Genomic DNA, 115,343 nt, shown 5'->3' on the forward strand with positions numbered 1-115,343 from the left:
TGAAGGTATTTTCTGGCAGAACTCAAAAAATGGTCAGTTCGAAAAAGTTGACTTCTGGTTTAAACTGGTACCGTGGGAGGCTATCGCCGAAGATGAACCGGAGTTGACGGGAATGCTGACACAGCTGGTCCAGAGACGGCTGGTTGTTGTCTTAAACCCAGCTTATACGCTACTTTTTCAATCAAAATACATACTGAAAATCTTGTGGGAACTGTATCCTAATCATCCACTACTGCTCGAAACGGATACCAAGCCTTTAGCGGGCAGAGCCTGTGTCGAGAAAGTTTTATTTGGACGTGAAGGGGCCAACGTACGTATTCTCAATGCGGATGGTACCGAACGGCAGGCTGTTGATGGTGAATACAACGCATACGCGAAAGTCTACCAGGAATATGCGGAATTCCCGAAAGATGCTGCTGGATATAGTTATCAGGCGGGGGTTTTCTACGCCGGAGAGGCCTGTGGTCTTGGTTTTCGGCGGGGGGGAATCATTCTGGATAATGGGGCCGGTTTTGTCGGCCATATTGTCGAATAAATAAAAAATGGGCTGCCAGTTGGCAGCCCACGCTTCAGCTACGGTAGGGTAATGGCAAACCTAACTAACTACTTAATGGATTAACTTTTATGATCTCGTTGCGCTTTTCGCTGACGACGATGTTCGAGAAACTTGGCTCGTTCTTCGGGTGTCATAGCGTTTAAGCGAGCCTGCATCCGTTCGTGATGGGCTTTTTTAAATGCTTTCCGTTCGTCAGGCGTCATTTGTGCCAGTTTGGCCTTCATGTCGGCTTTCCGGGCCTCGCGTTGCTCGGGCGTCAGTTTCGGTTTTTCTTTATGAACCGGAGGCTGACTTTGAGCATACGTAGCAACCGATAAAAACAAGGCTGCTACAGCCGTCATCATTGCGTTAACGTTCATCAGTATTTGTTGTTTAGTTAACGCTTGGATGTCGTCTTTGAGCGAGGGTTTAATTGGTAAACAAAAGTTTGTGGTTTGTGATTAATAATTTTTGTTGATTTTCCTGGAGTAACCACGAATTAACGACCATAAACCCCAAAGAATGAATAAACTGAGCCTTTATATTCAGGCGGTTACCTACGTAGCGGCTGGCCTGAATCATTTCATCAACCCAAAAATGTATTTGGCTATCATGCCGCCCTATATTCCATCGCATAAGCTGATGGTTGTGCTGAGCGGCATTGCGGAAGTTATGCTTGGCGTTGGGTTATTGTTCCCGGCTACGCGATCGCTGTCGGCCTGGGGAATCATCCTGTTGCTGGTTGCGGTGTTTCCCGCCAATGTCTATATGGCCACATCCAACCGATTTCGGCGGTTTCCGGCCTGGTTGCGATGGGCACGTTTGCCGCTACAGGGTGTACTGATCTGGTGGGCCTACCAGTATACCTGATCTATTCAAGAACCTGAATCCAGCCTTTGCACTGGGTACCACCGGGGGTGGTAAGCAGATAGTAATACACCCCGTTTTCGATGCCGTTGCCCCAATTGTTCTGATAGGGTGAGGCATCAAAAATGCGTCGCCCCCAGCGATTGTAGATGACGAGCGTCGAACCCGATAAACCGGTGTTGAACACATCGTTTTTGCCGTCATTATTGGGGGTTATTACGTTCGGAATAGTATTCAGATTTTCGACCGTAATAGGTTGCGTAGCGCTCAGCGAACAGCCATTTCGATACGTTGTCAGGGTTATGGTGTACTGACCGGATTGATCGTATTGATAGTTGTCGGGAATCTGGGTTCGGATGGTATCACCATTACCCATTTGCCAGACGTATTGATCGGCATTCCTGGTATTATTGGTGAAGTTGATCTTAGCTGCCTGATTACAATCTTCGCCAACCTGTACCGTAAAATCTGGCCGAAACGATGCATCAGTAGTCACCGTTACGTTACGTCGGGTCGAACAGCCAAACTCATTCGTCATATCAACCGTGTAGGTTGTTGTTTGGGTTGGGCGGGCAATGGGGTTGGCTATGGTTGTACTACTTAGTCCGGTTGCTGGTGCCCAGGTATACGTAGTGGCTCCACTGGCCCGCAAAAAGGCCGGTGCATCGGGGCAGATAGTCGTGTCAGGGCTAATTTGAAAATTGGCCGGGTTGACCGTAATAACCTGTTGTGTAGAGTCGACGCGTTGGCAGGTGAGCGGATTATAAGCCCTGATTTTTACCGTGTATTTTCCGGGGTTAGTGAATACGTAACTGCTACGTGCCGTATCGGTCGAGATGATTTTACCGTCAACAAGCCATTCGTACTGCTTACCGCCGATACTCGTATTCTGGAAATTTAGCGTTAGCGGTGTGCAACCCGTAATGACGCCTTTTTCGCTACCACGATACGTATCGAATCCGGCCCGTAAGCGATCTACGTCAAACTTGAAGGCCAGATTATTACAGTTCGTGCTATTGTTGGTTCGCGACCAGGCTTGTGCCGTAGCCGGGAACGAAGTACCGCCACACGCACAAACAGCGTGATAAATAACTCCCTGTTTGTTGAACCGTGACGTACCCCCATCCACGTGATCGCCCCGACCAACCGCTTCGCTGCCGATAAACGTAGCGTAGAGCAGCGATTTGGCGTCGCGTTCCAGCAGAGCTACCCAGAAGTTGCTGCCGCTGGTTGTTCGTTTATAGGCGGTGCTGGTAATAGGCAGACCCAGGGTACTGCTGCTAAGATTATACCCCGTTCGGACGTTGACCGCTCCTCCCCAGCCTGCGAGGTAAATATTGCCGCATTCGTTGATCAGAAAGGCGGTTGGGGCAATATCAGGTGTGGCCCGGCCGGAACCGATTACCGTAGAGAAGAGTGTTTTAGACAGGTTTGCATCCAGGGCATGAATAAATTGGCTGCTTCCGGCATTCTGATACGTACCGGCTGTTACGGGATACTTACCCCGGGTAGAACCAAAAACATACGGATTGTTATTGGGATCAATATCGAGCAGATAAACAATATCGTCGGCAGAGGTGCCCAGGTAGGTCAGGTGAGTGAGCTGCTGATTGTCAAACCGGGCGACGAAACCGTCGGCCTGGGTGGTGCTCTCCGGCTTTGATTTTACCGCATCGGCGCTTGCTGGCAGATCTCGACTGGTGGTGACGCCACAAACGTATAACGTACCCGTTGGTGTTAACTTAAGGCTATGCGCTTTGTCGTACCCACTACCGCCAATCCGCGAACTCCATCGTAATTGCGTTAAATCGGCGCTTAATCGGAACACGACGGCGTCGGTGGTCGTAGTCGTGCTGCCGGGCAAAGCCGGGGCCGGAAAATCGGCTGATTCCGTTACGCTGGCTACGTAGATATCATCGTCGGGTCCCACAACCACTTCGCCACGCAGGTCATCGCCATAATTACGGAACGATATGCCATCGCTATGGGGGCCTACGGCAAAGCTGGTGCCCACACCATCCTTGCTGGAGCCACCGACATACGTACTGGCCTTCAATTGCCGACCGTCGGCGCTAAGAATCGACACAAACAGATCGCTTCCGTTAACGTACTCAATGCTGGTTGTTGTTGCAAACGAATACGATGCGGGTGTGCCAAGCTGTGACTTGGTTTGATAAGCTCCAGTCGTTACCGGGAAATCGGTTGACGAAGTTGATCCCATAATCACCAGATCGCCCTGGCTGTCGATAATCAGGCTATGTGGCACTTCCGATTCACGACCTCCCAGAAACGTAGCGTAGAGCAATCGACTGCCATCGGGGCTGAATTTTAGAATCGCTACGTCGACAACACCACTGAAACGGGTTTGAAAAGCGCCGGTCGTTACCGGAAAATCGGGCGCGAAAACAATGCCGCCAGAATACAGATTTCCGGCTGGATCATACGTAGCGGTCATACCCCAGTTGTCGGAATAGGAGCCTGAGTAGGTCGAGAAAACCAGTTCGGGATCAATGGTCAATTGCTTGGTTTTGTCGTAACCGTTGGGAAACTGAAAACGCACTTTCCGGGGGGTACCGGGTGCGCCAGGTTCGAGTTGCCAGCGAGCCGCTACCTCTGTTGCCCGATCATGTTCGCTCACGTAGCTGTACGGACGGTTTTCGCTGATCGATTGTATGCTGGTTTCAATGACTAATTTTTCATCGGCCATACGGAGTTGGCTAGCCCCTATATAGACTAACTGAATAATGGCCGGATCGACGCCCGGCTGCACAATGAATTCGTATTTAAGGGTCTGATAATAAGCGTAAAGCTGGAGGTCGACACCTGGGTAAAGGTTATGGTAGATGATTTTGCCGAACGATGCTACGTTGCCGGTTGGCGTTTTGCCTTTGAAATAATTGCGGACGATAGAAGATGGGTGACTTGTCTGAATCTGCGGTGTTGAACTGGCTCCATCGAAACGTACTTCGACGGCATGTCCCGGAATGGTATTACTGACGGCTTCGCCCGCTTTGGGAGTATGATGGCTCGACAGGGCATCCCCATCGTAGAAGACGTAGTGCAGCGCATTGGCTTTCAGATAGAGATAACCACCCGGAATGTCGGCCCGAAACCGTACTTCGTTTGCCCATTGGCCCCGGTTTTCAACGAACGTAATGGGCTCGGCATGAAGAACCGTAAATGAAAGGCAGATAAAAAGTAAGAACCGGTACAAATGCCACATAGAATCGGGGGTTACGCAGTATCTGAATAACGCGATTTTGCCAATAAAATGATACGTTCAGCGATCAACCTGGCTTACTTAATTTCTTTGCTTAAGACTTTGTGTTTTTCGGTGGTTAGCCCAACTATTTTTCGGTAATTCAACCCCAGAATGTAAAACGTAGCTGACGAATAAATAAAGAGTATGCGTAATACGTTCGACTCTTATTGATGTAGTATTTAATCCTATTCCTATGAACGGTTCGCAAAAAATATCCCGTAAAAATTTCCTTAAAACCAGCGCGTTGGCGGTAGCTGCTGCCATGGGTTCTGGCGTTGACGTATTAGCAAAGCCAGCTAAATCGATTGGTATTCAGCTCTATACGTTACGTGACTTGTTGCCTAAAGACCTAGAGGGAACATTGAAAAAAGTAGCTGAGATTGGCTATAAAGAGGTTGAATTGTTTGGTTACTCAGATGGTAAGTTTTTTGGCAAAACACCCGCTCAGTTTGGGGCACTGCTGAAAAGTTTAGGGCTGACAGCTCCCAGCGGACATTATACGACGGGAAATACTATGCCCAAAATGAAAGGTACGCTTACCAACGACTGGAAACGGGCCGTTGACGATGCCGCTGCGCTGGGCCAGAAGTATATGGTTTGTGCATACCTGTTCCCCGAAGAACGTAAACTGGACGATTACAAACGGCATATTGAGCTGTTCAACAAGTCGGCCGAGACCTGTAAAGCGGCTGGCATTCAGTTTGCTTACCACAACCACGATTTTGAGTTCAAAAAAGTTGATGGTATGCTGCCGTACGATATGATTCTGAAAGGGACCGATCCTAAGTTGGTAAAGATGGAGCTCGACTTGTACTGGGCTTCGTTTGCGGAACAAGACCCGGTTGCGTTGTTCAAAAAACATCCAGGCCGCTTCCCGCTCTGGCATATTAAGGACATGGCGAAAACCCCAAAGCGCGAATTTTCAGAAGTAGGGCTTGGGTCTATTAATTTTCAGCGAATTTTCGACGCTAAAAAAACAGCCGGTATGACTCACTATTTTGTTGAGCAGGATGTTTGCCAACGCCCACCGCTGGAATCCATTGCCATTAGCTATCGGAATCTGAGCAAGCTTAGTGTGTAATCGATAATACCAGGCTCGTCGGCAATTGTCTCGCCGACGAGCCTTAACGCTAGTAAATGCTACGTCGTTCTTCTCCATGAGCACCGCTTCGTTAGCGCTCTCAAGCTTCAGCACTACATTACTCCCATCTATGTCTCGACTTTTTACCTCGCTGGTACTACTTCTGCTGATTATGTCGACCGCCTGGAGTGCTCCCGGCGACATACACATTGCGATTGAAACCAACCGAACGGCTCTGGTCATCCGGGTCGATAAAGACCAGAATCCAACTATTGTTCATCTCGGTCAACGGCTCAATAATGCCGATGAATATGCCCAGATTGCAGGAAATGGAAAACGGGGCGAAGACTATACGGGCCTGTATAACTCTGCTTATACGCCTGCTGGTGGCCGCAATTTGCTGGAACCCGCTATTCAGGTTACTCACGCCGACGGGAACCCGTCGCTGGATTTACGCTACGTTCGTCACGAAAGTAAGGCCGAAGCCAGTGGTGTTACGTTAACAACCGTTTATCTGAAAGATCCGCAATACCCGTTCGACGTAACGTTGTATTACAAAGCGTATCAGCATGAAGACGTAATTGAACAGTGGACCACTATTCGGCATACAGAAAAGAAAAATGTGGTTCTGCACAAATACGCATCGGCGAATTTGTACATCCCTGCCCATAAGTATTATCTGACGCATTTCCACGGCGATTGGGCTAATGAAATGAACCCGACCGAAGAACGGCTGACGGAAGGAATGAAACTACTCGATACGAAGTTGGGAACGCGGGCCGATTTGTTTCAGCCGCCTTCGTTTCTAGTCGCGCTTAACCAGCCTGCTCAGGAAGATGAAGGGGAGGTAATGGCCGGAACACTGGCCTGGTCGGGTAACTACCAGATTGCTTTTGAGGTGGACCCATTGCATAATCTACGGCTTATGGCTGGCATAAACCCATATGCATCGGCCTATACGCTGACTCCTGGAAAAGAGTTTGTAACGCCATCATTTCTGTTTACGTATTCCAGCACGGGCAAAGGAACAGCAAGTCGCAACCTGCATCGCTGGGCGCGGAAGTTCCGTATTCCTCAGGGCAAGGGTAATCGCGTTACGTTGCTCAATAACTGGGAAGCAACGTTTTTTGATTTTAATGAAGAGAAACTGACCGCACTCTTTAAAGATGGTAAAAAATTAGGTGTTGATTTATTCCTGCTCGATGACGGCTGGTTTGGCAATAAATATCCCAGAAATGATGATCGGGCGGGGCTGGGCGACTGGCAGGAAAACGTTAAGAAATTGCCGCACGGATTGGGGTACCTGGTAAAAGAAGCCGAAAAGGCAGGTATTAAGTTTGGTATCTGGCTGGAGCCGGAAATGGTAAGCCCCAAAAGTGAATTGTATGAAAAACACCCCGATTGGGTGTTGAAATTGCCTAACCGGCAGGAGTATTATTTCCGCAACCAGCTGGTGTTAGACCTGACTAATCCGAAGGTGCAGGATTTCGTGTTTAGTATCGTTGATAATGTTGTTACGAAAAATCCTACATTGGGTTATATTAAATGGGATTGTAATGCGGTCATTTACAATGCATTTTCGGCTACCAATTCGAACCCATCGCACCTTTATGTCGATTACGTACAGGGGCTCTATAACGTAATGGAACGCCTGCACACAAAATACCCGACATTACCCATGATGCTTTGCTCGGGTGGTGGCGGTCGCGTTGATTATGGCGCGTTACGTTATTTTACCGAATTCTGGCCCAGCGACAATACCGATGGTCTGGAGCGGGTATTCATCCAGTGGAATTATTCCTATTTCTTCCCGTCAATTGCTACGTGTAATCACGTAACAGACTGGGGAAAACAGCCCATAAAGTTCCGGACCGACGTAGCCATGATGGGAAAGCTGGGTTACGATATTGTCGTGAGTAAGCTGGATGAGAAAGAATTGCAGTTTAGCCAGCAGGCGCTGAAAACCTACGAGCAAATCAAAAACGTCTTGTGGCAGGGTGATCTGTTTCGTTTAGCGTCGCCCTATGAAGGCGACGTAGCATCGCTGATGTATGTTAGTGAGCCCAAAGATCGGGCAGTATGGTTCTCCTATCTGACAAACAATCGATACAAAGCCGGAAGCCTAGCCCCTATTCGTTTGAAAGGACTTGACCCCGCCAAAAAATATACTGTCCGTGAGCTGAATATCTATCCGGGTACCAAATCATCGATTAATGATGATGCTACTACGTATTCGGGAAATTATTTGATGACAGTTGGTTTCAACCCAAAAGTTGATGCTCGTAGAACTAGCGTGGTACTTGAGCTAACAGAAAGTAAATAAAAACTATGCACTATGCCTGTGGGGCTGTGAGTATCTACAGGCATAGCAGAACCGGTAAACTGGGTACACGGCACAAGTAGTGTTGCTAGAATGCTGGGATAAGAACTATAACGTGACCCGGAAAGGTATAAACGGGGCGTTTGACTTATTTAAGCTCAAGAATGCTTTTCTCCGATTTTTTGCGGATTCGGGGAAGGTTTGGGCGAATCGACATGGCATAACGTAGGCGAACCTGCTGCGTATAGTCCTCTAACATTCGGTAAAATTTCTCTTCAGGGCTGGTTTCGGAGTCAGATGAGTTATTCGAAAGGTTGGCCATACATCGAGAAATTCTGTGGATTAGATTTTTTCGGACGCAAAATAATCAAAATTAATTATTAGTAAAGGTTATGTTTCGTTAATTAACTGAAATGTAACTCGTGTTAACAAAATTAGGAGTCATTAGTAATGGCTTTACGGGGCTTGTTACTTTCTCCTGACTATCGAGCCAGATGGCCTGCAACTGTTGTATACAGGAAATGAGCTGTGTCCGGCCTTTGTCCTTATACAGAAAATTAGATGAGCCTAATTCACGGCAGCGTTGAATGGAATCAGTATGACGAATGGCCGAAAGAATATAGACCGGAATGAATCGAAAGTCTTCGTTGCTTTTTAAAATATGAAGAAGTTCAAAACCAGAGAATATGGGCAGCTCCAGATCCAGAATAATAAGATCGGGTAATCGACGATCTAGCTGGTGTGTTAAATGAACCAGCAGGTCTGACCCATTTGAGAATAAACGAAGCGTACATTCTGTAAAATGATGATCAAAAGCTCCTTTTAGAAGAGAACGTTCGTTTTCGTCATCATCTACAGCGTAAATTAATGGATTCGTTGGAGAAGGCATGATTTGGAGGTTATCACTAGGTATTATCCATCATGTGTATAGGCAATGTAACTATAATTGCCATAACTGCGGCTGTTAAGCTGACGAAATTAATAATAAAATGAAATAAGTTATACTTGATCTTATGTTTATATAATTAGTAGGTCGGCGTTATTTTCGTTAGTGATACGCCTTTCTTTCGGAAAAGAATCGAAGGTATTTAATTCTATTGGTTTAGTGGATTATTTGTTCGGTCTGCAATCTGTATCGATACCTATGCTCGTATATAGCATACAGTAAACGATATGTTATGACTTTCTTTTTTGAACAGGCCTCAGCCAATCCGGCGGAGTTGCTTGAGTGGCCTATAATTAGTGTATATGAGAGGAGTAAGGGTAGGCGTCCGGTAGCTGTAATTGATATTATCAGTTTAGAGGCTGACAAAAATTATTGCCTGATTAATTTAAAAAACGACCAGCGTATACTAACGACCAAAACCGTAAAGCATTATCAACTCCAGTTGCCCTCAGTCTGGTTTATCCAGCTTCATCGTAAGGCTATTGTTAACCGGCAGTTTATTGAAAGAATAGAAAATAAGGAGGGGGCTTATAAAGTTGGGCTGACTAATGGGCAATCATTCCCGGTTTCACGGCGTCGATGGGGGCAAATTCGTCAACAATTGTTAGGGAATGCGGCTGTAAAGAGTCGTTCGATAAATGCTTCTTTTCGATAATTTTATTCTGCAATGCCTACAGAATCAAGTATATATAGATGGGAAATACGGCTAAATAGATAATTAATTTTCGATTAATATTCAATTTTATAGTAGAATAATTAAACATTTGTCTTTGTTCTACTGATATATTAATCATGGGTACTATTATGAAGCCAACAGTAGGCAATATAATCCGGCTGTGGTTCGGAGCAGATACACCAATCCGACAATATAAAGTAAAGCTGAATCCTGAATTATGGGCTGCCTGCGAGCGTGTCAGCCAGGATTTTGTACCACCTTCTGGCATTTTACTGAAGGAAAACTATCGTAAGTCCGATAAAACCTCATTTGCCAGAGCGGTACTGGAGGAGTTAGACCAGGTAGATGAAGAGGCCGAAGAACACGTTGGACTGGCTCATTAGCAGCCTGGATAACAACGGTTGATGGTAGGGATGTACTAATTTTCGGAAGAGCAGCTAATCAAAAATGCCTCTATAGATGTCTACAGAGGCATTTTTGATTAGCTGTGTGCTGTTATGAAACCCTAATTCATCTTTAGCTTAAACGTACCATTGGTTAACGTAATGGTATCGGTCTTGCTTTGTTTTGCGTACCCACGCCCTTCGGGATCGATGTCGGAGTCGTAGCCAGTTGTTTTGGTGATCGCTTTATCTTCCATTTTGTTGATTAGTCGACCCACACCGCCGAAAACCGTAGCCGTGGCTTTCTCTTTCCAGTAGCTTCCTGCCAGTGAGCAACTGAATGTTGCCTGAAGAAAACCGTCTGCCCCCATTGCTACGTCGATGGTTTCATCGTTGTTCTGCGATTTTCCCACGTGATACTCCATCCGGGGCTCGCGGGTTTCTTCAACGTATTTAACAATGGCAATGCCTTTGTATTTGCCCAAATCCTGAATTTTTTTCTTGTTCTCTTTGGTGTCTGGCTTGTCGGCGTCAACGATCAGATACGTACCGGTTTCGATAATGTCTTTGTGATCATAGCTACCCAACCAGATTCGAACCGACCGATCAGGTTTGATGCTATTAGCCGTTACCCACCAATAATTACCGATTCGTATCCGGCGCGGTTGGGTATCGTATTTTTTGCCATCAACCTGAATCGAAAAGCTGTTGTCGTTGGCTATTTGGGCAAACGTGGCCGTAGCCATTGCCGTTAAAAAAAGAAAGGCAAAAATGAATTTCATGATTTTCCTGGTTTGATTGTCGGTGCTCTTAAGATAGGAGCTTTTATGAATGAAATCGAGATCTAGTTCGCTATAGGTCAGAAGTTTTACATCAACGTCATTAGTACGTTATGAGATAGCTTTACAAAGTTCATAGAAAGCCCGTTACGGACGAAGGATAATTCGGTAAACCGAATGTTTTCCTGAATGAACTTGCAAAAAGTGTGTTTAAATTGAATGTCTGTCTGCGCCCACTCATCGGCCCAATGAATACGTAAACGCAAACGAGCCCGTCAGGATTGATCCTGACGGGCTCGTAAACATGAGAAGATTACAAAATCAATAAACGACTTCCCATTCATGGGTTCCGGCTCCAACTCCCTCTATTTTCCAGTAATTCCCTTCCTGGCTGGCTTTAACAACCGTACCGTTTTGACGAATCTGGCCTTTGGCTTTTTTTCGGGGTAGATATACCGTTCCTTTGGTATTGGCTGGTAGTGTGGTACGTAGCATGAATCGATTGGCCGCATTCTCAAAAGAAGTTAGAATAGTACCCCTCAGCGTCGCCAGTTGGAGCGATGCCTGACGTAACGTATCGGGTTGGGGTTTGATCTGGACCGTCTCGAAAGCGGGCGATAATGGTTCTACTCCCATTAACTTTCTGACGATGATATTGGCCGGAGCCGCTCCCCAGGCATGGTTCCAGTCCTGGTTGGGCTTATAGCGCGTGTCCCAGGCTTCGGTGGTCATAGTCGAGCCCGTACGAATCATGTTGTACCAGCTACGTTCTTCGGTCGATGTCAGCAGAGACAGGGCATAGGTACTTTCGTTGGCGTTATAGAGCGCATCCAGTAAGAATTGCGAGCCATACACACTACACGCCATACCGCGCGAGCGAATATGAGCCAGCACGCTCGACTGATAGTTATCGGGAACCAGGCCAAACGCCAGCGCCATCATGTTGGCATGAAGCGATGAATGGTCAGTTCCTTCGCCATCCCGAACCAGCCCTGTTTTCGAGTCAATAAACGTTGTCTGATACGCTTTTTTTACCTGGCTGGCGCGGTTCCGATAGAACGTAGCGTCGTCGGTTTTGCCAAGCTGAGCAGCTAGCTGCGCCATAACTACTAGCCCCTGATAATGAAACGCGTTGACCACAGCATTGTAGTCCCTGAACACAAATCCATCGGTTTCGCCCACCTCTTTTTTGCCAAGTCCCAGAACGCCCTGCTGGGGCCAGTCGACAATATCCTGAATCGTCGTTCGACCGTCGAAGGTTTCGTAATGAATTGATTTCGTAAACTCCGGCGTCTGTAGGCCGGTACGGGTGCTGATAAGTCCATCCGGGCGGGCCAGCGCTACCAGTAGTTTGGCTTTCAGATCGGGATAGAGAGCGGCTACCGCCCGAGAATCGCCGGAATAGAGGTAGTCGTTCCAGGCTATCAGTACATTTTGTAACGACCATTCTGTGGGCCACGTAGCATGAAAAATCAGGTAATTCAGGGAGCGTTTGGCAATCGTGTATTCTGCATCGGTAGCGTAGTGAGATAGCTGATTGATAACGGCGTCGCCCTCATAGGGAATCCGCTCGCGGTCGCCATCAACGTAATAACCGCTGAACGTAGTGGCTTTGATGGTATGCTTACAGAGATCCCAGATTTGATTCAGGGTCGAGTCTGAGCTACTGAACGTAGTGGCCTGGTCATCGAATGGGTAATTGACCGTTTGCCGGACGATGTGATCAATACGGGCGGTATTTGGTAAATCCAATTCAACGTAGCGAAACGGGAGCACTTCGCCTATATAATCGGGCATCAAAATCGCTTTGGGACCCGTGTTACGTTTGTCGGGCCTGAACTGAACGGCATAGCGATGGACTCCCTTCTGTAAGGGAACTAGAATCCGGCGATACCGCAACGTACCAGCGGGTTTTGTATTAACATGCCCATCCGCCGTAACGGCTTCGCCAACGTGCAGCACCAGCGTATCGCGGTCCGATTGGGTGCTGGCCGTTACGTAGAACTGGCCGAAGGCGTCTTTCTCGAAGTCATATAGCATCCGGTTCTTGCTCAGTGTACGCTGTGAATGAGGAGCTTCTTCTGTTTTGACGAGCGGATAGTAGGGCGTTTCGTAATCGGCCAGTTTAGGAGCTGTACGGAATGCCTTCGGAGCCGAAAAGTCACTTTCCTGATTCTGATCGTCCCAGATTTTTACTTTCCAGAAATAAATTCGGTCGGGGTCCAGCACGGGCGGAATCAGGATGCTATTACTTCGACTACTTACCATCTTCCCCGAATCCCAGAAATCGCCTACGTTTTCGGCACAGTTCTTTTTTGATGTGCTGACAATCAATCGAAAAGCGGTTTGGCGGCTATTGGCTCGCTTATCAGGATTGATCCAGCTAAATGACGGATGAGCACTACGTATCAGGGCCAGCTGGCCGTTAAAATGCGTTGAATCGGCGGCATCGAGGGTTAGATTCGTTAAAAAGCCATTGCTCCAAACGTTATCAGTGTGAAGCAGTAAGTCGGTACGTAGTGATGTTGGCGGGACAGCCTGAGCCAAAGCCGTTAGACTGGACAAGAGCAGTACACAAAAGAAAGAATATCGCATGAAGGTTTTTTGATGTCTATGAGTTAGTGTACAGGCTTTCCTGGCTTTTATACAATCAGTTGAATCGGGCTACGATCCATACTGATCCAGTATAAGATCGCCAGTTGATACGTAGAAGGGTGTTCAACCATTTTTTTAATCACGGTGGCCATGGACACGAGTTTGTTACAGACAGCATCCTGCTATCTGTGTTTCCGAACGGCCTTGTTAGTTGCTCTCGCAACACAGACAGCAGGATGCTGTCTGTGACAAACTCATCACTCTGGTCCGATAGAAGATAGAACTTCCGTATGTTATGGGCAGATCAATCAATTAGCAACCAAATTGGTAATGAACCTGTTGCTATACTATCGGATCGGGGTAGGGAATTGGCTTTTACAAGTATGGCCTGTGCATTGATGTGGTGATAATGGCTGGACCGATTTTTAAGAATTGTTAATGATGAATGCACTTATTTCCGGAAGTTTAACGCTTAGCTTGCTTCACGCCCTCATTCCCAGCCACTGGTTGCCTTTCGTAACGATTGGTAAAACCGAACAATGGAGCGTTCGACAAACACTTATGGTGACGGCTCTGGCCGGATTAGCTCATACGCTGAGCACTACGTTGCTGGGGGTACTCGTAAGCCTGGCGGGCTGGCAACTGGCCGAAAGCTATCACGAATTATCGGAACGGGCTATTCCGTTGCTGTTGCTGGCGCTGGGGCTTTGGTATCTCATGCAGCATTTACGCCATCATCATGTACACGATCATATTGATGCGGGAACGATCCGAAAGAATCGCTCATTCTCTGCGTTGCTGTTATCACTCATTGTTGCCATGTTTTTGTCGCCCTGTCTGGAGATTGAAGCTTATTTTTTGAGTGCCGGAGCAAAAGGATGGTTTGCTGTGTTGGTCGTTGCAGCTATCTATAACGTAATAACGCTGTCTGGAATGCTGATTATGGTGATGCTTGGCCGGAAAGGACTTCAGCATATTGACGCCCACTGGTTCGAACATCGCGAAAATCTGATTACTGGCCTGACCCTGGTTGGGCTGGCTATCCTGAATTTTTTCATCGAATTCTGACGTATACATGGCACACGAACATACTCACGACGATCACGATCATACTCACGATGAAGTAGAGCTGGCTGAGGAAGGAACCGTTTCCACAACGGAAACAACGCCCCGATCCGATACGTCAGAAACCTGGCGAACCTATGGCCCTGCCGTCAGTAGCTTGCTGTTGTTGCTGGGGGGAATTGCGCTGGATCAGTTGGCGAGTAGCTGGTTTCGTGATCCCTGGCGGTTGATCTGGTACGTAGTGGCCTACTGGCCCGTTGGCTGGCCCGTCGTACGTCGGGCGTGGAGCGGCATCGTGAATGGTAACGTATTTACGGAGTTTTTCCTGATGAGCGTGGCTACCATTGGCGCCTTCGCTATTCGCGAATATCCGGAGGGGGTGGCTGTGATGCTGTTCTACACCATTGGCGAATTGTTTCAGGATGCCGCTGTCCTGAAAGCACGTCGTTCCATAAAAGCCCTGCTGGACATTCGTCCTGATGAAGTAACTCGCCTTCGGGATGGACGTACCGAAACGGTTAAAGCGGCTACGGTTCAGGTGGGCGATATGCTACAGATTAAACCCGGTGAAAAAGTAGGATTGGATGGTACGTTACGTTCCGAGAGCGGTACGTTCGATACGGCTGCGCTGACGGGCGAAAGCGTACCTCGCACCATCCGAAAAGGCGAGACTGTACTGGCGGGTATGATCAATCGGCAATCGTTGGTCGATATGGAGGTAACAACGCCTTATCAGGATTCCAAGCTTTCCCGAATTCTTAAACTGGTTCAGCAGGCAACGGGTCGAAAAGCCCAGACACAGGAGTTTATTGCGCGATTTGCGAAAATCTACACCCCGATCATCTGTCTGTTGGCGCTGTTGATCACCGTAGTACCTTACTTTTTTGTAGATGATTACCAATTTTCTGACTGGTTGTATCGGGGGCTGGTGTTTCTGGTTATTGGTTGTCCGTGTGCCTTGGTGATTTCCATTCCGCTGGGCTATTTCGGTGGCATTGGCGCGGCTTCCCGTCAGGGTATTCTGGTGAAAGGATCGGTTTTTCTGGATCTTATGACGCAGTTGAAAACGGTTGTCATGGACAAAACTGGTACGTTGACCAAAGGTGTGTTTAAGGTTCAGGAGGTTAAACCGATCAATCTGGACGTAGCGCAACTGGCTCAACTTACGGCCGCTTTAGAAAGCAAATCGACCCATCCGGTGGCGACGGCTATTCTGGCTTACGCAGGCGACGGTTATCAATCCATTGCTGTGCAGAATGTCGAGGAAATTCCGGGTCACGGTCTGAAGGGGCAGGTGGCTGGAAAAACAATGCTGGCGGGCAATGGTAAACTGTTACGTAAATTCAACGTAGCGTTTGATGAAGCGCTTACTCAGATTCCATATACGATTGTGCTGACAGCAATTGACGGTCAGTTTTCGGGCTATTTTATCATTGCCGATGAAGTAAAACCCGATGCCGCTGCGGCCATAAAACGTATCAAAGCAGAAGGAATTCGTACGGTTATGTTATCGGGCGATAAAACGGCTGTGGTGGAGGCTGTGGCCCGTCAGGTTGGTGTGGATGAATGGCATGGCGATTTATTGCCCGAAGATAAAGTGCAGCAGGTAGAACGCCTGAAAGCCGATATGGCATCGAATCCGAAAGCCAGGCTTGCCTTTGTTGGTGATGGTGTTAACGATGCGCCCGTTGTGGCCTTAGCCGATGTGGGTATGGCTATGGGCGGACTGGGATCGGATGCTACCATCGAAACCGCCGATGTAATTATTCAGAATGACGAACCGGCTAAAATCGCCACGGCTATTGACATTGGCCGGGCTACGCGCCGGATCGTCTGGCAAAACATTACGTTATCGCTGGTTGTCAAAGGCATTGTTTTACTATTGGGCGCTGGCGGGATTGCTACGATGTGGGAGGCTGTTTTCGCTGATGTAGGAGTAGCCATGCTGGCTATCCTGAATGCCGTTCGTGTACAAAATCAGTAGCCTGGACGTCCTCGTCCGGGAGACTGATATCCAGGATACACTGTTTCTCTCCCGGACGAGGACGTCCAGGTTACTGTTGATAAACGCGTACGTAATCGACTTCGAATCGAGTAGGAAAGTGGGTTTTGGCAGGATCGCCACCGTTATCGCCACCAATCGCCAGGTTCAATAATACGTAGTGCGGTTGCCGAAATGGGTTTGTATCGCTTCCATTCTGATTCGTTGTTTCTGTCAATAACACCTGGTTAAGTAGTTGATCATCAACGTACAGACGGATAGCTGTTTCGTCCCAATCCATCCGCCAGACGTGGAATTTTTTCGCCCACTCGGGATCGTTGAATGAAGGGATGAGTTTCTTCGTGGAGCGCCACTCGGCCTTGAACCGTTGGTTGGTGGCCCAGGCTACGTTAGCGAGCAACATGTTCCGGTAATATTCCATGATGTCGATTTCGCCGTTGGACGGCCATTCCCCTTCGACGCCCAACGTCCAGAAAGCAGGCCACAGACCGGGGCTGGTGTCGATGCGTCCGCGCATCTCAAATCGGCCGTATTGCCAGCTATGGAGCCCTTCTGTTTTCAGGCTGGCTGCCGTATAGTCGATAGTAGGGCGGCTGGTTTTCCAGTCGGTGCTAGTGGCCTGATACGTTGGATTTGGTTGTTGCTCCCGTCTGCCTTCAATAATCAGCAGACCATTTTCACAGCGTGCGTTCTGGGATTGATACCATTGCAGTTCATGATTGCGGACAAAGCCGCTCTCAAATACCCAGTTCTTAGCATCAGGCGCCCCGTTTGTATTGAATTCATCGGCCCAGACAAGTTTCCAGCCTGCATCCGATTTCGGGGTTGATGGTTGCTGACCATGTCCCGCCAAACTAGACAGGAGAGAAGCAGCTAGTAATAATCCTGAACGTAGCATGATGTAGTTGTAGCCTGGACGTCCACGTCCGGGAGCCTAATGCTAAATTTATGACTTACCCGGACGTGGACGTCCAGGCTACTGGCTACTTTCTGGTTTGTAGCTGACGTAGCACAGCCGCTAGTTGCTTAGGCTTGTTCATATAGGGCGACAAATCGAATAGCGAAACACGCCGAAACTCAACGGGATGACTTTCGCTTTGCAGCGAGATGTAGCCTTCCTTGATCAATTGGCCATCTTTTTTCACGGCTGGATCGACGTGAATGACGTTACCACCACCGATTTGAGGTTTGGTATAGGTCAACACCGTATCGCCCTCAACAATGTGCTTAACCAGCGAGTCGCCAAGGACCAGCGCTTCGGCATGAACCCATTGGGCGCCAGCGTAGGTTTTGGAGTTCGAATCGATACAGTGCGGGGTAAACAGTTTCCCGTCCAGTACTACATTCGTACCGGGCGTACACAGGTTGGCGGTGTGACGTTCGTGTTTGCCATCGCCACCTAGTAACTGCATTTCCAGCGAAATCGGAAAGTCTTGTTGTAGGCCCATGGTTTTGGGGTCTTGGCCGTGGAGCATCGCCCCGCTGTTACGTATGGCCCAGCCGGGGCCTCCTTTTACCTGATCGCCAACAAACCGGTACTCTACTACCAGCAAATAGGCCGAAAACGGTTTTTTGTAAAAGATATGGCCGTATTGCTCATCAAACGCCTGGTACTGATCGTAACGAACAACAAGCTTTTTGTCTTCAACCCGGAACGTATTACCATAGTTGTCGTTGAGCGGATGGCCCGTTATTTTGATGGCCCAGTCTTTCAGATCTTTACCATTGAACAGTTCGATCCATTTGCCTTTCGATTGAGCCTGACAAAGAGTGCTGATGAGCAGAAAAGATACCAGTAATAGGAGTTGTCGCATAGTTAGATAAATTGATAGAACGCCGATTTTATGATTGATGAAGATCATATATATCATAACCATCTGCGTTCTATTGTTGTCATTTACTTGCCGGTCGCTGGCGTTTTAGCGGAGGACGTAACGTTTTGATTTCCAAATACAATGTATTCTAAGCTAAACAAGTCCCGATTCGGGGTTTCTGGCTTGACGAATACAAAATACAGATCGTGCTGACCGCCCGGATTCTGGATTGGGGTGCTTATTTCCTTGTAATTTTTCCATTCGCCGGTTGCGGTATAGGCTAATGTACTGATTACTGGTCCAGTTGGTGAATCGGTATGCACCTCGATTGTTGCGTTTTTGTCTTTCGATGAATAAAGATAGGTTAGTTGATCAATACCTTTCAGATCAATATTCTTCAGGACGAAATACGACTGATTATGAATGCTGCCGAGCCGTTTCTCCTGCCGGGTCACGTTGTGCAGCACGTCGGCTTCGCTACCCAGAACTTTCGTTGGACGTAGTACCAATAGGTCAGTTTTAGTTAAAGCCAGCTGAGTTTTCGGTTTGCCAGTTGGCGGTACCAGTGAGCCTTTGTCGGTGTAGGAGGCTGTCAATACGTAGCGTCCAAGCTGTTCTTTGCCAACGTGTTGATTGAGTGTTACGTTACCTTGTTGTGGCAGGCGGTTCTCAACTGGTTCGTTCCCAACCGACAGAATATATTTCACCATTTCAGTCGCTTCCTCGCGGGATAGCTGCGGGTGGGCGCTCATCGCGTGTTCGCCCCAGACGCCCCCACCGCCAATGATGATCTTGTTGGCTAGTTTGGCGGTAGCTGTTTTATCGTCGCGGTAGCGGTTGGCCACTTCCGTAAACGCCGGGCCGACCGATTTGGCGGCCAGCTGGTGACAGGCTTTACAATCAGAGCCAGCAATCAGATTTTTGCCCAAACTAAACGTCGAGGTCAACTGCTGGTGGCCCATCTGCGGTTCCGGATTGACTTTAGGAATGTAGTTGAGTACGACCTTTACGTTCTTCTTGTCGATGGGTTTATCTTCTTTATCGCTGACCTGTACAGTATACGCAAACGGGGTCGATTTAGGAGAAAAGAACGTGCGGTTTTGGCCCGTCTGGATCGATACTTGTGGCGCTGTGTTACCCACTTTAATGGTTACGGCATCGGTACTCGATTTGCCGTGCTGGTCTGTTACAGTCAATGTTGCCTTATAGATCCCGTTTTTGCGGAATGTATGCGTTGGATTCGCTTCCGTCGACGTAGCGGTGTTTCCGTCAAAACGCCATGCGTAGGTCAGTTTATCGCCTTTGTCGAAATCCTGGCTTTTGTCGCCGGTAAACGCTACGGTTAAGGGTGCCAGACCAATCGTATCGGTGGCAATGGCGTTGGCGACTGGGGCGCGGTTTCCGCCGTTGAAATCAATTCGGACCAGACGCGCATCTTCATTATCAATGCCGTAAACTGAGCCGTATTCCAGCATATAAACGCTGCCATCCGGGCCTATTTCCATATCGACCGGGCGACGAAAATCGCCGGTTTTCGGCATGAATGGCTCCATCGACTGACAGTTTTGCTGCTCATCCAGGCGTAATGCGTACACCCAGTTTCGCATCCAGTCATACACAAATACGGCTTTGTCGTAGTAAGCAGGCAGTTTAGTTGTTGATTGCAGATTAGCATCGTAGTGGTACACTGGTCCACCCATAGCGCAGCGCCCGCCAACGCCCAGTTCCGGAAATTCTTCCGATTTGTTGTAGGGATACCAAATCATGGGTTTTTGGGCGGGGGGCAAGTTTTTGATGCCTGTGTTGTTGGGCGAATTGTTTACAGGTGCGTCCACATCGAACAAGGGGCCAACGGCTTTCGTGGCAAAATCGTATTGATGATACGGCTTGCTATCGCCCACGAAATAAGGCCAGCCGTAGTTACCTGCTTTCTTAGCCTGATTAAATTCGTCGTAGCCGCGTGGGCCCTGCTTCCCATCTGTACCAGCATCGGGCCCAATTTCGCCCCAATATAAAATCGACGTAGTGGGGTCGACCGAAATCCGATACGGGTTCCGGCAGCCCATTACGTATATTTCGGGCCGGGTTCCGGCGGTGCCTTTGGGGAAAAGATTTCCTTCAGGAATCGTGTATGACCCGTCGGGTTCGACATGAATTCGTAAGATTTTTCCGCGTAGATCGTTTGGGTTTCCAGCCGACCGTTGCGCATCGAATGTTAAGCGGCCACTACGTTCGTCGATGGGTGCGTGACCCGATGATTCAAATGGAACCGTATTGTCGCCCGTAGAAATAAATAGGTTGCCGTGCGCATCCCAGGCCATAGAGCCGCCTGTATGCGCACTGACTTCCAGATCGATTGGAAATTCGATAATAGCTTTTTCACTGGCTACGTCCAGCGTATTGTCGTCATTCATAATGAATCGGGCAATACGTTGTTTCGTTTGTTCTTTGTCCTGAACCGTGTAGAAGAAATACAGGTAGTGGTTTTGGTTGAAATTAGGGTCGATGGTCATGCCCAACAGGCCGTTGAGGTATTTATCGATGGCTTTGGCCGGAAAGTCGTACAACAGCCGTGTTTTCTTCGAAACAGGGTCGTAGAGGTAGAACTTGCCTGCTCGTTCCACAAAAAACACCCGACCATCCGGCGCAACGGCCAGCTCCATTGGCTCATTAAGATCGTTGGACAGAATGGTTTTGGTGAAGCGATTTTCTTCGGGGCGGTTCAGCGTATCGGCGAACGCTGATGCTGGATTGGTCGCTGGTTGACGTTGCGGTATCCAGTCGGTAGGCGTAGTTGTTAGTCCAAGCCAAAGCCCGAGTGATAGACTGTATTTGATGAAAGGAATGAACATGGAATAATGGATGATACGTAGTGAAAAACAACTGGCCGGGGCTGGATTGACTCGGAGGTTTTGCCCGTCAGTAAAAGGGTTTTGACTCGTGCAAAAATAGTACGTTTCCCATCAGAAATGGCGTCTGCTTTTGTCGAAATATGAGCTAAAGTAGGCCCTGCTGCTGCTGCATTTCTTCGCTGTAATCATTTTTCTTCTATTGGGTTGTTACTGATAATTCGGAGATGAGTTTTCACTGGCAGATTATGTCAGCCAGGTCCGTTATTTTGTCCGGGCGTGAACAATTGTTGTCCAGATACGGACAGGTGTATAGTTTATGTATTTTGTTAAGTGGTTGATTGTTAGGGTGTTTAAATTCTTGGCATGAGCTTTGGCATATAGGTGAATGAACAATAAACAACACGTTAAATAACTACTCCCATGTTAACATTACTAAGTAAACTAGCTCTTTCTGCCTTGATCAGCACTTCGTCTCTGACTGATACTACGACACCTAAATCGGCGACATTTGATGCCAGTGCTTTCGTGACCAATGACAATCAAGTTCGTGTATCTGTGATTAAACCTGCGAATTCGTACGCCGAACTAGTATTACGTGATTCTGATAATCAGGTGGTATTTCGTCAGAGTTTGCGTCGTAAAGAGGATAAACTGGCAGTAAAGCTCAATGTAAATCAACTGGCTGATGGTAAATATGAGCTGGAAGTTGTGTCGAAAGAAGGGAGCATTCGCAAACAGTTAGACCTATCGACCAAACCTGTAGAGACAAGCAGTCGCCTTGTAGCTATGCAATAAATTTAGTCAACCTATTCTAGCGGAAAGCCTGGCGTGAGCTGGGCTTTTTGTTTTATGGTATTTATTGAGCGTTGTTTCTAATCAAATTCTAAGCAGTTTCTAAGCTTACTTTTAGAGTTCTGCGGCAATTTTCCAGTTGTCTAAACTACGCATTCGATTGTACTGATTCAATTGGTTGGTACATAGAGCGTAAACTACCTTAATCGTTATTGGAAAATGGCTGCCAGAAAGAGAAAAAAAGTCAGAAAAAAAGCTAAAACGGATGTAACTGCGAATAGTGCAGGAACAAAAAGCCTGGTCAATAAGGGCATTACGGGGGTTATGCTTCTGTTCGCTGCCATTTTGATTATACTCGAATTTGTCGACATCGTTGGGTATACATATCAGTGGTGGCAGGAAGTAGGATCTGTCTTTTAGCTTCTGATTGTATTACTTCCTAATCGATCAATCGCTTGGTTAGTGTAGAAACTACCGCTTCAGAGTTGGATTGTCCCGTTCATAATCAAGCAAACTACGTATTCCTTCGCTCGTTAAACAGTAGGAGCCAGATGAATGGTTTGGTTCTATGAGTTCCAGCATCATGAGTTCCGCTACTAGTTGGTGGATAAGGACAGTGTTAAAATCCAGCTTTTCTGCTACGTAGTTAGCATTGGCATGATCGGATAGGCTGGATAGCAGTGAATACTGGGCGAAGGTAATGACCATGATAGTAGTAGCCGCAAGCTCGATTTACGTCAATCAGAATATCGTTAAAACCTTGCTCTAAAGTAATTGTCACCTTGTTGCTACGTACTGACGCTGGCGTAAACAACCTGGTTTTGGGCGTGAATGGCCAATAAGTAACCAGGCCTGACATTGATGCTACGTATCGACGTAGCAACAGAGCAGTTGGCAAACTATGGGTTTGCTTATAGCCTGCCTTGGGTTGTTTGGGGGAGGTAAACTTGTGCAAAAGCACCAACAGGCTTACTCCCAGATTCGTTAGTGTGAAGTAGTAAAAGCTTGCTGCTTTTCGCTTACAGCAGAAGGAACGTCTATTTATGAAACCTTTTCTGCTTTTCTGGGGAATCATTTGGATCTCTATACAGGGCTACTCTCAGAACATCACATCAACTGTTTTTACATCTGCTCAGTTGCCGGTAACCAGCCAGCCGGGATACGAAGAGCGGACTTTATTGGAAGGGATAACCCGAGATTATTCTCACGTACTACTTCAGGCTATTACTGTATTGGCCAATCAACCCGAACAGCCTACTCAACAAGTAGATGAAGAGAGTGTACTGATTGTAAAAACTGGCCGTTTGACGCTGTCGCTTGGCGAAAAACGTAAGACACTGAGATCTGGAAGTGTGGTTGTCATTATGCCGGGTGATGCCTATCGAGTGGATAATAAATCCGATCAACCGCTGGTCTATTATCTGATGCGGTATACATCGAATGAAATGCCCGATCTGGATTTGGATCGGTTAAAAGGGCATTCATTCTGTGTCGATTGGGACGATGTTCGTGCTATAGAAACCGCTCGGGGTAGTGTTCAGCAGGCTGTCAATTATCCTACTATCATGAGCAATCGACTGGCTATGCAGGTGACGAGCCTCAATCCCGGCTTGAGCGATCATGCGGAACCGACTCATCGGGCAGCGGAGCTTTTACTCGTTCTGGATCATCCCGTTCAGATGACTATAGAAGGCACAACAAAAGAGGTCCAGGTTGGTGACCTGGTTTTTGTTGAGTCGGAGATTGCGCACCGTATAGATAATAACAATCAGCAACGTAGTACGTATCTGTCGATTCAGTTTTAGGGGACGTTAGCCCTCAATGAGATACGTTTCCAATAGGCTAAAGCTACTTGTCGACTCGTTTTAGCTTCTTGCCAATAAGCTTGGGGGTTACTCAAGGATCATACACCCCTAACCATAGAACACCCGATTGTATTAATTGGCTAATGGCCGAACTTTCCGTAGCAGAACCAGATTGGCGAAACACACAATCGCCCGAGCCTAATCTTGAAAAAACTTATAGTACTACATGCACTAAAATGTACACCAACAAAAAAGCACTTAACATTATTTGTTAAGTGCTTCATTTTCAGTAGTGGGAGTTGAGGGATTCGAACCCCCGACCCTCTGCTTGTAAGGCAGATGCTCTGAACCAACTGAGCTAAACTCCCTGATTTTTCCTTTTTTTTGGCGACCGTTGTCGTCGTTTGGGAGTGCAAATATAGGGGCCTTTTAAACCGTTTTGCAAGCTTTTCTATGAAAAAATTTTAAAGTTTTTTGCAATCGACTGACAGACAGAGGAAATACTTATTCGAAATTTAAATATAACGTAACAGTGTGAGTAGTTAGTCGATTGATTCCAATGCCAGCAGCATTGGCAGAGGGCCTATAAAGATTTAAAAGCCCGTGCGAAAAACGTAATTCGGGAGCAAATTTGAAGAATTCGAAAAACTGTTCGAAGCCAACACCGTATTCTACCGCTAAGTCCATATTACCCGTGCTAAGCCTGCTGGCGCCCTGGAGTTCTTTACGTCGAACATTGGTCTCAATACTGAAACTACCACCTGCCAGCAGGTACATCCGCGAATTGTTACGTCGTTCGGATTTGTATTTCAGGAGAAGTGGAAGATCAACCCAGGTCGATTCGCGCGTCTCGATTTTCTGGGCCCCTCCCGGATAATCATAGTGGACTTCGCGACTAAACAGCGATACCGAAGGGGTTAACCGGAGATCGAACCGGTCGTTTAGAAAAGCATTGACCACAAACCCCACCCGGAAACTGGCTTTGTTGGGCGAGTATATTCGATAGGCAGAGTCGGCCGTCAGAAAAGAAGGACTGTAACCAACGCTAAACCGGGTAACGGGCATGGCAAAGAAAAAACCGTAATGGATTTCTTTATCGTCGTAACGTTCCAGATGCTTCCGAACATACTTGTACCCCTGCGCCTGTACGTTTGATGGCAACGTAAAGAACAATAGAGCGAAGAGAACGGCCATCCGGGCCATCGTCTTCCAAGAGCTGCGCCATGCAGAGAAACGTTGAATCAGCATGGGTAAACTGAATCCTATTGTTTGTGGCCTATGTAGATAGAAGCAACGCCGAAGGTTAGCGGTATCCATTTCGTGTTGGTGAATCCGGCTGCTTCGTAGATGCGCAGAAAGTCAGAGCCATCAGGAAATGCCTGTACGGATTCGGGTAAATACGTATAAGCCGATGCGTCTTTACTTACCATACGCCCAATGAGCGGCAGAATAGTACGAGAATAAAAATTATATACCTGTTTAAACGGGAACTGACGCGGATTTGAGAATTCCAGAACGACACAGACACCGCCCGGTCGGACAACTCGTTGCATATCCGTTAAGCCCTTCTGCAGATTCTCAAAGTTCCGTACACCAAACGAAACGATTACAGCGTCGAATTCATTGTCTCCGAATGGTAAACGTTCGGAATCGCCTGAGCGCATCTCAATGATTTTGTCAACTCCGCGCTCCTTCATTTTGTCGCGGCCAACGGCCAGCATACCCTCCGAAATATCAACACCAATGATTTTTTCGGGTTTTAAGGCGAGCGCTTCCAGAGCAAAATCGCCCGTTCCGGTTGCAATGTCCAGAATCTTTTTGGGATTGTACGGCTTTAGTTCTCGAATGGCCCGTTTGCGCCAGAGAATATCGATGCCGCCACTCAGAACATGGTTTAACAAATCATATTTTGGCGAAATGCTGTCAAACATTTCGGCAATCTGCTCACGTTTGGAGGTCTCTTTATCTTTATAAGGAACGACGGCCATATAGTTGAATTATGAATGAGTGATGATAGAATGACTGAATAATTTGTTCGCCAACCATTCTATCATTCGCTCATCCAAGTAGTAATCAGTACAAAGTTAGCGCCATAACGGTACGTTTGGGTCGAAAGTTTGATATTCCAGTAGCGAATCCGTATTTTTCCAATTGGTGCCACTCTTTCTACAATCTGAATCATGATGTTTCCTCTCCTTCTGCCAGCTTTGCTGGCGCTACAGCTCCTGGCGACTCCACAACCTACCGATGATGAATTGCTTAAGAAAGCCCGTAAAATCCATCAGCGCGTGCTGACGCTCGATACCCATGCCGATGCGCCCATTATGATGAAAGGAGAGGGTTTTGACGTAGGAGTAGCTCACGATACGAAGAAAGATAAGTCGCAGATTGATTTTCCGAGGATGAAACAGGGAGGAATGGACGCGATGTTTTTTGCCGTTTATACCTCACAGGGACCCCGTACGCCCGAAGGCCATGCCGAAGCGAAACGGGACGCCCTGAATCAGTTTGATCTGATTCATAAGGCCCTGAAAAAATACCCGAATCTGGCCGAACTCGCTACTACGCCCGACGACGCCTATCGGATTCAGAAAGCAGGCAAACGAGCCATTTTTATTGGGATGGAAAATGGTTATCCCGTCGGTGATGACCTGTCGATGCTCCAGAAATATTACGATCTGGGCGCTCGGTATATCACGTTGACCCACTTTGCGAATAACCTTATCGGCGATTCGTCCACCGACCCCGATGGGCCTATGTATGGAGGGTTGAGTGAATTCGGTAAAAAAGTCGTTGTCGAAATGAATCGGCTCGGTATCCTGATCGACGTATCACACGTGGCCGACAGTACGTTCTACGATGCGCTGGCGTTGTCGAAAGCACCGGTTATTGCATCGCATTCCAATTGCCGGGCTTTGTGCGATTTTCCACGTAACATGACCGACGAGATGATCAAAGCCATTGCGGCCAAAGGGGGTGTTGTGCAGGTAAACTTCGTAAGCGATTATCTAAAAAAACCGTCAGACGAGCATCGGGCCGCTAAAACGAAAATTCGGATGTCGCGGGTTGGCAAGGTGGCGACCCCGGAAATGGAAGCCCGAATTGCTGCCCAGAGCGATTCCGTATCGAAGGCCTATGCATCTGAGCGGGCCAGCCTTTCCGATATTGCTGATCACATCGATCATATTGTTAAAATCGCGGGTATCGATCACGTGGGTATTGGATCGGATTTCGACGGGGGCGGAGGGGTCAATAGGCTGGAAGATGTCAGCCAGATTGAAAACCTGACGGTCGAACTGCTACGTAGAAAATATTCCGAAGCCGACATTGCCAAAATCTGGGGTGGTAATCTGCTACGTGTTCTGGGCCAGGCTAAGGCTAAATAAGGTTAGTCATATGAGCACGATACTACAGACCCTGAAAAGTCGAAATGCTCTGTTATACGGGTATGGGCTATTTTGTCTGATCGGGACAATTGTTTGTCTCGTGCTGACCATGAGTACTAAGCAGTACGTATTGGGCATCAATGCTTTTGTCAAGCCAGCCAAGTTTTTTGTGTCCATCTGGATTTTCTGCTGGACAATGGGCTGGTTCACCGGATTACTACCCCGGCAACGTAGCGTGATCGTCTATAGCTGGGTAGTTGTGGTGGTGATGAGCATCGAATTGGTCATCATTACGGGCCAGGCTTCGCTGGGCAGGCTGTCGCACTTCAATACCAGTTCTGCGCTGGATGTTGAGTTGTTTGCTGTGATGGGAGTTGCCATAACGATTCTTACCGTGTGGACTGGGTACATTGGTTATCTGTTTTTCAAGTGTAAGCCCGCAACGGTTTCTGCTACGTATTGGTGGGGTATTCGATTCGGCATACTCCTTTTTGTCATATTTGCTTTTGAAGGATTCATGATGGCAGCCCGGCTTGGGCATACGGTTGGTGCGCCCGATGGAGGGCCTGGTTTGCCCGTAACGAACTGGAGCACGTACCACGGCGATCTGCGTATCGCTCATTTTTTCGGGATGCATGCTCTTCAACTGCTTCCTTTGTTTGGTTATTTTGTGGCCAAACGTTCCTGGCAGGTGATCGCTGTTGCGATCATGTATTGTTTGTTTGTGTCCATTTTGCTGATACAGGCATTGGCCGGAAAGCCGCTGCTCTAGCACGAATTAGTAACGTTTGCCAGTTAATCTCGTTCGGGAATCGGTAAAGAAAGCCAGTAAGGTTCTTTCCATTTTATACGATACTTTCTTTCGCATGAACCGTTCTGACTTCCTGAAAACCTCGGCTCTGGCAGGAGCTTCCCTGATTACTGATCCTATTGAAGTTCGTGCCTTTATTACTCGTAAAGCCCCGCAAAAATACCGTACTGCTTTGGTCGGGGCTGGCTGGTGGGGCAACAATATTTTGCGCGCTGCTTTGCAGGCTGGCGAATCGAAATTGGTAGCCATTTGTGATGTCGATACGCGCCAACTCCAGAAAACGGGCGAAGAGATCGCTAAACTGACCTCCGATAAGCCGAAGCAGTATCGCGACTATCGGGAGATGTTGAATACCGAAAAACCCGAAATCGTTATTGTGGCAACGCCCGACCACTGGCATCCGCTAATAGCTATTGCGGCTATGAAAGTTGGCGCACACGTCTACGTAGAGAAACCCATCAGCCACACGATCAACGAAGGAAAGGCGATGGTGAAGGCGGCTCGGGATACTGGGAAAATCTGCCAGGTCGGTATGCACCGGCGCGTGTCTCCCCATAACGTATCGGGGAGAGAGTTTATACAGTCGGGAAAACTTGGGAAAATTGGTATGGCGCGGGCATTTGTTCACTACGCAGGTGGCGCAGGTCAGCCAACACCCGATAGCGAAGCCCCCGCTGAGATAGACTGGAATATGTGGTGTGGCCCAGCGCCCTTACATGCCTATAACAAAGCGATGCACCCAAGAAGCTGGCGTAATTTTCTGGATTACGCAAACGGTACACTTGGTGACTGGGGCATTCACTGGATGGACCAGATTTTATGGGTAACTGAAGAAAATCATCCTCGTAAAGTATATTCAACTGGCGGCCGGGCGATCAAACAGGATAATAGCGATGCGCCTGACCATCAGGTCGCTACATTTGAGTTTGACAAGTTTACTGCCGTTTGGGAACACCGGACATTTGCCGGAAACAATGCTGAGAAAACACATCCACAACAGGCTGTCGGCGTTTATTTTTATGGAACGGAAGGCACGTTTCACATGGGATGGCTCGATGGCTGGACATTCTACCCGGCCGATTCGAAAAAGCCGATCATTCATCAGGATGCGCAGTTAGATAAGCCTGACGATCAGAATATTGCCTTGCTGTGGCGTAATTTTCTGGATAGCATCAAAAGTAGCAAACTGCCAGTTTGTGATATCGAAATCGGGCAGCGTTCTACCAATATGGCTTTGTTAGGTATGTTGTCACTGAAACTGGGACGTAGTGTCGAGTGGGATGGCAAACAGATTCAAAACGATCCGGAAGCCAACAAGTTATTGAGCCGCGCTTATCGGGGCGAGTGGCAATATCCGGTTTAGTTCTTTATGGAGATAGAACGATACATTACACAAAACCCCGGCTTCGATACGTATCGAAGCCGGGGTTTTGTGTGGTCCAGGACGTAGCGAATAGCTTTGTTCGCTACGATCCGTTATCGGCAATTAGGCTTTCTTCATCCCAGCCTTCGTCGACACGTAACGTAGTGGCTGTTCGGTCGGCCTGAATCAGGCGGCTCAACTCCTGCTGATTTTCCCGAACGGCCGAATAATACTCATCATCGTTCCGGATCGCTGATAACCGCTTTAGCGTACGTTCATCGTGCATAAAAAACATTTTAGCTGCTCGCGTTGCTTCGTGCGCACGGTGGCCCAGCAAGGTCATAGCATCAATACCGACGCGGAGACTCGTGTCCAGGGTTTCGCGATAGATGTGTAGTATACCGGCATTCATCAGATCGTAGGCATCGTAACGATTAGTTGAACGTACCAGAATGTGTAGTTCCGGGAAATGTTTTTTTATCGTTTCGATCATCTCCAGCCGCTTCTCTTCATCGCCAATGGCGATAACAATAACCTTCGCCTTGGCAGCGCCCGCAATTTCGAGCAAATCATGGCGGCTGGCATCGCCATAATGAACATGATAGCCCATCCGGCGTAACCGATCGATGTTGTCGCTGTTACTGTCCAAAACGGTTGTCCGTATATTGTTCGCTTGTAGAAAACGGCCTATTGTGCTGCCAAAATGCCCATATCCGGCAATGATAACCGGACTGTCCTGCTCATCAACGAGATCGCTCTCGCGATCTTCGACTACATCGGCTGTAAGCGTCAAGCGAGGTAGCATTAGCTTCTCATTGACCAACATAACCAATGGCGTAAGGGCCATGCTGATCGCAACAACCGCTGTCATGGTATCGGTTATTTCTTTCGATAAAATGCCTTCCTGCGATGAAAAACTGAACAGTACGAAAGCAAATTCGCCAACCTGACAAAGCCCGAAACTGAAAATGGCATTCTGGTCGCGGGTGAGCGAAAACGATCGGCCCAGAAAGAACAACACAACTAGCTTGGCGAGCATAATACCGAAGACAAGACCTAAAATCAGTGCCGGATTGGCCAGCACCAGATCGAAGTCGATGGAAGCACCAACTGCGATAAAAAACAGGCCAAGCAGCAGCCCCTTAAAGGGATCGATATCGCTTTCGAGTTCATGTCGATATTCGCTGTTGGCCAGTACGACACCCGCCAGAAATGTGCCCAAGGCAGGGCTCAACCCAACGGTTGTCATCAGAACGGCAATGCCAACTACCAGCAATAAGGCCGTGGCCGTAAACATCTCGCGCATACCCGTCCGGGCAATGATTCGGAATAAATACGGCGTTGCGTAGCGCCCTGTTATAACAACGGCCGCAACTGATCCTAACGTAATGATGGGCTGAAGCCAGGTTGGTAAAGAATCCAGTACGTTAGCACTGTGGTGACCTCCTTCTGTAGCGGGAGCAATTTCGCCACTAGCCAGTAGCGGAAACAGCGCCAGCATGGGAATGACGGCAATATCCTGGAATAAAAGCACTGCAAAGGAGCTTTGACCGGCGGGGGTTTTCATAAGGCCCTTTTCGTTAAGCGATTGCAGTACAATGGCCGTCGACGAAAGAGAGCAAATCATACCCAGCGCAAGGGCTTGTTTCCAGTCAATACCAAAAGCCAGCGCCAGACCGGCAACCAGAACGGCGGTTAGACCAACTTGTAAGCCCCCTGTGCCAAGAATTGACTTACGCAGCCGCCAGAGTCGGGAAGGTTCCAGCTCAAGACCAATGACAAAGAGCATGATGACAACGCCAAATTCGGCGAAATGCATGATGTCGGTGCCTTCCTGCCCAATAAATTTTAAACCCGCGGGACCAATAATGATCCCTGCGAGCAGATAACCCAGAACGGAACCTAATCCTATTTTTTTGGCAATGGGAACCATAATGACCGCTGCGGCCAGATAAACCATTGCCTGAAAGAAAAATGTTTCCTGCATCAGTGTTGTTGCGTTGACTGGTGGATATAAGCCGATAAGTATCGGCTGTCGATTGATTTATTTGGTTGTCAGTAAGGAAGGAGCTAACTCGTTTAGATACGTAACTTTCTGATAATCGAGCGCTGAGAATTGGTCATGCACTAATGCTTCCAAAATAGCTCGATACTGCTCGGCGTATCGCATTAACTCCTCTTTCGTGATTCGGTGGGTGCCGTGTACGACGAAAGGAGGCAGGTACTCCATTTTGCACAAATGGGCTGTCTGGTCAAAAGGCAGTAAGAACTGATTAACCGAGTAGCGATTCCGGCCCGTTTCCTGATACGTATCGGGTCCTCCGCCACAGGAAATAACGCAGCCCATTTTCTTGCCTACCAGCGCATTACCCCGTGTGCCATACGCCCAGTTATGTTCCAGAACCAGATCGAGCCACTGTTTAATAATGGCGGGGCTGCTATACCAGTAAAAAGGATGCTGGAAAAGAATGATGTCGTGTTGAAGTAAAAGCTTTTGCTCAGCCGCAACGTCGATAAACATATCCGGGTATTTCTCGTACAGGTCGTTAAACGTTACGTCGTTTATGTTACGGCAGTAATTAATCAGGGAACTATGAACTTTTGATTTACTAAGGGCAGGATGGGCAAACTGAATCAGAACGCGAGCCATAGGTTGAGGAAGATAGTGGTTGAGAGTGTGGCACGTCGACAATACTCTGTATATACGGCCAACAGGATTAAAGCGTAGTGAGTTTCGTTAGAGACAATCAACGTCGATAACGATTGAGACTTGCCGCAATCCCTTATCGGTCAGAATGTCGTTAATACGTTCCTGAATAAAGGCTTTAACGGCTTTTACATTCATTTTGTCGCGTTCGAGTTTTACGAGAATATCAACTAAAAATTGATTCCGAATGCGTTCAACAAGCGGTTCTTCAGGGCCAAGTATACGCGTGCTCCCCAACGTGTCGGTCAGTTCGGCGGCAAGTCGCTCGGCAGCCTGGTGGCTGATATGTCGATCGGGATGGCGAACCGTTAATTTAATGAGCCTCGAAAAAGGGGGGTAGTTAAAATCCTGCCGTTCCTGAATTTCTTCCTCGTACAACCCTTTGTAATCATTGTCGATGACTTTTTGCAGGATTGTTTGCTGCGGACTATTGGTTTGAATGAGTACTTTTCCCTGACGACCTGCCCGTCGGCCTGCCCGTCCGCTAACCTGAGTTAGTAGCTGGAAGGCTCGTTCGGTGGCCCGAAAGTCGGGAAAACGAATCAGTCGGTCAGCATCAAAAATCCCGACCAGACTAACATTATCGAAATCCAGCCCTTTCGTGATCATTTGGGTACCAACCAGCATATCGACCTGACCGCCTTCGAATTCCTGAATAATTTGCTGATAGGCATTTTTGGCGCGGGTTGTATCCATATCCATTCGTAACACGCGCGATCCTGGAAAATAGATCTGCAGCTGATCTTCGAGTTTTTCGGTACCGAAGCCCAGCGTTCGAACTTTGGTGGAACCACAAATGGGGCAAACGCGGGGAACCTGTTCTTTATGCCCGCAATAATGGCAGCGCAGTTCGGCATCGCGCTGATGATACGTCAGACTAACCGCACAGTTGGAACACTCGGCCGTCCAGTCGCAGTCTTCGCATTGCATGTATGGGGAATAGCCACGCCGGTTCTGGAAGAGGATACTTTGTTCTTTCCGTTCCAGATTGGTCTCCAGCGCCTGGAGCAGCGTCGACGAAAATTCATTCTTCATCGTTTTCTGCTTCTTCTCCTGCTTGGTATCCACAAGCACAATAGTGGGTAATGTAGCTTCGCCAAATCGCTGAAAAAGCTCGACCAGACCATATCGCCCCTGCTTTGCCTGATAGTATGTTTCCAGGGAAGGCGTTGCGGAGCCGAGCAGTACTTTGGCTTGTTGCCAGTGCGCCAGCATAATCGCTACGTCGCGGGCGTGGTAGCGGGGAGCCGGATCGTGCTGTTTGTAGGAGGTTTCGTGCTCTTCATCCACGATAATCAGCCCCAGATTGTCGAAGGGCAAAAACACAGCCGACCGAACGCCAACCACAAACTGATACTGGCCAGAAACGATGCCTTTCCAGACCTCGACTCGCTCATTATCAGAGAATTTAGAGTGATAGATGCCCATCTTATCGCCAAACACCCGCTGTAGTCGTACAACAATCTGCGTTGTTAAGGCAATTTCCGGCAGCAGATAGAGCACCTGAGAGCCGCTTTCCAGCGCCTGCTGAATCAGGTTTATATAGACTTCGGTTTTACCGCTACCGGTAATGCCATGTAGTAAGACAATGTTCTGACTCTCGAATTGAGTCATTATCTGCTCTGACGCTTTCCGTTGGGCATCGGTTAGCTTAATCTCAACAGACGTAGCCGGCGAATTGTCGGAGAAACGCGGCTGGATGACTTCAAAGGTTTCGAAAACGTTGTTTTTAATGAGCGTTGTTAACGACGACTGCGATAGCTCTTCGGCCTGATTCAGAATGGATTTATCCAGTCCTTTCTGGTTGAGGGATGGATCGCGCTGCATAGGAATATAGCTTAGATAACGCATGACTATTTCCTGCTGCTTTGGCAATTTTTCCAGCCGTTGAAGCAGTACCAGTAATTGCTCGCGTTCTTCGTAGTTCCGATGCAGACGTACCTTACGTATCATCTTGGGAACATACTTTTCCCTGACTTCTTCAAAAACAATAACCGCCTTCTTGCCCACCAGCGATTTAATAAGAGCAGGTACATTGCTGCCTGTCCCGGCCAGCCGGCCAAGCTCATCGTAAGACAAGGCAGGTTGTTTCTTTAGCTCCGCGAGCAATATAGCCTCTACGTCGGTAAGCAGTTCAGGATAGTCGAAATCGGGGTTGAACTGTACCTTCGATTGGCTCGAAATCTTGAGCCCAGAGGGTAACGCTACGTTCATGACCTCGCCAATGCAGCACATGTAGTACTCTGAAATCCAGTTAAAAAGCTCAATTTGGTAACTTGTAGTTAATGGATATTCATCAAGAACTTCGCTGATGTAACGCGCCTGGTATTGGCTTGGCGGGGTGTTATGTAAACGGGCTACAATAGCTGTATACACCCGTCCATTATTTTTTCCAAAAGGCACTATAACTCTGGCACCAATTTTGAGCCCCTCAGCCATCCCTCGCGGAACTCTGTAGGTGAATAATTTAGGCACCGGTATAGGCAAAATTAAATCGGCAAAGAAAGTGACTTCTTCGGCCTCAAATGAAGAAAATAAGGAGTAAGGCTGATTTTCCACAAATAAACTAGGTACGTCAGGTAAAGATAGACAGAAAATAAGCAGTTCATGGCAGACCTTTTGCACAATGTGGGCCTATCTGTTTATCACGTTTGAATTACTACTAACACAAAGGAAAGTATTGGAAAAGTAGGTATACTTTTCTTTTGTATATGTGTACTTTGACCGTAAAAGCTTAAGTAACAAATAGTACTTAACTTGTTAAGCTTCGTTTATGGAACAATTCTACTCATGCCAAACACTCTCTTTTCAAAGGTTAACGCTATTGATGGTCTTCCTTTTCTGCTGGAGCTTCTCAGTACAAGCACAGATTAAGGGTAACGTATTCAGAGACTTCGATTCAAATGGTATTCGTTCTGATACGTTGCCTATTGAAACCGGTGTGCCTGGGGTGACAGTCCGGGCTTTTATTGGCTTAAGTAAAGTTCCTGTTCAACGAACAACGGATAATACCGGTAACTACTCATTCACTGAAAGCGATATTCCGGTAGGAAAATCGGTTCGGATTGAATTCAGTAAGCTACCGGCTGGCTATTACAATGGGCCACATGGAACCCAAAATAGAACCAGTATTCAGTTTGTTCAATCGCCAGCGGAACGTGTCGATTTAGGTATTAATTATCCTTCCGACTACTGCCAGCCAAACGGAGTTAGATTGATTGTACCGTGTTACGTCAATGGCAATACACAAATCACAACAGATGCTAATGGGAATCCGGTTCCTGAAGAGCGTCAGGCAGCTAAAGGAGATGCCCTTGTTGGGGTTTCCTACGTAGCCAATGGTGTTGCTGGCCCCGATAATTTTCCGCCCGATCATCTGGCAACTGCCGATCAGGTAGGGGCGATTTGGGCGCTGGCTTATCAACGCCGGTCGAAAAAACTGTTTAGTGCGGCTGTTGTCAAGCGCCATATGAGTTTTGGCCCCTTGGGAACAGGCGGTATTTATATGACCGATATGGAAACCGGTGCCACGAGTAATTTTATCGATCTGAAAAGCATCGGCATTGATACGGGCAACGATCCGCATAGTGGTTTGTGGGGCGATAAAACGCAGGCCAGTGTCGACGCCGGTCCGATGAAGGCTATGGGTAAAGTCAGTATCGGCGGAATGGATATGTCGGAAGATGATAAAACACTCTACCTCATTAATCTGAACGATCGAAAGCTTTACAGTGTTTTTCTTAACACCCCGGCTCGTGTTCCGACGGCATCCGACGTACGGTCGTGGCAAATTCCTGATCCGGGCTGCTCAAACGGCGATTTCCGGCCCTGGGCGGTGAAAGTATATCGTGGAAAAGTGTATGTTGGGGTAGTCTGTTCGGCAGAAACGTCGCAGCAGCAAAGTGATCTGAAAGCAACCGTTTATCGATTCGACCCTACCTCGGCTACGCCAGCTTTTGACGAAATTCTGTCGTTTCCACTCGATTTTCGGCGTGGACCCGCCGACGGTACGTTCGATCCGCTGAACCCAGATCGGGCCTGTACTAAATATGACCATTGGCTTCCCTGGACGGATGCCTGGCCAGAAACCTGCGGTCTGGGGATTAACCCTACCTTCGTGATGTTTCCTCAACCCATTGTTAGTAGTCTGGCCTTTGATGATGACGGGTCCATGCTGATTGGGTTTCTGGATCGATTCGGCCACCTTTCTGGCCTTGCTAACCATGACCCTCAGGGAAATGGCTTTTATAATGGCTTCACAGGCGGTGATTTGCTACGTGCCTACAACAACAATGGAACATTTGTGCTGGAAAGTAATGGTATAGCGGGCGACCGGACGGGCAGTGGCGTGGCTAATAATGAAGGGCCGGGTGGAGGAGAGTTTTATGGAAAAGATGAATGGTTTTTTATTAATAAAATTGCCCACTCGGAAGTGACGAACGGGGCCCTATTGCTCATACCTGGCTATAACGAAGTTCTAACGTCGGCTTACGATCCAATCGATAATGTATTTCAGTCGGCCGGTCTGAAAGTTTTCCATAACGGCAATGGCCAGGAAAATCGTAGTTATGTCATCTATACTCAGTTAGTGGGGTCTTTTGGGAAAGCGTCTGGTTTGGGTGATGTCGAAGCGTTGTGTGACCCTGCTCCAGTGCAAATTGGTAATCGGGTATGGTTTGACGATAATCGGGATGGTATACAGGATGCGTATGAACCTGGCATTGATGGCATTGTATTAACCCTCCATGATATGGAAGATGGGGGGAGGCAGATTGCTTCTGAAACAACCCACGATGGTGGCCAATATTATTTTACCAATGCCAATGTGCCGGGTGGATTACGGTTCGATCATAAATACGAAGTTCGAGCCGATACAGCACAGTTTTCGAAGTTGGACCTACGCGTACCGAATGCTGGTATACAAGCGAATGCTCGTAGAGCTGGTGCACGTGTAAGTGCAGAAACAACCCGGCATTATGCGTTGTCGCCTGCCAACCGATCTAACTTTATAGATAATGACCTGCGCGATTCGGATGCAACCATGAATGGTACCTATGCACAGATTCCTATTACTACGCTTGATGCCGGACAAAACGATTTTACGCACGATTTAGCTGTTTACTCATGCCCTGTTTTAACGAATGAACGTGCTGAAATAGAGGTTTGTCCGGGGGCAAGGTTGGATTCAATCGCAGCTACTATACAACATCCGAGCCAGGTCGATTCGGTTCGTTTTGTTTTATTTACCAGCCCGCAATCGGGTACGGCCATGTACGAAAATACGGGTGTTGTGCTGGGTACTGTAAAACCTGATGCCAATAATCGGGCTGTTCTGTATAACCTGGCCATTACTACAACGAATACTAATTCCTATATCTATTCGATCGTCTATCCAACCCCTGAAGATCCAAACTGCCGTCAGTCGGCTGCGACTACCTTGCTTGTTGGGCCATCAATTTCAGCGACGGCGACGGGAGGGTCGATTACTTGCTCTACTACGTCGGCTACCTTAACCGCGACTGTCAGCTACACCGATGGTACGCCGGTACCCGGAGCAGTCTACAGTTGGAGCGGCCCCAATGGGTTCACCAGCACCGCCCAGAGTCCAGTTGTGAGCATGGCGGGTACCTATAGCTTAACGGTGAGTGATCCGGCCTGTGCGGGCTCGCTGGCCAGCGCTACGGCCGTGGTGGTAGCTGATACGGGCAAACCAGCTCTGGTGGCCTACGGTGGATCGGCTCCCTGTACGAATTGTGCGTTCACCTTGTATGCAGAAGCGCCAGGGGCTACCTTGCTGTGGAGCGGTCCCAATGGCTTTACCAGCACGGAGATTGAGCCGGAAGTGACGCTTCCGGGCGAGTACACGGTAACGGCCACGGGGGCTAATGGCTGTTCGGTATCCGAGATTGTGGAAGGGCAGCCTGCCCAGAATGAGCCTTGTACGACGGTAATTTCCGCGACGGCGACGGGCGGTTCGATTACTTGCTCTACTACGTCGGTCACCTTAACCGCGACTGTCAGTCATACCGATGATACGCCGGTACCCGGAGCAGTCTACAGCTGGAGTGGCCCCAATGGGTTCACCAGCACCGCCCAGAATCCGGTTGTGAGCATAGCGGGTACCTATAGCTTAACGGTGAGTGATCCGGCCTGCGCGGGCTCACTGGCCAGCGCTACGGCCGTGGTGGTGGTGGCCGATACGGCCAAACCAGCTCTGGTGGCATACGGCGGATCGGCTCCCTGCACGAATTGTGCGTTCACCCTATATGCAGAAGCGCCGGGGGCTACCTTGCTCTGGAGCGGACCTAATGGGTTTACCAGCACGGAGATTGAGCCGGAAGTGACGCTTCCGGGCGAGTACACGGTAACGGCCACGGGGGCTAATGGCTGTTCGGTATCGGAAACAGTAGATGCGTTACCGGCGCCAGGAGATGATCCGTGTATAAATCGAGTGCCACGCTGTGTACCAATCAAAATAACCAAAATTCGCTAGTCATAGGTTGACAATGCCGGAAAAGCCCTCGAAGACGCAACCTTTGAGGGCTTTTTGTGTGTTACAAACAGGAGCCTATTGCTTTACCTGAATTATAGCATGCAAGTGTACGATGTTATTATCGTTGGCGGTGGACCATGTGGTCTGGCTGCCGGAATTGAAGCCACAAAAGCCGGATTGAGCCATCTGATTCTGGAAATGGGTAGCTTAACAGAATCGATTCGGTTATATCCCCGGCGGATGCGATTTTTCTCGACCGCCGAAAATATCGAAATCGGAGGACTACCTTTTCCCATTTCTGGCGTAAAAGCTGGTCGGGATGAAGCCTTACAGTACTACCGGAAAGTTGCCGCTTATTTTCAATTGAATTTTAAACTGTTTCAGACGGTTTGGGATGTTCAAAAACACGACGACCTGTTTACGGTATCGACCACAACGGGCGAACACTACCAGGCGCGTAAAGTGATTATGGCTACGGGCTATTTTACCCGCCCTCGCTGGCTAGGCGTTCCGGGAGAGGATCTGCCGCACGTATCGCATTACTACGACGAACCGTTTAAGTACTCATTTACGAACGTAGTGATTGTTGGTGCTTCCAATTCGTCGGTTGAGGCCGCGCTGGAACTGTACCGACATGATGTCAATATAACGGTTGTTCACCGGGGCGAAGATTTCCGCAGCACAGTGAAGTACTGGCTGGTGCCGGACGTGAAAAATCGGGTGAAAGAAGGGAAAATCAAGACTGTTTTCGACTCGGTTGTGACGAAGATCGAAGAGAAAACGCTAACTGTTACAAACCTGAAAACCGGCGAAGAAGCCCAGCTCCCTGCCGATTTTGTGCTGATACTAACAGGCTATATTCCCGATGCCGAACTGCTACGTCGGTGTGGTATCGAGCTGAACCCGGCTACGCAGGTTCCGGTCTACAACAAAGAAACATTTGAAACAACAACGCCTGGTCTATATGTCTGCGGTACGGTAATGGCCGGCATATTCACAGAGAAGGTATTTATTGAAAATGGCCGCGAACACGCTCAGTCGATCATCGATCATATCGTTGGACGTGAGGTGCATCGAGTAAAAGAACTCATTGAGCGAATTTAATACGTATCGCATACTACATATCCAGCGAGTTGGTTGTGGGTTTACCTGCACCCAACTCGCTTTTTTTAGTAGGGTACCGGGCTCATCAGCCAGAGAGCTAACTAGTTGAGTTTATGGGCATGGCCTCAATCGGGTTGAGTTCATAACGTTGATGAACTATTTTTGCTGAAAAAGCGGCCATTACGTGTTGACCGCAACCTTAAAACTACTTGTGTGAACGTGTCTTCTCGTATACTTCGTCTTCTTTGCGTAGGCATTTTGCTGCTTGCTGGTGTTACGTCGCTCGTTGCCCAGTCGCCAACCTCCGTCTGGACCAGTCAATACTGGACTGCCCGCTGGATTTTGCATCCGACAGCTCCTGCCCGCCAGTATGGCATTTATCATTTTCGTAAGTTGTTTGATCTTGGGCAAAAACCTGCTCGATTTGTGGTCCATGTATCGGCCGATAATCGGTACCGTCTGTTCGTAAACGGGAAAGCAGTTGCGCACGGCCCGGCTCGGAGCGACACGCAGAACTGGAATTACGAAACCATCGATATTGCTCCTTATTTACAGCCAGGACGTAACGTACTGGCTTCGCAGGTATGGTATATGGGCGAAGGCGCTCCGTTTGCGCAGATGAGCTATCAGTTAGGATTCGTGTTGCAGGGAGATGGCGATACGGAGAAACTAGTCAATACCGATGCGACCTGGAAAATATGGCGGAATCAGGCTTATTCGCCAATAAAAAACGATATTCCCAAACTGCGTACCTATATCGTTGTGGGAGATGGCGACCGGGTCGATGCGTCGCAGTATCCGTGGGGATGGGAACAACCCGGATTTGACGATAAAAACTGGGTTGCTGCCAAACCGCTTAGCTTTCCTACCAAACCGCGCGGATTGGGTACCGACGGCAACTGGGGGCTAGTTCCTCGTACCATTCCTATGATGGAAGAGCGTCCGCTACGGCTGGCATCGGTTCGACGTAGCGACAACGGAACGATGGACAACGCTTTTCTGCAGGGTAAATCGCCGGTAACCGTACCGGCCAATACCAAAGCCGTATTTCTGCTTGATCAAAGTTACCTCACCAATGCGTATCCTGAATTGACCGTTAGCCAGGGCAAAAGTTCCACCATTACGGTAGGCTACGCCGAAGCACTGATTGATGCTAAAGGACAAAAGGGAAATCGAAATGAGATTGAGGGACGGACGTTACGTGGTTTTGAGGATCAGTTTATTGCCGACGGCGGAGCGAAGCGCGTATTTCGACCGCTTTGGTTTCGTACGTACCGATACCTCCAGCTAACGGTTGAAACCAAAGACGAACCGCTTATACTCAATGATCTGATCGGTCAATATACTGGCTATCCGTTTGAAGAAAAGGCCCGTTTTGCGGCCAGTGATACCACCTTACGGAGTATATGGAATGTGGGCTGGCGCACGGCTAAACTTTGTGCGGGTGAGAACTATTACGATTGCCCTTATTACGAACAACTCCAGTATACTGGCGATACCCGAATTCAATCGATGATTTCGCTCTACGTAACGGGCGACGACCGGCTGATGCGGAAGGCTATTCTGGATTATGACCATAGCCGTTTTAACGACGGCCTAACGCAAAGCCGCTACCCATCGGCAGACTTTCAGGTTATTCCAACGTTCTCGCTGTTTTGGGTTTGTATGATTCATGATTACTGGATGCATCGGCAGGATGATGAATTTGTGAAGTCGATGCTACCGGGAATACAGGGAGTACTGAACTGGCATGAACAACGTATTGCGAAGACAGGCTTAAATGGTCCGCTGGAGTGGTGGAATTTCGTAGACTGGTCGAAATGGCAGAACGCAAAAGACGAAGCTGCCGGCGGAGTTCCGGCGGGTGCCCGCAAGGGTGGTTCCAGCATTTTGTCGCTTCAGCAGGCATATACGTATTTTCGGGCGGGCGATTTGCTGGCGCACTACGGGTATAATGAACGGGCGGAACATTATCGGGAGCTGGGTCGTCGGCTCAACAAAGCAGTTTATGCGCAATGCTGGGATGCCAGCCGTGGATTGTTTGCGGATACTCCCTTAGCCGCTGCCGGTCAAACGGGCAAAAGTAGTTTTAGCCAGCATGCCAATATTCTGGCTGTTCTGACCGATGCTGTGCCCGTTAATCAGCAAGCTACGTTGCTGCAAAAAGTAATGGCCGATACGTCGCTGACACAGGCTACGTTCTATTTTAAGTATTATCTCTTTGAAGCGCTGAAGAAAACCAGGCAGGGCGATTTGTTTGTGGCGCAACTCAAACCCTGGCGCGATATGCTGGGTATGGGACTGACCACCTTTGCCGAAAATCCCGAGCCGACCCGTTCCGACTGCCACGCATGGAGTGCATCGCCTTTGTACGAATTTTTGTCAATGACCTGCGGAATTCGCCCTGCCGAACCCGGATTTAAGTCGGTCAGAATAGAACCCTATCTGGGCGATCTGACAACGGTTAATGGGCAGATCCCTCATCCGCTGGGTTCTATCGTTGTTCAGTTTCAAAAAACAGCGTCAGGAGGCCTGTCGGGTACCGTTACGTTGCCAGCTAATCTGTCGGGAACCCTCCGTTGGAAAAGCAAAACGATTCCATTGAAGGCAGGTAGTCAGTCTGTCAGTTTATAAATATACCAATAGTTGTTAGTGCTGCTGTCTGTAATGTTGACTTATATGTGTCGCTATCAAATCATATATAACGGAATAGCGAAAAAAAATACGTATCAACACGCTTTCGGGCATAGGTAAGCAGAGCATTCAACGTTTTTTGTATTTTTGCAACTTACAAGTTACGGTGGGTATCGAAACGTCCGGACATTTTGCCCGGGCGTTTTTTGTTTTCGAGTAGCCTGGTCAGGTTATTTTTTCGGTCATTTATCTGCTCTGATTGACATAGCGAATAGTTTTGCACTCGATTGCTGATCAACCTGTATGAAACTCCTGGTATACTTTTTTTTTAACGTAGTACTTTTTGCTCTGTCCGCTCGGGCTCAGCCTGTTCCAAAGGGAGCTACCGCTATTGAAGTGACGACTACGTTAGCCGGTTCAGTGTTGTTTGAGTCCGTACAGGCTTATCTGGAAGATGCCGGATTCGATATCGACGAAGCCAACGAAGATGAAGGAAGTATTGTAACCGAGTATAAGGTTATTTCGGATTTTGGGGCTATCAAAGAACCGGTTCAGATACGTATTCTTGCCCACGTTGAGGAAGGCGTGGTTTTGTTTAAGGGAGAAACTGTTGCTTCAACAATCGGACGTAGTAGTCGGAGCAATCCCGTAATTAATACGCTAGGTGTTGATGGGGCGGCCAATGGCGAATTTTCCCTGATGAATGAAGTCATTACGCGGTATGCCAAAACGTTGGATCTGGCAACTATAGAATACAATGTGCCCTGAACAGATTTTGGTATGGCAACGAACCGAGTTTCGCCAAAACACTTATACTCCACAACTGTTTAGGTTTTTGGTGCCTGTGTGTGGGCACTGTGTTAAAGTACACTACCAAGGAGAGCCCGGCAACGCCGGGCTTTTTTGAAAAAAAACAGGCTACTCTAAAAAGAGCAGCCCGGAAAAGAAAAGTGTTATCGGCTATATATACGCACCTGGTTTGGATCTGGATTTACTATTCATGAAAAAAATAGCATTTGAGCATAGTTTTTTTGTGGCTAGTACATATTGGGTTGATAATGAGGGTTTTTTGGACCGACAGAGGTAATAGATTTATTTCCTGAAAATAGTTGTGGCGGCAGCCTGTGCCCCCGCTAAAATGGTGATATCCGCAATGGTAACGCGGGTTGGGGCGGTGACGGCGTATATAATGGCATCGGCGATATCTTCGGCTTTTAGAGGAGTAAACCCTTCATATACTTTAGCCGCCCGATCGGTATCTCCTTTAAAACGAACCACCGAAAATTCGGTTTCTACTGCGCCGGGAGCAATATTGGTTACCTTAATGCCATGCTGGGTTAAATCCAGGCGCATACCGGTACTGATGGCTTCGACGGCGGCTTTACTAGCGCAGTACACCGCTCCGTTAGCGTATATTTCTTTGCCCGCTATTGAGCTGATATTAACAATGTGGCCCCGTTTTTGCTCAACCATCTGTGGAATAACGGCTTTGGAGACATACAGTAAGCCCTGCACGTTACCGTCAATCATTTGATCCCAGTCGTCAATATTACCGTCCTGAATGGGGCCAAGGCCATGCGCATTGCCCGCGTTATTGATCAGTACGTCAATCGCTTTCCATTCGTCCGGTAAACTGCTGATGGCCTCTTCCACTTCATCGCGTGAGCGAATGTCGAAGTTGAGGGTAATAACGGTAGTGCGGGCGCCCAGTTCTTCCTGAAGTTCATCCAGACGTTCCTGCCGACGGCCGCATAGAATCAAACGATACTCAAGGTCAGCAAACGCTTCGGCAGTGGCATGTCCAATACCCGAAGTGGCTCCAGTGATAAGTGCGATCATAAGAATCAGATTGTATGTACTTCACAAAAGTAATAGAATCTAAGCGGGGGGATTCCGATAAAATTGGCTGGAAACGACAGATTTACCAATCTATGGGGATAGATGCGCATAACGGCCCATAATTTGCTATTGACTACATATGAATTACTGATTGCCGAATTAGATTAGCTCTAGTCACTATAAAATCAGATCTGTCTAGTATTGATTGCCGCTTAATCAGTTTGAAAGAAAGCGATAAACGCCTTTGCTGAATAGAGGTTATGTGTTGACAGTCAGTTAAATTGGTGGCTATAGGGATACAACTTAGACGCAATCTGGAAACCAACTGCAATAAGCTATTTTATAACTATGATTCCTGATTTTTCGGTGGTGATACCGACGTATCAGCAACCGGCACTGCTTTTGAAATGTCTTGATGCATTGGGGCAACAACGCTTCCCGCGCGATCAATACGAAATTATTGTGGTAGACGATGGAAACTCGCCCGAAACGGCAGCAGCTGTTGCTCTCTTTACAAAGCAGATTGCTCAGTCGGGCGGACCACTGGAAGTGCGGTATCTGGGTCAACCTCAATCGAGAGGGCCTGCTGCTGCCCGGAATCGTGGCTGGCGGGCGGCAAGAGGACGTATCGTGGCTTTCACCGATGAAGATTGCTTGCCGCAACCAGCCTGGCTGGCCAATGCGTTGACCAGTTTTCAGCGCGGAGCGCAGGTTGTTACGGGCCAGGTACGGTTGACATTACCAGATGAGATTACAGCCTACAACGCCAAAAGCTCCTATCTGGAAATGAGCGAATTTATTTCGGCCAATTGTTTCTGTCGGAAATCAGCACTTGACCGAGTCGGCGGTTTTGAGGAAGCGTTTGATTTCGCCTGGCGGGAAGACAATGACCTTCAGTTTAAGTTTATTCAGGCTGGTATTCCCATTATCAAATGCCCGGAAGCCGTTGTCGTTCATCCAATGCGCGAAATGCCCTGGTATGCTCCCCTCACCAACGAACGTAAAAATCGGTATGACGCGTTGCTCTATAAACGTCATCCTGATCTGTTCAGGCAACGTATTGCCATGGACCGGAGCCTGATTCTGGAGTACTACGCATCCGTTTTAGGGGTGAGCGTTGGCTTTTTAGGAGCGTTGATCGGGAGTACTATGGCTGCTGCAATGGGTTTCGGAGTGTGGAGTGTGCTGACTATAAATATGCTCGTTAATCAAATGCCGGATAAAGTGACCAGTACGAATCTCCGACAAACCATACTGACTACGCTGGCTACCCCGTTTCTGGCGGTCTACTGGCGGTTATATGGAGCCGTGAAGTACCGAGTGTTGTATTGGTAAACGAGCGTTGGTTTCGGCTAGTGCATTTTATGCCTCGTTGTCGGTGTCTCAAAGCCGACAACACGGCATTTTTGTTTGACTCATGGCACCATCATTATACCAATTATTTTGTCGTAAGTGCTTGTTGCTGGTAGTAAGGCTAGCGAAAATGACGGTTTCCTTCGATTCTTTTTGCATGTAAGGCACATTTGTAGCATTCCTGTTGTTTATTGGGTAGTTTTGAGTTTTCCAGTACAGGGTGAATTACTAATGAGATGAGCCATTTGCAACAGTCTTTCACGGTTCGATTCGCATACAACGTTTTCTTTACCGAAAAGCTTTTCACGATTACCAATCCAATACTTGCCGATTTTTTCCGTCAACAGGCTAACGAAACACGTAAGAAAGTTCTCTTCGCTATCGATTCTGGCGTTGTCGATACCCATCCTAATTTGCTGGCCGACATTAAAGCGTATTTCGATCAATACGCTGATCTGGTTGAGCTGGTCCCGGACCTTATCATAATTCCGGGTGGCGAAGTAGCTAAAAACGATCCGAAGTGGGTTGAACTGCTTGTGGATGCCGTTGATCGCTACGGTATCGATCGACATTCGTACGTTATCGGATTGGGGGGCGGCTCCATTCTCGATATGGTTGGCTATGCTGCTGCCATATCGCATCGGGGCATTCGCCATATCCGCATACCGACAACGGTTCTGTCTCAGAACGATTCGGGGATTGGCGTAAAAAATAGCGTCAACTATCGGGGTAAGAAAAACTTCCTTGGTACGTTCGTTCCTCCTGTAGCGGTTTTTAATGACAGCGAGTTCTTAACGACGCTGGATGATCGCGACTGGCGGGCCGGTATTGCCGAAGCCATTAAAGTGGCGCTAATCAAAGACGCTACGTTCTTCGAATGGATAGAAGCAAATGCGGCTGCACTGGCCGCTCGCGATATGGAAACGATGGCGTATCTGATCCATCGTTGCGCGGAAATGCACCTTCAGCATATTGCTGGTGGCGACCCGTTTGAAATAGGATCGTCGCGTCCGCTGGACTTTGGTCATTGGAGCGCTCATAAGCTGGAACAACTGACCAATTTTGAGCTACGTCATGGCGAAGCAGTTGCCATTGGCATTGCGCTCGATAGTCTGTATTCGCAGAAAATCGGCTGGCTTTCTGACGCTGATACCACGCGTGTTCTCGCTACGTTACGTACGCTGGGTTTCACGCTTTATCAACCTATGCTTGATGCTGATCATAGCGAAGGTGTTTTGAAAGGCCTTTCGGAGTTTCGTGAGCACCTCGGTGGGCGCTTGACCATTATGCTGCTGCAGGGTATTGGCAAAGGTGTTGAAGTTCACGAAATTGATAATGATCTGGTTCGACAGTCGATTGCAACGCTAAAAGAACAGGAGCCGTCCGTTCAACTCGCATGAAAAAACTAGTTGGACACCTCGGATACTGCACCAATATCCACGCGGGCGAAACCTGGACCGATCATTTTGCCGCTCTACAGGATGCCATTCCAACGCTGAAACAACGGTTGTCGCCCGATGCGCCATTTGGCATCGGTCTTCGCCTGTCCGACATTGCCAGTCAGGAGCTGGAAAAGCCCGAAAATCTGGTTGCGTTTCAACATTGGCTGGCCGATCAGGATTGTTACGTATTCACCATGAACGGATTCCCGTTTGGTGGTTTTCACGACGTAGTGGTGAAGGATCAGGTACATACGCCCGACTGGACTACCGAAGCGCGGGTTGAGTACACGAAACGGTTGTTCCGGATCTTGTCGGTATTATTGCCCGTCGACGAACTGGGCAATGCCATTCAGGGGGGCGTTTCTACATCGCCACTCTCGTATCGGCATTGGTTTGAATGGGAGCAGCCAGCCGCCCGCGATTATATTTTTTCGCAGACAACTCAGAATGTGCTGGAAGTTGTGGCTGAATTGATTCAGCTACGGAAGCAAACCGACCGGCTGATGCATCTTGATCTGGAACCTGAACCCGATGGTGTTATCGAAACGGCCGACGAGTTCATTGCCTGGTTCACCGATTATCTGTTACCAATGGGCATTGAGCAGCTGTCAGAACAGTTTGGTTTGACCGATGAGGAGGCTGAAGCACGTATCTGTGAACACGTTCGGCTTTGTTACGATGTTTGTCATTTTGCCGTTGGTTACGAACGCCCTGCTGACGTACTCGATAAACTGAAAGCGTATGGTCTCCGGGTCGGTAAAATTCAGATCAGTGCCGCTTTGAAGGCAGAGTTTCCGGCAGATGCAGAAGGACGTAGTGCCGTAAAGAAAGCATTCGAACAATTCAACGAACCAACCTATCTGCACCAGGTTGTTGCCAGAACCCAGTCGGGTAATCTGGTACGGTATCCTGATTTACCGGAAGCGCTGACCAAGGGAACCGACGATGAAACGGAATGGCGGGCTCATTTTCATGTGCCACTTTTTGTGGATGATTTTGGCCTGTTAAAATCGACCCAGGACGATATTCGTGACGTATTACGTCTGCAAAATGAGCGTTTATTCACGAATCAGCTCGAAGTAGAAACGTATACCTGGGGTGTCTTACCCGAGGGATTGAAACTTGGCCTGGTTGATTCCATTGAGCGAGAAATAAAGTGGGTGCTAAAAACAATGATGAATGATGAATAATGAAATAGCCTGTCGGGTATATCATTCATCACTTATCATTCCTCATTCATCATTATGCAAAAGACCGTAGTACTCGACGTTGTGGGTTTATCGTATTCGCTGATTGGTGAATATACACCCTTCCTGAAACAGTGGTTTGCTGGTAAGCATCAGGCCACTATCGATCCCATGCTTCCGGCGTTAACTACGTCTGTTCAGTCGACCTACGTAACGGGAAAATGGCCCAGTGAAACCGGTATTGTCGGGAATGGCTGGTACGACCGGACCGATTCGGAGGTTAAGTTCTGGAAACAGTCCAATAAGCTGGTTGCTGGCGAAAAAATATGGGAACGAGCCAAAAAAGTTGATCCTGATTTTACGGTCTCGAAAATGTTCTGGTGGTACAATATGTATTCTACCGCCGATTTTTCGGCCACGCCACGCCCACAGTATCCATCCGATGGTCTGAAAATTCCGGATTGCTACACGCATCCCGGCGAACTGCGCGACAGGCTTCAGCAGGAACTCGGTACGTTTCCGCTGTTTCACTTCTGGGGCCCCAATACAACCATCAAAAGTACACGCTGGATTGCCGATGCATCGATGCTGGTCGATAAATGGCATCACCCGACGCTTACGCTGATTTATTTGCCCCATCTCGATTATTGCCTGCAAAAATTTGGTCAGGATTTTTCGAAAATAGGCAATGATCTGCGCGAGATCGACGACGTTTGCCGCGATCTGATTCAGTATTATGAAAAGGAAGGCGCCGAGGTTATTGTATTGTCGGAATACGGTATCACGAATGTAAGCCGCCCGATTCACATAAACCGGATTCTGCGCGAAGCTGGTTTGATACGGTATCGCGAAGAACAGGGGCTTGAAATGTTCGATGCAGGGGCATCGCCCGCGTTTGCTACGCCCGATCACCAGATTGCGCATGTGTATATTAATGATTGGTCGCGGTCCGACGGGTCGGTGTTCGATAAAGTACGTACCATGCTGGAAAATACGCCCGGTATCGAACTGGTTCTGGATAAGGAGCAACAGAAAGCCTATCATATCGATCACGAACGCGCTGGCGATCTGGTCGTGGTGGCTGACGCCGATAGCTGGTTTACCTATTACTACTGGCTCGATGATGCCAAAGCACCCGATTACGCCCGGTTAGTCGCTATTCACCAGAAACCGGGTTATGACCCTGTTGAGATGTTTATGGACCAGACCAATCCATTTATCAAGCTGAAAGCGGGCTATAAGCTGGGTCGTAAATTGCTCGGGTTCCGGTATCTGATGAACGTAATTTCGCTGGATGCTATGTTAGTAAAAGGTTCTCACGGACGTATCGGTACCGCACGTGAACATCATCCGGTGTATGTCAGTAGCCGGAACGTAGGTAATGCCCTGTCGGCCACGGATGTGTACGATAAGCTGTGGGAAACTATAACATCGGGGGTGACAGAAAAACAGACGAACTGATTTCTTGGTTGTTGTGGCGAAAGGTCGTAACTTAAAACTATGAAACCGTACGTCGTCCTTCTGCTGCTTGCCTCCGCCTGTACGTCGAACCGGCCTCCGGCTGTGAATGCCCCAGCCGACGGGGCCGAATACTATCAGCCAAGCCAGCCGACGTATAAACTTCAGTCGCGGATTTTGCCCGATCCGCAAGGAGGTCTTGGCCATTCGCAGGACCCGGATATTCGGGTAACGGAGGTTCGGCTGACCGCCAGTTATACGGTCGTTTATATGACCTACGCAAAAGATCAGCGCGATCGCTACTCGAATTTCTACGGTACGAGTAGTATTTCGTTTAATCCGAAAGCTGTGCTGGCTACGTCGGATGGGAAGCGAACCTTTAAACTCCTGAAGACGGAAGGCGTGCCCATGTCGCCGGAAACGGTCGAAATCAAAAATGACGAGAAGTTACCCTTTGTGCTGTATTTTGAACGGCTGGACAAAGGTATTGACACCTTCGATCTGTTCGAATGCAAGAGCGATAACGAGAACTCGTGTTTTAACGTAGCGGCTATCAATGTCGAAAATCCGTTGGATGCTACGTCTCAGCAACCGAAATAGCATTCTTTTCTAACGACCCTGAATACTGATACGTCGCTATCGACGTTACACTATATATTGCCTATGTAGTTGATTACAAGTATGTCGTTTTTTGCTTCCTCTAAACATCGTTCGCGTAAATTTCTGTTTTTTACTGGTTTGCTGGGTGTAAGCTTCCTTACGTTGGCCCAGGTTACGTTAAAGTTTCGGATGCTGAGTGGGTATTCGCTCAGTAGCGATGCGCCCGTAACGAAAGGGAAACCAACGTTATTCGTTTTTGAGACACCCGACAGGTTCGAGGAGATTTTTAAGCCAGTTGATGGTGCTGGCATACGAGTCGATAAGCCCAACTTTTCCCACGAGATGGTTGTTGGTATTGCCCTGCCGCCAACCAACAAACCGCCAAAGCTGTCGATAAGCCGCGTATTTGTCCAGGATTCGGTACTGACGGTCCGTTACATCAAAATGGCCGATACGAGTCTGACCAAAAATCCACTGCCGGTTACGTCGCAGCCTACGTTATTGCTGGCTATTCCTGCCCAAACCGTGTTAAGCACGCGCATCATTGAAAATGGTCGGGTAGTGGCTACACTACGTAAAAAAGACACGGACTAACTGAAGGTGATCGTTTATCACAAGGTTCGTTGAGCGGTACGTTATTGCAGGCTCAGGCAGGAACATCTATGTCTACACAGGTTCCGTTGCCGGGGCTGCTGTTAATATGGATATGCCCGGCCAACGTATCAATGCGGGTCATAATGTTATGAAGGCCAATGCCGCTAGCTTTCGGGTCCGGCGTAAAGCCAACACCATTATCACTAACGGATAGCCGTGTTCGTTGAGGATTATGGGCCAGATTCAGTACAACCTGACTAGCCCGAGAATGCTTTATGCTGTTATTGATCAGTTCAAGTGCTACGTTATACAACTCAAATTCCACGGTAGAGCTGGGCCGTTGATAATCGGTACCTACGTGTAGTTTGAATTGAATATCAGGATTGTAGTTTAGCTTGTCCGTTAGTTTTTGTAGCGCCGAAGCCAACCCGTGCGTTTGTAGCTCAGTAGGGAGTAGGTTGTGCGAAATTAGTCGCACATCGGAATAGATATCTTCGAGCATCTGGATAAGACCGGCATACATCGTTTGATCGGCCGCGCTATAATCTGATACGTCCCAGGCTTCCATACGCCAGCGTAAGGCGGCCAGTTTGGTATTCAGGTTATCGTGCAGTTCGGAGGCTACGCGCTTTCGTTCCAGGTGCTGTCCTTTGTAGAGCGCTTCTTCGATTTCCTGATTTTTACGGGTCAGCTGTTCGTTTTTGTGCGTGAGTTTGCGGTTCGACCAGAATATCAATCCGGCAATCGATAGCGCCAGCACCGACAACGCGATAAGAAAGTTGCGGGACTGGGTTAGTTTCTCGTTCCTGAGCGTTTGTAAACTCAACTGCGTTTGCTGTCGTTGCTTATCGAATTCATAATTCATGGCCGAAACCGTTGCTTTTTGCAGCGATTCTTTATTGAGCAGCGAGTCGGAGTCGGTTTTGTATTGTTTATAATGCGCTAATGCTTTTGCTACGTTGCCCGACGCTTCATAAGCATTGGCGAGTATCAAATGGTACTCCGACCGTTCTGCCAGCAACGGCGGATCAGAATCGTTGGTCCATTTCAATCCTTCGGTGGCGTAACGGATGGCCTGCGTATACTCGTTTCGGGCGAGGTGAATTTTGCTGTAGTTAATCTGAACAAGGTGGTCGAGAAAATCCTCTGAGTCGACTACCTCCCGATACAATTTGTCTCCCAAACTTGTGTATTTGAGCGCATTATCGTAGTCTTTAAGTTGCAGATAGACTTTGCCCATGCGGGAGTAGGTTTTCGGCAGCCAGTACGTTGTCTGGGTTTTTTTATGGATAGCGGCTGCTTCTGTCAGTGTTTTCAGTGCTTTACCAAACTGCCCTGTTTTTTCGTAAATATCGGCTTGCTGATTCAGTACAAACCCTTTTAAAATAGTATCGTCGCGTTTTTGGGCTACCACAGAAGCCTCATCAAAAATTTTCAGCGCTTCTTTATACAGACCCAGGGCCGAGTAGGCAACCCCAAGATTGGGTAGGGTTGAGCGAAGCCCGGCCAGGTCGTTGGCTTCTTCCTGAAGTTGCCGGGCTTTCAGGTAAAATTCGACGGATTGGCTGTATCGGCCACCACGGCTGGCGAATTGCGCTTTTTCGTTATAAATCAGGCCCTGCCATGATTTATCGCCCAATTCAACAAAAATGGCATTCGCTTTATCCAGCAACGGTATGATCTCCTTTTGCCGAGTCAGGTTATCGCCCAGCAACTGCGATTTCCGTACATACGACTCGGCTTCCATATGCCGATCATTTAGCCGGGTCGCAATCTGTAAAATGGTGTCGAGTTGGGCGTAGGCACCTTCCAGGTCGGCCTGGCGGTCGGCTTCAATACGAACGAGACGTAGCCGGGCGTTGCCTTCGCCCTTCAGAAAATTAAGCTTTCTGGCCAGTTCGAGCGATTGCCTGCTGTATAAAATGGCTATTGAATCCTGACCACTCAGCCAATACGCATGGCTTAACTCATATAAAACCCGGACGCGGTGCGTATCGGATTTGGTGGTTGTCAGTTCTTTTTGAAGAGTGGTGATGGACTGAGCCTGTAAGCAAACAAAAAGCGCAGACACGATGCCGACGGCGCTTACACCGATAACTTTTTTTAGGAACCTGTTTATGTTAAAAGAAATGCCGGTGTGGATCATCGTCAGGGAATAGGGTGTGGATTGTTTACTTAAGTAGGCCTTATCGCGCTGATAAATAAGGCTTAAGTAAACGAATTCTCCTGATCCCAACAATGCGAACGGAGCAGAATATAGGTTTTCCTATAGAGGATACATTTGGGTCAGATCGTGTTTTTTGTAGTACGTAGCTGGGCGATTCCGATCGTTGTGTTGCTGTTCGTGATGCCGAAAAGCCTAAGCCATACCCAGCCAGCTAACAATAGCCGGCCCCCAATAGTATAGCGTAAAATAGTAGGTGCCCACACCTAAGAAAACCGTTGCCAGTATTAATAATCCGGATGCCAGTAATTTCAGGGCTGACGAGGCCCGGTACGTTCCGGTCCGACCAAGGACTTCTACGACCAGCAGGTTCGGAATATAGAAGAAGAAGGCCATCACCTGGTCAAATGGGCCATCGAAGGTGCGTGTATGTCCCAGTCCATTGGTAAACATGACCCAAAAACCATAATCCATGCGATACAGCCAGGAACCGATAGCCAGGGCATATAGTCGGAGTGCCCAGAGCCGATGTTGTTCTATATTCCGCCGAACCGCGTGCCGGTAGGTTTCTACGGCTGCCCAGCCCATTAAAAGCCCATAAAGCGCAAAGCCAACACTCATGACTGGCCCGCCAATTGTGCCATTGATAGCAATGAACACCAGGCCACCTACAGCGGCCAACAGGCAAGCCAGCACATACAGTCGGCCAATCCAGCGGTGCAAAGCCGGAAAACGAACCCGGACCGAGTCGAGTAACTGGATACTGCCTAAAATCAGGATAATGCCCCCGGCCGCAAAATGAACACCAATGCCAGTGGTAGCCGTAGCCGCGCCCGGCGCATATAAGCGCGGAAGCACTCCGTTCCAGCGTTGCATATCGCCCTGATACAAGGCGGCAGCATAAAAAGCCAGAATATAGAGACCGAACAGAAATGCGCTGCTCCAGACCGTTATAGTCAGGATGCGGCCCGACCAGTGAAGGAGGCTGGAACTCAGCTTCGACATAAATAGCCAGCGAGCTGTCGGTGGAATATCGTTACTGACCATGTCAGTAGGGGAGTTGATTGATTATCAGTTAAAAGAGGAAGACAAATATGGTTTCTTTTTCGCTAGAAAGCTAGCGGTTGAAGGGCGAAGAGAAAGCTTACAGATGATTTAGGTACCGTTGATGGTGAACAGAACCGATGTGTTCAGAATTCTATTGTTATGGTGGCCCAAACAGGACCAGCAAAGCCTGTCGAACTGTTTTGGTTTGGCGAAGGTCGCGCCAAATGTCGGCCCACTCGTGGAAGTTCAGGTAGAGGACATTGTACGACTTCACGGGCTTTGTCAGGCCGTATACCGGCTTTTCGATTTCCTCCTGAAACGTACCAAAGAGCCGATCCCAGATGATGAACGTAGTTCCAAAATTTTTATCGATGTACTGCGGATTGCGAGCGTGGTGAACGCGGTGATGAGAGGGCGTAACGAACACGTATTCCAGCCAGCGCGGTAACTTGGGGATCATTTCGGTATGAATCCAGAACTGATAGAGCAAATCGAGCTGATAGCAGGCAAACACAATAGTTGGATGAATACCCAGCAGCCAGACTGGAATAAAGAACACAATTTTAAGATACTGAGTCCAGGAGTTGCGGAACGACGTAGTAAAATTCAGATGCTCCGACGAATGATGCGTTACGTGGGTTGCCCACCAGATGCGTTGTTTATGGGCGGTATAATGGGCTACGTAGTTACAGAGATCAATACTCACATAGGCCATGAGCCATACCCACCACGTATCGGGAAGTCGCCAGGGAATGAGCTTGTAAAAGTACCAGCTGATACCAACGGTGATTGTCTTCAGCAACGCATTGATGAGCAGACTACCGAGGCCAATGCCTATCGATGCGTTGACATCGTGTTTGTTATAGTGTTTATCCGCATCGTGCTGCGTGAGCCACCACTCCAATAGAACGCAACAGACAATAAGCGGCACTGCGTACAACAGCAAAGGCTGTACGGTAGAGGAAATTGACGAGAAATTCATGATTTGGCGAACGGGAGGCTACGGGTTAATGCGTTCGTAAACAGGGGTTTTGTTTTCGGGATGAGTACCGTAGATCTCGATGTAATCGATCTTGGGGATAAGGCCTGAGCGCGGATTTACCTGAACAAACACGCGTTCCAGACAGGCACTCTGGCCATTGATAATTGTCATGGCGACCGGATGTCCGTGATGATACGTTACCCGGATGGGCAATTTTTTGAAGGCATTCAGGCTAATTGTGGAAGCATCGGTCTCACTAGCCGTACGATGTTGTTTGTAGCCATAAGCCATTTGCCACTGAAACGCACTTAAGTCTTCCCGCTGGCCTTTATCAGCGTACCGTATCCAATAAACGTCGACTGGTTTTTCCGTATCAAAACGACCATCAGATGTTACGTTTGCATCATACATGATGATGTTCGCATCCTTGCTACGTTGGATGTAAAAAAGTTGATGATGGTTTGACAAAGGCGCCGGAGTCGGCTTTTTATGCGCCTGGGCTGGCGAGTAACTCTGGACGAAACAGAGCGTGAGTAGCATCAAGATAGCGATGGTTTTAAGAGTCATTGTAGCTGTTGTTGCGTTAATCGAAACGTATCGGCAATAGGGTAATGTGTCCTGAATTCACAGGACTGTGGAAGAACGTAGCGTCTGAATACGATTAGTTCGCCATCCGGTTTTTCCGGCAAACCTTACAGCAAGCATGCGATTTGGAAGCCCCATTGCTTACTGGACAGACGGGCGGCCGTTGTGCTGAAGCAGCAGCGGGAATACGGGCCAATTTGGGCCGGTCGGTGAGTACCTTAAGTGAATGATTGGGTTGAGTCATGAGTATAAGCTGTCTTAGTTGACCTCATGACAACTGCCCAGTTGTTTCCCCCTACGAGTCTGAAAAAAATAGTGGGAACGTAGCGTCAAGAGTTTTTAATCGCCCAGCATGATGTGTAAAGTAGAATCGCTGAAGCCAACGTGTTTGATGGTCATGCTCTCTACATCGGCGTTTCCCCGGATAGACGTACCGGCGGGTGGTGGCGATCCATACGTATCAATCCGTGATCGAATGCACAGGCTGTAGTATTTCTTCGCCTGCTCGGTAAAGGTAAAATCAGCGGATTCCTTGCTCAGATAGAGTTTCATACATGAGTTTTGGGCGGTAGCTGTTGATTGATTTTTAGACTCAAAAATAGGCCAGTAGCCGAGGATCTGCTAGTTCTGGCGAAACGTTTCGACACCCGAAATAAGCTTTCTACGAAAGATCGGGCCATATTCTGTGTAATTAGTTCAGAATGAACAGCGGCTTGCTGCTTATAAGCCTTATAATTCTATGTATTTAGTAGCTTACTATATATAAAGCTAAATCGTGTTTATTTGTTGCTGGAAACCATATTCTACACCGTATTTGTGTATATGCAGCAGCGCTCTATTGTTTTTCTAGGTCTGGTACTTATTGCTTCTGGCTGTGCTTTTGGCACCTATCCAATGGGTGGAACGGGTGGGCAACAATATCCCGATGATTCATATCCTGGCTCTGGCGGCCAGCCCTCAGCTGGTCATGCCGAACATCAGGTACCAACCGTAAATAGTATTCGGGTAACTCAGGACTATACTATTCTGGATCTGACGTATGTAGAACGGGGCGCTCCGAAATATGATCCACGAGACCCGCAAAGGAGACAAATACCAACAGGAGAAATCGCTATTGATCCGGCTGGGCATCTGATAGCGGCCAATGGTGCGCGGATGTTTGCTTTTGTGAAGGCAGAAGGTATTCCCGTAAAACGAGAGCAGATCGATCGGAATACGGGTAAAAAAATTCTTCTTGGTACACCAACCTATTCTGGCCAACGATATAATTTTCGCCTGTACTTTGAACGCCTGGATAAAGGGTTGGAGCACTTTGATCTTTTTGAGTGTTCGAGCGATCAGTACTATTGCTGGAACATGTACGATCTCTACGTCGATAACCCCGCCGATCCGATCGTTCACACGCCAACGCCGGTGCCGCCCAAACCTTCATCGCCGACCAAGCCCACTAAATTACCGGAGATGTCGGGCGAAACGGGTGGCGAGATGGAAAGCCCTAAAACCAAGCCAGCACCAGCACCGACGTTGATAGCCGTATCAGGCGTAGTGAGCGATGTGAAAAATAAACGTCCCGTAACGGCCACCATCAGCTACCAGTTTTCGGCCAGTAAGCAGGCTGTCGATTCCGTGCAAAGTTTTGCCTCAACCGGTGCCTATAAAATGAATCTGGTGAAAGGACAGGTCTATACGTACATTGCTTCAGCGCGCGGGTATCAGGCCGCAAACGGCGTTTTGGATTTGAGCAAGGCCGTGGGCGGACAAAAACTAACGCGCGATATTGCGCTGACTCCATTGGCCGTGGGCGATAAGATAACCCTCAAAAATGTCTATTTCGATATGTCGAAAGCTGATTTGTTGTCGGCTTCCTATGCCGAACTGAATAAGCTGGTAGCCATGATGCACGATAACCCGAATATGACCATTCGGCTCGAAGGGCACACCGACATTATTGGGGATCACGATAAGAATCTTCAGCTCTCCCGCGATCGGGTTATTGCCTGCCAGCGCTATCTGGTCCAGAAAGGCATCGATATCGATCGTATCCAGACGATCGGGTATGGCGATACACGCCCAATTTTAACGAAAGGCACGGATGAAGAACGTAAAGTAAATCGCCGGGTTGAGTTTGTTATCCTGATAATCTGATCCCTGTTCTAAAACCACGACCGAGCCTTCGGGTAGCAGATAAACAGTCCAGTATCTGCTGCCCGAAGGCTCGGTTATTCTGTTCGTAGGCAAACGAACTGTTTTAAGACACGCTAGTGTTGGTACAGAATAAAGATTACCAACGATACGTATTGGTCTATAGCTTTCTTGCCCCAGTCAATTTCCGTATCTTTGCACTCATTTTTTTAACCGCACGAATAGCATAGGAGCCACTCGTGCATTCGATTATGTCAGGCGTGAAGTATCAGCAATATGAGTCCTTCGACTACGCGAAGATCGCGGCCGAAGTTTTAACGTATTGGAACCAGAATCAGGTTTTCGAGCAGTCTGTTGCCATCCGCGAAGGAAGTCCAAACGCTCCGGCGCTTCGATTTACGTTTTTTGAAGGGCCGCCTTCAGCCAACGGAACCCCCGGAATTCACCACGTAATGGCCCGGACGATTAAAGATATTTTCTGCCGGTATAAAACGCTGCAGGGCTTTCAGGTTGAGCGCAAAGGCGGTTGGGATACCCACGGTTTGCCCATCGAGCTTCAGGTTGAAAAAGAACTGGGTATCACTAAAGATCACATCGGTAAGCCGGAATCGGAAGGTGGTATCAGCGTTGAAGACTATAACAAAAAGTGCCGCGAAACGGTCATGCGGTTTACGGATCAGTGGAACGACCTGACCCAGAAAATGGGCTATTGGGTCGATCTCGACAATCCGTACGTTACGTATAAAAACGAGTACATCGAATCGGTGTGGTACCTGCTCAAACAGCTGTACGACAAAGATTTGCTGTATAAGGGATACACCATTCAACCCTATTCACCAAAGGCAGGAACGGGGCTAAGCTCGCACGAGCTGAACATGCCCGGTACGTATAAGGACGTTCGCGACACAACCGTTGTGGCGCAGTTTAAAGTGAAGCCAACGGGCAAATCGGGCTTCCTGTTTTTCGATTCGTCGGATGCCGATGTGTATATTCTGGCCTGGACAACGACACCCTGGACACTGCCTGCCAATTCAGCACTTACCGTTGGGAAAGATATTGACTACGTACTGGTCAAGACGTTCAATCCATATACATTTCAGCTAATTCACGTAGTGCTGGCAAAGGCGTTGGTGAGCCGCTGGTTTAACGAGAAGGGTCATCAGGCCGACGTCAACAGCCCGGCTTTTGATGCCTATTTGCCCAACGATAAAGTTATTCCATGGGCTGTTGTTTCTGAAGTTAAAGGACAGCATCTCGAAGGAGTCGAATATGAGCAGTTACTTCCTTATGTTCAGCCCGATAAACCCGCGTTCCGCGTTATTCTGGGCGATTTCGTGACCACCGAAGACGGTACGGGCGTAGTGCATACATCGCCGACTTTCGGGGCCGATGACTTCCGGGTTGCGCAGGCGGCTGGCATTCCGCCTATCATGGTGAAGGACGAAACCGGTAAGGACGTGCCTATTGTCGATAAGCACGGCTTGTTTGTGGACGAAATCACGGATTTTGCCGGTCGTTACGTCAAAGAAGAATATTATTCTGACGAAGAACGGGCCGATCCCGATTTCAAGCCAACCGACGTCTTGATCGCCATCAAGCTAAAAGAAGAGAATAAGGCGTTTCGGGTGGAGAAATACGAGCACCCCTATCCGCACTGCTGGCGGACCGATAAGCCAATTTTGTATTATCCGCTCGATAGCTGGTTTATCCGCACAACAGCGAAAAAAGACCGGCTGGTAGAACTGAACAAAACCATCAACTGGCAACCCGAAAGTACGGGTACGGGGCGTTTCGGAAACTGGCTCGAAAATCTGGTCGACTGGAACCTCAGCCGTAGCCGTTTCTGGGGAACACCGTTGCCTATCTGGCGTTCAGAAACCGGTGAAGAAGTGTGTATCGGTTCAGTCGATGAGCTGAAAAAGCGGGTTCAGTCGGCTCAATCGAGCGATGTACTGACCGATGAGCAACGTAGTAAAAACAACGCTTTCCTCGAAAAACTAGGTGGTGGCGACTACGATCTGCACCGCCCTTATGTTGATGAAGTTTATTTCGTGTCGGCGTCGGGCCGGGTAATGCAGCGCGAATCAGACCTGATCGACGTTTGGTTCGATTCAGGAGCAATGCCGTACGCGCAGTGGCACTATCCGTTCGAGAATCAGGATGTATTCAACCGGTCATTTCCTGCCGATTTTATTTCGGAAGGCGTTGACCAGACGCGTGGCTGGTTCTTTACACTTCATGCCATTGCCGGGATGCTCTTCGACTCCGTTGCTTTCAAAAACGTAGTGTCGACAGGGCTCGTGCTCGATAAGAATGGCAATAAAATGTCGAAGCGGCTGGGTAACGCTGTCGATCCGTTTGCTACGTTAGCGCAATATGGACCGGATGCTACGCGCTGGTACATGATCACCAATGCGGAGCCCTGGGATAACCTCAAGTTCAATACCGAAGGCATTGGCGAAGTACAGCGGAAATTGTTCGGTACGTTATCGAACACCTATAATTTCTTTGCGCTCTACGCCAATCTGGATGCGTTTTCCTTTGCCGGACGTAGCATCCCGGTGGCCGAACGGCCTGAACTGGACCGCTGGATTTTGTCGAAACTCCAATCGCTGATACTGGAAGTTGAAGAGCAGTTTGATAGCTATAACCCAACGAAAGCGGGCCGTGCTGTTCAGGATTTCGTGAACGATCAGTTATCGAACTGGTACGTTCGTCTGTCGCGCCGGCGTTTCTGGTCTGGAGTTTCGTCCGATGGGAAGATGACTGCCGACAAACAGGCGGCCTACGAAACACTGCATGAGTGTTTGACAACGGTAGCGCAATTGATGTCGCCAATCGCACCATTCTACGCGGATTGGCTGTATCAGAATCTGACGGGAGCTAATACATCCGTGCATTTAACGAATTTCCCCAAAGCCGAACAGGCCTTGATCGATACCGAGCTGGAAACGTCGATGGAATTGGCACAGGACGTATCGTCGTTAGTGCATTCGTTACGCAAGGGGCATAAGCTAAAAGTACGTCAGCCATTGAGTCGCGTGCTGGTTCCCGTATTGAGCGCCGATACCCGTCGGCAGATTGAACACGTAGCACCGATCATTATGTCGGAGGTTAACGTAAAAGGAGTCGAGTTTGTCGACGATGCCAGCGGTATCCTGAAGAAAAAGGTGAAGCCCAATTTCAAAGCCTTAGGCCCGAAATTTGGTAAGCAGATAAAGGACGTAGCGGCTGCCATTACGGCAATGAGCGAAGACGATCTAAAACAGCTGGAAGCTTCTGGAAGCTGGCAACTGCCGGTTGGGGTTATTACGTTAGCTGATGTGGAAATTTTAACGGAAGACATTCCGGGCTGGCTGGTAGCCAGCGAAGGCGGTCTGACAGTAGCGCTCGACGTGAACGTAACCGACGAGCTTCGTTGGGAGGGGATCGCCCGCGACTTTGTGAACCGTATCCAGAATCTTCGTAAAGACCGGGACTTCTCGGTCACTGATAAAATTACCATTGTGCTGGAACGTAACGACGACGTACTGGCTACAGCTATCGAAGCCAATCGCGATTACATTCAACAGGAAGTACAGGCCGTATCGCTTGATTTGGTTGGCGACCTGAACGGCCGGGGGCCGTTAGCCACCGAAATTGACATGGACGAATTTCAGCTTCGCCTGCAAGTAGATAAAGCGTAGTTTTAGTTGATTACCAGGCAAAAAGGCTTACTCGTATGAGTAAGCCTTTTTGCTTTTAGAGGTTTGGTAACACATTTAAATAAATAGGCCCGATAATGTTAATTATTAATGCTACTTAAGGGGAATACTTGTAGATAATCGGCACGAAACTTGTACAAACAATTTGGTAAGCTACGCTCTTTGGTAAGGTTCTGGTCAGAATCTTTCGGGGCTAATCTATCGTAACACGTAAATACAAGCTGCCTTTGATGGAACCTTTACAAAGCACACTACGATCTTTTGTGAATAGTTATCAGGCCGTTATGTGGCGGCTTCGTGAATGCCAGCTTAACGATGAGCAGTTAAGTGCCGTTATTGGTTTAAGTAGTGGGGCCATACGGAATCGACGTACTAAACCCGATCTGTGGAAATTATCGGAAATAGAGCGATTAGCTACCTATTTCACGGTCCCAACTACGGCTTGTCTGCAGATCAATCAACTACTGCACGATTTGCCTAATCGATGGGTCGAGATGCCCGAGGGGGAACGCAAACGCATTGAAAGACTGCTCTCGGTAAGACGATCTCAATTCAATACCTACAACCTCACCGACTGGCCGGTACGGCACTTGCTGAAAATGCATCAAGTTCTGAATATGGCTCAATCCTGATGAACATCAATAAATAGCGCTCTACAAAACCTGTCCCAGGCCAAAAAGAATTACGAATAGCAGGGTTGACATGGCCAGCTGACCCAGCCGGGCGTTAAGTTCGGCGGGTTGTTTGTGCGTAGCAACAGCTCTACCGTTGATGAAGAAGAGAGGAAACGCTAATACGTAGAGGTAACCAGTGGCGGGAGCATCAGTCAGAAACGAATAGGCTATCGCACAGAACATACCCGTTAATAATAAGCCCCAATGGTATCGGATAGCCAGTTGTAAGCCCAAACGCGCCGGTATCGACCGTTTACCGGTCATGGTATCGGTTTTAATATCGCGAATGTTGTTGACATTCAGCACGCCGGTAGCAAATAGTCCAACGCTCGTGGCTGGCAACAGTAAGATTGGATTGAATGTCAGGGTGTGCAGAAAATAGGTGCCCAAAACTCCAACCCATCCGAAGAAAATCAGAACCGCAATATCCCCAAATCCAGCGTATCCGTAGGGGCGTTTTCCATTCGTATACCCGATCGCTGCGGCAATACTGAGCAATCCAAGTACCAGAAAAAACCAGAAAAGCTTTGGGCCTGCATTGAGGAACGCCACGACCAACAGCCCGATGCCACTGACTAACGATAGAATCGACATCAGGATGATACCACGCATCATCGATTCTTTGGTGATGTCGCCCGTAGCAACGGCCCGGCGGGGCCCTACGCGGAGTTCGGTATCTTTTCCCGATACCGCATCGCCATAGTCATTGGCGAAGTTGGAAAGCACCTGTAGAAAAATGGTGGTTAATGCCGCCAGCAAAGCAATCTGCCAGCTAAAATGGTTGCCTGATAAGGAGGCCCCCGCAGCGAGGAAACTGCCCAGGATGATGCTGGCTAACGACAGCGGTAATGTGCGCGGGCGGGCCGCAGCAATCCAACTCTTCATGTTGAATGATAGAATGGGTGAATAATAGAATGAGTGAATATTTACTTTAAATAGTATTCACTCATTCTATTATTCACCCATTCACTAATTAAATACCTACTGCTTTTTTGAATTCTTCGTCTTCTGGCTTCACTTTAGACGCAAAGAAATGCGTTAGTTCGCCTTTTTCGTTGATCACGTATTTGCAGAAATTCCAGGTTGGCGCTTTGTCATTCCAGCCGTTCATGTCTTTCGTTGTCAACCATTTGTACAGAGGAGCCTGATCGTCGCCCAGCACCGATACTTTCTCGAACATCGGGAACGTAACGCCGTAGTTTTTCTTACAGAATTCGGCAATCTCTTCATTAGAGCCGGGTTCCTGGCTTTTGAAGTTGTTGGCTGGGAAACCTAAAACAACAATCTTGTCGCCGTGATCTTTGTAGAATTTTTCCCAATCGGCATACTGTGGCGTAAAACCACACTTAGACGCTACGTTCAGAATCACCACTTTCTTGCCTTTGAAACCTTTCAGGGCTACAGGCTTTCCGTCCAGCGAGTTTACGGTAAAGTCATAGAGCGTTTTGGTCGGAGCCGGAGCGTTGGCTGGCATGACGGCCATTTCCCGTTTGTCGGCAAAAATACCTTTAACGAGGGTCGACAACGAGGTGAAACTGGTCGTCGCAAGAGCTACGACAGCAAGAGTCAGTAGCAGAACTGTTTTTTTCATTGATTTGGGATTATTTATAGAGTTTGGAAGGAAATATACGCTGAGAATGAACGATTAGATCTACATTTTTTCAGGTACGTCTATGCCCAATAAACCCATTGCCTTACGAATAGTTTCACCAACCGATTTGGCCAGTACAAGACGGGCATGCAGTTTAGCCGAATCCGTTTCTTTCAGGATAGAAAGCTTGTCGTAAAACTGGTTAAATGTCTTCGACAGATCGTACGCGTATTGAGCAATATACGAGGGTGCATAGTCGTCGCCCGCTTCCTGTACGCGTTGCGGATACTGGCTCAACAGAAAGATCAGTTGCTGTTCGATCTCGTCCAACTGTTCTACCGAAACCTGGCCTTCTACCGAAACACCGGTGTCGGCCGCTTTCCGTAAAACCGACTGAATACGAGCGTGAACGTACTGAATATAAGGTCCGGTGTTGCCGTGCAGGTCAACGGATTCGGCAGGGTTGAACTGCATCCGTTTTTGCGAGTCAACTTTCAGTAGATAATATTTCAGTGCACCGAGGCCAAGCATCCGGAAGAGGGCTGTTTTCTCGGTTTCGCTGAACTCATCGAGTTTGCCTTTAGCCGCTTCGTCGGCCGCGCTGGCAGCGGCTTCGGTTGTTTCCTGAATCAGATCGTCGGCATCGACAACCGTTCCCTCGCGGGATTTCATTTTACCGGTTGGCAGGTCGACCATGCCGTACGACAGGTGATACAGACCGTCGGCATACGACCGGCCTAATCGACGCATGATGGCAAACAGAACTTTAAAATGGTAATCCTGTTCGTTGCCGACCACCCAGATTTGGCGATTGGTATGAAAATCCTCGTATTTAAGGTCGGTCGTGCCCAGATCCTGGGTCATGTACACCGACGTACCATCGGAACGTAGCACGAGCTTCTGATCGAGTCCTTCTTCCGTCAGATCGATCCAGACCGAACTGTCGTCTTTCCGGTAAAAAATGCCCTTCTGAAGGCCTTCTTCAACGATTTCTTTTCCGAGAATGTACGTATTCGATTCGTAATACGTCTTATCGAAGCTCACACCAATGGTACGATACGTAGCGTCGAAACCTTCATACACCCAGGCGTTGAGCTGGCTCCAGAGCGCTACGGTTTCAGGATCGCCCTGTTCCCACAGACGTAGCATTTGCTGCACTTCGAGCATCAGGGGCGCTTTTTTCTCGGCTTCTTCTTTTGGAGTTCCCTGACCAACCAGTTCTTCAATCTGTGCTTTGTAGGCTTTATCGAACAGAACGTAGTACTTACCGATCAGGTGATCGCCTTTCATTCCCGCCGACTCGGGCGTTTCATTGTTCCCAAACATTTTGTAAGCCAGCATGGACTTACAGATATGAACGCCCCGGTCGTTTACGATGCAGGCTTTTACGACGTCGTATCCGTTGGCCTTCAGAATCCGGCTGACCGAATCGCCCAGGAAGTTGTTCCGTAAATGCCCGAGGTGAAGCGGTTTGTTCGTGTTTGGCGACGAAAATTCAACCATAACCGATTGATTCTTCGCGGCGAGATTTCCAAATGATGGGTTCGTCGCAATATCGTTCAGTACATTGAGCCAGGCCGCATCGGCAATGCTGATGTTCAAAAAGCCCTGTACTACGTTGAAACCGCTAACAATCGTACTGTTTTCGGTAAGCCACGAACCAATAGCCTGACCAATCTGGGCTGGGGCCTGACGAAGTGCTTTGGTTAATGAGAACGTAACGAAGGTGTAAAGTCCTTCAAATTCTTTTTTGGTGGGTTGTAAGACAACGTCGTCAACGGTGGTGTTGAAAAGTGCCTGGATAGCTTGCTGTATATCGGATTTTAATTGCTCTTGTATGTCCATTCGGTTGGATTCCATTACGAATCACAAAGGTAACTCCCCAACCAGCCGAATTACAAATTACAACGTAATGTCCTTAACAATAGGGTTTGGCCAGCTCACACTATGACAGCCAAACCCCGATAAGTAGGTACTGTCCCCGTATTAGGAAACTCAGTTGCTCGCTTACGGCTTTAGAATGATAGTCGACTCGGCCACAGATTTTACTTTTTCTTTCGAGAAATAAGCCGGAAAGTAGTTGTTGTCGGCCCAGATCGGAAACAGATCGCGGTAGTGCGGACTATCTGGGTTGCCCGACTGACCAGGGCTGTTTATGCCCAGCGTTTTATCCCAATCTTCAGTATCGACCAGAATCCGGAACGTAGCGCCGTGTGTTTGATTCAGATTCGGGCCGGTAGCATTTACCGTTTCGGCGTACCCGCCCCGGGCAACCGGGCCCAGGTTGATTTTGGTCTGCATCGCCTTATCGACCAGGTCGCTGAGTGGGTGCGTAATAGTAATATGCTTGTTTTTGCGTTGTCCATACGACCAGTCATCCATATCGGAGCCGAGCCGCTTGGTTAGGTCGGCTACGGCCCGATCCATGCACAAGAGCAGGAGGCTGTCCCGGGCCGGTGTTGGTATGAGCAGGGCATCAATGACTCGTTTCGATGGGATGCTTTTCATGTACGCTCTGGCCGACTGCGGTACGTTCTGTTCGTAGATGGCTCGTTTTAATTGTTCTTCCCACGCTACGTAGATAGCAGCGGCTACCGAGCTTGGATCGAGCTTATAATCCCAGCGACGCAGATAACTGACGGCCTGCTCCGTTCGGTTTTCGGGCGAAAACAAATTCTGTAGCAGCGGAACAAGCGTTCGGGCCGGAATGGATAAGTAATCGGCCTGCAGAGCCATAAAATCGGTCATGGTTTTACGCTTTCCGTCGTTCAACACTTCTTCAATCCGATGAGCGCGACTGGGCGACGACCACGTCCAGCCAATGGCATTCCGATGCGGGAAATTGATGGGTGTTAGATTATTGTTGGCGGTTGCTACGTATCCTTCAGGCGGATTTACCTTATTCGGAAGTTGCTGAATGGGCAGATAGCCGCTCCACTCGAAACGTCCGTCGCCGGGCACGGGTACCAGACCGGTGAAATTCTTACGAATAGGAGCGAGGCCAACGGCCTGCCAGCCAATGGTGCCAGTACGGTCGGCCCAGATCATGTTCTCACCGGGAAGTCGGCTGTAGGTGCAGGCTTGCCGAAATTCTGCCCAGTTACGGGCCTGATTCATCCGCAAACTGGCCAGATAAGGCGAATTGCCTATGTCGAGCCACCCCGCTCGTACGGCATAGGCTTTGTGATGAACCTTGTCTTCAAAAACCACGGGACCATGACGCGTGTATTTCAACGTAGCGTTAACCGGCTTCCCATCTTTAACCGAAATGGCCTCGGTAAGCGTTTTCATCGATTCCCAGCGGCCTTTGTAGCGATACTGGTTGGAATTGGCTGGATTAATCTCGTAGACGTATAGATCTTCGTTATCGGTTTCGAAAATGGTGAGTCCCCAGGCGCCGTAGTCATTATGGCCAATGGAAACGCCGGGCAACGTAGGCTCACCAGCTCCAATAACGTTCCAGCCCGGCGCATTTAGATGTACCCAATAACGTAACGGCGGTGTCGATTGGGCCCGGTGTGGGTCATTCGCCAGCATTGGATAGCCGCTGGCCGATTTATTGCCCGAAATAATCCAGTTGTTCGAACCAACGTACTGTTTTTCTACGTCGAACCAGTCGTTTATCTCATCCGTTGTTTTGGGCGTTACGTAGGCTTCGTCTTCGTCGGCTTTGGTTGGTCGGCCTTGGAACTTCAAGGGCAGGCGAAACGCTTCGTATAATTCCAGGATGGGCTGAAACAGCTCGTCGCCGTTGACACGTAGCGTTAAATCGGGTTGCGCTGGTTGGGTCGTCGACACGTTGGGTTGTGGATGAAACCATTGTAGCTCCCGCAGCTTGTCGGCACCAATCAGTTTAACCAGCCGGCCGTTGTTCAGTTCATCGCGCACGTTGTAGGCCAGTGCCTGGTGTCGACTGATGACTACTTCGGGCGTCCAGAGCTGAGGTTTCGTATTTAGTACCTTGAATTCGAACGGTAGCTTTTCCGGCGTTTTCAGAATTTCGGTGATGTAAGCATTAATGCCCGCAACAAAAGCCCGAACGATCTGCGGCCCGTGCGGATGATAGTGCAGTAATTCCTTGTTTAAGTCGCCCCGAAAGCGGAACAGCCGGGTGCCAATGTCGCGTTTTACTTCCTGCGGACCAAGAAGTTCGGCGACTGTGCCAGTGGCTTGCCGACGCCACAGTTCGAGCTGGAATAACCGATCCTGAGCCGCCATGTAGCCCTGAGCAAAAAATAGGTCGTGCTCGTTTTTGGCATAGATGTGATTAATGCCCCATTGGTCTTTACTGATTTCGACCGGTTGCTGAAGACCAGGGGTCGGTTGAGAATAGGCTGTAGAAATAGAGAGAAGGAGTAGTAGGAGTGGCCGCAAGCAATTCATAGTGTTGAGACGATTTGGAGTTAAGATAACCAGGAATCAACAGAACCTAACTTTAATAAGCCTTTAATTAGGTTTCAGCCCTAATTTTTTACTTTAGTAATGCATTATTCCTAAAAACTGAAGACTATGAGGACGCTCGTAACGGTAACCCTGATGGGTTTGTTAACAAGCTGTGTACGAATCCAGTCAAATACGAAATCTGAGGCTGTTCCTACTTTCAAGCGGATTCTGGTCGTTACGAAAATGCGGGATACGCCTGATAGCTACGCGCAGAGTTTCTCCCGGGCCTTTCCGACGGGCTATTCAGTTTGTACGCTGGCGCTGAGCCCGCTATCCTTCGATAAACCTGAAGAAGAAATACGAAAAAAGGCTGATTCCTGCCATAGTGATGTTATTTTAACCCTTACGCTAACTCAAAGTGGAGTAAGTACTCGTTACTATGCGGTACCGTATGAGTTTAATGCTGAGATGACCTCCGTTGCCACCGAACAGCCTTTCTGGAAAGCTATTATATCGTCAGCTCCAATAAACGGAGAGAGAGTATCACCACGTAGCGTTGTAAAACGTCTCCTTAACGACGGTATCATTGAAGGCAAGCTGCCCGATCAGTCCTTACAGGCCATCAATGGACAGAATGTCTATCGTTGAGGTCTGAATATTACGAACGCGGGCAAAAACAGCCGTGCCATTACTGCCCCCCTTTAAGTCGGTATTGCCTTCCAGGGTTTCAATCGCATTGCCCGCTACTGCCGTGACCAGGCCAGTGTGATACCAATCGTCGTTGCTTGGATTTCGTAGTAGAAAAACGTCGCCCGGACGAATTTTCTGGGGTGTTTTGCGAATAACCGCCGACTTAATCAGCCGACCCGTTTCGATCGCACTCACGGCCATTACGTCGCAGCTCAGGGTGTGGGGCATAATAGCCGTGAAGCTACGCCCGTAGGCAGAAGCGACCTGGTCCAGAATAGTTTGTACAAAACCCACACACCATTTGAAAGGCGATCCATCGTAGCCGTCGCAGTAGCCTCGTACCCAGGGACCAAGATTTTGGGCGGCATCCGTCTGAATTTCGGCTGATCGTTGCGCCAGGTGCATTTTGGCAACGCGAACAACTGCTTTCCGAACGTCCTTCTCAGTTGGTTGGAGCTGAAACGCTGTTGACAGCGGACTACTAAGTTTATTGAATAGGTCGGGCGTAACAACGCCCGTTTTTGGCAGTTTAGATACCACCTGAAAATTCTGAACAGCGCGCTCGGTGGCGGGGCCAAACTGACCGTCAAGGGCGGTTGTCAGGGCGGCTTTGGGGTAACGTAGTGCGTGGAGACATAACCATTCCTGCACACGTCGTACATCGGTTCCCTGGCTATTTTTCTGGAGGGAACTGGCAAAAAGAAGTTCGTTTTGGTAAGAGGTTTTAATCATACGATACGTATCGCTGGACAACGTAATACAATCCGGTCAGTCCTTCAGCTTCTCATTATTCAGGTGCCGGGTGGCATCCCGATTGGTCTTCTTCGCCATATTTTTGGCGAATGCTTCGGTTAAATCAACGCCCGTTTGATTGGCCAGACAGATCAGTACCCACAGTACGTCGGCCATTTCATCACCGAGGTCTTTGTTCTTGTCTGATTCTTTCTCCGATTGTTCGCCATAACGGCGGGCTATAATACGAGCCACTTCGCCAACCTCTTCGGTCAGCATGGCCATGTTGGTCAGTTCATTAAAATAGCGAACGCCAATGGTTTTTATCCATTCATCGACCGTATCCTGCGCTTCTCTGATTGTCATCTGATTATTGGATTTCACGTTTCAGCATGATGATTACACTTCTGGACTGGCCCTGTGCCATATTCAGATCGACCGATGACGTTAGTTCCCAGCCTTGCTGACCAAGTTCATTAAGTTTTTCCATCAGTTGTTGGGCGTCAATTTTTCCTCCGCCACTCCAGAATCCATTCGTAGGGACTTCCAGGACATTGTATTCGAACTTCTTCATGAGCATACAAGTTTGTTGCGCGAAGATAGGGGGCAACGTAGCAAATAGGGCAACTTTAGTGTGTCAGCGGAGGTTATACACGTAAACACAAACGCATGGCACTGGTTGCACCCGTTACTATTCAGAAGATACAGGGCGATAGCCTGACCGAGTCGCCGGATCTGCTGGCCGTTGAAGAGCCGCTCGAAATACGGCTTGGATTTGGCCCTGTAGACGATCGCCAGCAACGTAGCGTAGCGGTTACGATGCGTACGCCCGGCCATGACGAAGAACTCGCGATCGGTTTTCTGTTTACGGAAGGCATCATACAAAAGCCTGCTGACATTGTTTCCTGTCGCCATTGTGTGCAGGATTCGCAGAAAGAAGGCAACGTAATGCGGGTTGAGTTGCAGCCTGATGTGGAGGTCGACTGGGCGCGGCTGGAACGTAATACGTTCACCTCATCGAGTTGCGGCCTGTGCGGTAAAACAACGATCGATGCGGTTATGAAGCTGGTCAATAGTCGCGTTACGGGCGATTTCTCTATTAATTCAGCCACACTGCATGCCTTGCCGGAGCAAGTTCGGGAAGCCCAGCGGGCGTTTGCGTATACGGGGGGCATTCACGCAGCCGCTCTGTTCGATGCCGACGGTAGGTTGTTGCTGGTTCGGGAAGATATTGGTCGTCATAATGCGCTGGATAAATTGATCGGAGCCGCTTTCTGGAAAGGGTGGTTGCCACTGGCCCAGTCTGGCGTATTTCTGAGCGGACGTATCGGTGTCGAACTTGTTCAGAAGAGCTGGATGGCGGGCATACCACTGCTGGCTGCTGTGGGAGCACCGTCGAGCCTGGCTGTAGAGATGGCGGAGGAAGCCAGCATGACGCTCGCCGGATTCGTCCGTAACGAACGGTTTAACATCTACACGCAACCAGATCGGATCAACCTGCCGAGTCCCGTATCGATTAGGGGGTAGGTTGATACTCCTGTGGGACAATCATCGATAACACACCGGTCTGAATCGTAGCGTCCAGCTCCGTAATACGTCCTTCATATTCGCCATCGATCTGGAAATAAGCGCGACGGTGCGTTTTTATCGTAATCGACGTAGCAGGCAGAATTTCGATTTTCTTAGGGTCGAAGGGGCGGTAGCGCCAGAACAGTTTTAAAATTTCCCAGAACGATAAACGCCGGAAAATCACAACCTCGAACTGACCGTCGAAAGGATTGCCATCCGGGTTGATGACGGCACCTGTTCCGTACATTCTGGCGTTGGCCAGAACGATCATAAAGGCCGCTCGCTGAATACAGTCATCGCCTTTATTGATTTCGACACGTAGCAGTCTTCTTTTTTGCAGCACCTTAACAACGCCCTGCAGGTAGCCGAATTTGCCGCGCAGGTTGTTTTTCTGATAATGCCGGACCAGCTGTGCATTCAGACCGATGTCGGCCAGATGGAGACATATATTGCCATTGACCGAAATAACATCCGTTGGCTTGACAACGCCATGCTCCAGTACGTTCAGACTGCCTTCAATGTCGGCTGGAATACCCAGCTCTTTAGCCATTCCGTTGGCCGATCCGGCTGGCAAAACGCCCAATGGAATCTGGCTTCCCAGCAATTGCTCGGCAACGAATTTGATGGTTCCGTCGCCCCCAACGGCAACCACCCGATCGGGTTTGAGATCGGCAATTTTTTTGGGTAATGTTTGCTCATCCGTTTTTCCGTCGAGGTACAACAGTTCGGCCGTATGTGATGAATTGGCGAAATGATTCTGAATACCGGTTTCCCAGTCTGTTTTGGCCTTCCCGCCCGAAACGGGATTAATTGCAAATAAAAAGATCAACTTCTGAGCAGATTATAGGTTATAGATAGCGAGTAAGGTTAAACGTTATGATCATTGAGCAATCGCCGATACAAAACACGCAAAAGTTTAGTCTAACAAGCAGGCTGGTCAACTTTCTATTAGCAAAGCTCCGGCTTACCAACGAACCGGTTGTTAAAGTATACCGGGGTTTTGGCACAGAAAGACATTTCCTTATTCACGGCCATGCCTTTCGTCGGAGTGCTTTACCCCGTAAAAACTACCGCGATAGCCCTTTGGTTAATTTATTAGCGGTTATCAGGCTATTTTTGGTAAAACCCTATCCAGGAGCCTGCATCCGAATTCGCTTCAACGATCAGGTCATGGACGTAAAAGCGGGCGCCGATGGTTATTTTCGGGCCGATTTCCCCCTGAATCAGGGCGTAAGTCCCGGCTGGTATACGGTTCGGGCCGAATTGGTTTCGCAGACCCTAACGCCGGAAAAAATGCTGGCTCAGGGTGAAGGTCAGATATTGGTGCCCCATCCAACGCGCCTTATTTGTATTTCGGATATCGACGATACGTTCCTGATTTCGCACTCGGCTACCATTGCGAAACGGCTGCTGGTATTACTGACCGAAAATGCGCACAGCCGAGAGCCGTTTGCGGGCGTAGTGGATCATTACCGGCTGCTGGCTGAAGCAATCAGCGGGCCGCATGCATCCAACCCGTTCTTCTACGTATCGAGCAGCGAATGGAATCTATACGATTATATTCTTGAGTTTTCCCGGACCAATGGGCTGCCGGACGGTGTTTATTGGCTCAGTCAGTTGAAACTGCTTTCGCAGGTATTACAGACTGGGAAAACCAAACATCGAACAAAATTTGATAGAATTGTGCGGATCATTGAAACATATCCGGTTCAACAGTTTATTTTACTGGGAGATGACTCGCAGGAAGATCCGTCCATCTACGAGTCTATCGTGCGACATTTCCCGCAGCAGGTCCGTTGCGTATATATTCGGCGAATTCGCCCCAAAAAGCAGGCGCAGACGCAGGAGCTTCTGGACAAAATAGAAGCGGCTGGTGTGTCGTGTTGTTATTTCTCAAACAGTACTGAAGCGCATCAGCACTCCGTACAGATCGGGTTAGTTGCGTCGTAATTTGCGTTAAAGTAGTATCCATCTGATTCGGCTAGACGATGAATCAAAATACACCACCAGAAAAGCTCACCGGCGACCTTGAACTGGGTAAGCCCTACACCGAAGCCGCCGGTATTCCAGCCATCGTTAAATCGTTTGAGCACGTTTTTCAAGGCACCAATCTGGGCCGTGGCTGGAAAGCACTTGTCAATCTGAATCAAAAAGATGGATTCGACTGCCCGTCCTGTGCCTGGCCTGATCCTGATGGGCACCGGTCGAGCATTGCCGAATACTGCGAGAGCGGAGCCAAAGCCGTTGCCGATGAAGTGATGACCAAACATACGGCATCGCCCGTGCTATTTCAGCGTTATTCAGTGGCTGATCTGCTCGAGAAAACAGACCTCTGGCTGGGGCAACAAGGCCGACTGACGCAGCCGATGGTGCTACGTCCCGGCGCCACTCACTACGTTCCTGTCGGCTGGAGCGAAGCGTTCCAGCTTATTGCCGATCAACTGAATGCACTCGATTCGCCCAACGAGGCTATTTTTTATACTTCCGGACGCACCAGTAACGAAGCCGCCTTTTTATACCAGCTCTTTGTGCGGATGTTCGGGACCAACAACATGCCCGACTGTTCCAACATGTGCCACGAGTCCACCAGCGTAGCATTGGCCGAAACACTCGGTCTGGGCAAGGCATCCGTTACGTATGAAGATTACGAAAAAGCTGACGTAATCATGATTATGGGCCAAAACCCCGGCACAAACGCTCCCCGAATGCTTACGCCACTGGAGCAGATGAAGCGGAATGGCGGCAAGATTATTTCGGTCAATCCCTTACACGAAGCGGGTTTATTGGCGTTTAAGTACCCACAGAGTCCCCGCGATATTTTGCTGGGGGGCGAAAAACTGACCGATGTTTTTCTGCAGGTACGTATCAATTCTGACATGGCCTTGCTGAAAGCCATGTGTAAGCTGCTGCTGGAAGAGGAGAGAAAAACGCCGGGACGCGTCATTAATCAGCATTTTATCGATACGTATACCTCCGGCTATGAGGCTTTTGTAAAGAGTCTGGATCAGTTTGAGCTGGGCGACCTGGCCGCGCAATGTGGCCTGACTGTCGCGCAGATTCAGGAGGCTGTTGACCTGTTTAAACACACGCCCAAGCTGATTATTTGCTGGGCAATGGGCCTAACGCAACACAAGAATTCAGTCGATACCATCAATGAGGTAATTAATCTGCTGCTACTGAAAGGGAGTATCGGCATTGAGGGAGGAGGAGCCAGTCCCATTCGCGGTCATAGCAATGTGCAGGGCGACCGAACGATGGGCATCTGGGAAAAGCCGAAACCCGAATTCCTGGACGCTCTGGAAAAAGTATTCAATTTTGAGCCACCGCGCGAAAACGGATACGATGCTGTAGCTGCGGTGCAAGCCATGCACGCTGGTGATGCGAAAGTTTTCTTCGGAATGGGCGGCAACTTCGCCATGGCCGTGTCTGATACCAACTACACCGCCGAAGCGCTGAAGAAATGCAAACTGACCGTACACGTATCCACGAAGCTAAACCGCAGTCACCTGATTCATGGCGAAACGGCGTTGATTCTGCCTTGCCTGGGTCGCACGGACCACGACCGTCAGGAAAGCGGTGATCAGTTTGTAAGCTGCGAAAGCACGACCGGCGTAGTAGCCCAGTCGCACGGTATTGTGGAACCCGTTTCAACGCACCTGAAAAGCGAGGTAGCCATCATTGGCGAATTAGCAAAAGCTACGTTACGGGGAAAATATACAGTCGATTGGGACAGTCTTGTTGGTAATTACGACCGAATTCGGGATTTGATTGAAAAAACGATTCCTGGATTCGATAACTACAATGAGAAGGTACGCAAACCGGGCGGCTTCTATATTCCCAATGGTCCACGCGTTCGGGAGTTTAAGACGAAAACCGGAAAAGCGCAGTTTACGGTGAACGTACCAACCCATCATGAGTTGCCAGCCGGCGAGTTATTACTCATGACGGTACGTAGTCATGATCAGTTTAACACAACCGTTTACGGCAACGACGATCGCTATCGGGGTGTTTACAACGAACGCCGGGTTGTTTTTATGAACGCCGACGATATAGCGAATTTAGGGTTGGCTGAAAAACAGGTCGTTGATCTGCACAGCCGCTACGACGGCATCACCCGAACCGCTCATCGTTTCATCGTGGTTCCGTACAATATTCCGCGCGGCTGTGCGGCTGCTTATTTCCCGGAAACGAACGTATTGATTCCAATCGACTCCAAAGCCGACAGAAGCCATACACCAACGTCAAAATCGATTGCGATTACCGTATCTCCAGCCTAGCGCCTGTTTCCCTGTAACGATAGATCGACAAAAGGGGGCGCTGTGTTATCAATTCGTTAAATAGCGGACTTACGGCGCCTGACTTATATACACTGAACGCCAGATGTGGATAACATTGTGAATAACTTTTGCTTATTCACAATTCATGGTGGCTCTACGTTGGTCAAGGCTTCAGTTACTGCTGGTGATTGTATTGTTTACTACGGGATTACGTAGCGTTTATGCCCAAAAAGCAGGGGAGAGGCTACCGGTCTGGACAGCTGGAACGCTGGATATTCATCATATCAACACGGGTCGGGGTAACGCTACGTTCCTGATTTGTCCTGACGGGACTACTCTCCTAATTGATGCTGGTGCCCTCGACCCAACCGACAAACGAACGCAGAGCGCCCGAAATACGCCCGCTGTACCCAACGCTGACAGACAGGCGGGTGAATGGATTGCCCGATATATTACGAAAATGATGACCATGAGCCAGCTTCAGCCAAAGCTGAATTATGCTCAGCTTACCCACTTTCACGACGATCATATGGGTATGCCCTCGTCTGTTTCACCAAAAGCGGAGCAGGGTAATTTTGTGTTGACCGGTATTACGGAAGTGGCTGCGTATCTACCCATCGACAAAATTATTGACCGGGGCTGGCCGGATTATTCGTATCCAGCTCCGCAGACGGACGTTATGATGACGAATTACAAAACGTTTGTCGACTGGCAAAGCAGAAACAAGGGGACTATTTTCGAACGTAGCCAGCCCGGACGTAACGACCAGCTTGTGCTGAAACGAAACCCTGACTCATACAGGAATACGTTTGAGATACGTACCATTATCGCCAATGGCCAGCTCTGGACAGGCAAGGGAACTGAAACCAGATCGTTATTCCCCGACCTGTCGAGCCTGCAACCGAACCAACGGCCCTCCGAGAATATGTGTAGTATCGGCATTCGGCTACGTTATGGTACGTTCGATTATTTTTCGGGGGGTGATATGCCCGGTGTACTGCGTTTTGGGGCTCCCCGCTGGAACGATGTGGAGACGCCTGTTTCGACAATTGTTGGTCCCGTCGATGTGCATATTCTTGATCACCACGGCAATCGGGATTCGCAGAACGATAATTTACTGGCCGCGCTACGTCCGCGTGTGCTGGTTATTCCGGTCTGGTCGTCAGATCATCCCGGTCATGATGTATTGGATCGTATCTATTCGCAGGAAATTTATGCAGGAGAGCGTGATGTGTTCGCGACCGATATGCTGGAGGCTAATAAGCTGGTCATTGGCGAATTGCTGGATCGGCTCAAAAGCGACAAAGGACATATTGTAGTTCGCGTTGCGCCGGGCGGAGTAACGTATCAGATTATTACGGTAGACGATAGTAACGAAAACTTTACTATTAAGGCGACCTTTGGCCCTTATCAGTCTTGGTAGAGGATTGATTTAAACGATTGTTTCGGCTCTTTTATAATTTTTAAAGAGCGCTTAATCGGGCTAATGTTTCCTGCGCCAGTATTCGGGTCAGTTCGCCAGCGGGAAGCTCCCGGCCAAAGCGAGCCGCCTGTCCCGACCATAACGACATAAAATCGCCGGAGCCTTGTGGTTCTGTTTTTGCCCGCAATGGTGTCAATGCGCCACCTGCCAGCGGAAACGCTGGAGCACTATCGGACATGGGGCCAACTTCCTGCACAAGCCGATTAACGATACTACGGGCCGGACGCCCTGTAAATACATTGGTAATGGCGGTTGAATTGTCTTTCGCTTTTTTTAGCGCTTCCCGATGCGGTACCGATAGTTTCGCTTCCGGGGAAAACATATAGATTGTACCCAGTTGTACGGCCGAAGCGCCCAGCACAAAGGCCGCTACAATGCCTCGGGCATCGCCAATGCCACCAGCGGCAATAACCGGCACCTTTACAGCATCGACAACCTGGGGGACCAGCGCAATCGTACCGACCTGGGTTGCCACCGAATCACTAAGAAACATGCCCCGGTGTCCGCCCGCTTCGGCTCCCTGAGCAATAATAACGTCGCATCCTTCGTCTTCCAGCCAGCGCGCTTCATCGACCGTTGTTGCCGACGACATGATTTTGGTACCCGTAGCTTTAACCCGATCAATTAACTCACGGGTAGGAAGGCCAAAATGAAAACTGACGACTTCGGGTTTCCATTCGGCTACCAGATCGCACATCGATTCGTCGAAGGGTGTCCGGTTAGACGTAGGTACAGGAGCCAACGGATCAATACCAAATTCAACGTAGTACGTTTCCAGCCGCTTTCGCCATTGTTCTTCGCGGGTTTTGTTGGGAGCTGGTGGGCGATGGCAGAAGAAATTAAGATTGATTGGCCGCGCGGTGCGTTGTCGGATTGTAGTCAGCTCGTTACGTATTTGATCGGCCGTAAGCAAAGCGCAGGGTAGTGAGCCAAGGCCACCTGCTTCTGAAACTGCAATGACCATATCTGATAGAACCGGCCCGGCCATTGGAGCCAAAATAATGGGCAGTTCAATACCAAAAAGCGTTTGAATTCGGTTGTCGGGCCAGCTTTTCATCGCGATTTGTCCAATTGGTGTATAGGAATCGAATCCAGAAAGTCATCGATTAGTTTCACGTCGGCTGCTGATAGAGCCAGCGGGCTACGGCGTTGAAGTGCATACGGATGAGATGGCAACATAGTCAATAGACCTTCTTGCTCGTTGAACGACAACGCTCCATGCTCGAAGACACGCTTTTCGGAATCCGCCAAACTGGTCATCGATACAAAGCGGAGTTGTTCGGGATTATTATTGTCTTTATTCCAGAATAGCCAATAATACAACTTATAAACCGGGCTGTCTGGATCGATATCCAGCCGCTTAATTTCCACAATAGACGCCGATTCGTTATCCAGATAATATAAAACGCGAAAGCGTTGACTGGGCTCCATAGGACGTATTGTAAAGAAAACTTCCCGACATGAACGGTGTGAGTGGGCTCATGTCGGGAAGTCGAAGGCTAGTCTATATATCGTTTTTATTTAGTCGCGATGTAAAAGAAATCGAGGCTTCCGGCGGGGTCGTTGCTGACGAGGTAGTCGGTATAGTTTATTTCGGCGGCAATACCGTCGGCCTTCAGCAGCCGATTTCGGTTCAATCGGTTCATTAAATCGTACGGAACCTGCAACAGTCGACGGGGTAATTTGTATTGCAAATTGAAAATGTCGAATCGTGTCAGCTTCTTAACAGATTCTTTGTTCTGTTCGTAATACGTCATCACCTTGTCATTACCGTGAACGCCCTTCGTATCGACGGTTGGGAAGTAACGGCCGATCAAGTTTCGTAGGCCATCGGCGTAGTATTCACGAACATGCCAGGGGTTTCGCGTCAGCGAAAACGTTTTGTTGACCGTTGTCAGGAGCAGTTTGCCACCGGGCTTTAGCACACGGTGTGCTTCGCGGATAAACAGATCGTCGTTTTCAATATGTTCAATTACCTGAAACGTTACGATAAAATCGAACGTATTATCGGCAAGTGGTGTACCGTTCAGATCTTTCAGGGGAGGGATGTTGGCCGCAATGAAGGTCGATTGCGGATATTCGGCTTTTAGCGCTGCGATTAGGTCCGTATTTTTATCGATACCCGTGTAGTGGTCGGCAGCCTGCGTGAGTAATTCCAGACCTCGTCCCCAGCCGCAACCGATTTCGAGTACTTTACCGCTGACAATAGTGGCCGCTTCAACGTACGGAAACAAAAGACGCTGGTGAACAGGATTATCCGATGCAATTTCAGCGGACGTTATTTCGGTGGTTTTGTACATAGTATTTTGTGAGGCTGGCAGTTGACTAGTAGAGGAATGACCATTCGCCAGGCGCTATCATTCATAATCCAACACCCTGATTTGCTATTCAATTGACAAAATTAGTCTTTTGTAGTAAGTAAAAGAAAAATGAACGGTTCTGTAACCCAACCGACCTGGTTTTTTCGTTATAAGTAAACGATTCGGAAGATCATCTTATTGACAGTATTAACCCGCGAGATGGTAACGCCCCTATGGATCTGAAATACAGTTTCGTTATGCGTATTTTATCTGCTCTAGTAGTCTTATTTTTTGTATCGGCTTGCGCATCCAGCAAGAAAACCCAGCAGGACCGGGCCAATGCTGCGTATGACGCCCGCACGGAAGCGCGCCAACATTCTCCCCAGAGCGATTCCCGCCCTGCAGCAACCGCAGCCCCGGTTCGCGTCAGTGAAGGAGCGCCCGCCGTTACGCCGGGTTCGGCGCCAACCGCTGGCCCCAAACAGGTTGGTGAGTGGGTTGTTACGTCGATTAAAGGAAAATTTCTGGCTGTCGATACGTCGACAGTTAGGGTCTATATGAATCTGACGGCAAAGACGCCCACCGGGGAGGCTGTGTTAAGCCCGGCCGATTTCAGCGAGCATTTTCAGGTAGCTTATGTCATGTATCCCGATTATAACAATCGCGAACGACTGGGCTATGGCACCGTAGCCATGAACACACAGAACGTTACGCGGGAAGGGAATTATTTAACGCTCTCGTTCGATGTAAAGCGCCCAAAAGGTGCACCCAATGCGGTTCTGCTGACTGAATTTACGGAGATCAATACAGGTACCAAAGCGCGGAACGACCTGTCGTTACGTTTCGCTGATACGAAGTTGAGTGATCGGTTTGCGTTGTTCGATAAAAATGGCACACAACCGCAACTAAGAAACTACCTGAACGTTGGCGATACGGTTATTATTCGCGATGTCCGGGGCACTAGCAAACCCCTGTTTGGCTTCCGGTATCGGCATGATTTTGAAGCGGCATCCTCGCCAATGAATACGTCTTCGAAAACCGTTTCCAAATCGCTTTCGATTGACTCAACCGTGAACGTAACCACGAATCAGCCGTTTGTTATTCCCCGCGAAGGCCTCTACTATTTTATGGAAGATACCACCGCCGAGTCGGGGATTGGGCTGATTGTGGCCGACAAACGTTTTCCTAAAATGACTCGCCCCGAAAAGCTGATCAAGCCTGTTCTGTATATGAGCACGAGTAGCGAGATTGCGGAACTGAGCCAGGCGCAGGATACGAAAAAAGCGTTTGATCGCTACTGGCTAAGTCTGATGTCGGGCAACGAAGAGGTGGCGAAGAAAACCATTAAGGCTTATTTTGATCGGGTTGAAGAGGCTAACCGTCTGTTTACTACCTATAAAGAGGGCTGGAAGACCGATAAAGGCATGATTTATATTGTGCTCGGTGCGCCAGATCGCGTGCAGCGGAACCGTGAGCGGGAAGTATGGGTTTATAATCGCCGGGCCAATGTCTCGGAAGTTAATTTTACCTTTACAAAGAAAGCAAACCAATTTGTCGATGACCATTACGAACTGGTACGTTACATTGAATACCAGCCGATTTGGTACCCGATAGTCGAAGCATGGAGAACCGGCGCAATTCGCGAGTAAATCGCTCTACTTATAATCGAAATCATACTTCCAAACCGCAGTTTCGTCCCCAGCCCGACGAGATGGTATTTGGCATTCAGTCCGTAATCGAAACGCTTCGGTCTGATCAGCAGATCGATAAGTTATACATGGAAAAAGGGCTTAGCCACCCCGAAATCCAGAACCTGGCCTTTCAGAACCGGGTCACCATTCAGCGTGTACCGGTTGAAAAACTGGATCGCCTGACCCGCAAGAACCACCAGGGCGTAGTTTGCCTGGTTGCTCAGGTTCAGTACGTTAAGCTCTCGAACGTAATTGCTGACGTGTATGAGCGGGGCGAAACGCCTTTCTTTCTGCTGCTCGACCGGATTACCGACGTTCGGAACTTTGGCGCTATTGCCCGAACAGCCGAATGTACGGGGGTGCAGTGCATTGTTATTCCGGGTCGGGGGGCTGCGGCCATTAATTCCGATGCGATGAAAACATCATCGGGTGCCCTGAATCACATTTCGGTGTGTCGTGAGCCTGATTTGTCAGAAACCGTCAAATACCTCCAGGAGTCAGGAGTTACAGTAGTCGCCTGTACGGAAAAATCCAGCCGCGATCTGTACGAACGTAACACGGATCTGACCGGGCCAATTGCGGTTATTATGGGGTCAGAAGAAGATGGGATCTCCCCGGAATTACTACGTATGGCCGACACGCACGTGAAAATCCCGCTACTCGGTGCGGTTGGATCGTTGAACGTATCGGTAGCTACTGGTGTCGTCCTCTATGAAGCCGTGCGGCAACGAAGCCTGATTGTTAAGACAGAAGAGTAGTTTTTCGATAAACGATACAGGTCATCAGTAAACAGGAAGAGGGACGTAGCACGACGCTACGTCCCTCTTCCTGTTTACTGAGAATGAGCTCGTTATTTCAGCCATCCACCCGTGAAGCCTGCCCGTTTCAAGCCTTTTTGTATATACGGGTTTCGCTTCATCAGGTTCCAGACAAAATTGGTTCGGGCATTTTCGGCCATTAATAGAATAGGCCCCTGATCGATGCCAAGGTAATCAATATCGAACCAGCCGTTGGCCGTGTTACCATTCACATTAGGAGACGGATAGCGATACGTTGGATTAAACGCGTCGAAGAAGCCATATTTTCCGTATAACCTGCTGCCATAATTGGCTTTCATGCTACGTAACGCCGGTAAGCATATTTCCGGGGCAAATGCGATGGAGCCGCCAGCCGCTGTTGGCGCAATCGTTCCGTCGTCTACGATTTGCATAGAGGCTGCACCGCGCGCACGATACGAGAAAAAGTTACGATTGGCTACCGTCGTGTCCTTTGGGCCGTCGCAGGCTGTGAGCCCCCAGATCGTAGGGCCGTAATCTTGCCATTTGCCTGGATTTGCCATGCAGTAGGCCCGGTTTGCATACGTAGCACGACGCGAATTTTCGGCATAATCAATCCCTTTCGCTTTCATGTATTTATCCTGAATACCCCGGAAATCTATCCAGATGTGCGAGTACTGATGGCCGAACAACGGATCGAAATTGACGTGCTCTTGACCCTGAAAATTGGCCCATTCGTAGCTTTGGGTCCAGGCAGGCCATACGTCAGCACCAACGGGGTGCGTTGGCGAACCCAGTGCTAATACGTAGAGAAGCATGGCTTCGTTATAGCCCTTCCAGTTGGCCGGTATAAAGCCTTTTTCGGGATGCCAGCCCATAGATACGAATGGCTTATTGTTTTGAATCCACATCCAGTCGACGCGTTTGTAAATTTGATCGGCTAATTGCCGGATTTCGGTTTCCTGTGGGGTGTTTTTATCAAAATAAGACTGAGCACTCAAAATGCCGCCGAGCAAAAGTGCCGTATCGATCGTGGAGAGTTCAACCTGTTTGAAACGCTCACCGGTTTTCATGTCCAGGAAGTGATAGAAAAAACCTTTGTAGCCTGCTACGCCAGTTGCCTTGTCGGATTGGGGAGCCTGAGCGAAGAAACGTAGCGTACTGAGCGTTCGATTGGCCGCCTGTTCACGGGTGATATAACCACGTTCAACCCCAACCAGATAGGAGGTAAGTCCGAAGCCAACAGCGGCTATGCTACTGAATGAGGGCGAAGGAGCCCGGTCGGGAATAAGGCCATTTTCTGGGTTGGCCGTTTCCCAGAAAAACAGGAACGTATCATGTTCGAGGCTGTCTAAAAAACGGTTTTCAGCCGCCGAAAACGTATACGTGGGTATTTTGGGCTGGCTGTACGCTACGGTGCATAGGGTTATGAGAAATAAAAGTAGTGGTTTCATAATCGGTTTTTTAATCGGGTATTGGCTTTGTCGTGATAATCGATCAATTCAGGGCAGGGCTTTGGAATCCTAGTTTTTTCATGCCCGTTTTTACTTCAGGACAACTCATAAATAAGCGCCAGAGAAGCTGCGAGCGTTGATTTTCAATCATGATGATAATGGGTCCCTGGTCGATGGCAAGAAACGAATCGGCAAACCAGCTGTTGGTTAGGTTGAATGCGTCAACAAAACCATAGTCTTTCCAGAGTTTATCACCCAGCTTGTAATAGAAGAAACGTAGCGCCTGCATCGATTCGGTAGGCGTGTAGGGCATGGCAGCCAGAGCCGCTGTAGGCGAGATAGTGCCATTGTCATTATTGGGATCGTGAGCAGAATAGCCATTTTGTTCGTCACTGGCCGTCAGGCCCCAGCAATCGGCGCTATAGCCGACATATTGTTTAGGGTTTGCTTTGCAGTAGTTGTAGTTGATGAGCGAATGGGCCCGGTTCTGCTGCCAATAGTCGGCGTAGGCATCTCTGAGGTCGTGCGGGTTAATACCCAGAAAGGAGTAGTGCGAAAAGAATAATGGCCCTCCATAAGCAGGCCCCAAGGGCAGTTTTGTATCGTAATAGCTATTTCCGTTGGCCATTTTGCCATTCTGAGCCCAACCGTTGTCGTAAACGGCCTTTGAAATAGGGGAGGTGTTCGACGAAGCCGCCAGTACGTGTGTAATCAGTGCTTCATTCCAGCCGCGAATCGGCAGGTTCATATCCCAGTTATAGGTCGGTGACCAGTGCCAGTAGAGATTCGATTCTGCGCCATTTTTGGTGAACCAGCTCCATTCGACGCCATCCCACAGAACGTTGATCGCTTTTCGCAGTGCTATTTCATCGGCGCTGGTCGAACTGTTAAAATATTGTCGGGCCGTCAGTAAACCCTGCATCAGGAACGAGGTTTCGACCAGATCGGCGCCATCATCTTTTTGGCTAAACGGAACCGTTGCTCCAGTTGTGCCATTCAGCCAGTGCGGGAAAGCACCGTGGTATCGTTGAGCCTGGTTGCTCAGAAAATTGGTGATTTTGGCAATACGGCTCAGTCCGTCCTGTCGGCTGATAAAGTTCCGGTTAATGGCAACCAGAATAGCCATTATACCAAATCCTGTACCACCCGACGTAACAACATCGCCTGAACTGTTCCGTTCGCGAGCCATGCCCGAAGCAGGATGACCGAAATCCCAGAAATAGCGAAAGGTTTGTTTTTGAACAAGATCAAGCAGCAGAGAATCACTGATCCTCGAAAATTTGTCGGTGCTGTCGAACGTAGTAGTTAGCCCAACGGATACCGATGCCAGCAGATACATAGCCTGCGCTGACTGAAGGGATGAGGATATGGTGAGTTTATAGGTTGTTAGGGAAAGCAATGGTTCGTTGGGAACAACGGTCAGCGTGGAGTCGTTAGCTGAAAAAGAGTAGGTAAACGAGATCGGTTTCGTGGTGCTTTGATCAATGAGCTGAATAGACGGAGTGACCGACTCGCGCTTTATAGGTGATGAAAAGGACAGCGAAATAACGGGCTTCGTCCTGACATTTTTATAGGTCAGATTATCGGCTGATATACCATCTACCAGTACAGTTTTAGTATAAAAGGAGCCACCAGGAGTAACTGCTTTTCCCGAGTCATTTTTACAGGAAAAGCAGACCATCAGCGTAATAAGTGATAACCAGAGTTGCGTTGAGTTCATGGTCGTGTAGGGAAGATAAAGAGGGGCTGTTCCTGTTGAGAGACAGCCCCGATTTGACAAGTTACGGTGATTGATTTCGAATACGCTCAGAATTCAAAAGCGATACGTTATGGGAACTGTCAATAATTTTCCCATATTTTTTTGTACAAAATTATGCAACGAATAACTTGCCGGGTAGAAAATAGATACATCAATACTACATCATTTCGCTACCTGGGGCCTATTTTCGCTGATTTTTACCCATCAACATACTTATGAGCTGGATTAGTATGGAGAGAAACAGGCTTAGCTATTTATTATACTTTTTTAGGGGATTACTGACTGCTCTGGGTGTAGGCTTCCTGCTGGCAGGCCAAAGCGCAGCCCAGTCTGGGTATAGTTTTTGCCAGCCCGAACTGATTCATTTTACGCGTCAGACCTATGGGGCCTATAATCAGAACTGGGGCGCTGTTCAGCATCGGCAAACCCGATTTTTATATTTTGCCAATTCAAAGGGTCTTCTCGAATTTGATGGCAGCAGCTGGCGTGTGTACGAATTGCCAAAGAAGCAGAAAGTACGTTCCGTATGTATTGACGAAAAGGGACGAATTTTTACTGGTGCGCTGGGCGAGTTTGGCTATTGGGAACCCGATAAAACCGGTGAACTGGCGTATCATTCATTAGCTCCTTTGGTCAAAGACCGGGCATTTCAGGGGGAAGAAATCTGGAATATTCTGGCTACGTCGCAAGGTATTCTGTTTCAGTCGTTTGCCTTTATTTATCGATTCCATGCTGGACGTGTTGAGTTATTACATCCGCCTGGCAATGTCTTATTTGTACGGCAGGTTAGAAATCGGTTACTGCTTGGGGTGATTGATAAAGGGTTGTACGAAATTCAGGGCGACCGGTTTTTACTGGTAAAAGGCAGTGAATTTCTGGGTAGTGAAACCGTAAATACTATTCTTCCCTTAGGCGAAACCGAACTGCTGATTGGCACAGAACGGGCTCTTTATCGATACGATGATCGTGAGTTCAGGCCATTCAATGACCAGTTGAATGCGTTTATGCTACTGAATCGACTCAATCGTGGCTTGTTAATCGGCCCTGATCAATACGCCTTTGGCACATTGCTAAATGGTGTCATTATCACGGATGCCAGTGGAACGATACGGGAGCATATCAATCAGAAAAACGGGCTACAGAATAGCACAGTTCTGGCGATGTGCCAGGATGCCGAACACAATTTGTGGCTGGGTCTCGATAAGGGAATCGATCTGATTAATCTTAATTCGCCAATTCGCTATTTTCCTGATAACGATGGTGATTTGGGTACGCTCTACGATATGGCCCGGTGTAATAACAACCTCTATCTGGGCACGAATCAGGGGGTTTACTACAAATCATTACTATCGCCTGATTCGCCGTTTCGGCTGGTATCAGGAACCCAGGGTCAGGTGTGGGATTTGACCGTTGTGGATAATCAATTAATGTGTGGACACAATAGAGGCACTTTTCGAATTGATGGGGATCGTGCTACGTTGCTATGCCCTATTACGGGAGGATGGGTATTACGTCGTTTAAAACATCATCCAGACGTATTGATTCAGGGTACCTATACCCGGCTGTGTATTTACCGAAAAGACGCTCGTGGGCAGTGGGCTTTTTCGCATCCTATTGATGGTTTTTCGGCTTCTGTTCGACAGTTGGAGGAAAGCCCTGATGGATCAATATGGGTTAACAGAGCGCCTAATCAGGGGTTGCAGCGGTTAACATTATCGGCAGATTTACGTAGCGTAAAAGCCAGCAACGTGTATGCCGGTCCTGAGCTGATACGGTCAACGATCAACTTATGCCGCATTCAGGAGCAAATTGTAGTAACGTCTGCCAAAGGAGGACTTCGATACGATTCGGCCGCCGATCGATTTGTGCCTGCCCAATCCATATATCCCTGGTTTGTGTCTACAACCCGAAAAGTGTTCCCAATCGATAGTGCTTATGTGTTTGTGCTGCGGCAGGACGGATCGTTATACTGGGGGAAACCGAATCAGCAATCGCTGGTAGAGATTCCTGTCAAACCAAATCAATGGGTAGAGGAGTACGAGAGTATTGTGTCGCTGGACGAAAACCATGTCGCCCTTTGTCGTGAAAATGGCTTTACGCTATTGCCAATCGACAAGCTGAATCAGGCTGGAGCTGGTTCGGTACGGCCGCCCATCATACGTACCATAGCTGTGTTGGATGGTCCAGAAAGTAGTCATACATTTCGGGGACCGGCTCCCGCCTTGTCGTTTTCACACAAGCAGGGAAATTTGCTGATAACATTCTGTACGCCTTATTATTCGCGCCCTGTCAAATACAGCTACTGGCTGGAAAACAGCACGCAGCACTGGTCACCCTGGACAGCTAGCCAGCAAAAGGAATTTACTAATCTGTCGCCAGGGCACTACGTCTTTCATCTGAAATCGAATCTGAATTCATCGGAGAGTGTACTGGTCTTCGATATTAATCCACCCTGGTACTGGACAACCTGGAGTAAGTTGTTATACGTATTGATAGCTGGTGCCTTACTTAAATGGATCTATGAGTTGCATCTTCGAAGAGTAGCCATGCACCAGAACCGAGTCCGTGAGAAGCTGGAAGAGCAGCTACGTCATCAGGAAGAACAGAGTCAGCGGGAGATCATTTTATTACAAAAAGAACAGCTGGAGCAAGGGTTGATTCAGAAGTCGGAGGAGCTGGCTAACTCAACCATGTCGTTGATTCAGAAAAATGAACTGCTCATCAAGTTGAAAGATGAGCTAGGGCGAATAAGAGCACGGGCGGGTACTAAACTTCCGGCCGACGATTTTCAACGGATCAATACGTTGATCGACGCCAATATGTCGAGTGAGCAGGACTGGAAACTATTTCAGGCGAATTTCAACAAAGTGCACGAGCAGTTTTTGAAGCACTTAATTGATAATTATCCAGATCTGAGTCAGGGAGATTTGAAATTAGCCGCTTATCTGAGAATGAATCTGTCGACCAAGGAAATCGCTCATTTGCTGAATATTACGCCCCGGAGCGTTGAACTGAAACGGTACCGGCTTCGTAAAAAACTCGATATTGAAGGCGATATAAACCTGAGCGAGTTTATGATGAAGTATTAATTGGATAGGCGTTTTATGCTATGGGTTTTCGTCTGGATGGGATAGTAGTTTGTCTGAGCTACAAACAAACTACTACCCAACAAAAGAATCTGCCAGAATTTGTTCATTTACAGAAGAGGAGTCTGGAGATGGTTACTCCAGTGTGAAGGATATGGGCAGGTTGAATTTTACGCGAACGGCTCGGCCTGATTGTTTTCCTGGTTTCCAGAAGGGCATTTTTTTGACGACGCGAACGGCTTCTTCATCGCAGCCAAAACCGATTCCTTTTAACACCTGAACATCGGTTAAGCTACCATCGGTATTAACGACAAAACTGACATAAACACGGCCAGAAACGCCTGCTGAGGAGGCTGCACGAGGATAAGCGAGATTTTTCGATAAAAAGGAACGCATAGCCTCGAGTCCGCCCGGATATTCAGGAAACTGCTCAACAGAAATAAATACATCGTCGGTTTTAGGGGCGGCTTCAATCGCTTTTTCCGTAATAGTAGGGGCGCTGGATTCAGGCGGAGCAATCACCTCAATATCGCCAGTTCCTTCAGCGGTTTGTGGGCCAGACGTTGCATCCTGAAGTTCATCTGTTGTTGGCGGGAGAACTTCGTCGACTACATCGGCTTCGGGCATAACAACCAGCGGTAGATTACGTACCGTATTGACAGCAGGAGCCTGCTCGGTAGGGGGAATCTGGATGGGTTGCTCAACGGGCGGTTCTGTTACCTTAGTTAGCGTAACTTCAGTCATAGATGACGTAGCGTCGGCGCTAGTATGAGGCCAGAAGTGGTCATAAATGATCGGACTGCTCAATCCAAGCAGAAATAAACCAATACCAACTATCAGCGCACGGCTTAAGGCAGGGCGGTAATGCTGGCGCAGGTCAAATGCACCATAAGCACGGTGCCGAGACTGAAAAATAATGTCGTCGTAGGTAAGAGCAGACGTATCCGATTGTGTCATGGCTGTATGCGATTTTGGTTTATCGCATAGATGACACGGTGGCCTAAATTCCACAAGGTAGAAACCGGTCTGGCTGCAGATGACGCTACGTTAGGGGCTATAGAGTATCGTATTGCTTAATTAGCGTTACGGCATCTTCTTCCGTCTTGAAGGCTGACTTCTGACCATCGGCAAATTTCTTTAACGCGTCTCCTTTGTCGCTCATCGCTTCGAGAAGCGTCTTTTTGGAAAGCTTTACCTTCGTCAGTGATTTGTCGGGTTTGAGCAGGTAATACGAAAAAGAATCATCGAAGGAGTCGTAACGAACGTTGGCCGAGTAAGCTCCCTGATAGTCAGCGGCTTTAAATGTTTTGGCCACTCGCTTCAATAGCGACGATTTTCCTTCATACAGAATCAGGAAATAACCGTTCTTGATAGTTTCGTCGTCGATATTGGCCGTTGGGTAACGACCAAATAGATAGGCTTGACCATCGGGCCTTGTCAGCAGAAAACGATTGACGGTTGGTCGGGCAATAATGATAGAGTCGTTGCCCGATGCCGGGCGAAGCAAGATCAACTCCTGGCGATAGGCATCAAATTTCAGTGATACATCCTTGTACTGCTTGCCATTGGTTAAACTAACCTGCCCATTTGACCAATCAGTTAGCAAATATGGTGATCCATGCTGGCCTTCATAGCGTGTATCGATGCGAAGAATGAGCGGCCCTGTCGATGGATTGTTCAGGTTGTTAAGTCGTAAATAGGCAGTCGGATCGGTTGGTGAGGCTTGCGCCATGACCACCTGATACATAAGGGTCAATAGGCTGGCGATGACGTATTTCATACAAGACAGGAAGATAAGACGTAGCGTTTAGTTCGTGTTTGTTGGGGGGAACACGAACTAAACGCTACAAAGCCTAGTACTCGTGTGGAAGCGGAATATCAACCCGTTCGTTAACGGGTAGGCCCTGCTTATTCATTTGTTCGATGAATGGATCGGGATCAAGTTCTTCACAGTTCCATACGCCCGGTTTCAGCCATACGCCCGTTACCATCAGCATGGCACCGATCATAGCAGGTACGCCCGTTGTATAGCTAACCGCCTGGCCACGTACTTCACGATACGTTTCCGCGTGGTCGCAGTTGTTCCAGATGTAATACGTCCGGTCTGCTCCATCCTTCACGCCTTTAATCTGGCAACCAATGCTGGTTTGCCCTGTATAGTTTTCGCCTAACGTATCGGGTGCCGGAAGAACCGCTTTCAGGAATTCGAGCGGAACAATATCCATGCCATTGAACTTAACCGGATCGATCCGGGTCATTCCTACGTTCTGAAGCACTTCCAGGTGGGTTAAGTACGCCTGGCCAAATGTCATCCAGAACCGAGCCCGTTTCAGCGTTGGGAAATTTTTAACCAGCGATTCCAGTTCTTCGTGATATAAAACGTAGGATTCGCGTGGACCAATTTCAGGATACTCAATCGGTTTATGAATACTCATGGCTGGAATTTCAATCCATTCGCCATTTTCCCAATACCGGCCGGGCTGCGTAATCTCGCGAATATTGATTTCTGGATTGAAGTTGGTCGCGAATGCCTTGCCGTGATTGCCAGCGTTGCAGTCGACAATATCGAGGTAATCCATCCGATCAAAATGATGTTTGTTGGCATAGGCCGTAAACACCTGAGTTGCTCCCGGATCGAATCCGCATCCCAGCAAAGCCATTAGACCTGCCTGCTCAAATCGCTCTTTGTAGGCCCACTGCCAGCTATATTCGAATTTGGCTACGTCTTTGGGTTCGTAATTAGCCGTATCCATATAATGAACACCTGCTTCCAGACAAGCGTCCATAATTGGCAGATCCTGGTAAGGGAGTGCTACGTTGATGACCATGAATGGATTAAATGACCGAATAAGGGCTACGACTTCAGCCACTACGTCGGCATCTACCTGAGCCGTCTGAACTGTTACGCCGTGCATTTCCTGGATTTCGGCTGCAATTCGGTCGCACTTTGATTTCGTGCGGCTAGCGAGCATTATATCGGTGAAGACATTGCTGTTGAGTGCGCATTTGTGCGCCACTACGCTACCAACTCCACCTGCTCCAATAATGAGCACTTTTGCCATATAGTTATATCACTTTTTTTGCGGTCGCAAAGATAGAGAAAGTCAATCAGAGAGTTAGTTAATAGATTATGATCCTTGCCATGATCGATAGCTGATGGCCAAATTGGCGGATTAATTCGATGGTGGAATAATTTGTATGCCAAACAAATCAATAGTATATTTGTTAAGTAGACAAAACAGTGATTCTGTTCTCAATTCTTCGTTATGAAATTTATCTCCTCTTCTGGCTCCTTTGAATTCTCAATTCTGGGCTATGGCCCTAAAACTACCAACTGGCGGGAACGTAACAATCTTCGCTGTCGCGTATCTACTATATGGCGCCAGCACACCGATTCCCAATCGACTCCGCTGCAGACGTGGGAAGTTCGGCGTTTGTTAAGCAGTCTTCGCTCACTTTGGGGAAAGGCTGCTAATCATGTTGCCTTAACCTTTTCGGAGCCCGGTTTAAGTGTTGAAGCCTCTGCCTTACCAGGGGGTAATTACCGATTAAAAATTCAACTTGATCATGCACTTACGCCAAATTGGCACGCCTACCCAGATTTTCCACTTGAAATGGATATGTTGTTGAGTAGAAGTGAATTAGATACCGCTATCCAGGATTTGTCCGGGCAATTGGCGATTTTTCCAGAACGATAAATTATAGGCTCCTCTTTCTTGACGTATATACAGTACGTTACCTGTTCTGATCAATTGTATTTTTCTGGTAGTAGCGCTTTGCCTAGATAGCGCTATTATTGCTAAATCATTATACAAATAAGTATCCGAACTACCTGTTTCAATCAAGTAGTGTGATAGACAATGTTGAGTTTCTAAACATGTTTGTGTTCGAGTAAGACAATAGCTAATATTGGTTAAGTACTTGTATAATAATGTTCAAAAGCATGGATAAAGCCTTAATTAAGTCTTCTGGCTTGCCTGCTACTTCTCAAACGTAGAGGTAAGCGTTGCTAAAAATCGCCATATTATCTAGTTTATAAAGATTTCCAGTATGGCATAGTCTTATCGCTTGATAACATCATTTGTTATGCCCATATTTGTAGCCAGACCGGAGTTTCAGTAGATTTCTTTGTTTGTCTCTACAGTTAATGTAGAGACATTATACCCTCTTTAACACAAAAATTACTAGCAGTATGAAAATTGTTAAGCGTAGAAACCGTCAGATGACCATGGAGCGCATCTTGCGGGCAATGGGTGATGTGATGGCTGAACGAGGGACCGAAAAAGCAGGAATTAATGCCGTCGCCGAAAAGGCCGGTGTTAATAAAGTGCTCATATATCGGTACTTTGGTGGTTGGAATGGCTTATTGGAAGCTTATGTTCAGCGTGGGTTTTTCCTATCCATGTTCAATGAGAAGTTTCTGGATGCCGTCCCCGATAATCTGACCGCTGAAAACCGGAGTAAGGTTTGGTCAGAATACACCATTCAGTATATGCGGGAGTTTCGTGCTCGCAAACCTTCTCAAGAGCTGATCCGGTGGGAAATGAGCCACGGCGAAACAGAACTTGCCCGTAGATTAGCTGAATTCCGCGACAACTCTTATAAAAAGTTGGTTGACAAGCTGGCGCCATTCTCAGAGTACGATCCGATTGCTATCACAAGCTTAATGGTTGCGGCCGTAACAAACGTAGTGCTGACCAGCACTCAGCGCGATCATATTGGTGGCATTGACCTGCGTACTGATGCAGGCTGGGAACGCCTGGAAACAGCTATACGCCGAATTTACTCAGGTTTAAATATTGCTTTGGAGCTGGAAGCGACAAAGAAAGCAGAAGTGAAATAGGTGTATAGTTTGTGGTTTATGGTTATTCGGACGCGGGCCGAATACCATAAACCACAAACCATACATTATAAACTTACTTATTCATTAATGCTTCTATTTCCTCAGCCTCAACAGGGATATTGGCCATCAGATCGATGTTCCCGGATTCGGTAATTAATACGTTGTTTTCGAGACGGATGCCTAATTTCTCCGCTGGAATATAAATGCCGGGTTCTACCGTAAATACCATTCCTGGTTCCATTCGCCGGTATTTGTTTCCTACATCGTGAACGTCGAGCCCAAGAAAGTGGGACGTACCGTGCATAAAGTACTTTTTATATAGAGGTGCATCGGGGTCCTGATTGGCAACTTCGTTCTTGTCCAGCAAGCCAAGGCCAATCAGTTCTGCTTCCATTACCTTACCTACTTCACGGTGATATTCATCCCACAGGTTGCCCGGACGTAGCATCTGTTTCGCTTCGTTCATAACGCGTAAAACAGCATCATAAACAGCGCGCTGGCGTTCCGTGAATCGGCCATTTACCGGTACCGAGCGCGTCATATCAGCATTGTAGTTGGCATATTCCGCACCAATATCCAACAGAATGACATCACCATCCTGGCATTGCTGGCTATTATCGATATAATGTAAGACGCAGGCATTAGCACCGGATGCAATGATTGGTGAGTAGGCCGCTCCCCGCGATCTATTTCGAAGGTACTCGTGCATCATTTCTGCCTCAATTTCGTATTCCCATACCCCTGGCTTAATAAATCCGAGTAATCGACGGAACATCTTCTCCGTAATATCAATGGCCGTCTGAATGAGCGGTACTTCCTGCGGTTGCTTGATCACCCGTAGGTAATGCATCAAGGGGGCAAGGCGCTCCAGATGATGTAGCGGGTACTTTTGTTTGAATTCGTTGATAAAACGGACATCGCGCGTCTGAACCTCTATACCAGCTCTTGTATGCTCATTGGTGTTCAGATAGACGTGGTCGGCCTCAAAAACCATCTGAATAAAAATCTGCTCAAACTGACTGGTCCAGTAGATTTGCTTTTGAGGGATGCCGGTTGTTTGCTCGGCTTCGGCCTTGGTGAGTTTGTGACCTTCCCATATTTCGATCAGTTCGCTCGTTTCCCGGAGAAATAGAACCTCCCGGAATTTAGGGTCTGGATGGTCTGGGAATAATACTAACTGCGTCTCTTCCTGATCAACGCCAGTCAGATAAAACAGGTCGTTATTTTGTCGAAAGGTCATTGTACCATCAGCATTCGTCGGCATAATGTCGTTGGCATTGAGAATAACCAGCGATTTTGGTTTTAACAAGGCTGCCAACCGTTGGCGATTGCGGATGAAAAGTTGATTGTCAATGGGCGAGTAGCGCATATATGGACGTTGGAACTGGCTTTTCTAATTAAATTGCAAAGAAAACCCAAAGCTATAAGAGTTTTTGTGTGTTTTTGTGTTTATATCTCTGCATACACGTTAACAAACCATACGATTAATTGTCCTAATTGCTGCATGACGTTGCGCCTAACTAGTTTTCTCTGTTTCCTGACGTATGTTGTCCAGGCTGGCTCTTTGACTGATTGGCCAAAATATTGGATTCTATTTAAAGACAAAGACCAGACAACTTCTCCCGCTTTGTCCCCGGCTTCTATAGCCCGTCGGCAGGCGCAGAATCTTTCCCTGGACGATACCGATCGTCCGGTATCGGCGGAATACATTGCTTTGTTGCAACGACAAGGTGTGACCTCCATTAACAAGTCTCGCTGGCTAAATGCGGTATCGGCGCGGTTATCGGCTGAGCAGTACGCAAAAGTCGCTACGTTGCCTTGCGTGGCTGGTATTCAGACTATCGACCCCGCTATTATTATTACGTCGATTGGTGATCAGAACGGAAAGATTAAGCCGCATATGGCCCCGGTTATGACCCAAATTCAGGCTTCTGATTTTGCACAGGCGGGACTGACGGGACGTTTTGTGACGGTTGGCGTTATCGATGCCGGTTTTTTTGGAGCCGATTCAGCTAATGCGCTCAAGCATGTGTTTGCACGAGATGGAGTTAAGCGGGTACGGGATTACGTTAACGAGAAAAAAACACGTAGTGACCTCTTCCGAACGCTCGAAACCACGTCCGATTTTCACGGGACGGAAGTGCTGGCAGCCATTGCGGGTGATGATCCTACCGAGAAAATGCAGTATGGCCTGGCTACCGACGCTACGTTCTATCTGGCTCGCACCGATCAGGGAAATCGTGAATATCGGGGGGAGGAAGATAATTGGGTGGCTGCCATGGAGTGGATGGACAGCCTGGGTGTTCGCCTGATCAATACGTCTCTGGGTTATGCCAAAGGAATGAGCAACCCTAAAGAAAATTATGAGCCGAGTCAGATGGATGGTCATACCAGTTTGATCAGCCGGGCAGCTCAGATCGCAGCCGATAAAAAAGGAATCCTGATTATTGTATCAGCGGGTAACGAAGGCGACGACCGTTCGTGGCGCATCATTAGCACGCCAGCCGATGCACAGGGCGTGCTGGCTATTGGTGCCACTAATTCCCGGCTCTGGAACCGAATAGGTTACAGCAGTATCGGCCCAGAAAGCTTGCCTTATTTAAAACCGAACGTATCATGCTTTTCCCTGTACGGTACGTCGTTGTCAGCGCCAGTGATTACTGGATTTGCGGCCTGTATTATGCAGGCAAATCCCAAGCTGACCAATAAAGAGGTCATGGCTATTATCGAGAAATCTTCGCATCTGTATCCGTACGGGAACAATTACGTAGGGTATGGTGTACCACAGGCTTCACGGGCTATTACGTTGTTACGAAATCAGCCATTGGCCACTACGGCCCGGCAGATTAAAGCATCGGGAAAAGCATTTGTCGTGCCGGTTTCGACCGATGAATCGGTAGTATCGGTGTTTCATAAGAAAGACGCAACCCACGTATTGCAGCAGGAGGCAACAAAGGTGAGCAATGGCAAAGTAACGTTACGTCGGTCATCTGGTGAAACCCAGACCACTATCGATCTGAAGAAAGAAGTTATTGAGGTGGTTTGGGAGTAAAAACGAGATGAAGAAAAATTAATTTCAGTTTCAAGTCGTCTTTAAGTGGGCCCTGTAGCTTTGTTTCCATCATTAATCAGCAATTCACTAGTTATGGAAATCAACGCAAACTATTTGGCCCTTTTATTTGTCGCGGCAACGCTGGCTATTACAGACGTAAACGCACAGGCACCTGCTGAACCAGGTGCGCCAGTACCACCTGCTATACTCGATGGTCCAAATCCTCCTGAACCAGTAGGATTTAACCGACTTCAGCCCGGACCAGGAAGAAGACCTCCCGGAAATCCAGGTGCTTATGGCCGCCCCGACCGAATTGGCCCCAATGCAGGGTTGACATCGTTGACCACTGTTTCGGGTAAGGTAGGTCAATGGATAGGAAATGACGATGCCATTCTGGATGGATTTACCTTAACCGGCTCCGGAAATGAATCAACCGTCGTCAAGTTTCCTCCTCATTTAGGGCAGCAGGTTCAAAATGCTGTTAAGCCGGGCAGTACGGTTACAATCACTGGATTTAGTGACGTGAATCCAGAAGGAGAAACCCTGTTTAGGTTAACCAGTTTGTCGGCAGGTAAAGCAACTATTGCCGATGCGCCCCCAGTGGTTCCGGCTACACCCCCAGCGGCTCCGGCTTTGACTACTTCAACCGGAAAGGTTACAGATTTTAAAATAGGACGCGATGGCCGTGTAAATGGTATCGTACTCGATAATCAGACCGTTGTAAAGGTTCCTCCTCATGTGGCCTATCAGCTTACTAATCTGGCTACCAAAGGTAGTTCTATTACGGTGCAGGGCTACCCAAGAAATCTACGGGATGGGCAGGTACAACTGGATAAGAAAAACATTCTGAATGCTACGGTGTTGACCATCAACGGTCAGCAGTACCTGGTCCGCTAACGTTCAATCGGCGAAGCGCTTCGGCCTAGACAATTGAGCCGAAGCGCTTTTGTAAGCTATGAAAATTCTGGTGATTGACGATGAGCGAAAACTAGCTCGGTTTATCAAACAAGGACTTGAGCAACAGGGGCATGTTGCCGATTTGGTACATTCAGGAACGGAAGGACTTGAGCGGCTGGCAGGCGGATTGTATGATCTTGCATTGCTCGATCTGATGCTACCAGGGCAGACTGGATTTGAGGTCCTGAAAAATATTCGTGAGTTTGGCCTGACCGTTCCGGTAATCATTGTATCAGCGCTGAGCGAGCCCGAGAAAGTAGTTCAGGGCCTGGACCTTGGAGCAGTCGATTATCTTCGAAAACCGTTTGATTTTAATGAGTTACTGGCTCGTATTCGTGTGTTGCAACGGCAGGCTCAGACCGGAAATAGCGTCGTATTACAAGTAGCTGATCTGGAAATGAGGCTGGTATCCCATGACGTATTGAAAGCAGGTAAGCGTTTAGAACTAACCAACAGAGAGTTTGCGCTTCTGGAATTACTGATGCGCCGGGCAGGTTTGTTGGTCACCAAGAACGAAATAGCGGAGAAAGTTTGGTCGGCAGACTATGATATGGGAAGTAATGTCATTGAAGTACATATCTATCAGCTACGAAAAAAATTAGATGCTATCGGAACAACAGGGTTGATTGAAACATTGGTGGGACGTGGCTATCGACTACAACGAGCATGAACCTACGTAGTCGGATCGTGTTGGCCGTTACGGTCGTTTTTGCCGGTATCAGTCTGCTGGCGGGGCTGTTTATGCTGAATCGGGCGGAGAAAAGCCTTAAAATAGCATTCGACAGAGCTATTGAAACACGGGCTGAATGGTTGCTCTCGCAGGTTAACGTCGATCCTGTGCTTTTGCCGTTGCCTTCCGAAAGTGAAAAAATGCGCGTAAGTTTTCGGAATTACGGTCAACACCGTGAGCTGTTCCGTAGTCCAGGGTTTCCGGATGCAGCAGGGAGAGGCATGGACAGAAATCAGCAGCAACGATCCTATCGATCAATAACCGTTGAAGTTACACCCGTTCAATTTCCGGGTGGATTAGTGACACTATCCCTGGGCGTACCAGACGATAGTCTAACTCAGGATAATATTCATTTGCGATGGGTGTTTGGCCTAAGCTGGCTGATTAGTCTGGGCCTGGCATTCGGTTGCGGTTACATTGTAGCTGGATGGTTATTGAAGCCTATTCAGACAATCGTTAATCAGGCAAGCCAGATCACGAATACCACAACAATTGAATCGATAGCATTACCCAATACGCGGGATGAGCTTTACCAGTTGACCGATACGCTGAATCAAATGCTGGCCCGGATTCAGGAAAGTGCCGAACTGCAACGTAACTTCTTTGGTGCGGCCGCCCATGAGCTTCGAACGCCTTTGTCGGTTATGAAAACAGGGCTGGAAGTAACGCTGAATAGTAATCAAGTAGACAGTCAGGCTCGGCAATTTCTGACGGGGCAGCTTGATGAAGTCAGGCGTTTACATCGCCTGCTCGACGAATTTTTGACCCTAAGTCGTCCTGATAACCGGCCCTATTCATTCAATCCATCAGCGATTGATTTGTTAGAAACCATAAAGAAATGCTTGGCTCAGCTAGAGTCTGTTTTTGCGGACTACAATGTCGACATACAGTTGACTGAGGAAAATCCTCTTTTGAAGGAATCAATTTGGATCGATGGTACGAAGCTGGAACATGTTCTCCTAAACCTTCTGGAGAATGCAATCAAGTATGCACAGGTGAATAGTGTTATTACGGTTCAGCTGTCCTGGAAAGAAACGCCAACAATTCAGATTGAGAATCAAACAATGCAGGAATCAGGGGTGGTGGCTGATCTGATGCAGCCTTATTTCCGGGCCGATCCACTTAAAGAGGGCCACGGATTGGGGCTTTGGGTAAGCTACCGATTAACAACTTTACTGGGGGGGCAGTTATACCTCCGCTGGGAAGATTTCACGTTCTCTAGTACCTTGTTTCTTCCGCAAACAAAATAGTATTTAACTTAGATTGATCCATGAAAGGGCTTTACTGTATCTTACTACTAACCTTATCGAATGTGTTTATGACATTAGCATGGTATGGACACCTGCAAATGAAGCAATATCCTATGCTGGCTAAACTGTCGCTTTGGGGGATTGTCCTGCTGAGCTGGGGACTGGCTTTCTTCGAGTATATTTTTCAGGTTCCGGCCAACCGAATTGGTTCTGAAGAAACGGGTGGCCCATTTTCATTATTTGAACTTAAAACGATTCAGGAAGCTGTTTCTCTACTGGTCTTTACGCTGATTACAGTCTTTTTCTTCAAGACGGATAAACTAGCCTGGAACCATCTGGTTGGCTTTTTCTTTATTGTCGTCGCGGTATTTTTTATTTTCAAAAAATGGTGAACAGAGCCTGTCTATTTACTTCCGCTCTTACACCAGTCTTAAAGAAAATAAGCGGGTCGCTACGTCTGTAATACGTATTACAGACGTAGCGACCCGCTATGCCATTAATTATTACTTGAATCTTGGGCCAGAATCAACGTAACGACTAGAAATATTTCTGTTCTTTCAGATACTGTTTAACGTAGTCGGATACCCCTTCTTCGAGTGAATGGAATGGCCGGTCATAACCGATAGACCGTAGTTTAGCCATATTAGCCTGCGTAAAATATTGGTATTTATCGCGAATATCGGCTGGCGTATCAATAAATTCGATGTTTGCGTCACGACCCATCGCATGAAAAGTCAGGGTAGCCAGATCGAGGAAGGTTCGGGCTTTGCCGCTTCCCAGGTTATAAATACCTGAGTTACGCCGGTGATGCATGAGAAAGGAACAAACGTCAATAACATCTTTAACGTAGATAAAATCACGCATCTGTCCACCATCTGTAAAGTCAGGGTTGTGAGACCGGAATAATTTCATGTTTCCTGTCTGGCAAATCTGATTATAGGCGTGAAAAATAACAGATGCCATTCGGCCCTTATGGTATTCATTTGGGCCATATACATTAAAGAATTTCAGGCCAGCCCAGAAGAATGGCTTACGTTCCTGTTCGAGCGCCCAAATGTCGAACTCGTTCTTGGAGTCGCCGTAAGGATTGAGCGGCTTGAGTTGAGGAATGATCGACTCATTATCATCATAGCCAAATTCGCCCAGACCGTAAGTGGCAGCCGATGAGGCATATACGAGGGGAATCTGGTAGTCGATGCAGCGCTTCCAGATCTGTTTCGAGTATTCGATATTCAGATGCTCAAAAATCTGCCGATCGAATTCGGTAGTATCGGTGCGAGCACCGATATGGAAAATAAATTCGATTTCCTGGTAATTGTTGTCAAGCCAGTCGAAAAAATCTTCGCGATCTACCCGTTCCTGAATTCGTTTGCCAATTAAGTTGGCTTCTTTACTAGGGTCTGAAAAATCATCAACAGCAATTATGAAATTGAAATTTTCCTGATTCAATTTGCTGATCAAACAGCTTCCGATAAAGCCTGCAGCCCCCGTAACGATAATCATAAAGTGCTAGGAGTAAACGTATTGATTTCTATAAAGAGGTAAAAATCAGGTAGAATGAAGCGAAATTGGCTGTAAAGATACGGCTTTTGAAATGAAGAAAGTAATAGCGTTTTTAATGATTAAATTGCATTTTTCTAGTATAGCCTGAGTGGGGGAGTTGAATACGTGTTTGTAAAAAAGAGGGTTTTATAGCGCCCAAAGAGTTCGTACCTTTGCGGTTCATTAGCAAAATTGGCGTTTCTGGCAACCGCCTTATCTAAACCAGAGATATGGTATATATTAATAGAATTGAGCATTTCAATGCGGCTCACCGGCTCTACAATCCAGCCTGGTCTGAGGAAAAAAATAAGGAAGTGTTTGGCCCCTGCGCAAACATAAACTGGCATGGGCATAACTTCGAACTGATCGTAACGGTCAAGGGGCAACCCGACCCGGATACGGGTTTTGTGATTGATTTGAAAGTGCTGGGCGATATTATTAAGCGTGAAGTGATCGAGAAAGTCGATCATAAAAACCTCAATCTTGATGTTGATTTCATGCGTGGAAAGATGGCCAGTTGCGAAATCTTCGTCATGGAAATCTGGAAAATTCTGGAAAAGGCATTAGCCGACGTAACAGAAGCGCATCTTCACCAGATCAGGCTCTACGAAACGCCGAAAAATTTTGTTGACTACTTTGGCGAATAAGCATCAACGTATGCAGTAGGATGTAGGCTAGGGAGTGGTTTGTTACGTTTTATTACTTACTTCATGCATCTTACTGCTTAGTTTCTTCATGAATTATTATCTGATTGCTGGCGAACGATCGGGCGACCTGCATGGGGCCAACCTTATTCGGGCTATTCGTCAATACGACCCCGAAGCCCAATGTCGTGCGTATGGCGGTGAGCAGATGGAGCAGGCCGGAGCTGTTCTGGTACGTCATTACCGGGAGATGGCCTTCATGGGGTTTCTGGAAGTGGTCAAAAATCTGGGTACAATTCGACGGATTATGCGCGAATGCCAGGCAGATTTGCTGGCCAACCGACCCGACGTGCTTATTTTGATCGACTATGCTGGCTTTAACTTACGCATGGCCCGATTTGCCAAACAGCATGGTATCCGCGTATTTTACTACATATCGCCTAAAGTGTGGGCCTGGAATCAGCGACGAGCGTTGAAAATTAAGGCCAATGTCGATCAACTGTTTACCATCCTGCCTTTCGAAACCGAGTTTTTTGCTCGTTACGACTATGCCGTTCACTACGTAGGCAATCCGCTACTGGACGCTTTAGCCGCTTTTAGTCCTAATCCAGCATTTCGGTCGAAACTACAACTAGATGACCGGCCAGTAGTTGCCTTGCTGCCGGGAAGCCGTCGCCAGGAAATTACGTCCATATTACCGGTTATGCTGGAAGCGAGTAACTGTTTTCCGGCATATCAGTTTGTGGTTGGCACTGTAAGCAACCTGCCATCGGCACTGTATGATCGTATGTTAGCGGCCTATCCTGCTGTAAAGCGCGTAGACGATGCTGCTTATGACGTATTACATAATGCCGAAGCCGCCCTGGTTACCTCGGGTACCGCTACGTTGGAAACAGCCCTGCTGAACGTACCGCAGGTCGTATGCTATAAAACGACAGGTATTTCGTATGCCATCGCTAAACGATTGATTGCGGTGCCCTTTATTTCATTGGTGAATTTGATCGCCAACCGCAATGTAGTGACTGAATTGATTCAGAATGAGCTGACTACAGAACGTATCGAAGCAGAGCTAAACGCCATTCTGCCTAACGGTGCCCGACGTGCCGAGCAGTTGGATGGATATGCGGATGTACGCCGGAAAATGGGCGAGGCAGGAGCATCTGAGCGAGCAGGGAAGCAAATGGTCGAACTCTTGATAGAAGAGACGCAGAAAAAGGCCTAGCTGGATTTTTCCTGAATCAATCCCGTTTCTTCCCAGCTCTTGAGCCAATCTTTTTTGATGCCGTGGACTTCAGAAAAAAAGGCGTAGAAGGGAATCATATCTGCTTCGTAATTACCCGTTGCCTGAATAGGTGGCCCAAGAAGAACCTGTTTGCGAGGCCAGTCGAAACCAACCGGAATAATAGGGACCTGGGCTTTTAGCGAGATATAGTAAAATCCTGTTTTTAACTTCGATACGTTACTTCGTGTGCCTTCCGGGGCAATGCAAATATGCAGAGACTCGTGCTGGTTGAACACGTTAACGATGCTGTCGACCAGATTATTGGATTTGTCTCTGTAAACCGGCTTGCCGCCCAGCCAGCGAAAAAGCCAGCCAGAATACCAGGTGAACAGCGAACTTTTGGCAAGATATTGAATCCAGATACCAACTGTGGCTCGGGTTCCTAACCCGATAGGGAAATCCCAGTTCGTGGTGTGGGGAGCAACAGTCCATATTCCTTTAGGGAGCTGAGGAATAGGACCAACAACCCGCCATCCGGCTATTTTAAACAACCAACGGGCAATGGTACTTAGCATATGTTAGTTTACAGTCTTCAGTTTATAGTCTTCAGTTGCTGTCTTGCTGACAACCATAAACTGACAACCATAAACTGAAAACTTATTTAATACTTCCGGTCGTTGCGCTCCAGCCAGCGGCCAGTCATAAACGAAGCCGTCAGCAGAACAACATAGAACAGAATTGTTAATGGGGTTGATAAATCCATGTCTGTAGTCGGTTGAATTCTGGTGCAAAAGTACAATACACATCGGATATTAGACACTGTAACCTAGACAAAAAGTGAAAGTCTGTGTTCAGTGTCTAATTCCTGGCGTATCTTATAAGACTCCTTTTGTGCTGGGAAGATTATCCAATTCCCGAATACTACGCTGAACAGCCATCTTTATGGATTTGGCAAAGGCTTTAAAAATGGCTTCAATTTTATGGTGTTCATTATCACCTTCCACCTGTATGTTCAGGTTACAAAGCGCGGTGTCGGAAAAGGATTTGAAGAAATGGAAAAACATTTCGGTGGGCATATCGCCCACTTTTTCCCGCTTGAATTCAGCATTCCAGACCAGCCAGGGGCGTCCCGAAAAGTCGATACCCACCTGCGCCAGCGCTTCGTCCATGGGTAGCAGGAAGCCATACCGACTGATGCCCCGCTTATCGCCCAGCGCACGCCGGTAGGCTTCGCCCAATGCCAGAGCCGTGTCTTCAATGGTGTGATGCTCATCAATGTGGAGGTCGCCCTGCACACGAATCGTTAAATCGGCTCCCGAATGTTTGGCAACCTGATCGAGCATGTGGTCGAAAAAGCCAAGGCCTGTATGAATATCTGCTTTCCCCTGACCATCGAGATTCAGATCGATTTTGATCTGTGTTTCTTTGGTGTTGCGTTCAACGCTGGCTGTGCGGGCAGGCAATCGCAGAAACTCATAAATTTTATCCCAATCGTCAGTCTTCAGGGCGATGGCTTGCTGCATGGCTTCCGTTAAACCCGTTACATCGGCGGTTTGTACTGACAATAAGCCATCGGGAGGAAGGAACAAAATGGCTTTGGCCCCTAAATTGACCGCTAGTTGCACATCGGTCAGACGATCGCCAATAACGTAGCTATTCGCCAGATCGTATTCCGGGGCAAAATACTGCGTGAGCATACCCGTACCCGGTTTGCGCGTAGTTGAGTTATCGCGTGGGAAATGTCGATCAATATGGACGGCCTCAAAACGAATATTTTCACCAGCAAACGTAGCCATCATCTTGTTGTGAGCAGGCCAGAATGTTTCTTCCGGGAAAGAATCAGTGCCCAGACCATCCTGGTTTGTCACCATGACCAGCTCATAGTCAGTTTCTTCGGCAATTTTACGCATGGCCGAAATGGCCCTGGGGATGTAATCAAGTTTGGCTAGTGAATCGACCTGCTGATCGGGTTGAGGCTCAATAATCAGCGTACCATCACGATCAATGAATAAAATTTTTCGCATATACATAATATCTGGCGGACAAAGATACCTCACCAGCCGAATTGTAAGAGAAAACGTATTAAATTTGCCACCTAGTAACGTTTTCGATTTATACTGCTACGTAGGATTTCTGTCATATATATAGTTTATTAGTTATCTATAAAGTCCTATCAGTTTGTAACTCGATTGAATATACTGCCTAAGCTATCCCATCGAAACAGTTAGATAAAACCGCGTACAATAATTACTATACTACATACATAAATTACAAAAAAAAATATGCCAGCAAATGCATCCAGGCTGACCCGGATCGGGGTTTTCTATGACGGCAATTATTTCTTACACGTAAGCAATTATTATAATTATTCTCATGAACGGCGCAGCCGGATTAGTATATCAGGTTTACATGCATTTATCCGTAGGCAGGTAGCTGAAGAAGAGGGTGTTAACGAGCGTTTATGTCAAATTGTGGATGCTCATTATTTTAGAGGTCGCTTAAATGCGCACGAAGCTAATCAACGGGGTAATCAATTGTTTTATGATCGCCTGTTCGACGATATTCTGATGTCGGAAGGGGTTGTTACGCATTATTTGCCCGTAAAAACGTATCAGGGCTATCGTCAGGAAAAAGGTATTGATGTTTGGCTGGCTCTGGAAGCCTTTGAATTAGCGCAGTACAAAAAGTTTGATGTTGTTGTGCTCATTACGTCTGATGGCGATTATGTACCGTTAATTCGAAAACTCAATACGTTAGGCTCACGAATTATGGTGTTGAGCTGGGACTTCGAGTTTCTGAACGAACAAGGCGAAAAACAGGTAACGCGCACGTCTCAGGATTTGCTGGAAGAAGTGTCCTATCCGGTTGCCATGCACGGCCTGATTGACGACCGGAGTAGACGGAACGATATGATCATTCAAAATCTGTTCGTAAAACAGCAGCAGACGCGCCCAACTTTCTCGCTTGCCACGGCCGGTGGGAGTGGGTTTGGAAGCACTTTTGCCGACAGTGATGACTTCAATTTTCAGCTGTCGGACGAGCCGAATTATAACATTGCCGATACGATTGACGGCGATCCGGAAGGACGTAAGATTAGTACGGTTCGTAGCCTCAAAACCGGGTATGGTTTTATAAATTACCCGCCCAATAATCTATTTTTTCATTATACCAGTCTGATTGATACTGATTTCAACGAGTTGCAGATTGACGATGAAATCGAATTCACGATAGGACAAAATACGGAGGGTAAAGATATTGCCGTTGACGTACGATTAGTTCGTGAGTAAGAATGAACCAGATTATTGTTGATACTACGTCTTCGTTTCGCTGGAAAGCATTAGGCTGGGCAGTAGAACAACAGACAAAAGCAGATGGGTTTGTCGCTTTTCTGAACAATAATCACATAAAATATCCGAATGACCCGTTTCCAAACCGTTTGTTTATCGGTGTGAAACGGGTCATTTCGTTTTCAAATAATGATGCTTTTACGGCATTACGGCAAGCCCACGATGAGCATCCGTCCTTTTTAGTAGGCTACTGGGGGTATGATCTGAAAAATCAGCTTGAAGCACTGACAAGTCGTAATTCAGATCGGCTCGGTTTTCCAGATGTTTATTTTGTTGAGCCTGAATGGGTGATCGACTTCGAGGCCGATACGGCTATCGTATACGGCGGTGGCGATGTAAACGATTTGCTAAGCGCCATTCAGCTTTTTTCGGAGAAAGCAGATTCAGATAGTCATCCGGGGCAGCAGAGCAAGAGTACCATCCAATGTCGGGTTACGGATGCTACGTATATAGATACAGTTCAAGAAATTCAACGACATATTCTGGCGGGCGATGTGTATGAATTAAATTATTGCATTGAGTTTTTCGCTGAGCAGGCTGCCCTGAGTCCCCTCTCTGTTTACAAAGCGCTGAATGAGAAATCGCCAATGCCATTTTCTAGCTTTATCAAACTGGGCAATCGTTACGTAATGGGCGCGTCGCCCGAGCGATTTTTAAAAAAACAGGGCAATCGAATTATATCACAGCCGATAAAAGGTACTATCCGTCGCGGGAAAACGGCTGCTGAAGATGCTGCGCTTCGGAAGCAGTTAGTCAATTCAGAAAAGGAACGGGCCGAAAATTTGATGATCGTTGATCTGGTACGCAACGATCTGGCCCGGAGTGCCGAAACCGGTTCTGTGCGGGTAGACGAACTCTTTGGTATTTACGGTTTCCAGCAGGTCTATCAGATGATCTCAACGGTGTCGGCCACGCTACGTAGCGAACTATCTTGGGCGGATGTTATCCGTAATGCGTTTCCGATGGGTAGTATGACCGGGGCGCCCAAAATCCGGTCGATGGAGTTAATCGATGAACTGGAAGTAAGCCGCCGGGGAGTTTATTCGGGCGCTATTGGGTTTGTAACGCCCGAAGGTGATTTTGACTTCAGCGTTGTTATACGAACGTTACTGTACGATGCAGCCAGCCAATATGCTTCTTTTTCGGTGGGTAGCGCTATTACGTATGATGCTGATCCGCAGCAGGAATGGGAGGAGTGTTTATTGAAGGCTCGGGCCATCCGGGACGTATTGGAGAACTATCTTCATTAATTTTCTGCCGGCCCTTACGTAGTAAGCCCCACTTTTGCTGGTTTGTAAACGCTTATCGTTGGACCGTTTAAAAATAAAGTAGCGCCAACCGTGTGAAATTTCACCTTTATTTTTCTCTTATTCTGTAAGCAAAGCAACATTCAGTTCTGAAAGTACTCTTTATGAGGATGTTTACCGTTTAACAAATTTTAACTAGATTTATAGTTAAAGAATGTTAACATTGTAACCAATCGATCCGATTGTCTTTAGTTTTGCTTCTTGTACACCTGTTCAACCTTTTCCTGTTCTCGAATGAAAAAGCTCTTCCTGCTGGCCGTATTGTGTCTGTTTACGGTTGTGCTCCAAGCCCAATCCCCAACGGGAGCCTCGCGATTTACTCTTCAGGGCCGAGCTGTCGACACAGCGGCTGCCCCCTTGCCTTCATCAACCGTAATGTTGCTTAGCCCCAAGGATTCGTCTCTGGTTAATTTCACCCGAGCCGACGATAAAGGGGCTTTTGCATTTAAAAATATTAAGGCGGGTAGCTACGTACTCAAAATCTCGTTTGTAGGGCTCATACCGTATAACCAGGTAGTTAAGTCAGACGGAGAAGCGGTTGTGAATCTTGGTGATCTAAAACTGAAACCGATCACTAAAGAGCTTTTTGAAGTAGTGGTAAAAACGGCCAAAGCACCGCTGACGATTAAAGGAGACACCATTGAGTATAACGCTAGCTCGTTTAAGGTTCCAGCCGGATCAACGGTGGAGGATTTGCTACGTAAACTACCGGGTGTTCAGGTCGATCAGGATGGAAATATTCGGGCGCAGGGGCAGGAAGTAAAGAAAGTTACGGTCGATGGAAAAAACTTCTTCGGCAACGACCCAAAGCAGGCGACTAAAAACCTACAGGCCGAAGCCATTACGAAAGTTCAGGTGTTTAACGACAAAACAGAACAGGCGAAACTGACGGGTATCGACGATGGCAAAAAAGAGAAAACCGTCAACCTGGAGCTAAAAGAAGAATTCAAAAAAGGTGGTTTCGGGAAGGTGACAGCGGCTGGCGGTCCGGCATCAAACAACGTATCGGCGCGCGCCGAAGCGAAAGGGAGCTACAATAAGTTTAATGCCAAACACCAATTTTCCTTGGTGGGTTTAGGCAATAATACCAACCAGCAGGGTTTGTCCCGTGATGATTATCAGGATTTTAGAGGTAGCAATGCCTATAATTCCAACCAGAACGCTGATTTTGGCTTCAGTGGTGGTAACTACTTCTATTTTTCGGATAGTGGCGACGAAGGGCTGGGTATTCCGGTAAGCGGCCGGCAAGGCGTTGGCTTTTCGAATAATGCAGCTGGTGGTGTTAACTATAATTACGATACCAAGCCTAAGAAGTGGAGCGGTAGCTATTACTACAACCAGACGAGGATTGAATTAGATGCGGAACGTAGACGGGACAATACACTGCCGCAGAATGAATATAAAACCGAAGAAAATAGCAATCAGGTCAATTTCAATGGGAACCACCGAGTCAGTGCCCGTTACGAGCAGGAGATGGATTCGCTGAACTCGCTGGTGTTTATTAATAACAGTCGTTATGGAATAGGGGACGGTTATTTGTCAAGATTGCAGAATCTTATCCGTAGCAACGGAGCCACAACAATTAACGCTACCGAAAATAGAAGCACACAGCGGCAGTTTGCTACGTCTAATTCGCTCATTTATCGGCATAAAATGCGGAGTAAAAAAGGTAGAAGTTTTGCCGCCAGCGCTACGTATGAAGTAAACACAAACGACGCTACGTTAAATCTGAACTCGACCAATACCTATTCAGGACCCATTACAACGGCGGATCGATTGGCAGATATTCATCAGGATCAGCGAAACAATATTATTCGGAGCGAATATAAAGCGAGCCTGCAATTTGTGGAGCCATTTGCCAAACGGTTTACGTGGGAAACGTTCTATAATTTCAGCTTGCGTAACGACGAAGTAGACCGCGATGTATTCAATCGTAGCGATAATGCTGCCCGGGTTGATTCGCTGAGTCTGTATTATAAAAACAATTACATCTATAATCGGCTAGGAAGTAGTGTTCGCTATTCACACAAGGGGTTAAACCTATCAGTTGGATTGGCGGGTCAGCGTTTTTCGCTCGATGGGCAGTTTGCTCCTGATCAGACATCGTCGCGATTTAACCAGATTAACCGGGTTTTTACTACGTTTATCCCCAACGTGGGCTTGAACTACGATCTCAAAAAGAACCGATACCTATATGGTGGATATAATGTGAGCGTTCAAATCCCAACCTCTCGCGATCTACAGCCGGTAATTAACAACAGTAACCCGCTTTTTATCAATGTTGGCAATCCTAATTTGCTTCCTCAATTAGGGCACAATCTGAATATTGGCTTCAATTATTTCAATCCCGGTAGTTTTATGAATGCCTATATCGGTATAAACGGGACCAAATATGTCAATCAGATCGTGTATAGCCAGGAGACCGACCCGCAAACGCTGGTGACCACCATTACACCCGAAAACCTGTCGGGAGGGCAGAACATGGGTTCGTATATCGGTTTTGGATTTCCTTTAAAGAAAACCAAGGCAACGCTCGATCTCAACGGAGGCATTAATCTGGGCACGAACCCGGCTAAGATCAATAGAATTCTCAACGACACGAAGTCTCAGAATTATAATGTTGGGGCACGGCTTAGTCTGACCCCAGCCGAGTGGCTGACGTTTTATGGCAATGCCAATTACAACGTAACGAACACGCAGTTTTCGATTAATGCCAACCGGGATCAGACCTTTTCGAACACGAATTGGGGCGGTGAGCTGACGCTACGTTTACCCCACAGTCTGTACATTAATACGACCATGAATTACCGGATCAGTATTAACGAGCAACTGAACTTTGATCAGCGGATACCGCTCTGGAACGCGTCATTGTATCACATTCTGGGTAAAGCCAAACGCGCTGAAATTCGCCTGACGGCCATCGATATGCTAAATCGTAACGTAGCGGTATCTTTAAATCGGGGTGTTAACTATACGCAGTCGGAAACGATTCAGACGCTGGCCCGCTATTTCACCATTGGCTTTACGTATAATATGCGGGGTGTTCAGGCCAAGATGCGCCGGGAGGGCTTCTATTGATATCAACCGCTATTCATTTACCTAGCTATGAAAAAACTACTTATTATCCTGTGCCTGCTGACCAGTTCAGCCGCTATGGCGCAAAAAACGGAAGGTATCGTTACGTACGAACGAAAAACCTATTGGACCAAGCTAATTGCCCGCCTGACCTTTCTGAGTCAGGAACAGAAGGATCGGGCGGCACAAACCTGGAAAAATGACGATGAGTATAAGGAAAAAATGAAGCTGGCTTTCAACGCGAATGAGAGCTTATATGCTTACCCTACCGATGAGCCTACCGATGGTGGCTACTCCTGGCGAAACTCCGACTTATTTCTTTATCGGAATTTCGAGAAGGATAAGAAAACCGATATCATCGAAATGCTGGGTAAAACCTACATCGTTGAAGACTCCTTGCATACGCCATCCTGGAAAATCGGCAATCAGATTAAAGACATTGCCGGATACATTTGTATGAAGGCCGAAACCGAAGATCCAATCAAAAAACAGAAGATTACGGCCTGGTTTGCACAGGATATTCCGGTTCCGGCCGGTCCGGAGCGGTATAATGGTTTGCCGGGGCTGATTCTGGAGTTAAATATTAATGACGGCGATGTAATCATTGAAGCAACCAACGTAACATTTAAATCACTCACTCCCGATGATCTGAAACTGCCGAAAACAAAAGGTAAAAAGATCAATGATGCGGCTTATGATGCGCTCATTAAACAGCATGTTGCCGAAAGCATCTCAGCGCATCGAAACCCCTATTGGGCCATCCGATACTGATTTTGTTAAGGACTGCTGGCCTGATACGTAGTACGTTGCCCGGCTTGGGCCGTGTTACGGCACGTTGGATAAAGACAGTTTTGGCATGGTGAGCATTGCTACCAGAAACGTTCTTTCTGTGCTAATTCGCTAAACTATGGTCGAGTATTCAGCCTCACAACCGGTCAGACTGGTTGTGAGGCTGAATACTTTTTTTTAATCCATACCGCGATTCTGTACTATAGATTCTTTCTGAGACATTAGAACTTAATTGGCTCTAACGGTGAATGGGTTAATATTTAATTTTGATAAAAATAAATGAGATTATATTAAATTTTGTAATATACTCGTTACGTAGTTCTTATTTTGGTTATTATTGGGCTTCATCAACCCAACTTATCTGGCCTCCATGCGTCTGTTATACAGTATTCTGTTCCTCTTATGTCTGAGTTTTATAGCGAATGGCCAACAAAATCCAGCGTCTACTGGCGATGTGAACGAACGAATTAAGCAACTGGAAGAAAATCTGCGATACACAAATCAGGTTGTTAATAAGAACATCGATGATTTGCTCTGGTATCAGAAAGTCGGTGACGTCGCACTTATTGACAAAATCCGGTATACGAGCAAACCCCCTCACGTAATCAAGAATCCCACTGGGCAGGGCGCTACTAATCCAATTATTATTCCGGCTTATACGTTTGTCCCAAAGAAATTTAGTTCGGCCAAAAAATTGCCGTTGCTGGTGTTTGTGCATGATGGCATCCATGGCGATTTCGGTACGTTATACGCCCATGTGGTTCGTGAGCTGCTGGATCAGGGATACATGATTCTAGCGCCCGAATACCGGGGGAGTGTTGGCTACGGCGGTGGGTTCTACAACCAGATTGATTACGGCGATTATGAGAACGACGATGTGCTGGCCGGTAAACGCTGGGCGGTTGACAATATGGACCAGGTAGATGCCGACCGGATTGGGATCATCGGATGGAGCCACGGTGGTATGATTTCGCTGATGAATATTTTCGACCATCCGGAAGACTATAAAGTGGCCTATGCGGGCGTTCCTGTGAGTGATATTATTGCTCGGCTTGGTTATAAGCCGCAACAATACCGGACTATTTTTTCGGAAGCTTCGCATATTGGTAAAGACCCGTCCGACAACGTAGCGGAATATCGTCGTCGGTCGCCGGTCTGGAATGCGCAGAAGCTCAAAACGCCCCTGCTAATTCATACCAATACCAATGATGAAGATGTGAACGTACTGGAGGTTGAATCGCTGATCAACGCACTGAAAGCTCACGATAAAAAATTCGAGTACAAAATTTACCAGGATGCGCCAGGAGGGCACAGCTTTAATCGACTCGATACAAAGCTGGCCCGCGAATCGCGCAACGAGATTTACAAGTTCCTGGCCCGATACCTCAACCCGCCTTCAGCGGTAAAGTAAATAACGTAGCGTATGCCTCGTTCTGGCCAAAAAGACATATCCGTTTTAGGCACTGATTGGGCAGTATGGAGTTAGAAATAGTACTGGTTAAACCATTGCTGGACGTAGTATATACGGCTAAAATCAGCAAAGGTGAGCGCTATTGGCATAGAGCATTGAATCAACTAGACGTACCATTCGTGCAAATCCATTTTGTATGAATGGTACGTTTTAGTTTATTACATCACAAGTTCATGGAACACTTACCTGATACCCTCAATCAGGTTGGATTAAATTAGATAATCAATTAAAGAATGAAAGCAATTCGGGTTTACGCTGTGCTGATAGCCAGTCTCTTATGGCAACTAAGTTTTGGGCAGGACGCCAACAAAACGGGGCTGTCATCGAAAATAAATAGTATCCCTTTTCAACTAACTGATTATAACAACCTGTCGGTACAGGCGATCCTAAACAATAAGGACACGGTGCATTTGATGTTTCATACGGCCGCGAATGCTGTTACGTTGACAGAAGAGTCAATGAAAAAAGTAAAAAGCCTATCCTTCGATGGTGCCGATACGGTGAAGAGTTGGGGAGGAGAGAACAATGTATCCCGTTTCAGTAAGAGCAACGTACTAAAAATTGCTGGGTTGCAGTGGCAGAACGTACCGATTTGGGAGAATAAAAATTCAGGCCCACAAACAGACGGTAAGTTTGGAATAGATCTTTTCGAGAATAAAGTTATCGAGCTGGATTTTGATAATAAGACAATGTTCGTTCATCGCGAACTGCCCACAAAAACAAAAAAATATCAGAAAGTAAAGTTGTTTTTTGAGGACGATATGATGTTTCTGGAGGGTAACTGTTTGGTCGGTGATACGTTATTGAGCAATAAATTCCTGATTCACTCCGGATATTCGGGCGGTATTTTGTTTGACGACGCTTTCGCTGGGAATAACAAGCTTGACGAAAAACTGACAATCATTGCCGAAAAAGAACTGAAAGACTCATTTGGGAACGTACTAAAAACCAAAAAAGCGATTGTGCCTAAGTTTATGCTGGGCAATGAAGTACTGCAGAATGTTCCTGTCGGCTTTTTTTCGGGCGCGCTGGGACGACAAAAAATAAGTGTGATAGGGGGCGACATCCTAAAGCGTTTCAACGTAATAATCGATGCCCAGCGGGAGCACATCTACCTGAAAGCGAATAGACTGAAAAACACGAGCTACACGAATACGTAAAACAGCCTAAGCGAAATTACCAGTCTGAAAAGGAAATCTGTTTGATTATTTATCATAAGAAGTGTAAGAATGAGTGTGTTAGCTATATCGAAGTCATTGAGGAAACATACCTTTTAAATGAATCGATTTGTTAACCAATAGATGGGATGCAGAAAGGACATAACCGCGATTTCTGCCCCGTAAATCCAGACGTAATTGGAGTTTAAACAAAGCCAGCGTAGAATATTTGTTTACTAACCGAACATAGTCTGGAAGGCATCGAGCTGGCGAAACAGCCTATTTGTCCCTTGGTTCAGTAACGCTTACTTTAGTACTTACTTTAGTACTTACTACGGCTTATAGGTTGATGACTTAGCCGTATGCCTAAACCGCTTGCCTGAATGGAAACCATATTCACTACCGACCGCGTTCGGCCCTTGCTGAAAAAGGTCCGTCATTTTGTCCAGACTGAGCTTATTCCGCTCGAAAAAGGTTTCTCCCATCATCAGCTGGATGAGTTGATTCCACTACTCGAACAGAAACGCCAGCAGGTAAAAGCCGCTGGTTTATGGGGCTTACATTTGCCTAAAGAAGAAGGACGTAGCGGGCCATTGGGGCATGGATTAACGCTTTGTGAATTCGGTCAGATTAGCGAGGAACTGGCTCACGCTCCTTTTTTTGGACACTACGTATTTGGCTGCCAGGCGCCTGATATTGGTAATAGTGAGCTACTGCACCAATTTGCATCGCCCGACATTAAAGAGCGCTATTTGACGCCACTTCTGGAAGGTGATATTCGAAGCTGTTTTTCCATGACGGAGCCAGAGTTTGCAGGCTCGAATCCAACCCGTATGGCTACCAGTGCTGTGCGAGATGGCAACGACTATGTTATCAATGGGCGAAAATGGTTCACCTCTTCGGCAGACGGGGCTGCTTTTGCCATAGTCATGGTTGTTACAAATCCAGAGGCCGATCAACACCGGCGAGCCAGCATGATAGTTGTGCCGACCGACACGCCCGGTTTCAGCATTGAGCGGAATATTCCGGTCTTTGGCGACGTTGGGCAAGGCTGGTTTAGCCATGCCGAGGTGACCTACACCAATTGTCGGGTACCGGTTTCCAATCTGATCGGCGAAGAGGGAATGGGTTTTCGATTGGCTCAGGAGCGGCTCGGTCCCGGCCGCATTCATCACTGTATGCGCTGGATCGGTAATGCGGAAAAAGCGTTAGATCTGCTGTGTAAACGAGCTGCAACGCGCGAAATTGACGATAATATCATGCTGGGCGAAAAGCAGTTTATACAGGATTTTATTGCTGAGAGCCGGGCTGATATTGATGCCAGTCGATTATACGTATTGAACACGGCTCACATGATTGATAAGGTTGGAGCAGCCAACGTCCGGGAAGCCGTATCAGCTATCAAATTCTTTGTGGCAAATTCATTTTTGCGGGTTCTGGATCGGGCTATACAGGTGCATGGGGCTTTAGGAATTACCGATGATACGGTCTTGTCGGCTATGTATCGGCATGAACGTGGAGCCCGTATCTGGGATGGCGCTGACGAAGTGCACAAGCAAAATCTGGCTAGTAGTATTCTGAAAAAATACGGCTTAGATGTAAAGAAAAAAGCGCGGGAGCTGCAGGAATTTCGTCGGATGATGGCCGCCGAACAGTTATAATACTAGCCAGGATTCTGTTTTGATTGTCAACTCCATTATTGGCATACCATGATCGATTCTCCGCGTTCAGTCCGAGTAGGCGAAGAGCTTCATTTAGAGGCTTTAGTGAATTATTTGCGCGAACACGCCCCCGCAATCGGTCCGATTCAGGCGATTCAGCAATTTCCGGGAGGTTTTTCTAATCTGACGTACCTACTCAAAACACCTGATCGGGAATACGTGTTACGTCGGCCACCGGTTGGGGCATCCGTCAAAGGTGGCCATGATATGGGGCGTGAATTTCGGGTGTTATCCTTATTAAAAGGCCATTATGATCGTGTTCCCAGCCCAATTGTTAATTGCGAAACGAATGATGTAATCGGTGCGCCATTCTACGTAATGGAACGCTTATCGGGGGTTATTTTACGAGCCCCTATGGCTGCTTCCCTGCAGATAGCCCCCGAACAGATGCGCCGTTTATCG

94 protein-coding genes and 1 tRNA gene (2 of these 95 cut by a window edge) are annotated in these 115,343 nt (G+C 48.0%); 53 read left to right on the top strand and 42 right to left on the bottom strand.

Annotation, left to right across the window (positions count from 1 at the left end):
• Positions 1–535: the 3' end of a glutathionylspermidine synthase family protein gene (locus GK108_RS04335; protein WP_163943292.1), read on the top strand. 638 nt of this gene lie to the left of the window's left edge; only the last 535 of its 1,173 coding nucleotides appear in the window; its start codon lies off the left edge, out of view; it ends in the stop codon at positions 533–535.
• A gap of 80 nt (positions 536–615) precedes the next feature.
• Here GK108_RS04335 and GK108_RS04340 read toward each other — a convergent pair whose 3' ends face one another.
• Entirely contained in the window at positions 616–915 is a 300-nt protein-coding gene (locus GK108_RS04340; RefSeq protein ID WP_163943294.1) for a hypothetical protein, read from the bottom strand.
• A gap of 142 nt (positions 916–1,057) precedes the next feature.
• Here GK108_RS04340 and GK108_RS04345 point away from each other — a divergent pair, with 142 nt between their 5' ends.
• Positions 1,058–1,405 carry a DoxX family protein gene (locus tag GK108_RS04345; RefSeq protein WP_163943297.1) on the top strand — a complete coding sequence of 116 codons (348 nt, stop codon included), beginning with the start codon at positions 1,058–1,060 and terminating at the stop codon, positions 1,403–1,405.
• Between the two features lies 1 nt (position 1,406).
• Here GK108_RS04345 and GK108_RS04350 read toward each other — a convergent pair whose 3' ends face one another.
• On the bottom strand, positions 1,407–4,625 hold the full coding sequence (locus tag GK108_RS04350; RefSeq protein ID WP_163943300.1) for a DUF7948 domain-containing protein: 3,219 nt from the start codon (positions 4,623–4,625) through the stop codon (positions 1,407–1,409).
• 232 nt (positions 4,626–4,857) lie between these two features.
• Between GK108_RS04350 and GK108_RS04355 the strand changes: the two genes are divergently transcribed.
• Positions 4,858–5,745: a sugar phosphate isomerase/epimerase family protein gene (locus tag GK108_RS04355; protein ID WP_163943303.1), complete on the top strand. Its 888-nt coding sequence runs from the start codon at positions 4,858–4,860 to the stop codon at positions 5,743–5,745.
• A gap of 130 nt (positions 5,746–5,875) precedes the next feature.
• On the top strand, positions 5,876–8,068 hold the full coding sequence (locus GK108_RS04360) for an alpha-galactosidase (protein WP_163943306.1): 2,193 nt from the start codon (positions 5,876–5,878) through the stop codon (positions 8,066–8,068).
• A gap of 145 nt (positions 8,069–8,213) precedes the next feature.
• Here the strand turns inward: GK108_RS04360 and GK108_RS04365 are convergent, their stop codons facing one another.
• On the bottom strand, positions 8,214–8,387 hold the full coding sequence (locus tag GK108_RS04365) for a hypothetical protein (RefSeq protein ID WP_163943308.1): 174 nt from the start codon (positions 8,385–8,387) through the stop codon (positions 8,214–8,216).
• Between the two features lie 78 nt (positions 8,388–8,465).
• Positions 8,466–8,954, bottom strand: coding sequence for a response regulator (locus GK108_RS04370; RefSeq protein WP_163943311.1), 489 nt, complete (start codon positions 8,952–8,954; stop codon positions 8,466–8,468).
• Between the two features lie 289 nt (positions 8,955–9,243).
• Between GK108_RS04370 and GK108_RS04375 the strand changes: the two genes are divergently transcribed.
• Both GK108_RS04375 and GK108_RS04380 read left to right on the top strand, forming a co-directional pair.
• Positions 9,244–9,666, top strand: coding sequence for a LytR/AlgR family response regulator transcription factor (locus GK108_RS04375; RefSeq protein WP_163943314.1), 423 nt, complete (start codon positions 9,244–9,246; stop codon positions 9,664–9,666).
• A 149-nt stretch (positions 9,667–9,815) separates the two neighbouring features.
• A complete protein-coding gene (locus GK108_RS04380; RefSeq protein WP_246224652.1) occupies positions 9,816–10,070 on the top strand; it encodes a hypothetical protein in 255 nt (84 codons plus the stop codon).
• A 122-nt stretch (positions 10,071–10,192) separates the two neighbouring features.
• On the opposite strand, the gene GK108_RS04385 is transcribed toward GK108_RS04380, so the two are convergent.
• Complete coding sequence (locus tag GK108_RS04385; RefSeq protein ID WP_163943320.1) at positions 10,193–10,852, bottom strand: hypothetical protein; 660 nt, start codon at positions 10,850–10,852, stop codon at positions 10,193–10,195.
• A gap of 318 nt (positions 10,853–11,170) precedes the next feature.
• The gene (locus tag GK108_RS04390; RefSeq protein ID WP_163943323.1) at positions 11,171–13,444 is read right to left on the bottom strand and encodes an alpha-L-rhamnosidase-related protein; all 2,274 of its coding nucleotides are present in this window, start codon (positions 13,442–13,444) and stop codon (positions 11,171–11,173) included.
• Positions 13,445–13,885: 441 nt separating this feature from the next.
• Here GK108_RS04390 and GK108_RS04395 point away from each other — a divergent pair, with 441 nt between their 5' ends.
• Positions 13,886–14,512: a hypothetical protein gene (locus GK108_RS04395; RefSeq protein ID WP_163943828.1), complete on the top strand. Its 627-nt coding sequence runs from the start codon at positions 13,886–13,888 to the stop codon at positions 14,510–14,512.
• 7 nt (positions 14,513–14,519) lie between these two features.
• A complete protein-coding gene (locus tag GK108_RS04400) occupies positions 14,520–16,493 on the top strand; it encodes a heavy metal translocating P-type ATPase (protein WP_163943325.1) in 1,974 nt (657 codons plus the stop codon).
• A 70-nt stretch (positions 16,494–16,563) separates the two neighbouring features.
• Here the strand turns inward: GK108_RS04400 and GK108_RS04405 are convergent, their stop codons facing one another.
• From GK108_RS04405 to GK108_RS04415, 3 genes are all read right to left on the bottom strand, one after another.
• Positions 16,564–17,409, bottom strand: a complete 846-nt coding sequence (locus tag GK108_RS04405) for a glycoside hydrolase family 16 protein (protein ID WP_163943328.1) — start codon at positions 17,407–17,409, stop codon at positions 16,564–16,566.
• 85 nt (positions 17,410–17,494) lie between these two features.
• A complete protein-coding gene (locus GK108_RS04410) occupies positions 17,495–18,325 on the bottom strand; it encodes a 3-keto-disaccharide hydrolase (protein WP_163943332.1) in 831 nt (276 codons plus the stop codon).
• A gap of 83 nt (positions 18,326–18,408) precedes the next feature.
• A complete protein-coding gene (locus tag GK108_RS04415) occupies positions 18,409–21,177 on the bottom strand; it encodes a PQQ-dependent sugar dehydrogenase (RefSeq protein ID WP_163943335.1) in 2,769 nt (922 codons plus the stop codon).
• Between the two features lie 420 nt (positions 21,178–21,597).
• Here GK108_RS04415 and GK108_RS04420 point away from each other — a divergent pair, with 420 nt between their 5' ends.
• Entirely contained in the window at positions 21,598–21,972 is a 375-nt protein-coding gene (locus tag GK108_RS04420; protein WP_163943339.1) for a hypothetical protein, read from the top strand.
• A 216-nt stretch (positions 21,973–22,188) separates the two neighbouring features.
• A complete protein-coding gene (locus GK108_RS04425) occupies positions 22,189–22,389 on the top strand; it encodes a hypothetical protein (protein WP_163943342.1) in 201 nt (66 codons plus the stop codon).
• A 51-nt stretch (positions 22,390–22,440) separates the two neighbouring features.
• Here the strand turns inward: GK108_RS04425 and GK108_RS04430 are convergent, their stop codons facing one another.
• Positions 22,441–22,677, bottom strand: a complete 237-nt coding sequence (locus GK108_RS04430) for a hypothetical protein (RefSeq protein ID WP_163943345.1) — start codon at positions 22,675–22,677, stop codon at positions 22,441–22,443.
• A 335-nt stretch (positions 22,678–23,012) separates the two neighbouring features.
• Between GK108_RS04430 and GK108_RS04435 the strand changes: the two genes are divergently transcribed.
• Positions 23,013–23,774 (top strand): cupin domain-containing protein, encoded by a 762-nt coding sequence (locus tag GK108_RS04435; RefSeq protein WP_163943348.1) that lies wholly within the window; start codon positions 23,013–23,015, stop codon positions 23,772–23,774.
• A gap of 293 nt (positions 23,775–24,067) precedes the next feature.
• Here GK108_RS04435 and GK108_RS04440 read toward each other — a convergent pair.
• The 3 genes from GK108_RS04440 to ubiE all read right to left on the bottom strand — a co-directional run bounded on the left by GK108_RS04440 (position 24,068) and on the right by ubiE (position 25,762).
• Positions 24,068–24,142: transfer RNA gene (locus tag GK108_RS04440), tRNA-Val, on the bottom strand.
• Positions 24,143–24,278: 136 nt separating this feature from the next.
• A complete protein-coding gene (gene porT / locus GK108_RS04445; protein WP_246224693.1) occupies positions 24,279–24,968 on the bottom strand; it encodes a type IX secretion/gliding motility protein PorT/SprT in 690 nt (229 codons plus the stop codon).
• Positions 24,969–25,036: 68 nt separating this feature from the next.
• Complete coding sequence (gene ubiE, locus GK108_RS04450; protein ID WP_163943351.1) at positions 25,037–25,762, bottom strand: bifunctional demethylmenaquinone methyltransferase/2-methoxy-6-polyprenyl-1,4-benzoquinol methylase UbiE; 726 nt, start codon at positions 25,760–25,762, stop codon at positions 25,037–25,039.
• A 195-nt stretch (positions 25,763–25,957) separates the two neighbouring features.
• Between ubiE and GK108_RS04455 the strand changes: the two genes are divergently transcribed.
• The 3 genes from GK108_RS04455 to GK108_RS04465 all read left to right on the top strand — a co-directional run bounded on the left by GK108_RS04455 (position 25,958) and on the right by GK108_RS04465 (position 29,334).
• A complete protein-coding gene (locus GK108_RS04455) occupies positions 25,958–27,160 on the top strand; it encodes a dipeptidase (RefSeq protein WP_163943833.1) in 1,203 nt (400 codons plus the stop codon).
• Positions 27,161–27,170: 10 nt separating this feature from the next.
• Positions 27,171–27,932, top strand: a complete 762-nt coding sequence (locus tag GK108_RS04460) for a hypothetical protein (RefSeq protein ID WP_163943354.1) — start codon at positions 27,171–27,173, stop codon at positions 27,930–27,932.
• Positions 27,933–28,026: 94 nt separating this feature from the next.
• Positions 28,027–29,334 carry a Gfo/Idh/MocA family protein gene (locus GK108_RS04465; protein ID WP_163943357.1) on the top strand — a complete coding sequence of 436 codons (1,308 nt, stop codon included), beginning with the start codon at positions 28,027–28,029 and terminating at the stop codon, positions 29,332–29,334.
• Between the two features lie 103 nt (positions 29,335–29,437).
• Here the strand turns inward: GK108_RS04465 and GK108_RS04470 are convergent, their stop codons facing one another.
• The 3 genes from GK108_RS04470 to priA form a co-directional block, all read right to left on the bottom strand.
• Positions 29,438–31,321, bottom strand: coding sequence for a monovalent cation:proton antiporter-2 (CPA2) family protein (locus tag GK108_RS04470; protein WP_163943360.1), 1,884 nt, complete (start codon positions 31,319–31,321; stop codon positions 29,438–29,440).
• A gap of 57 nt (positions 31,322–31,378) precedes the next feature.
• The gene (locus tag GK108_RS04475) at positions 31,379–31,984 is read right to left on the bottom strand and encodes an NAD(P)H-dependent oxidoreductase (RefSeq protein WP_163943363.1); all 606 of its coding nucleotides are present in this window, start codon (positions 31,982–31,984) and stop codon (positions 31,379–31,381) included.
• An 87-nt stretch (positions 31,985–32,071) separates the two neighbouring features.
• Positions 32,072–34,600 (bottom strand): replication restart helicase PriA, encoded by a 2,529-nt coding sequence (gene priA, locus GK108_RS04480; RefSeq protein WP_163943366.1) that lies wholly within the window; start codon positions 34,598–34,600, stop codon positions 32,072–32,074.
• A 268-nt stretch (positions 34,601–34,868) separates the two neighbouring features.
• On the opposite strand from priA, the gene GK108_RS04485 reads away from it, so the two are divergent.
• The 4 genes from GK108_RS04485 to GK108_RS04500 all read left to right on the top strand — a co-directional run bounded on the left by GK108_RS04485 (position 34,869) and on the right by GK108_RS04500 (position 43,040).
• The gene (locus GK108_RS04485; RefSeq protein ID WP_246224654.1) at positions 34,869–38,534 is read left to right on the top strand and encodes an SdrD B-like domain-containing protein; all 3,666 of its coding nucleotides are present in this window, start codon (positions 34,869–34,871) and stop codon (positions 38,532–38,534) included.
• Positions 38,535–38,633: 99 nt separating this feature from the next.
• Complete coding sequence (locus tag GK108_RS04490; RefSeq protein WP_163943372.1) at positions 38,634–39,638, top strand: YpdA family putative bacillithiol disulfide reductase; 1,005 nt, start codon at positions 38,634–38,636, stop codon at positions 39,636–39,638.
• A gap of 255 nt (positions 39,639–39,893) precedes the next feature.
• Positions 39,894–42,272 carry an alpha-L-rhamnosidase-related protein gene (locus GK108_RS04495; protein ID WP_394366270.1) on the top strand — a complete coding sequence of 793 codons (2,379 nt, stop codon included), beginning with the start codon at positions 39,894–39,896 and terminating at the stop codon, positions 42,270–42,272.
• Between the two features lie 303 nt (positions 42,273–42,575).
• Positions 42,576–43,040: a hypothetical protein gene (locus GK108_RS04500; protein ID WP_163943375.1), complete on the top strand. Its 465-nt coding sequence runs from the start codon at positions 42,576–42,578 to the stop codon at positions 43,038–43,040.
• A gap of 324 nt (positions 43,041–43,364) precedes the next feature.
• Here the strand turns inward: GK108_RS04500 and GK108_RS04505 are convergent, their stop codons facing one another.
• On the bottom strand, positions 43,365–44,117 hold the full coding sequence (locus GK108_RS04505; protein ID WP_163943837.1) for an SDR family NAD(P)-dependent oxidoreductase: 753 nt from the start codon (positions 44,115–44,117) through the stop codon (positions 43,365–43,367).
• Between the two features lie 342 nt (positions 44,118–44,459).
• Here GK108_RS04505 and GK108_RS04510 point away from each other — a divergent pair, with 342 nt between their 5' ends.
• The 6 genes from GK108_RS04510 (at position 44,460) to GK108_RS04535 (ending at position 50,745) form a co-directional block, all read left to right on the top strand.
• Positions 44,460–45,446, top strand: a complete 987-nt coding sequence (locus GK108_RS04510; protein WP_163943377.1) for a glycosyltransferase family 2 protein — start codon at positions 44,460–44,462, stop codon at positions 45,444–45,446.
• A 254-nt stretch (positions 45,447–45,700) separates the two neighbouring features.
• Positions 45,701–46,864, top strand: a complete 1,164-nt coding sequence (locus tag GK108_RS04515) for a 3-dehydroquinate synthase (RefSeq protein WP_163943380.1) — start codon at positions 45,701–45,703, stop codon at positions 46,862–46,864.
• Entirely contained in the window at positions 46,861–48,096 is a 1,236-nt protein-coding gene (eboE, locus tag GK108_RS04520; protein ID WP_163943383.1) for a metabolite traffic protein EboE, read from the top strand. The genes GK108_RS04515 and eboE overlap by 4 nt, the downstream gene beginning before the upstream one ends.
• Positions 48,097–48,150: 54 nt before the next feature.
• A complete protein-coding gene (locus tag GK108_RS04525) occupies positions 48,151–49,554 on the top strand; it encodes an alkaline phosphatase family protein (protein ID WP_163943387.1) in 1,404 nt (467 codons plus the stop codon).
• Positions 49,555–49,593: 39 nt separating this feature from the next.
• Positions 49,594–50,151: a hypothetical protein gene (locus GK108_RS04530; RefSeq protein ID WP_163943390.1), complete on the top strand. Its 558-nt coding sequence runs from the start codon at positions 49,594–49,596 to the stop codon at positions 50,149–50,151.
• Between the two features lie 81 nt (positions 50,152–50,232).
• Positions 50,233–50,745 (top strand): hypothetical protein, encoded by a 513-nt coding sequence (locus GK108_RS04535; protein WP_163943392.1) that lies wholly within the window; start codon positions 50,233–50,235, stop codon positions 50,743–50,745.
• Between the two features lie 52 nt (positions 50,746–50,797).
• Here GK108_RS04535 and GK108_RS04540 read toward each other — a convergent pair whose 3' ends face one another.
• The 5 genes from GK108_RS04540 to GK108_RS04560 form a co-directional block, all read right to left on the bottom strand.
• The gene (locus GK108_RS04540; protein ID WP_163943395.1) at positions 50,798–52,816 is read right to left on the bottom strand and encodes a tetratricopeptide repeat-containing sensor histidine kinase; all 2,019 of its coding nucleotides are present in this window, start codon (positions 52,814–52,816) and stop codon (positions 50,798–50,800) included.
• Between the two features lie 288 nt (positions 52,817–53,104).
• Positions 53,105–53,956, bottom strand: coding sequence for a DUF2306 domain-containing protein (locus tag GK108_RS04545; protein WP_212592710.1), 852 nt, complete (start codon positions 53,954–53,956; stop codon positions 53,105–53,107).
• A gap of 157 nt (positions 53,957–54,113) precedes the next feature.
• The gene (locus GK108_RS04550) at positions 54,114–54,938 is read right to left on the bottom strand and encodes a sterol desaturase family protein (protein ID WP_163943398.1); all 825 of its coding nucleotides are present in this window, start codon (positions 54,936–54,938) and stop codon (positions 54,114–54,116) included.
• An 18-nt stretch (positions 54,939–54,956) separates the two neighbouring features.
• Complete coding sequence (locus tag GK108_RS04555; protein WP_163943400.1) at positions 54,957–55,505, bottom strand: DUF4833 domain-containing protein; 549 nt, start codon at positions 55,503–55,505, stop codon at positions 54,957–54,959.
• Positions 55,506–55,862: 357 nt separating this feature from the next.
• Positions 55,863–56,075: a hypothetical protein gene (locus GK108_RS04560; protein WP_163943402.1), complete on the bottom strand. Its 213-nt coding sequence runs from the start codon at positions 56,073–56,075 to the stop codon at positions 55,863–55,865.
• Between the two features lie 270 nt (positions 56,076–56,345).
• Between GK108_RS04560 and GK108_RS04565 the strand changes: the two genes are divergently transcribed.
• The 3 genes from GK108_RS04565 (at position 56,346) to GK108_RS04575 (ending at position 62,001) form a co-directional block, all read left to right on the top strand.
• Positions 56,346–57,668 carry an OmpA family protein gene (locus GK108_RS04565; protein ID WP_163943404.1) on the top strand — a complete coding sequence of 441 codons (1,323 nt, stop codon included), beginning with the start codon at positions 56,346–56,348 and terminating at the stop codon, positions 57,666–57,668.
• 248 nt (positions 57,669–57,916) lie between these two features.
• Entirely contained in the window at positions 57,917–61,351 is a 3,435-nt protein-coding gene (gene ileS, locus GK108_RS04570; protein ID WP_163943406.1) for an isoleucine--tRNA ligase, read from the top strand.
• 248 nt (positions 61,352–61,599) lie between these two features.
• Positions 61,600–62,001, top strand: a complete 402-nt coding sequence (locus GK108_RS04575) for a hypothetical protein (protein WP_246224656.1) — start codon at positions 61,600–61,602, stop codon at positions 61,999–62,001.
• Between the two features lie 21 nt (positions 62,002–62,022).
• On the opposite strand, the gene GK108_RS04580 is transcribed toward GK108_RS04575, so the two are convergent.
• The 4 genes from GK108_RS04580 to GK108_RS04595 all read right to left on the bottom strand — a co-directional run bounded on the left by GK108_RS04580 (position 62,023) and on the right by GK108_RS04595 (position 68,017).
• Entirely contained in the window at positions 62,023–62,928 is a 906-nt protein-coding gene (locus GK108_RS04580) for a 1,4-dihydroxy-2-naphthoate polyprenyltransferase (RefSeq protein WP_163943409.1), read from the bottom strand.
• Positions 62,929–63,016: 88 nt separating this feature from the next.
• Positions 63,017–63,634, bottom strand: a complete 618-nt coding sequence (locus tag GK108_RS04585) for a glutathione peroxidase (RefSeq protein WP_163943413.1) — start codon at positions 63,632–63,634, stop codon at positions 63,017–63,019.
• A gap of 60 nt (positions 63,635–63,694) precedes the next feature.
• Entirely contained in the window at positions 63,695–65,479 is a 1,785-nt protein-coding gene (gene argS / locus GK108_RS04590) for an arginine--tRNA ligase (protein ID WP_163943844.1), read from the bottom strand.
• Between the two features lie 162 nt (positions 65,480–65,641).
• A complete protein-coding gene (locus tag GK108_RS04595) occupies positions 65,642–68,017 on the bottom strand; it encodes a penicillin acylase family protein (protein WP_163943416.1) in 2,376 nt (791 codons plus the stop codon).
• A 126-nt stretch (positions 68,018–68,143) separates the two neighbouring features.
• On the opposite strand from GK108_RS04595, the gene GK108_RS04600 reads away from it, so the two are divergent.
• Positions 68,144–68,665, top strand: coding sequence for a hypothetical protein (locus GK108_RS04600; RefSeq protein ID WP_163943419.1), 522 nt, complete (start codon positions 68,144–68,146; stop codon positions 68,663–68,665).
• Here the strand turns inward: GK108_RS04600 and GK108_RS04605 are convergent.
• Genes GK108_RS04605 through GK108_RS04615 form a run of 3 tightly spaced genes read right to left on the bottom strand, consistent with a single transcriptional unit; the run spans position 68,630 to position 70,013 of the window.
• On the bottom strand, positions 68,630–69,439 hold the full coding sequence (locus GK108_RS04605; protein WP_163943423.1) for a peptidoglycan-binding protein: 810 nt from the start codon (positions 69,437–69,439) through the stop codon (positions 68,630–68,632). The two genes, GK108_RS04600 and GK108_RS04605, sit on opposite strands and share 36 nt — an antisense overlap.
• A gap of 36 nt (positions 69,440–69,475) precedes the next feature.
• On the bottom strand, positions 69,476–69,805 hold the full coding sequence (locus GK108_RS04610; protein WP_163943426.1) for a nucleotide pyrophosphohydrolase: 330 nt from the start codon (positions 69,803–69,805) through the stop codon (positions 69,476–69,478).
• Between the two features lie 4 nt (positions 69,806–69,809).
• Positions 69,810–70,013 (bottom strand): DUF4177 domain-containing protein, encoded by a 204-nt coding sequence (locus GK108_RS04615; protein ID WP_163943430.1) that lies wholly within the window; start codon positions 70,011–70,013, stop codon positions 69,810–69,812.
• 95 nt (positions 70,014–70,108) lie between these two features.
• Here GK108_RS04615 and fdhD point away from each other — a divergent pair, with 95 nt between their 5' ends.
• Complete coding sequence (gene fdhD / locus GK108_RS04620; RefSeq protein WP_163943432.1) at positions 70,109–70,966, top strand: formate dehydrogenase accessory sulfurtransferase FdhD; 858 nt, start codon at positions 70,109–70,111, stop codon at positions 70,964–70,966.
• Here the strand turns inward: fdhD and GK108_RS04625 are convergent.
• A complete protein-coding gene (locus tag GK108_RS04625) occupies positions 70,956–71,837 on the bottom strand; it encodes a diacylglycerol/lipid kinase family protein (RefSeq protein WP_163943435.1) in 882 nt (293 codons plus the stop codon). The genes fdhD and GK108_RS04625 overlap by 11 nt on opposite strands.
• Before the next feature lie 47 nt (positions 71,838–71,884).
• Here GK108_RS04625 and GK108_RS04630 point away from each other — a divergent pair, with 47 nt between their 5' ends.
• The 3 genes from GK108_RS04630 (at position 71,885) to GK108_RS04640 (ending at position 76,708) form a co-directional block, all read left to right on the top strand.
• The gene (locus tag GK108_RS04630; RefSeq protein ID WP_163943438.1) at positions 71,885–72,958 is read left to right on the top strand and encodes an App1 family protein; all 1,074 of its coding nucleotides are present in this window, start codon (positions 71,885–71,887) and stop codon (positions 72,956–72,958) included.
• Positions 72,959–72,996: 38 nt separating this feature from the next.
• Positions 72,997–75,285 carry an FdhF/YdeP family oxidoreductase gene (locus tag GK108_RS04635; RefSeq protein ID WP_163943441.1) on the top strand — a complete coding sequence of 763 codons (2,289 nt, stop codon included), beginning with the start codon at positions 72,997–72,999 and terminating at the stop codon, positions 75,283–75,285.
• Positions 75,286–75,430: 145 nt separating this feature from the next.
• The gene (locus tag GK108_RS04640) at positions 75,431–76,708 is read left to right on the top strand and encodes a ComEC/Rec2 family competence protein (RefSeq protein ID WP_246224658.1); all 1,278 of its coding nucleotides are present in this window, start codon (positions 75,431–75,433) and stop codon (positions 76,706–76,708) included.
• Between the two features lie 40 nt (positions 76,709–76,748).
• Here the strand turns inward: GK108_RS04640 and GK108_RS04645 are convergent, their stop codons facing one another.
• The 3 genes from GK108_RS04645 to GK108_RS04655 form a co-directional block, all read right to left on the bottom strand.
• Positions 76,749–77,825 carry an NAD(P)H-dependent flavin oxidoreductase gene (locus GK108_RS04645; protein ID WP_212592711.1) on the bottom strand — a complete coding sequence of 359 codons (1,077 nt, stop codon included), beginning with the start codon at positions 77,823–77,825 and terminating at the stop codon, positions 76,749–76,751.
• Positions 77,822–78,199, bottom strand: a complete 378-nt coding sequence (locus GK108_RS04650; RefSeq protein WP_163943443.1) for a hypothetical protein — start codon at positions 78,197–78,199, stop codon at positions 77,822–77,824. The genes GK108_RS04645 and GK108_RS04650 overlap by 4 nt, the downstream gene beginning before the upstream one ends.
• Positions 78,200–78,285: 86 nt before the next feature.
• Positions 78,286–79,068, bottom strand: coding sequence for a class I SAM-dependent methyltransferase (locus GK108_RS04655; protein WP_163943447.1), 783 nt, complete (start codon positions 79,066–79,068; stop codon positions 78,286–78,288).
• A gap of 257 nt (positions 79,069–79,325) precedes the next feature.
• Here GK108_RS04655 and GK108_RS04660 point away from each other — a divergent pair, with 257 nt between their 5' ends.
• A complete protein-coding gene (locus tag GK108_RS04660) occupies positions 79,326–80,717 on the top strand; it encodes a GWxTD domain-containing protein (RefSeq protein ID WP_163943450.1) in 1,392 nt (463 codons plus the stop codon).
• Positions 80,690–81,517: a 23S rRNA (guanosine(2251)-2'-O)-methyltransferase RlmB gene (rlmB, locus tag GK108_RS04665; protein ID WP_163943453.1), complete on the top strand. Its 828-nt coding sequence runs from the start codon at positions 80,690–80,692 to the stop codon at positions 81,515–81,517. The genes GK108_RS04660 and rlmB overlap by 28 nt, the downstream gene beginning before the upstream one ends.
• A 92-nt stretch (positions 81,518–81,609) precedes the next feature.
• On the opposite strand, the gene GK108_RS04670 is transcribed toward rlmB, so the two are convergent.
• Both GK108_RS04670 and GK108_RS04675 read right to left on the bottom strand, forming a co-directional pair.
• Positions 81,610–82,989 (bottom strand): glucoamylase family protein, encoded by a 1,380-nt coding sequence (locus GK108_RS04670; protein WP_163943457.1) that lies wholly within the window; start codon positions 82,987–82,989, stop codon positions 81,610–81,612.
• A 43-nt stretch (positions 82,990–83,032) separates the two neighbouring features.
• Positions 83,033–84,709 (bottom strand): glucoamylase family protein, encoded by a 1,677-nt coding sequence (locus tag GK108_RS04675; protein WP_163943459.1) that lies wholly within the window; start codon positions 84,707–84,709, stop codon positions 83,033–83,035.
• A gap of 254 nt (positions 84,710–84,963) precedes the next feature.
• On the opposite strand from GK108_RS04675, the gene GK108_RS04680 reads away from it, so the two are divergent.
• Entirely contained in the window at positions 84,964–87,837 is a 2,874-nt protein-coding gene (locus GK108_RS04680; RefSeq protein WP_163943462.1) for a ligand-binding sensor domain-containing protein, read from the top strand.
• 132 nt (positions 87,838–87,969) lie between these two features.
• Here the strand turns inward: GK108_RS04680 and GK108_RS04685 are convergent, their stop codons facing one another.
• The 3 genes from GK108_RS04685 to GK108_RS04695 form a co-directional block, all read right to left on the bottom strand.
• Positions 87,970–88,791 carry an energy transducer TonB gene (locus GK108_RS04685; RefSeq protein ID WP_163943465.1) on the bottom strand — a complete coding sequence of 274 codons (822 nt, stop codon included), beginning with the start codon at positions 88,789–88,791 and terminating at the stop codon, positions 87,970–87,972.
• A 97-nt stretch (positions 88,792–88,888) separates the two neighbouring features.
• Positions 88,889–89,614: a hypothetical protein gene (locus GK108_RS04690; RefSeq protein ID WP_163943467.1), complete on the bottom strand. Its 726-nt coding sequence runs from the start codon at positions 89,612–89,614 to the stop codon at positions 88,889–88,891.
• A gap of 73 nt (positions 89,615–89,687) precedes the next feature.
• Entirely contained in the window at positions 89,688–90,896 is a 1,209-nt protein-coding gene (locus tag GK108_RS04695) for a saccharopine dehydrogenase family protein (RefSeq protein WP_163943470.1), read from the bottom strand.
• A 204-nt stretch (positions 90,897–91,100) separates the two neighbouring features.
• Between GK108_RS04695 and GK108_RS04700 the strand changes: the two genes are divergently transcribed.
• Both GK108_RS04700 and GK108_RS04705 read left to right on the top strand, forming a co-directional pair.
• The gene (locus GK108_RS04700; protein ID WP_163943473.1) at positions 91,101–91,532 is read left to right on the top strand and encodes a WapI family immunity protein; all 432 of its coding nucleotides are present in this window, start codon (positions 91,101–91,103) and stop codon (positions 91,530–91,532) included.
• 494 nt (positions 91,533–92,026) lie between these two features.
• Positions 92,027–92,677, top strand: coding sequence for a TetR/AcrR family transcriptional regulator (locus GK108_RS04705; protein ID WP_246224662.1), 651 nt, complete (start codon positions 92,027–92,029; stop codon positions 92,675–92,677).
• 73 nt (positions 92,678–92,750) lie between these two features.
• On the opposite strand, the gene GK108_RS04710 is transcribed toward GK108_RS04705, so the two are convergent.
• Positions 92,751–94,046, bottom strand: coding sequence for an aminopeptidase P N-terminal domain-containing protein (locus GK108_RS04710; RefSeq protein ID WP_163943476.1), 1,296 nt, complete (start codon positions 94,044–94,046; stop codon positions 92,751–92,753).
• Between the two features lie 135 nt (positions 94,047–94,181).
• Here GK108_RS04710 and GK108_RS04715 point away from each other — a divergent pair, with 135 nt between their 5' ends.
• The 5 genes from GK108_RS04715 (at position 94,182) to GK108_RS04735 (ending at position 99,058) form a co-directional block, all read left to right on the top strand.
• Positions 94,182–95,729 (top strand): S8 family serine peptidase, encoded by a 1,548-nt coding sequence (locus GK108_RS04715; RefSeq protein ID WP_163943479.1) that lies wholly within the window; start codon positions 94,182–94,184, stop codon positions 95,727–95,729.
• 93 nt (positions 95,730–95,822) lie between these two features.
• Entirely contained in the window at positions 95,823–96,626 is an 804-nt protein-coding gene (locus GK108_RS04720; RefSeq protein WP_163943483.1) for a hypothetical protein, read from the top strand.
• A 58-nt stretch (positions 96,627–96,684) separates the two neighbouring features.
• Entirely contained in the window at positions 96,685–97,356 is a 672-nt protein-coding gene (locus GK108_RS04725; RefSeq protein WP_163943486.1) for a response regulator transcription factor, read from the top strand.
• Positions 97,353–98,666 carry a sensor histidine kinase gene (locus tag GK108_RS04730; protein WP_163943489.1) on the top strand — a complete coding sequence of 438 codons (1,314 nt, stop codon included), beginning with the start codon at positions 97,353–97,355 and terminating at the stop codon, positions 98,664–98,666. Before GK108_RS04725 ends, GK108_RS04730 begins: the two co-directional genes overlap by 4 nt.
• A 20-nt stretch (positions 98,667–98,686) precedes the next feature.
• Positions 98,687–99,058, top strand: coding sequence for a DMT family protein (locus tag GK108_RS04735; protein WP_163943492.1), 372 nt, complete (start codon positions 98,687–98,689; stop codon positions 99,056–99,058).
• Positions 99,059–99,203: 145 nt separating this feature from the next.
• Here the strand turns inward: GK108_RS04735 and rfaD are convergent, their stop codons facing one another.
• Complete coding sequence (rfaD, locus tag GK108_RS04740; RefSeq protein ID WP_163943495.1) at positions 99,204–100,169, bottom strand: ADP-glyceromanno-heptose 6-epimerase; 966 nt, start codon at positions 100,167–100,169, stop codon at positions 99,204–99,206.
• 269 nt (positions 100,170–100,438) lie between these two features.
• Between rfaD and GK108_RS04745 the strand changes: the two genes are divergently transcribed.
• Together GK108_RS04745 and lpxB are read left to right on the top strand one after the other, a co-directional pair.
• Positions 100,439–100,855, top strand: coding sequence for a 6-pyruvoyl trahydropterin synthase family protein (locus tag GK108_RS04745; RefSeq protein ID WP_163943498.1), 417 nt, complete (start codon positions 100,439–100,441; stop codon positions 100,853–100,855).
• An 88-nt stretch (positions 100,856–100,943) separates the two neighbouring features.
• The gene (gene lpxB, locus GK108_RS04750) at positions 100,944–102,074 is read left to right on the top strand and encodes a lipid-A-disaccharide synthase (protein ID WP_163943502.1); all 1,131 of its coding nucleotides are present in this window, start codon (positions 100,944–100,946) and stop codon (positions 102,072–102,074) included.
• Here lpxB and GK108_RS04755 read toward each other — a convergent pair.
• The gene (locus GK108_RS04755) at positions 102,071–102,649 is read right to left on the bottom strand and encodes a 1-acyl-sn-glycerol-3-phosphate acyltransferase (protein WP_163943505.1); all 579 of its coding nucleotides are present in this window, start codon (positions 102,647–102,649) and stop codon (positions 102,071–102,073) included. The two genes, lpxB and GK108_RS04755, sit on opposite strands and share 4 nt — an antisense overlap.
• A 300-nt stretch (positions 102,650–102,949) precedes the next feature.
• The gene (gene hisB, locus GK108_RS04760; RefSeq protein WP_163943508.1) at positions 102,950–104,098 is read right to left on the bottom strand and encodes a bifunctional histidinol-phosphatase/imidazoleglycerol-phosphate dehydratase HisB; all 1,149 of its coding nucleotides are present in this window, start codon (positions 104,096–104,098) and stop codon (positions 102,950–102,952) included.
• 258 nt (positions 104,099–104,356) lie between these two features.
• Here hisB and GK108_RS04765 point away from each other — a divergent pair, with 258 nt between their 5' ends.
• From GK108_RS04765 to GK108_RS04800, 9 genes are all read left to right on the top strand, one after another.
• On the top strand, positions 104,357–105,361 hold the full coding sequence (locus GK108_RS04765) for an NYN domain-containing protein (RefSeq protein ID WP_163943511.1): 1,005 nt from the start codon (positions 104,357–104,359) through the stop codon (positions 105,359–105,361).
• A gap of 2 nt (positions 105,362–105,363) precedes the next feature.
• The gene (gene pabB, locus GK108_RS04770) at positions 105,364–106,671 is read left to right on the top strand and encodes an aminodeoxychorismate synthase component I (RefSeq protein WP_163943516.1); all 1,308 of its coding nucleotides are present in this window, start codon (positions 105,364–105,366) and stop codon (positions 106,669–106,671) included.
• 291 nt (positions 106,672–106,962) lie between these two features.
• On the top strand, positions 106,963–109,806 hold the full coding sequence (locus GK108_RS04775) for an outer membrane beta-barrel family protein (RefSeq protein WP_163943519.1): 2,844 nt from the start codon (positions 106,963–106,965) through the stop codon (positions 109,804–109,806).
• Positions 109,807–109,833: 27 nt separating this feature from the next.
• On the top strand, positions 109,834–110,574 hold the full coding sequence (locus GK108_RS04780) for a GLPGLI family protein (RefSeq protein WP_163943522.1): 741 nt from the start codon (positions 109,834–109,836) through the stop codon (positions 110,572–110,574).
• Positions 110,575–110,962: 388 nt separating this feature from the next.
• Positions 110,963–112,003: an alpha/beta hydrolase family protein gene (locus GK108_RS04785; protein WP_163943525.1), complete on the top strand. Its 1,041-nt coding sequence runs from the start codon at positions 110,963–110,965 to the stop codon at positions 112,001–112,003.
• Between the two features lie 65 nt (positions 112,004–112,068).
• The gene (locus tag GK108_RS31370) at positions 112,069–112,203 is read left to right on the top strand and encodes a hypothetical protein (RefSeq protein ID WP_262887385.1); all 135 of its coding nucleotides are present in this window, start codon (positions 112,069–112,071) and stop codon (positions 112,201–112,203) included.
• A 93-nt stretch (positions 112,204–112,296) separates the two neighbouring features.
• Positions 112,297–113,223 carry a pepsin/retropepsin-like aspartic protease family protein gene (locus GK108_RS04790; RefSeq protein WP_163943528.1) on the top strand — a complete coding sequence of 309 codons (927 nt, stop codon included), beginning with the start codon at positions 112,297–112,299 and terminating at the stop codon, positions 113,221–113,223.
• Between the two features lie 380 nt (positions 113,224–113,603).
• On the top strand, positions 113,604–114,881 hold the full coding sequence (locus GK108_RS04795; RefSeq protein ID WP_163943532.1) for an acyl-CoA dehydrogenase family protein: 1,278 nt from the start codon (positions 113,604–113,606) through the stop codon (positions 114,879–114,881).
• A gap of 48 nt (positions 114,882–114,929) precedes the next feature.
• Positions 114,930–115,343, top strand: partial view of a phosphotransferase family protein gene (locus tag GK108_RS04800; RefSeq protein ID WP_163943537.1) — the start only. 654 nt of this gene lie beyond the right edge of the window; 414 of the gene's 1,068 nt are visible here — the first part of the coding sequence; the start codon lies at positions 114,930–114,932; its stop codon lies beyond the right edge, outside the window.

Origin of the sequence: Spirosoma terrae, assembly GCF_010435915.1 — a bacterium.
GTDB classification, from domain to species: Bacteria; Bacteroidota; Bacteroidia; order Cytophagales; family Spirosomataceae; genus Spirosoma; species Spirosoma terrae.

What these genes read in the sequence shown, in the direction of transcription:
- GK108_RS04595 (WP_163943416.1), bottom strand. Translation starts at nt 68,017, where the DNA reads ATGAATTGCTTGCGGCCACTCCTACTACTCCTTCTCTCTATTTCTACA.
- GK108_RS04600 (WP_163943419.1), top strand. Translation starts at nt 68,144, where the DNA reads ATGAGGACGCTCGTAACGGTAACCCTGATGGGTTTGTTAACAAGCTGT.
- GK108_RS04765 (WP_163943511.1), top strand. Translation starts at nt 104,357, where the DNA reads ATGCCAGCAAATGCATCCAGGCTGACCCGGATCGGGGTTTTCTATGAC.
- GK108_RS04525 (WP_163943387.1), top strand. Translation starts at nt 48,151, where the DNA reads ATGCAAAAGACCGTAGTACTCGACGTTGTGGGTTTATCGTATTCGCTG.
- GK108_RS04560 (WP_163943402.1), bottom strand. Translation starts at nt 56,075, where the DNA reads ATGAAACTCTATCTGAGCAAGGAATCCGCTGATTTTACCTTTACCGAG.
- GK108_RS04515 (WP_163943380.1), top strand. Translation starts at nt 45,701, where the DNA reads ATGAGCCATTTGCAACAGTCTTTCACGGTTCGATTCGCATACAACGTT.
- GK108_RS04375 (WP_163943314.1), top strand. Translation starts at nt 9,244, where the DNA reads ATGACTTTCTTTTTTGAACAGGCCTCAGCCAATCCGGCGGAGTTGCTT.
- GK108_RS04430 (WP_163943345.1), bottom strand. Translation starts at nt 22,677, where the DNA reads ATGGTCATTACCTTCGCCCAGTATTCACTGCTATCCAGCCTATCCGAT.
- GK108_RS04710 (WP_163943476.1), bottom strand. Translation starts at nt 94,046, where the DNA reads ATGCGCTACTCGCCCATTGACAATCAACTTTTCATCCGCAATCGCCAA.
- GK108_RS04565 (WP_163943404.1), top strand. Translation starts at nt 56,346, where the DNA reads ATGCAGCAGCGCTCTATTGTTTTTCTAGGTCTGGTACTTATTGCTTCT.
- GK108_RS04575 (WP_246224656.1), top strand. Translation starts at nt 61,600, where the DNA reads ATGGAACCTTTACAAAGCACACTACGATCTTTTGTGAATAGTTATCAG.
- GK108_RS04550 (WP_163943398.1), bottom strand. Translation starts at nt 54,938, where the DNA reads ATGAATTTCTCGTCAATTTCCTCTACCGTACAGCCTTTGCTGTTGTAC.
- GK108_RS04485 (WP_246224654.1), top strand. Translation starts at nt 34,869, where the DNA reads ATGGTCTTCCTTTTCTGCTGGAGCTTCTCAGTACAAGCACAGATTAAG.
- GK108_RS04460 (WP_163943354.1), top strand. Translation starts at nt 27,171, where the DNA reads ATGAGCACGATACTACAGACCCTGAAAAGTCGAAATGCTCTGTTATAC.
- GK108_RS04395 (WP_163943828.1), top strand. Translation starts at nt 13,886, where the DNA reads ATGAATGCACTTATTTCCGGAAGTTTAACGCTTAGCTTGCTTCACGCC.
- GK108_RS04780 (WP_163943522.1), top strand. Translation starts at nt 109,834, where the DNA reads ATGAAAAAACTACTTATTATCCTGTGCCTGCTGACCAGTTCAGCCGCT.
- GK108_RS04490 (WP_163943372.1), top strand. Translation starts at nt 38,634, where the DNA reads ATGCAAGTGTACGATGTTATTATCGTTGGCGGTGGACCATGTGGTCTG.
- GK108_RS04700 (WP_163943473.1), top strand. Translation starts at nt 91,101, where the DNA reads ATGAAATTTATCTCCTCTTCTGGCTCCTTTGAATTCTCAATTCTGGGC.
- GK108_RS04720 (WP_163943483.1), top strand. Translation starts at nt 95,823, where the DNA reads ATGGAAATCAACGCAAACTATTTGGCCCTTTTATTTGTCGCGGCAACG.
- GK108_RS04545 (WP_212592710.1), bottom strand. Translation starts at nt 53,956, where the DNA reads ATGGTCAGTAACGATATTCCACCGACAGCTCGCTGGCTATTTATGTCG.
- GK108_RS04755 (WP_163943505.1), bottom strand. Translation starts at nt 102,649, where the DNA reads ATGCTAAGTACCATTGCCCGTTGGTTGTTTAAAATAGCCGGATGGCGG.
- GK108_RS04745 (WP_163943498.1), top strand. Translation starts at nt 100,439, where the DNA reads ATGGTATATATTAATAGAATTGAGCATTTCAATGCGGCTCACCGGCTC.
- eboE (WP_163943383.1), top strand. Translation starts at nt 46,861, where the DNA reads ATGAAAAAACTAGTTGGACACCTCGGATACTGCACCAATATCCACGCG.
- GK108_RS04455 (WP_163943833.1), top strand. Translation starts at nt 25,958, where the DNA reads ATGTTTCCTCTCCTTCTGCCAGCTTTGCTGGCGCTACAGCTCCTGGCG.
- GK108_RS04660 (WP_163943450.1), top strand. Translation starts at nt 79,326, where the DNA reads ATGCGTATTTTATCTGCTCTAGTAGTCTTATTTTTTGTATCGGCTTGC.
- GK108_RS04365 (WP_163943308.1), bottom strand. Translation starts at nt 8,387, where the DNA reads ATGGCCAACCTTTCGAATAACTCATCTGACTCCGAAACCAGCCCTGAA.
- GK108_RS04670 (WP_163943457.1), bottom strand. Translation starts at nt 82,989, where the DNA reads ATGAAACCACTACTTTTATTTCTCATAACCCTATGCACCGTAGCGTAC.
- GK108_RS04535 (WP_163943392.1), top strand. Translation starts at nt 50,233, where the DNA reads ATGTCGTTTTTTGCTTCCTCTAAACATCGTTCGCGTAAATTTCTGTTT.
- GK108_RS04470 (WP_163943360.1), bottom strand. Translation starts at nt 31,321, where the DNA reads ATGCAGGAAACATTTTTCTTTCAGGCAATGGTTTATCTGGCCGCAGCG.
- ubiE (WP_163943351.1), bottom strand. Translation starts at nt 25,762, where the DNA reads ATGGCCGTCGTTCCTTATAAAGATAAAGAGACCTCCAAACGTGAGCAG.
- GK108_RS04785 (WP_163943525.1), top strand. Translation starts at nt 110,963, where the DNA reads ATGCGTCTGTTATACAGTATTCTGTTCCTCTTATGTCTGAGTTTTATA.
- GK108_RS04345 (WP_163943297.1), top strand. Translation starts at nt 1,058, where the DNA reads ATGAATAAACTGAGCCTTTATATTCAGGCGGTTACCTACGTAGCGGCT.
- GK108_RS04775 (WP_163943519.1), top strand. Translation starts at nt 106,963, where the DNA reads ATGAAAAAGCTCTTCCTGCTGGCCGTATTGTGTCTGTTTACGGTTGTG.
- GK108_RS04680 (WP_163943462.1), top strand. Translation starts at nt 84,964, where the DNA reads ATGAGCTGGATTAGTATGGAGAGAAACAGGCTTAGCTATTTATTATAC.
- GK108_RS04695 (WP_163943470.1), bottom strand. Translation starts at nt 90,896, where the DNA reads ATGGCAAAAGTGCTCATTATTGGAGCAGGTGGAGTTGGTAGCGTAGTG.
- rlmB (WP_163943453.1), top strand. Translation starts at nt 80,690, where the DNA reads ATGGAGAACCGGCGCAATTCGCGAGTAAATCGCTCTACTTATAATCGA.
- GK108_RS04610 (WP_163943426.1), bottom strand. Translation starts at nt 69,805, where the DNA reads ATGACAATCAGAGAAGCGCAGGATACGGTCGATGAATGGATAAAAACC.
- GK108_RS04410 (WP_163943332.1), bottom strand. Translation starts at nt 18,325, where the DNA reads ATGCGACAACTCCTATTACTGGTATCTTTTCTGCTCATCAGCACTCTT.
- GK108_RS04370 (WP_163943311.1), bottom strand. Translation starts at nt 8,954, where the DNA reads ATGCCTTCTCCAACGAATCCATTAATTTACGCTGTAGATGATGACGAA.
- GK108_RS04735 (WP_163943492.1), top strand. Translation starts at nt 98,687, where the DNA reads ATGAAAGGGCTTTACTGTATCTTACTACTAACCTTATCGAATGTGTTT.
- GK108_RS04405 (WP_163943328.1), bottom strand. Translation starts at nt 17,409, where the DNA reads ATGCTACGTTCAGGATTATTACTAGCTGCTTCTCTCCTGTCTAGTTTG.
- argS (WP_163943844.1), bottom strand. Translation starts at nt 65,479, where the DNA reads ATGGACATACAAGAGCAATTAAAATCCGATATACAGCAAGCTATCCAG.
- GK108_RS04380 (WP_246224652.1), top strand. Translation starts at nt 9,816, where the DNA reads ATGAAGCCAACAGTAGGCAATATAATCCGGCTGTGGTTCGGAGCAGAT.
- GK108_RS04795 (WP_163943532.1), top strand. Translation starts at nt 113,604, where the DNA reads ATGGAAACCATATTCACTACCGACCGCGTTCGGCCCTTGCTGAAAAAG.
- GK108_RS04350 (WP_163943300.1), bottom strand. Translation starts at nt 4,625, where the DNA reads ATGTGGCATTTGTACCGGTTCTTACTTTTTATCTGCCTTTCATTTACG.
- GK108_RS04690 (WP_163943467.1), bottom strand. Translation starts at nt 89,614, where the DNA reads ATGAAATACGTCATCGCCAGCCTATTGACCCTTATGTATCAGGTGGTC.
- GK108_RS04635 (WP_163943441.1), top strand. Translation starts at nt 72,997, where the DNA reads ATGAATCAAAATACACCACCAGAAAAGCTCACCGGCGACCTTGAACTG.
- fdhD (WP_163943432.1), top strand. Translation starts at nt 70,109, where the DNA reads ATGGCACTGGTTGCACCCGTTACTATTCAGAAGATACAGGGCGATAGC.
- porT (WP_246224693.1), bottom strand. Translation starts at nt 24,968, where the DNA reads ATGGCCGTTCTCTTCGCTCTATTGTTCTTTACGTTGCCATCAAACGTA.
- GK108_RS04705 (WP_246224662.1), top strand. Translation starts at nt 92,027, where the DNA reads ATGAAAATTGTTAAGCGTAGAAACCGTCAGATGACCATGGAGCGCATC.
- GK108_RS04650 (WP_163943443.1), bottom strand. Translation starts at nt 78,199, where the DNA reads ATGGAGCCCAGTCAACGCTTTCGCGTTTTATATTATCTGGATAACGAA.
- GK108_RS04465 (WP_163943357.1), top strand. Translation starts at nt 28,027, where the DNA reads ATGAACCGTTCTGACTTCCTGAAAACCTCGGCTCTGGCAGGAGCTTCC.
- GK108_RS04640 (WP_246224658.1), top strand. Translation starts at nt 75,431, where the DNA reads ATGGTGGCTCTACGTTGGTCAAGGCTTCAGTTACTGCTGGTGATTGTA.
- GK108_RS04685 (WP_163943465.1), bottom strand. Translation starts at nt 88,791, where the DNA reads ATGACACAATCGGATACGTCTGCTCTTACCTACGACGACATTATTTTT.
- GK108_RS04420 (WP_163943339.1), top strand. Translation starts at nt 21,598, where the DNA reads ATGTTAACATTACTAAGTAAACTAGCTCTTTCTGCCTTGATCAGCACT.
- GK108_RS04580 (WP_163943409.1), bottom strand. Translation starts at nt 62,928, where the DNA reads ATGAAGAGTTGGATTGCTGCGGCCCGCCCGCGCACATTACCGCTGTCG.
- GK108_RS04360 (WP_163943306.1), top strand. Translation starts at nt 5,876, where the DNA reads ATGTCTCGACTTTTTACCTCGCTGGTACTACTTCTGCTGATTATGTCG.
- GK108_RS04475 (WP_163943363.1), bottom strand. Translation starts at nt 31,984, where the DNA reads ATGGCTCGCGTTCTGATTCAGTTTGCCCATCCTGCCCTTAGTAAATCA.
- GK108_RS04425 (WP_163943342.1), top strand. Translation starts at nt 22,189, where the DNA reads ATGGCTGCCAGAAAGAGAAAAAAAGTCAGAAAAAAAGCTAAAACGGAT.
- GK108_RS04585 (WP_163943413.1), bottom strand. Translation starts at nt 63,634, where the DNA reads ATGAAAAAAACAGTTCTGCTACTGACTCTTGCTGTCGTAGCTCTTGCG.
- GK108_RS04415 (WP_163943335.1), bottom strand. Translation starts at nt 21,177, where the DNA reads ATGTTCATTCCTTTCATCAAATACAGTCTATCACTCGGGCTTTGGCTT.
- GK108_RS04555 (WP_163943400.1), bottom strand. Translation starts at nt 55,505, where the DNA reads ATGACTCTTAAAACCATCGCTATCTTGATGCTACTCACGCTCTGTTTC.
- GK108_RS04725 (WP_163943486.1), top strand. Translation starts at nt 96,685, where the DNA reads ATGAAAATTCTGGTGATTGACGATGAGCGAAAACTAGCTCGGTTTATC.
- GK108_RS04655 (WP_163943447.1), bottom strand. Translation starts at nt 79,068, where the DNA reads ATGTACAAAACCACCGAAATAACGTCCGCTGAAATTGCATCGGATAAT.
- GK108_RS04615 (WP_163943430.1), bottom strand. Translation starts at nt 70,013, where the DNA reads ATGAAGAAGTTCGAATACAATGTCCTGGAAGTCCCTACGAATGGATTC.
- GK108_RS04730 (WP_163943489.1), top strand. Translation starts at nt 97,353, where the DNA reads ATGAACCTACGTAGTCGGATCGTGTTGGCCGTTACGGTCGTTTTTGCC.
- lpxB (WP_163943502.1), top strand. Translation starts at nt 100,944, where the DNA reads ATGAATTATTATCTGATTGCTGGCGAACGATCGGGCGACCTGCATGGG.
- GK108_RS04715 (WP_163943479.1), top strand. Translation starts at nt 94,182, where the DNA reads ATGACGTTGCGCCTAACTAGTTTTCTCTGTTTCCTGACGTATGTTGTC.
- GK108_RS04790 (WP_163943528.1), top strand. Translation starts at nt 112,297, where the DNA reads ATGAAAGCAATTCGGGTTTACGCTGTGCTGATAGCCAGTCTCTTATGG.
- hisB (WP_163943508.1), bottom strand. Translation starts at nt 104,098, where the DNA reads ATGCGAAAAATTTTATTCATTGATCGTGATGGTACGCTGATTATTGAG.
- GK108_RS04530 (WP_163943390.1), top strand. Translation starts at nt 49,594, where the DNA reads ATGAAACCGTACGTCGTCCTTCTGCTGCTTGCCTCCGCCTGTACGTCG.
- GK108_RS04605 (WP_163943423.1), bottom strand. Translation starts at nt 69,439, where the DNA reads ATGATTAAAACCTCTTACCAAAACGAACTTCTTTTTGCCAGTTCCCTC.
- GK108_RS04630 (WP_163943438.1), top strand. Translation starts at nt 71,885, where the DNA reads ATGATCATTGAGCAATCGCCGATACAAAACACGCAAAAGTTTAGTCTA.
- GK108_RS04355 (WP_163943303.1), top strand. Translation starts at nt 4,858, where the DNA reads ATGAACGGTTCGCAAAAAATATCCCGTAAAAATTTCCTTAAAACCAGC.
- GK108_RS04400 (WP_163943325.1), top strand. Translation starts at nt 14,520, where the DNA reads ATGGCACACGAACATACTCACGACGATCACGATCATACTCACGATGAA.
- GK108_RS04390 (WP_163943323.1), bottom strand. Translation starts at nt 13,444, where the DNA reads ATGCGATATTCTTTCTTTTGTGTACTGCTCTTGTCCAGTCTAACGGCT.
- GK108_RS04385 (WP_163943320.1), bottom strand. Translation starts at nt 10,852, where the DNA reads ATGAAATTCATTTTTGCCTTTCTTTTTTTAACGGCAATGGCTACGGCC.
- GK108_RS04340 (WP_163943294.1), bottom strand. Translation starts at nt 915, where the DNA reads ATGAACGTTAACGCAATGATGACGGCTGTAGCAGCCTTGTTTTTATCG.
- GK108_RS04645 (WP_212592711.1), bottom strand. Translation starts at nt 77,825, where the DNA reads ATGAAAAGCTGGCCCGACAACCGAATTCAAACGCTTTTTGGTATTGAA.
- GK108_RS04500 (WP_163943375.1), top strand. Translation starts at nt 42,576, where the DNA reads ATGAAACTCCTGGTATACTTTTTTTTTAACGTAGTACTTTTTGCTCTG.
- GK108_RS04435 (WP_163943348.1), top strand. Translation starts at nt 23,013, where the DNA reads ATGAAACCTTTTCTGCTTTTCTGGGGAATCATTTGGATCTCTATACAG.
- GK108_RS31370 (WP_262887385.1), top strand. Translation starts at nt 112,069, where the DNA reads ATGGAGTTAGAAATAGTACTGGTTAAACCATTGCTGGACGTAGTATAT.
- ileS (WP_163943406.1), top strand. Translation starts at nt 57,917, where the DNA reads ATGTCAGGCGTGAAGTATCAGCAATATGAGTCCTTCGACTACGCGAAG.
- rfaD (WP_163943495.1), bottom strand. Translation starts at nt 100,169, where the DNA reads ATGATTATCGTTACGGGGGCTGCAGGCTTTATCGGAAGCTGTTTGATC.
- GK108_RS04675 (WP_163943459.1), bottom strand. Translation starts at nt 84,709, where the DNA reads ATGAACTCAACGCAACTCTGGTTATCACTTATTACGCTGATGGTCTGC.
- GK108_RS04510 (WP_163943377.1), top strand. Translation starts at nt 44,460, where the DNA reads ATGATTCCTGATTTTTCGGTGGTGATACCGACGTATCAGCAACCGGCA.
- pabB (WP_163943516.1), top strand. Translation starts at nt 105,364, where the DNA reads ATGAACCAGATTATTGTTGATACTACGTCTTCGTTTCGCTGGAAAGCA.